The 109,708-nt window shown below is 74.3% G+C and carries 99 protein-coding genes and 3 tRNA genes; 54 read left to right on the plus strand and 48 right to left on the minus strand.

Features of this window, described 5'->3' with window-relative positions; translation table 11 throughout:
• Positions 1-78: 78 nt before the first annotated feature.
• From JT721_RS04735 to JT721_RS04755, 5 genes are all read right to left on the minus strand, one after another.
• Complete coding sequence (locus JT721_RS04735; RefSeq protein WP_205471774.1) at positions 79-717, minus strand: bacterial proteasome activator family protein; 639 nt, start codon at positions 715-717, stop codon at positions 79-81.
• Between the two features lie 34 nt (positions 718-751).
• Positions 752-1,591 carry a hypothetical protein gene (locus JT721_RS04740; RefSeq protein WP_205471775.1) on the minus strand — a complete coding sequence of 280 codons (840 nt, stop codon included), beginning with the start codon at positions 1,589-1,591 and terminating at the stop codon, positions 752-754.
• Positions 1,592-1,598: 7 nt separating this feature from the next.
• A complete protein-coding gene (locus tag JT721_RS04745; RefSeq protein WP_205471776.1) occupies positions 1,599-2,576 on the minus strand; it encodes an NAD(P)H-quinone oxidoreductase in 978 nt (325 codons plus the stop codon).
• Positions 2,576-2,947, minus strand: a complete 372-nt coding sequence (locus JT721_RS04750) for a DUF6457 domain-containing protein (protein WP_205471777.1) — start codon at positions 2,945-2,947, stop codon at positions 2,576-2,578. Before JT721_RS04750 ends, JT721_RS04745 begins: the two co-directional genes overlap by 1 nt.
• Positions 2,948-3,010: 63 nt before the next feature.
• Entirely contained in the window at positions 3,011-3,601 is a 591-nt protein-coding gene (locus JT721_RS04755) for a molybdenum cofactor guanylyltransferase (protein ID WP_205471778.1), read from the minus strand.
• Between the two features lie 53 nt (positions 3,602-3,654).
• Here JT721_RS04755 and JT721_RS04760 point away from each other — a divergent pair, with 53 nt between their 5' ends.
• Genes JT721_RS04760 through JT721_RS04770 form a run of 3 tightly spaced genes read left to right on the plus strand, consistent with a single transcriptional unit; the run spans position 3,655 to position 5,987 of the window.
• Positions 3,655-4,458 (plus strand): carbon-nitrogen hydrolase family protein, encoded by an 804-nt coding sequence (locus JT721_RS04760; RefSeq protein ID WP_205471779.1) that lies wholly within the window; start codon positions 3,655-3,657, stop codon positions 4,456-4,458.
• Positions 4,459-4,469: 11 nt separating this feature from the next.
• The gene (locus tag JT721_RS04765; RefSeq protein WP_205471780.1) at positions 4,470-5,705 is read left to right on the plus strand and encodes a hypothetical protein; all 1,236 of its coding nucleotides are present in this window, start codon (positions 4,470-4,472) and stop codon (positions 5,703-5,705) included.
• A 48-nt stretch (positions 5,706-5,753) separates the two neighbouring features.
• Positions 5,754-5,987 (plus strand): biotin/lipoyl-binding carrier protein, encoded by a 234-nt coding sequence (locus tag JT721_RS04770; RefSeq protein ID WP_205471781.1) that lies wholly within the window; start codon positions 5,754-5,756, stop codon positions 5,985-5,987.
• A 58-nt stretch (positions 5,988-6,045) separates the two neighbouring features.
• Here the strand turns inward: JT721_RS04770 and JT721_RS04775 are convergent.
• A tRNA-Ser gene (locus tag JT721_RS04775) sits at positions 6,046-6,133 on the minus strand.
• Positions 6,134-6,239: 106 nt separating this feature from the next.
• Complete coding sequence (locus JT721_RS04780) at positions 6,240-6,623, minus strand: hypothetical protein (protein WP_205471782.1); 384 nt, start codon at positions 6,621-6,623, stop codon at positions 6,240-6,242.
• 108 nt (positions 6,624-6,731) lie between these two features.
• Here JT721_RS04780 and JT721_RS04785 point away from each other — a divergent pair, with 108 nt between their 5' ends.
• The 4 genes from JT721_RS04785 (at position 6,732) to JT721_RS04795 (ending at position 8,150) form a co-directional block, all read left to right on the plus strand.
• A complete protein-coding gene (locus tag JT721_RS04785) occupies positions 6,732-7,217 on the plus strand; it encodes a hypothetical protein (RefSeq protein WP_307827889.1) in 486 nt (161 codons plus the stop codon).
• Positions 7,218-7,308: 91 nt separating this feature from the next.
• Positions 7,309-7,403 (plus strand) — tRNA-Ser (locus JT721_RS04790).
• A gap of 203 nt (positions 7,404-7,606) precedes the next feature.
• Positions 7,607-7,729 carry a hypothetical protein gene (locus JT721_RS21255; RefSeq protein ID WP_275898724.1) on the plus strand — a complete coding sequence of 41 codons (123 nt, stop codon included), beginning with the start codon at positions 7,607-7,609 and terminating at the stop codon, positions 7,727-7,729.
• A 280-nt stretch (positions 7,730-8,009) separates the two neighbouring features.
• Positions 8,010-8,150: a hypothetical protein gene (locus tag JT721_RS04795; protein ID WP_205471784.1), complete on the plus strand. Its 141-nt coding sequence runs from the start codon at positions 8,010-8,012 to the stop codon at positions 8,148-8,150.
• A gap of 165 nt (positions 8,151-8,315) precedes the next feature.
• Here the strand turns inward: JT721_RS04795 and JT721_RS04800 are convergent, their stop codons facing one another.
• Both JT721_RS04800 and JT721_RS04805 read right to left on the minus strand, forming a co-directional pair.
• Positions 8,316-9,356 carry a LuxR family transcriptional regulator gene (locus JT721_RS04800; protein WP_205471785.1) on the minus strand — a complete coding sequence of 347 codons (1,041 nt, stop codon included), beginning with the start codon at positions 9,354-9,356 and terminating at the stop codon, positions 8,316-8,318.
• 169 nt (positions 9,357-9,525) lie between these two features.
• Positions 9,526-11,334 carry a phosphoenolpyruvate carboxykinase (GTP) gene (locus JT721_RS04805; RefSeq protein ID WP_205471786.1) on the minus strand — a complete coding sequence of 603 codons (1,809 nt, stop codon included), beginning with the start codon at positions 11,332-11,334 and terminating at the stop codon, positions 9,526-9,528.
• A 360-nt stretch (positions 11,335-11,694) separates the two neighbouring features.
• Between JT721_RS04805 and JT721_RS04810 the strand changes: the two genes are divergently transcribed.
• A tRNA-Arg gene (locus JT721_RS04810) sits at positions 11,695-11,767 on the plus strand.
• A gap of 84 nt (positions 11,768-11,851) precedes the next feature.
• Here the strand turns inward: JT721_RS04810 and JT721_RS04815 are convergent.
• From JT721_RS04815 to kdpA, 5 genes are read right to left on the minus strand one after another with little or no spacing between them, the layout of a single operon-like run.
• Entirely contained in the window at positions 11,852-12,526 is a 675-nt protein-coding gene (locus tag JT721_RS04815; RefSeq protein WP_205471787.1) for a response regulator transcription factor, read from the minus strand.
• Positions 12,523-15,009 (minus strand): DUF4118 domain-containing protein, encoded by a 2,487-nt coding sequence (locus JT721_RS04820; protein WP_205471788.1) that lies wholly within the window; start codon positions 15,007-15,009, stop codon positions 12,523-12,525. The genes JT721_RS04815 and JT721_RS04820 overlap by 4 nt, the downstream gene beginning before the upstream one ends.
• Positions 15,010-15,011: 2 nt before the next feature.
• The gene (kdpC, locus tag JT721_RS04825; protein WP_205471789.1) at positions 15,012-15,626 is read right to left on the minus strand and encodes a potassium-transporting ATPase subunit KdpC; all 615 of its coding nucleotides are present in this window, start codon (positions 15,624-15,626) and stop codon (positions 15,012-15,014) included.
• Between the two features lies 1 nt (position 15,627).
• Positions 15,628-17,607, minus strand: a complete 1,980-nt coding sequence (kdpB, locus tag JT721_RS04830) for a potassium-transporting ATPase subunit KdpB (protein WP_205471790.1) — start codon at positions 17,605-17,607, stop codon at positions 15,628-15,630.
• Positions 17,604-19,268, minus strand: a complete 1,665-nt coding sequence (kdpA, locus tag JT721_RS04835; RefSeq protein ID WP_205471791.1) for a potassium-transporting ATPase subunit KdpA — start codon at positions 19,266-19,268, stop codon at positions 17,604-17,606. Before kdpA ends, kdpB begins: the two co-directional genes overlap by 4 nt.
• A gap of 425 nt (positions 19,269-19,693) precedes the next feature.
• Here kdpA and JT721_RS04840 point away from each other — a divergent pair, with 425 nt between their 5' ends.
• From JT721_RS04840 to JT721_RS04875, 8 genes are all read left to right on the plus strand, one after another.
• Positions 19,694-29,131 (plus strand): GEVED domain-containing protein, encoded by a 9,438-nt coding sequence (locus tag JT721_RS04840; RefSeq protein WP_205471792.1) that lies wholly within the window; start codon positions 19,694-19,696, stop codon positions 29,129-29,131.
• 7 nt (positions 29,132-29,138) lie between these two features.
• Entirely contained in the window at positions 29,139-29,789 is a 651-nt protein-coding gene (locus JT721_RS04845) for a class F sortase (protein WP_205471793.1), read from the plus strand.
• Positions 29,790-30,063: 274 nt separating this feature from the next.
• Positions 30,064-30,213: a hypothetical protein gene (locus tag JT721_RS04850; protein ID WP_205471794.1), complete on the plus strand. Its 150-nt coding sequence runs from the start codon at positions 30,064-30,066 to the stop codon at positions 30,211-30,213.
• A 330-nt stretch (positions 30,214-30,543) separates the two neighbouring features.
• Complete coding sequence (locus JT721_RS04855; protein WP_307827890.1) at positions 30,544-30,879, plus strand: helix-turn-helix transcriptional regulator; 336 nt, start codon at positions 30,544-30,546, stop codon at positions 30,877-30,879.
• Positions 30,876-31,274: a hypothetical protein gene (locus tag JT721_RS04860; protein ID WP_205471796.1), complete on the plus strand. Its 399-nt coding sequence runs from the start codon at positions 30,876-30,878 to the stop codon at positions 31,272-31,274. The genes JT721_RS04855 and JT721_RS04860 overlap by 4 nt, the downstream gene beginning before the upstream one ends.
• Positions 31,259-32,386: a serine hydrolase gene (locus JT721_RS04865; RefSeq protein WP_205471797.1), complete on the plus strand. Its 1,128-nt coding sequence runs from the start codon at positions 31,259-31,261 to the stop codon at positions 32,384-32,386. The genes JT721_RS04860 and JT721_RS04865 overlap by 16 nt, the downstream gene beginning before the upstream one ends.
• 337 nt (positions 32,387-32,723) lie before the next feature.
• Positions 32,724-33,995 (plus strand): choice-of-anchor P family protein, encoded by a 1,272-nt coding sequence (locus tag JT721_RS04870; protein WP_205471798.1) that lies wholly within the window; start codon positions 32,724-32,726, stop codon positions 33,993-33,995.
• Positions 33,996-34,822: 827 nt separating this feature from the next.
• Positions 34,823-36,394, plus strand: a complete 1,572-nt coding sequence (locus tag JT721_RS04875; protein WP_205471799.1) for an FMN-binding glutamate synthase family protein — start codon at positions 34,823-34,825, stop codon at positions 36,392-36,394.
• A 325-nt stretch (positions 36,395-36,719) separates the two neighbouring features.
• Here JT721_RS04875 and JT721_RS04880 read toward each other — a convergent pair whose 3' ends face one another.
• Positions 36,720-38,144 carry an MFS transporter gene (locus tag JT721_RS04880; protein WP_205471800.1) on the minus strand — a complete coding sequence of 475 codons (1,425 nt, stop codon included), beginning with the start codon at positions 38,142-38,144 and terminating at the stop codon, positions 36,720-36,722.
• A gap of 96 nt (positions 38,145-38,240) precedes the next feature.
• Between JT721_RS04880 and JT721_RS04885 the strand changes: the two genes are divergently transcribed.
• From JT721_RS04885 to JT721_RS04900, 4 genes are all read left to right on the plus strand, one after another.
• Positions 38,241-38,927 carry a TetR/AcrR family transcriptional regulator gene (locus JT721_RS04885; protein ID WP_205471801.1) on the plus strand — a complete coding sequence of 229 codons (687 nt, stop codon included), beginning with the start codon at positions 38,241-38,243 and terminating at the stop codon, positions 38,925-38,927.
• Between the two features lie 636 nt (positions 38,928-39,563).
• Positions 39,564-40,511, plus strand: a complete 948-nt coding sequence (locus JT721_RS04890) for a squalene/phytoene synthase family protein (protein WP_205471802.1) — start codon at positions 39,564-39,566, stop codon at positions 40,509-40,511.
• Positions 40,508-42,124, plus strand: coding sequence for a phytoene desaturase family protein (crtI, locus tag JT721_RS04895; RefSeq protein WP_205471803.1), 1,617 nt, complete (start codon positions 40,508-40,510; stop codon positions 42,122-42,124). Before JT721_RS04890 ends, crtI begins: the two co-directional genes overlap by 4 nt.
• A complete protein-coding gene (locus JT721_RS04900; protein WP_205471804.1) occupies positions 42,121-42,897 on the plus strand; it encodes a CDP-alcohol phosphatidyltransferase family protein in 777 nt (258 codons plus the stop codon). The genes crtI and JT721_RS04900 overlap by 4 nt, the downstream gene beginning before the upstream one ends.
• Here JT721_RS04900 and JT721_RS04905 read toward each other — a convergent pair.
• From JT721_RS04905 to JT721_RS04925, 5 genes are read right to left on the minus strand one after another with little or no spacing between them, the layout of a single operon-like run.
• Complete coding sequence (locus JT721_RS04905; RefSeq protein WP_205471805.1) at positions 42,804-44,294, minus strand: NAD(P)/FAD-dependent oxidoreductase; 1,491 nt, start codon at positions 44,292-44,294, stop codon at positions 42,804-42,806. The two genes, JT721_RS04900 and JT721_RS04905, sit on opposite strands and share 94 nt — an antisense overlap.
• Positions 44,291-45,415: a glycosyltransferase family 2 protein gene (locus tag JT721_RS04910; protein ID WP_205471806.1), complete on the minus strand. Its 1,125-nt coding sequence runs from the start codon at positions 45,413-45,415 to the stop codon at positions 44,291-44,293. The genes JT721_RS04905 and JT721_RS04910 overlap by 4 nt, the downstream gene beginning before the upstream one ends.
• The gene (locus JT721_RS04915; RefSeq protein WP_205471807.1) at positions 45,412-46,245 is read right to left on the minus strand and encodes a carotenoid biosynthesis protein; all 834 of its coding nucleotides are present in this window, start codon (positions 46,243-46,245) and stop codon (positions 45,412-45,414) included. The genes JT721_RS04910 and JT721_RS04915 overlap by 4 nt, the downstream gene beginning before the upstream one ends.
• A complete protein-coding gene (locus tag JT721_RS04920) occupies positions 46,242-46,925 on the minus strand; it encodes a hypothetical protein (RefSeq protein ID WP_205471808.1) in 684 nt (227 codons plus the stop codon). Before JT721_RS04920 ends, JT721_RS04915 begins: the two co-directional genes overlap by 4 nt.
• A gap of 8 nt (positions 46,926-46,933) precedes the next feature.
• Positions 46,934-47,776, minus strand: coding sequence for a YhjD/YihY/BrkB family envelope integrity protein (locus tag JT721_RS04925; protein ID WP_205471809.1), 843 nt, complete (start codon positions 47,774-47,776; stop codon positions 46,934-46,936).
• Between the two features lie 63 nt (positions 47,777-47,839).
• Between JT721_RS04925 and JT721_RS04930 the strand changes: the two genes are divergently transcribed.
• A complete protein-coding gene (locus tag JT721_RS04930; protein WP_205471810.1) occupies positions 47,840-48,199 on the plus strand; it encodes a lycopene cyclase domain-containing protein in 360 nt (119 codons plus the stop codon).
• Complete coding sequence (locus JT721_RS04935; protein WP_205471811.1) at positions 48,196-48,555, plus strand: lycopene cyclase domain-containing protein; 360 nt, start codon at positions 48,196-48,198, stop codon at positions 48,553-48,555. Before JT721_RS04930 ends, JT721_RS04935 begins: the two co-directional genes overlap by 4 nt.
• Here the strand turns inward: JT721_RS04935 and JT721_RS04940 are convergent.
• From JT721_RS04940 to JT721_RS04950, 3 genes are all read right to left on the minus strand, one after another.
• Complete coding sequence (locus tag JT721_RS04940; protein ID WP_205471812.1) at positions 48,524-49,630, minus strand: polyprenyl synthetase family protein; 1,107 nt, start codon at positions 49,628-49,630, stop codon at positions 48,524-48,526. The two genes, JT721_RS04935 and JT721_RS04940, sit on opposite strands and share 32 nt — an antisense overlap.
• A gap of 432 nt (positions 49,631-50,062) precedes the next feature.
• Positions 50,063-50,353: a hypothetical protein gene (locus tag JT721_RS04945; protein WP_205471813.1), complete on the minus strand. Its 291-nt coding sequence runs from the start codon at positions 50,351-50,353 to the stop codon at positions 50,063-50,065.
• Positions 50,354-50,541: 188 nt separating this feature from the next.
• Positions 50,542-51,114: a cysteine hydrolase family protein gene (locus JT721_RS04950; protein ID WP_205471814.1), complete on the minus strand. Its 573-nt coding sequence runs from the start codon at positions 51,112-51,114 to the stop codon at positions 50,542-50,544.
• Positions 51,115-51,486: 372 nt separating this feature from the next.
• Between JT721_RS04950 and paaA the strand changes: the two genes are divergently transcribed.
• Genes paaA through paaE form a run of 5 tightly spaced genes read left to right on the plus strand, consistent with a single transcriptional unit; the run spans position 51,487 to position 55,248 of the window.
• Positions 51,487-52,425: a 1,2-phenylacetyl-CoA epoxidase subunit PaaA gene (gene paaA, locus JT721_RS04955; protein WP_205471815.1), complete on the plus strand. Its 939-nt coding sequence runs from the start codon at positions 51,487-51,489 to the stop codon at positions 52,423-52,425.
• The gene (gene paaB, locus JT721_RS04960; RefSeq protein ID WP_205471816.1) at positions 52,422-52,718 is read left to right on the plus strand and encodes a 1,2-phenylacetyl-CoA epoxidase subunit PaaB; all 297 of its coding nucleotides are present in this window, start codon (positions 52,422-52,424) and stop codon (positions 52,716-52,718) included. The genes paaA and paaB overlap by 4 nt, the downstream gene beginning before the upstream one ends.
• An 8-nt stretch (positions 52,719-52,726) precedes the next feature.
• The gene (paaC, locus tag JT721_RS04965; RefSeq protein ID WP_307827891.1) at positions 52,727-53,656 is read left to right on the plus strand and encodes a 1,2-phenylacetyl-CoA epoxidase subunit PaaC; all 930 of its coding nucleotides are present in this window, start codon (positions 52,727-52,729) and stop codon (positions 53,654-53,656) included.
• Entirely contained in the window at positions 53,653-54,141 is a 489-nt protein-coding gene (gene paaD, locus JT721_RS04970; RefSeq protein WP_205471817.1) for a 1,2-phenylacetyl-CoA epoxidase subunit PaaD, read from the plus strand. Before paaC ends, paaD begins: the two co-directional genes overlap by 4 nt.
• A complete protein-coding gene (gene paaE, locus JT721_RS04975) occupies positions 54,142-55,248 on the plus strand; it encodes a 1,2-phenylacetyl-CoA epoxidase subunit PaaE (RefSeq protein ID WP_205471818.1) in 1,107 nt (368 codons plus the stop codon).
• Here paaE and JT721_RS21625 read toward each other — a convergent pair.
• Genes JT721_RS21625 through JT721_RS04990 form a run of 3 tightly spaced genes read right to left on the minus strand, consistent with a single transcriptional unit; the run spans position 55,206 to position 58,702 of the window.
• On the minus strand, positions 55,206-55,865 hold the full coding sequence (locus JT721_RS21625; protein ID WP_205471819.1) for a TetR/AcrR family transcriptional regulator: 660 nt from the start codon (positions 55,863-55,865) through the stop codon (positions 55,206-55,208). The genes paaE and JT721_RS21625 overlap by 43 nt on opposite strands.
• 40 nt (positions 55,866-55,905) lie before the next feature.
• On the minus strand, positions 55,906-57,309 hold the full coding sequence (locus JT721_RS04985; protein WP_205471820.1) for an NAD(P)/FAD-dependent oxidoreductase: 1,404 nt from the start codon (positions 57,307-57,309) through the stop codon (positions 55,906-55,908).
• 13 nt (positions 57,310-57,322) lie between these two features.
• Positions 57,323-58,702 (minus strand): FAD-binding oxidoreductase, encoded by a 1,380-nt coding sequence (locus tag JT721_RS04990; RefSeq protein WP_205471821.1) that lies wholly within the window; start codon positions 58,700-58,702, stop codon positions 57,323-57,325.
• 122 nt (positions 58,703-58,824) lie between these two features.
• Between JT721_RS04990 and JT721_RS04995 the strand changes: the two genes are divergently transcribed.
• Positions 58,825-60,078 carry an MFS transporter gene (locus JT721_RS04995; RefSeq protein WP_205471822.1) on the plus strand — a complete coding sequence of 418 codons (1,254 nt, stop codon included), beginning with the start codon at positions 58,825-58,827 and terminating at the stop codon, positions 60,076-60,078.
• 12 nt (positions 60,079-60,090) lie between these two features.
• Here JT721_RS04995 and JT721_RS05000 read toward each other — a convergent pair whose 3' ends face one another.
• Entirely contained in the window at positions 60,091-60,621 is a 531-nt protein-coding gene (locus JT721_RS05000) for a 2'-5' RNA ligase family protein (RefSeq protein ID WP_307827892.1), read from the minus strand.
• A 261-nt stretch (positions 60,622-60,882) separates the two neighbouring features.
• On the opposite strand from JT721_RS05000, the gene JT721_RS05005 reads away from it, so the two are divergent.
• On the plus strand, positions 60,883-62,904 hold the full coding sequence (locus JT721_RS05005; RefSeq protein WP_205471824.1) for an ATP-binding protein: 2,022 nt from the start codon (positions 60,883-60,885) through the stop codon (positions 62,902-62,904).
• Between the two features lie 21 nt (positions 62,905-62,925).
• Here JT721_RS05005 and JT721_RS05010 read toward each other — a convergent pair whose 3' ends face one another.
• Complete coding sequence (locus JT721_RS05010; protein WP_205471825.1) at positions 62,926-63,261, minus strand: hypothetical protein; 336 nt, start codon at positions 63,259-63,261, stop codon at positions 62,926-62,928.
• Between the two features lie 100 nt (positions 63,262-63,361).
• On the opposite strand from JT721_RS05010, the gene JT721_RS05015 reads away from it, so the two are divergent.
• From JT721_RS05015 to JT721_RS05025, 3 genes are all read left to right on the plus strand, one after another.
• Positions 63,362-64,795, plus strand: a complete 1,434-nt coding sequence (locus tag JT721_RS05015) for an APC family permease (protein WP_205471826.1) — start codon at positions 63,362-63,364, stop codon at positions 64,793-64,795.
• A gap of 24 nt (positions 64,796-64,819) precedes the next feature.
• Positions 64,820-65,452, plus strand: a complete 633-nt coding sequence (locus JT721_RS05020) for a TetR/AcrR family transcriptional regulator C-terminal domain-containing protein (protein WP_205471827.1) — start codon at positions 64,820-64,822, stop codon at positions 65,450-65,452.
• Between the two features lie 126 nt (positions 65,453-65,578).
• Positions 65,579-65,800: a hypothetical protein gene (locus tag JT721_RS05025; protein WP_205471828.1), complete on the plus strand. Its 222-nt coding sequence runs from the start codon at positions 65,579-65,581 to the stop codon at positions 65,798-65,800.
• Between the two features lie 4 nt (positions 65,801-65,804).
• Here the strand turns inward: JT721_RS05025 and JT721_RS05030 are convergent, their stop codons facing one another.
• A complete protein-coding gene (locus JT721_RS05030) occupies positions 65,805-67,004 on the minus strand; it encodes a homogentisate 1,2-dioxygenase (RefSeq protein WP_205471829.1) in 1,200 nt (399 codons plus the stop codon).
• A gap of 77 nt (positions 67,005-67,081) precedes the next feature.
• On the opposite strand from JT721_RS05030, the gene fahA reads away from it, so the two are divergent.
• Positions 67,082-68,314 (plus strand): fumarylacetoacetase, encoded by a 1,233-nt coding sequence (gene fahA / locus JT721_RS05035; RefSeq protein WP_205471830.1) that lies wholly within the window; start codon positions 67,082-67,084, stop codon positions 68,312-68,314.
• Positions 68,311-69,015 (plus strand): IclR family transcriptional regulator, encoded by a 705-nt coding sequence (locus tag JT721_RS05040; protein ID WP_205471831.1) that lies wholly within the window; start codon positions 68,311-68,313, stop codon positions 69,013-69,015. Before fahA ends, JT721_RS05040 begins: the two co-directional genes overlap by 4 nt.
• On the opposite strand, the gene JT721_RS05045 is transcribed toward JT721_RS05040, so the two are convergent.
• The 3 genes from JT721_RS05045 to JT721_RS05055 form a co-directional block, all read right to left on the minus strand.
• Complete coding sequence (locus JT721_RS05045; protein WP_205471832.1) at positions 68,933-70,759, minus strand: hypothetical protein; 1,827 nt, start codon at positions 70,757-70,759, stop codon at positions 68,933-68,935. The genes JT721_RS05040 and JT721_RS05045 overlap by 83 nt on opposite strands.
• Positions 70,756-72,453 (minus strand): PQQ-binding-like beta-propeller repeat protein, encoded by a 1,698-nt coding sequence (locus JT721_RS05050; RefSeq protein WP_205471833.1) that lies wholly within the window; start codon positions 72,451-72,453, stop codon positions 70,756-70,758. Before JT721_RS05050 ends, JT721_RS05045 begins: the two co-directional genes overlap by 4 nt.
• A gap of 70 nt (positions 72,454-72,523) precedes the next feature.
• On the minus strand, positions 72,524-73,531 hold the full coding sequence (locus JT721_RS05055; protein WP_205471834.1) for a CARDB domain-containing protein: 1,008 nt from the start codon (positions 73,529-73,531) through the stop codon (positions 72,524-72,526).
• Positions 73,532-73,622: 91 nt separating this feature from the next.
• On the opposite strand from JT721_RS05055, the gene JT721_RS05060 reads away from it, so the two are divergent.
• Positions 73,623-74,285, plus strand: a complete 663-nt coding sequence (locus JT721_RS05060; protein WP_307827893.1) for a class E sortase — start codon at positions 73,623-73,625, stop codon at positions 74,283-74,285.
• 406 nt (positions 74,286-74,691) lie between these two features.
• On the opposite strand, the gene JT721_RS05065 is transcribed toward JT721_RS05060, so the two are convergent.
• Positions 74,692-75,042 (minus strand): MmcQ/YjbR family DNA-binding protein, encoded by a 351-nt coding sequence (locus JT721_RS05065; protein WP_205471835.1) that lies wholly within the window; start codon positions 75,040-75,042, stop codon positions 74,692-74,694.
• Between the two features lie 62 nt (positions 75,043-75,104).
• Here JT721_RS05065 and JT721_RS05070 point away from each other — a divergent pair, with 62 nt between their 5' ends.
• Both JT721_RS05070 and JT721_RS05075 read left to right on the plus strand, forming a co-directional pair.
• Positions 75,105-76,760 (plus strand): acyl-CoA synthetase, encoded by a 1,656-nt coding sequence (locus JT721_RS05070; RefSeq protein WP_205471836.1) that lies wholly within the window; start codon positions 75,105-75,107, stop codon positions 76,758-76,760.
• A 61-nt stretch (positions 76,761-76,821) separates the two neighbouring features.
• The gene (locus JT721_RS05075; protein ID WP_205471837.1) at positions 76,822-77,193 is read left to right on the plus strand and encodes a hypothetical protein; all 372 of its coding nucleotides are present in this window, start codon (positions 76,822-76,824) and stop codon (positions 77,191-77,193) included.
• Between the two features lie 24 nt (positions 77,194-77,217).
• Here JT721_RS05075 and JT721_RS05080 read toward each other — a convergent pair whose 3' ends face one another.
• A complete protein-coding gene (locus tag JT721_RS05080; RefSeq protein ID WP_205471838.1) occupies positions 77,218-77,823 on the minus strand; it encodes a TetR/AcrR family transcriptional regulator in 606 nt (201 codons plus the stop codon).
• A gap of 57 nt (positions 77,824-77,880) precedes the next feature.
• Between JT721_RS05080 and JT721_RS05085 the strand changes: the two genes are divergently transcribed.
• The 8 genes from JT721_RS05085 to JT721_RS05120 all read left to right on the plus strand — a co-directional run bounded on the left by JT721_RS05085 (position 77,881) and on the right by JT721_RS05120 (position 86,805).
• On the plus strand, positions 77,881-79,206 hold the full coding sequence (locus tag JT721_RS05085) for a cytochrome P450 (RefSeq protein WP_205471839.1): 1,326 nt from the start codon (positions 77,881-77,883) through the stop codon (positions 79,204-79,206).
• Between the two features lie 33 nt (positions 79,207-79,239).
• Positions 79,240-80,076 (plus strand): SDR family oxidoreductase, encoded by an 837-nt coding sequence (locus JT721_RS05090; RefSeq protein ID WP_205471840.1) that lies wholly within the window; start codon positions 79,240-79,242, stop codon positions 80,074-80,076.
• A gap of 473 nt (positions 80,077-80,549) precedes the next feature.
• Positions 80,550-81,704: a DUF222 domain-containing protein gene (locus tag JT721_RS05095; RefSeq protein ID WP_307827894.1), complete on the plus strand. Its 1,155-nt coding sequence runs from the start codon at positions 80,550-80,552 to the stop codon at positions 81,702-81,704.
• Positions 81,705-81,963: 259 nt separating this feature from the next.
• Positions 81,964-82,323, plus strand: coding sequence for a YciI family protein (locus JT721_RS05100; protein WP_205471841.1), 360 nt, complete (start codon positions 81,964-81,966; stop codon positions 82,321-82,323).
• Positions 82,324-82,337: 14 nt separating this feature from the next.
• On the plus strand, positions 82,338-83,540 hold the full coding sequence (locus JT721_RS05105; RefSeq protein WP_205471871.1) for an RNA polymerase sigma factor: 1,203 nt from the start codon (positions 82,338-82,340) through the stop codon (positions 83,538-83,540).
• A gap of 29 nt (positions 83,541-83,569) precedes the next feature.
• Positions 83,570-85,489: a M3 family metallopeptidase gene (locus JT721_RS05110; protein ID WP_205471842.1), complete on the plus strand. Its 1,920-nt coding sequence runs from the start codon at positions 83,570-83,572 to the stop codon at positions 85,487-85,489.
• 210 nt (positions 85,490-85,699) lie between these two features.
• On the plus strand, positions 85,700-86,392 hold the full coding sequence (locus JT721_RS05115; protein WP_205471843.1) for a PadR family transcriptional regulator: 693 nt from the start codon (positions 85,700-85,702) through the stop codon (positions 86,390-86,392).
• On the plus strand, positions 86,389-86,805 hold the full coding sequence (locus JT721_RS05120; RefSeq protein ID WP_205471844.1) for a DUF1707 domain-containing protein: 417 nt from the start codon (positions 86,389-86,391) through the stop codon (positions 86,803-86,805). The genes JT721_RS05115 and JT721_RS05120 overlap by 4 nt, the downstream gene beginning before the upstream one ends.
• Positions 86,806-86,808: 3 nt before the next feature.
• On the opposite strand, the gene JT721_RS05125 is transcribed toward JT721_RS05120, so the two are convergent.
• The 7 genes from JT721_RS05125 to JT721_RS05155 form a co-directional block, all read right to left on the minus strand.
• A complete protein-coding gene (locus JT721_RS05125; RefSeq protein WP_307827895.1) occupies positions 86,809-87,423 on the minus strand; it encodes a response regulator transcription factor in 615 nt (204 codons plus the stop codon).
• Positions 87,420-88,568 (minus strand): sensor histidine kinase, encoded by a 1,149-nt coding sequence (locus JT721_RS05130; protein ID WP_205471845.1) that lies wholly within the window; start codon positions 88,566-88,568, stop codon positions 87,420-87,422. Before JT721_RS05130 ends, JT721_RS05125 begins: the two co-directional genes overlap by 4 nt.
• Before the next feature lie 13 nt (positions 88,569-88,581).
• Complete coding sequence (locus JT721_RS05135) at positions 88,582-89,382, minus strand: ABC transporter permease (RefSeq protein WP_205471846.1); 801 nt, start codon at positions 89,380-89,382, stop codon at positions 88,582-88,584.
• The gene (locus JT721_RS05140; RefSeq protein WP_205471847.1) at positions 89,379-90,317 is read right to left on the minus strand and encodes an ABC transporter ATP-binding protein; all 939 of its coding nucleotides are present in this window, start codon (positions 90,315-90,317) and stop codon (positions 89,379-89,381) included. Before JT721_RS05140 ends, JT721_RS05135 begins: the two co-directional genes overlap by 4 nt.
• A 73-nt stretch (positions 90,318-90,390) precedes the next feature.
• A complete protein-coding gene (locus JT721_RS05145) occupies positions 90,391-91,161 on the minus strand; it encodes a hypothetical protein (protein ID WP_205471848.1) in 771 nt (256 codons plus the stop codon).
• 362 nt (positions 91,162-91,523) lie between these two features.
• The gene (locus JT721_RS05150; RefSeq protein WP_240340167.1) at positions 91,524-91,865 is read right to left on the minus strand and encodes a co-chaperone YbbN; all 342 of its coding nucleotides are present in this window, start codon (positions 91,863-91,865) and stop codon (positions 91,524-91,526) included.
• The gene (locus JT721_RS05155) at positions 91,862-92,272 is read right to left on the minus strand and encodes a MerR family transcriptional regulator (RefSeq protein ID WP_205471849.1); all 411 of its coding nucleotides are present in this window, start codon (positions 92,270-92,272) and stop codon (positions 91,862-91,864) included. Before JT721_RS05155 ends, JT721_RS05150 begins: the two co-directional genes overlap by 4 nt.
• Before the next feature lie 101 nt (positions 92,273-92,373).
• On the opposite strand from JT721_RS05155, the gene JT721_RS21630 reads away from it, so the two are divergent.
• Both JT721_RS21630 and JT721_RS05165 read left to right on the plus strand, forming a co-directional pair.
• Positions 92,374-93,588 (plus strand): acyl-CoA dehydrogenase family protein, encoded by a 1,215-nt coding sequence (locus JT721_RS21630; protein ID WP_205471850.1) that lies wholly within the window; start codon positions 92,374-92,376, stop codon positions 93,586-93,588.
• Positions 93,585-94,205, plus strand: a complete 621-nt coding sequence (locus JT721_RS05165; RefSeq protein ID WP_205471851.1) for a hypothetical protein — start codon at positions 93,585-93,587, stop codon at positions 94,203-94,205. Before JT721_RS21630 ends, JT721_RS05165 begins: the two co-directional genes overlap by 4 nt.
• Before the next feature lie 651 nt (positions 94,206-94,856).
• On the opposite strand, the gene JT721_RS05170 is transcribed toward JT721_RS05165, so the two are convergent.
• The 3 genes from JT721_RS05170 to JT721_RS05180 all read right to left on the minus strand — a co-directional run bounded on the left by JT721_RS05170 (position 94,857) and on the right by JT721_RS05180 (position 97,435).
• Complete coding sequence (locus JT721_RS05170; protein WP_205471852.1) at positions 94,857-95,822, minus strand: LLM class flavin-dependent oxidoreductase; 966 nt, start codon at positions 95,820-95,822, stop codon at positions 94,857-94,859.
• A 26-nt stretch (positions 95,823-95,848) separates the two neighbouring features.
• On the minus strand, positions 95,849-96,760 hold the full coding sequence (locus JT721_RS05175) for a GNAT family N-acetyltransferase (RefSeq protein WP_307827896.1): 912 nt from the start codon (positions 96,758-96,760) through the stop codon (positions 95,849-95,851).
• Between the two features lie 84 nt (positions 96,761-96,844).
• Complete coding sequence (locus JT721_RS05180; RefSeq protein WP_205471854.1) at positions 96,845-97,435, minus strand: YceI family protein; 591 nt, start codon at positions 97,433-97,435, stop codon at positions 96,845-96,847.
• 196 nt (positions 97,436-97,631) lie between these two features.
• On the opposite strand from JT721_RS05180, the gene JT721_RS05185 reads away from it, so the two are divergent.
• From JT721_RS05185 to JT721_RS05195, 3 genes are read left to right on the plus strand one after another with little or no spacing between them, the layout of a single operon-like run.
• Entirely contained in the window at positions 97,632-98,144 is a 513-nt protein-coding gene (locus JT721_RS05185; RefSeq protein WP_205471855.1) for an SRPBCC family protein, read from the plus strand.
• On the plus strand, positions 98,141-98,863 hold the full coding sequence (locus JT721_RS05190) for a hemerythrin domain-containing protein (protein WP_205471856.1): 723 nt from the start codon (positions 98,141-98,143) through the stop codon (positions 98,861-98,863). The genes JT721_RS05185 and JT721_RS05190 overlap by 4 nt, the downstream gene beginning before the upstream one ends.
• Positions 98,860-99,195 (plus strand): co-chaperone YbbN, encoded by a 336-nt coding sequence (locus JT721_RS05195; protein ID WP_205471858.1) that lies wholly within the window; start codon positions 98,860-98,862, stop codon positions 99,193-99,195. Before JT721_RS05190 ends, JT721_RS05195 begins: the two co-directional genes overlap by 4 nt.
• On the opposite strand, the gene JT721_RS05200 is transcribed toward JT721_RS05195, so the two are convergent.
• Entirely contained in the window at positions 99,183-102,521 is a 3,339-nt protein-coding gene (locus JT721_RS05200; RefSeq protein WP_205471859.1) for a BTAD domain-containing putative transcriptional regulator, read from the minus strand. The two genes, JT721_RS05195 and JT721_RS05200, sit on opposite strands and share 13 nt — an antisense overlap.
• Positions 102,522-102,584: 63 nt before the next feature.
• A complete protein-coding gene (locus JT721_RS21275) occupies positions 102,585-102,716 on the minus strand; it encodes a hypothetical protein (protein ID WP_275898725.1) in 132 nt (43 codons plus the stop codon).
• A 373-nt stretch (positions 102,717-103,089) separates the two neighbouring features.
• Between JT721_RS21275 and JT721_RS05205 the strand changes: the two genes are divergently transcribed.
• Positions 103,090-104,832, plus strand: a complete 1,743-nt coding sequence (locus JT721_RS05205; RefSeq protein ID WP_205471860.1) for a DEAD/DEAH box helicase — start codon at positions 103,090-103,092, stop codon at positions 104,830-104,832.
• 6 nt (positions 104,833-104,838) lie between these two features.
• Here JT721_RS05205 and JT721_RS05210 read toward each other — a convergent pair whose 3' ends face one another.
• The gene (locus tag JT721_RS05210) at positions 104,839-105,714 is read right to left on the minus strand and encodes an alpha/beta hydrolase fold domain-containing protein (protein ID WP_205471861.1); all 876 of its coding nucleotides are present in this window, start codon (positions 105,712-105,714) and stop codon (positions 104,839-104,841) included.
• Between the two features lie 264 nt (positions 105,715-105,978).
• Positions 105,979-106,878, minus strand: a complete 900-nt coding sequence (locus JT721_RS05215) for an NAD(P)/FAD-dependent oxidoreductase (protein ID WP_205471862.1) — start codon at positions 106,876-106,878, stop codon at positions 105,979-105,981.
• Between the two features lie 28 nt (positions 106,879-106,906).
• Here JT721_RS05215 and JT721_RS05220 point away from each other — a divergent pair, with 28 nt between their 5' ends.
• The 3 genes from JT721_RS05220 to JT721_RS05230 are packed head-to-tail and all read left to right on the plus strand — an operon-like array spanning position 106,907 to position 109,635.
• Positions 106,907-107,353, plus strand: coding sequence for a MerR family transcriptional regulator (locus JT721_RS05220; RefSeq protein ID WP_205471863.1), 447 nt, complete (start codon positions 106,907-106,909; stop codon positions 107,351-107,353).
• A 57-nt stretch (positions 107,354-107,410) separates the two neighbouring features.
• A complete protein-coding gene (locus JT721_RS05225; RefSeq protein WP_205471864.1) occupies positions 107,411-109,309 on the plus strand; it encodes a penicillin-binding transpeptidase domain-containing protein in 1,899 nt (632 codons plus the stop codon).
• A 20-nt stretch (positions 109,310-109,329) separates the two neighbouring features.
• Entirely contained in the window at positions 109,330-109,635 is a 306-nt protein-coding gene (locus JT721_RS05230; RefSeq protein ID WP_205471866.1) for a hypothetical protein, read from the plus strand.
• Positions 109,636-109,708 lie beyond the last annotated feature (73 nt).

The raw sequence follows: 109,708 nt of genomic DNA on the forward strand, positions 1-109,708 counted from the left end.
CGGCCCGGCGCCCCCCCCGCCCGCCCCCGCCCCCCCCCCCCCCCCCCCCCCCCCCCCCCCCCCCCCCCCCCCCGCGACTCACAGGTACATGCCGCCCGAGCCGGGGCCGGGCTGGCCGCCGTCGTCGGGGGCGCCGGGGTGGGCGGCAGGGCCGCCGGGACCGCCCTGCTGCTGGGGCGGCATGCCGCCGGGCAGGCTGCGGCGGATCTGCTCGAACTGGGCCCGGGCCGCCATCTGCTGGGCGTAGATCGCGGTCTGGATGCCGTGGAAGAGGCCCTCGAGCCAGCCGACCAGCTGGGCCTGGGCGATCCGGAGCTCGCCCTCCGAGGGGGTCGCGTCGCCGGCGAACGGCAGGGTCAGCCGGTCGAGCTCCTCGACCAGCTCGGGCGCGAGGCCGGCCTCGAGCTCCTTGATGGAGGTGCGGTGGATCTCGGCGAGGCGGCTGCGGCTGGCCTCGTCGAGGGGCGCGGCCTTCACCTCCTCGAGCAGCTGGCGGATCATGCTGCCGATCCGCATCACCTTGGCGGGCTGCTCGACGAGGTCGGTGATCGCGCGCTCGCCGTCGTCGCCCTGGTCGCCGCCCTCCTCGACGACCTGCAGCGCGGAGGCCGGCACCGAGCCGACCGGCTGCCCGTCGGGGCCGACGATGATGACGTGCTGCTCCTGGTCGTCCCCGCCCTGCTCCGGGCCGGGTGCGCTGCCCTGCTGCTCGCTCATGCCTCCGACCCTAGGACATGGGTCCGCACGGCCATCAGGGCCTCGGCACGCCGACCGGGTTGGGGTACGGCACGCCGCCCGCGCCGGCCACCAGCCGGGCCACGTCGAGCAGCTCGCCGCCCACGTCGTACGCCGCGCGGCGGCCGGCCTCGTCGAGGAAGGCCACGCAGCCGGCGTCGGTGAGCTCCTCCAGCCGGTCGCGCTCGCCGACGCCGAGGTCGGTGGCGGTGCCGTCGGCGGCCAACCAGCCGCGCTCGACCAGGAGCGCCCGGGCGGCGGCCCAGGCCTCGTCGCTCCAGCCGCGCATCGACTGCTGCTCGGCGGGGCCGCGTCCGGTGCCGACCTGCAGCACGTTGGCGGCGGCGCCGCCGAGGCCCGCCGCGACCAGGCACCCGACGTGCACGTCGCCGCGGTACTCCCGCAGCACCGTCGCCCGTCGCCACAACGCCCCGAGCGGGTCGTCGGGCACCGGCAGGGTCGACTCCGCGGCGGCGAGCGGCTTGCCGGCCAGGTCGAGCTCGGCCACCACGGGCGCCAGCCGCTCGGCCAGCGCCGCCGTCGCCGCGTCGGCCGCCACGCCGCACCGGGCCAGGGCGTCGCTGGCGATCGCGACCCGCTCCTCGAGCACCGCCTGCCGGTCGGCCAGCCGCCAGGCGTCGGGCAGCGCCCGGGCCACCATCGCCGGCGCGAAGCCGTGGAACGCGGCCGTGACCACCTCGGGCGGGGCCTCCCCGAGCGCGCCGGCCCGGGAGGCGAAGTAGCCCATCCAGTAGCCCCTGAGCCCGAGGGCGGCGTACCGGTCGCGGGTGTCGGCGGCGAAGTAGACGACGTCGTGGAGCGTCTCGACCGCCCGCCAGAACGGCGTGAGCGTCATCGCCGCCTCACGTCGTGAGCAGGATCTTGCCGGTGTGGTCGCCCGACTCCATCAGCGTGTGCGCGGCGACCACCTCGTCCAGCGGCAGGGTGGTGTGGACGACGGGTCGCACCCGGCCCTCGGCCACCAGCGGCCACACGTGCTCGACGAGGGCGGCGCAGATGGCGGCCTTGCCCTCGACCGGCCGGGCTCGCAGCGACGTCGCGATCACTGCCCCGCGCTTGCGGAGCAGCGCGCCGAGGTCGAGCTCGGCCTTCGTGCCGCCCTGCATGCCGATCACGACCAGGCGGCCCTCGGTGGCGAGCACGTCGACGTTGCGAGCGAGGTACGTGGCGCCCATGTTGTCGAGCACGACGTCGGCGCCGTGGCCGTCGGTGCGCTCGCGCACCACCTCGACGAAGTCCTCGTCGCGGTAGCTGATCGTGATGTCGGCGCCGAGCTCGCGGCACAGCGCGAGCTTCTCGGGGGTGCCGCCGGTGGTGGCCACCCGGGCGCCGAGCGCGGAGGCGAGCTGGATGGCGAAGGTGCCGATCCCGCCCGCGCCGCCGTGGACGAGCAGCACCTCGTCGGGCCGCAGCCCGGCCACCATGAACACGTTCGACCACACGGTCGCGGCCACCTCGGGCAGCGCCGCCGCGGTCACCAGGTCGACGCCGTCGGGCACCGGCATCACCTGCCCGGCCGGCACCGCGACCCGGGTCGCGTAGCCGCCCGCGGCGAGCAGCGCGCACGCCGGGTCGCCGACCTGCCAGCCGGTGACGGCCTCACCGACGACGGCGACGGTGCCGCTGCACTCCATGCCGAGCACGTCGGACGCGCCCGGTGGCGGGGGGTAGAACCCCTGCCGCTGCAGGAGGTCCGCCCGGTTGAGCCCCGCCGCGGCCACCTCGAGCACCAGCTCGCCCGGACCCGCCTCGGGGTCGGGCCGGTCGACGACCTGCAGCACCTCGGGGCCGCCGGCGTCGGCGGCCACCACGGCCCGCATCAGGCGTCGTCGCCGTCGTCGCGCCCGCCCACCGAGGCGTCCGCGAGGTCGCCGCTGTGGTCGACCGCGCTGTCGTCGGGCACCACGTCGTCGATGTCGAGGTCGAGGTCGAGCTCCTCGGCGCCGACGCCGGCCGGCCGGTCCCACGACTCGGCCAGGCCCTGGGCCCGGGCCGCCAGCGCCTCGACGGCGTCGGGATCGGCGTCCTGGCGCGCGGCGGCGTAGCCGAGGAGGTACGCGGTCACCGGGCCCGCCGCGCGCTCGACGTTCGCGGCGGCGAGCGTGGTCAGGTCGCCGAGCAGTCCCTCGTCGACCTCGGTCTCGACGTCGAGGACGTCGCTCAGCTCGTCGATCCAGTCGTGGAGGTTCACGTCACCAAGACTCGCCCCGCCCGCCCCCGCGCCGCAACCCTCCCGGGGTGAACGTCGTGCTCCTCAGCCGCCCAGGTCGCGCAGGTCCGCCCAGGTGTCGACGTCGCGGTGCTCCTCGCCCCGGGCGGCGACCTCGGCCAGGTCGAGCGGCGCCAGCAGCCGGTGCAGCGCGAGGTGGTGCTGGCCCTCGTGGTCGGGGCGCACCTCCTGCAGCCGCGCGGTCGCGACGACCAGCGCCAGCTGGCGGCGTCCGCCGGGGTCGACCAGCACCGCGCCGTCGTGCCCGGCCGCGGCCGAGCGCAGCCGGCGCAGGGTGTCGAAGGTGAGCCGCGGCATGTCCACGGCCACCGCGGCGAGCCAGGGCGTGCGCCGCAGCAGCGCGTCGCAGCCGGTGAGCAGCGCCGCCGCGGGGCCGCCGTGCCGCGGGTCCTCGCGGGTGAACGTCACCGGCCGCTCGGTCGGCACCGGGTCGCCGACCACCACCACCTCGGCGGCGTCGACCACCGCGTCGAGCGTCCAGGCCAGCAGGGTCCGGCCGTCGAGCTCGACCGAGGCCTTGTCGACGCCGTCCAGACGGGCGGCGACGCCGCCGGCCAGCACCACGGCGCAGTAGGGCCCGTCGTGGTCGGCGCGTGCGTCCCCCGGCTCGGTCACGGCGACATGTTCCCACCCCGCCGGGTGCCGCTCGGGAGTGGCAGGCTGGGGCCATGTCCGCCCGCCCCAGCCTCACGGTCGCCCTGGTGCAGGAGGCCTCCGGCCTCGACCCCGCCGCCAACCGGGCCCACCTCCCCGGGCTGGTGCCCGAGGGCGCCGACCTGGTGGTGCTGCCCGAGGCGTTCGCCCGCGACTTCGGCGAGCCCGGCTCCGACGTCAGCCCCCACGCCGAGCCGCTCGACGGTCCGTTCGCGACCGCGCTGGCCGGGGTGGCCGCAGAGCGCGGCGCCACCGTGGTGGCCGGCATGTTCGAGCGGGGCGACGACCCCGACCGGCCGTTCAACACGCTGCTCGCCCGGGGGACGGCGGTCGGCGGCTACCGCAAGATCCACCTCTACGACTCCTTCGGCCACCGCGAGTCCGACCGCCTCAGCGCCGGCGCGCTCGAGCCGGCCGTCCTCGACCTGCACGGCTGGCGGCTCGGCCTGATGACCTGCTACGACCTGCGCTTCCCCGAGCTGGCCCGGGCCCTGGTCGACGCCGGAGCCGAGGTGCTGGTCGTCCCGGCCGCCTGGGTGGCCGGACCGCGCAAGGTCGACCACTGGCGCACCCTGGTGCGGGCCCGCGCGATCGAGAACACCTGCTGGGTGGTCGCCGTCGGCCAGCCCGCGCCCCGCTACACCGGGCACTCGATGGTCGTCGACCCGCTGGGCGACGTGGTGGTCGAGGCCGGCGACGAGCCGGCGCTGCTGCACGCCGAGCTGACCCGTGCCGCGCTCGACGAGGCGCGGCGTACCAACCCGTCGCTGGCCAACCGCCGGCTGGGGCGGCCGTCCCCGCTCGCCGCCGACGGCTAGCCTTGCTCGACGTGCCCCCGGAATCCCCGCGCCGCCGCGCTCCGCGCTCGCGCCGATCGCGCCAGCGGGTCCCGGCGTACGTCGAGGACCCGGTCGTCGCGCCGCTGGCGACGCCCGCCGCGACCGGGGCCAACCAGGTCCGGGCGGTCGAGGCCGAGACCACCGTCGCGCCCGACCCGGCCACCGCCGGGCCGGCCGACCGGTCGGCCCCGGCGCCGACCCCGATCGCCGAGCGGCCGGGTGCCCGCGCGACCGTGCTCGACGTCGCCCCGCGCCGCCGTCACTACCGCGGCCTGGCCGCGCTGTGGGGGCTGGTGGTCGCCGGCGGCCTGGCCTGCCTGGTCGCCGCGATCGTGCCGGTGGGCCCCGTGTGGCTGGACCGGGTGGGCGCGATCACGGTCGTGACCGCCTACACGTGGGCACTGGCCGCGCGCAGCGGCGGTCGCCCCGTGGTGTTCGGCCTGCTGGCGCTGGTGCTCGGCGTGACCGTGCAGGTGGTCGACGAGCCCTACCTGCGCACCGGCGCCGCGGTGATGACGTGCGTGGTCGCGGCCGTGCTGGCGGTGATGGCGACCGTGCCCGCGGTGCGGTTCGCGCAGGCGGCCCGCGAGTGCGTGCTCGCCGTGCTCATCGCGGCCGGCGGGGCGCTGGCGACGATCGGCTTCGACCCCGTGCTGTCGGTGGTGCGGTTCGAGTACGTCACGCTCGGGCTGGCCCTCGCGTCGGCGTTCATCCTGGTGCACCGGCTCGGCGCCGGCCTCCACGGCCTCGGCCGCCGCGGGCTGATCGGCGTCGTCGCCGGCGGCCTGGTGCTCGGCGGGCTGCTGCTCTACGCCGAGCTGCTGCGCCGCTACGGTCCCTCCGACATGGTGGGGTCGCTGCTCGACGCGGTGCGGTGGAGCCGCGACACCCTGGGCGCCTTCCCGCGCCCGATCGTGGCGGTGCTCGGCGTGCCGACCCTGGTCTGGGGCGTGCACATGCGGGCCCGGCGCCGGCAGGGCTGGTGGCTGTGCGCGTTCGGCGCCGCGGCCACCACTGCCGTGGCGAACTCGTTGGTCAACCCCGAGATCACCCTGCTCGAGTGCGGCCTGTCGGTGCTCTACGGCACCGTGGTCGGCCTGGTGGTCGGCTACGCCGTGGTGCGCGTCGACCTGGCCCTCACCGGCTCCCGCGGCGCCGGCGGCCGGCGCGCCGAGGAGTCGGCCGCCGTCCGGCCCGAGCCGGCCCGCACCGCACCGCTGTTCTGACCTGGCTCCGATCCGGGCGTACCTGCGGGTAGCCGCTAGGTTCGAGCCATGGCGCGCGAACAGGTTCTCGAGGTCCTCGCCGAGATGGTCGCCAACGTCCTCTCGGTGCCCGTCGCGCCCGGCGAGCAGGTCGACGTCGGCGACACCGTCGTGCTGCTGGAGTCGATGAAGATGGAGATCCCGGTGCTGGCCGAGGCCGCCGGGACCGTCCGCTCGGTGCGCGTCACCGACGGCGACGTCGTCCAGGAGGGCGACGTGCTCGTCGAGCTCGTGCTGGGCTGAGCGCCGGGCGCTCGGTGCAGCGGGTCAACGGTGCAGCGGGTCAGCGGCAGACGGTCACTGGCAGAGGGGGCGGGATTCGAACCCGCGGTAGGTCTCCCTACGACCGCTTTCAAGGCGGTTCCGATAGGCCACTCCGGCACCCCTCCGAGCCGCCCCGGGGGGCCGCACCGCGCGATTCTACGCGCGAGCCGGGGCGGGGAGGCCGGGGGCGAGGGCGGGGCGGCGGGCTCGACCGGGGATTCCCGCACCTCGCTACTCCGACCCGCCCAGCTCGATCTCGACCTCGTCGTAGGCCAGGTCGTGCAGTCGCTGCAGGTGGTGGCCGATGTCGGCGAGCAGCCGCTTCAGCTCGATCCGGGTGGCCTCGACGTCGGGGGTCTCGAGCACCCGCTGGCCGAGCGTGGTGAGCCGCTCGAGCAGCTGGTTGCGCTCGCGGAAGGCGGTGCCGCCGCGCGCGGCGAGCCAGCCGTCGTCGGTGCCGGACGCCTCGCTCGCGAGGGCGTCGCGCACCCCGGCCATCCGGCGACGCACCTCCCAGCGCCAGTTGCCCAGCGGGATGCCGGGGCGGCGCGGCGCGTCGAGGGCGGCGTCGAGCCCGGCCATCGCCGCGGCGAGCGCGGGTGTGGTGGTGGGCATCGGGCCTCCGTCGCGGGTGGCCTCCGAGTGTGACCCCGGTCACCGGAGGGCCACAACCCCCCGAAGGGCGGGCTCGGCACGGCGGGGACGCGGGTGTTGAATCGTCCCGTGAGCCACCACGAGGAGAGCACCGCCGAGCCGGTCGACTACCGGCTCGCCCCCGCGGTCGCCGCCCGCCTGATGGGGCTGGGCCTGGTCGGCCTCGCGGTGCTGGTGTTCGTCGCGACCCTGGTGGTCGCGGTGACCGGGCTCCCGGCCGACCTGCTCGTCGTCGTGCTGGTGCTGGGCCTCGCGGCCGTGCTGTCGCTCGGCTGGTGGCTGCGCAGCCGCGCGTACGTCGTGCGCTGCGGCCCCACCGGCTACCGGGTCCGCCTGGTGCGCGGCGCCGGGGTCACCGAGGCACGGTGGAGCCTGGTCGAGGACGCCGTCACCGTGACCCGGCACGGCGTGGCCTGCGTCGAGCTGCGGCTCAAGGACGGGCGCAGGACCACGATCCCGGTGACGGTGCTGGCCATCGACCGCGAGCAGTTCGTCCGCGAGCTCCAGGTGCACCTCCAGCGCGGCCAGCGGCTGCGCCGGCTCGGCGGCGGCTGAGCCGGCACCCGATCCGTCCGGCCCCCTGAGTCGTCCGGCCCCCTGATTCGTCCGGCACCGCGTCCTGCTTGTAGCCTGTCTGCGCTGTCGGGGAGGCGTCGCCTAGTCCGGTCTATGGCGCCCGCCTGCTAAGCGGGTTGAGGAGTGATCCTTCTCTCGCGGGTTCAAATCCCGCCGCCTCCGCCAGCCGAGTGCGCCGATCCCCCGGCTCCTGCCGGGTGGGTCGGCGTACTGCATCCGGAGGCCTCCGCGGAACCCCTAGGGGTATTTTGCAAGGTTTGGCAATGCAGGTTCCTGAGGGGGCCGGTTGCTGGCCCGCGGCGTTGCTCGCGGCCGACACTGGACGGGCGGACCACGACCGTGGCCGTCCCGTCCCAAGGTTGGAACCGATGGACCTCTACCGCAAGATCGCGATCGCCGTTGCGGCCGGCACCGCCAGTGTCGCGCTGATCGGCGTCTCCGCCCCGGCCCAGGCGGCCCCCGCCGCCCCGACCGTGGCGGATCTGCGCTGATGGGGTCCACGCCCGACCCGACGACGGCGACGGAGGCGGTCGCCTGACCGGTCTCGGCGCTCCTCCGGGAGCCCCCGGACCCGCCAGGGTCACCCCCCGTCCGCACGACGCTGCCCCGAAGCACCGGCACGCGTCGCGGTCAAGCATGCGCGTTTTGCATGTTCTTGCAATGCAGATTTATGAGGGAACGCCGGGCTAACCTCTCGGCGCTCGGCCGATCCACACTGAGAAGGCACCGAGGCTTATTCCGTGGGCCTCCCCGAGCAAGGTGGATCCTGAGATGAACAAGATCGTACGCAAGATCAGCATCGTTGTTGCGGCGGCCGCGGTGAGTGTCGGCCTCCTGGGTGTCTCGGCCCCGGCCGAGGCCGACTCCAGCTGGGGCTGGGTCGCCCCGCAGAAGTCCAGCTGGGGCTGGTGACAACTTCACAGACTTGAGACGAGGACCCAACTGTCCCCCCACTTGCTGGGTCCGCGTGCCTCCCCCCGGCCCGTCTCAACAGCACGAGGACAGCGTCCGCAAGGATGCTGTCCTCGGTGCTATTTCGGCCCCTTCCGTGACCCGCCGGGCTGACCGACCACGGGCTCAGCCGTCGCTGGGCTCGGTGGTGGAGTCGTCGCTGGGCTCGTCGTCGGTGGCCTCCCGGCCCGAGACGCCCTGCTGCCCCATGGCGTAGCCCAGCTGGAAGCGGGTCTCGGCGTCGTACTCGGCCTTGAGGTCGGCGACGTAGCCGGCGTAGGTGCGCGGGCTGACGCCCAGGCGCTTGGAGCTGACCGGGTCGGAGTGGCCCTCGATCAGCATCCGCATCGTCATCGCCCGCTGCTCGGCGGCGATGTCCTTCATCATCGTGGTCTCGCGGTTGGTGAACGGCCGGGCCCGCTCCCACGACCGCTCGAAGATGTCGACGAGGTAGGCCACCACCGACGGCTCGCGGATCGCGACGGCGACGCTGAGGTCCTCCTGGTTGGGGATCACCGCGACCCGGCGGTCGATGACGATCATCCGGTTGAAGAACTCGTCGAGGGTGCGCACCTCGGCACCGCGCTCGGTCACCGCGGCGACGTACTTGTGGGTGACGGTGCTGCGCCGGGCGCTGTGCTGGTAGAGCGTGCGCATCTTGGCGCCGCGCTCGAGCAGCACGATGTCGCGCAGCGCCGCCTGCGCCAGCTTGCGGGCGTCGCGCCCGGTCTGCGGCTGCGCGGTGAGCATCTCCTCCTCGCACTCCGCGACCAGACCGGCGAGGAACGGCTCGATCGCGTTCTGCCGCAGGTAGGTGAAGGGGCCGCGGTCGCTGGCCTGCGGCGAGCGCCGCCAGGCCTGGCTGAGCTGGCCGAAGGCTTGCGCCCACTGGGTCGACTCGTCGAGCAGCTTGGCGCCCTCGAGGGAGAGCGGCGTGACGACCCGGCCCTGGATGCTGCTCGGGTCCTCCGGCACCCACGCCCCGGTCTCCTCGTCGAGCTGGAGGAGGTTGAGCTCCTGGAGCAGCGCGAACGCCGCGGCGTACTGCCCGCCCTCGACCACCCGGGGGTCGTCGCCGGCGATCGACCCGGCCGTGAGGATCTCCTCGTAGAGCTTGGTGGCCTCTCCCTCGAAGAGGGCACGCTGCTCGGGGCCGTACGCCGCCACCGCGCCCCTTTCGCCCAGCCCGAGTCGACCGGCAGTGCACCTGCCGTCCTACCCGGCGATGATCCCACAGCGGACGGCGGCTGTCCCGGACGCACCGAGGGCCCCGCCGTGGTGGCGGGGCCCTCGGTGCGGTGCGGCAGGGTGAGGGTGGGGTGCGGTCGGGGTGCGGTCAGGCGCCGAGGCGCTCGCGCAGCCCGTCGAGCTCGGTCCAGAGCACGGCCGGCAGGTCGTCGCCGAACTTCTCGAACCACTCCTGGATCTGCGGAAGCTCGGCCTTCCATTCCTCGGGGTCGACGGCGAGCGCGGCCTCGAGTGCCTCGGGTGTCATGTCGAGACCCTCGGTGTCGATGGTGCCCGCGGCCGGCACGTGGCCGATCGGGGTCTCGACCGCGGCGGCCTGCCCCTCGATCCGCTCGACGATCCACTTCAGCACGCGGCTGTTCTCGCCGAAGCCCGGCCACAGGAAGCCGCCGTCCTCGTCGCGGCGGAACCAGTTGACGTAGAAGATCTTCGGCAGCTTGGCGGCGTCGTTCTCCTTGCCGACCGTGATCCAGTGGTTGAAGTAGTCGCCGGCGTTGTAGCCGATGAACGGCAGCATCGCCATCGGGTCACGGCGCACCACGCCCACCTGGCCGACCGCGGCGGCGGTGGTCTCGCTGGACAGGGTGGCGCCCAGGAAGGTGCCGTGGGTCCAGTCGCGCGCCTCGAAGACCAGCGGGACCGTGGTCTTGCGGCGGCCGCCGAAGAGGATCGCGTCGATCGGGACGCCGCGCGGGTCGTCGTACTCCGGCGCGAGGATGTCGCACTGCTTGATCGGCGTGCAGTAGCGGCTGTTGGGGTGGCTCGACAGCTCCTCGCTGTCGGGCGTCCAGGGCTCGCCCTTCCACGACGTGGCCTTGGCGGGCGGGTTCTCCAGCCCCTCCCACCAGACGTCGCCGTCCTCGGTGAGCGCGACGTTGGTGAACACCGAGTTGCCCTTGTTGATGGTGCGCATCGCGTTGGGGTTGGTGTGCTCGTTGGTGCCGGGAGCGACGCCGAAGAAGCCGTACTCGGGGTTGACCGCCCACAGCCGGCCGTCCTCACCGATCCGCATCCAGGCGATGTCGTCGCCGAGCGTCTCGACCTTCCAGCCGGGGATGGTCGGCTCGAGCATCGCCAGGTTGGTCTTGCCGCAGGCGCTGGGGAACGCCGCCGCGATGTACTTCACGACGCCCTCGGGCGAGGTGAGCTTGAGGATCAGCATGTGCTCCGCGAGCCAGCCCTCGTCGCGGGCCATCACGCTGGCGATCCGCAGCGCGTAGCACTTCTTGCCGAGCAGGGCGTTGCCGCCGTAGCCGGAGCCGTAGGACCAGATCGCCCGCTCCTCGGGGAACTGCACGATGTACTTGGTGTCGTTGCACGGCCACGCGACGTCGTCCTGGCCCTCGGCCAGCGGGTGGCCGACGGAGTGGATGGCGTGCACGAAGTCGGCGTCGAGCTCCTCCATCCGGGCCAGCACGTGGCTGCCCATCCGGGACATGACGCGCATCGAGGCGGTGACGTAGGCGGAGTCGGTGATCTCGACGCCGAACATCGGCTTCTCGGCCTCGAGGTGGCCCATGACGAACGGGATGACGTACATCGTGCGGCCCTTCATGCAGCCCTCGTAGAGGTTGCGCATGATGGACTTCATCTCGTCGGGCGCCATCCAGTTGTTGGTGGGACCGGCGTCCTTCTCGTCGACCGAGCAGATGTAGGTGCGGTCCTCCACCCGGGCGACGTCGATGGGGTCGGAGGCGGCGTAGAAGCTGTTGGGCTTGATCTCGGGGTTCAGCCGGGTGAAGGTGCCGGTGGCGACCAGAGCGTCGGTCAGCTCGGTCCACTCCTCGTCGGAGCCCGTGCACCAGTGGATGCGGTCCGGCTGGGTCATGGCGGCGACTTCGTCGACGAAGTCGAGGATGCCCTGGTGGGTGGTGGGTGCCTGCGTCGTGGCAGTCATGATCCTGGTTCCCTCTCGCGCATTCGCGGTGGTCGCCTCTCCTTCGGCTGAGAAGGCGCCGCCGGCCGTCGAGCGTATCGACGGAGGTGTCGTGGAGTTTTCGTCTGGATCGCTCGGCATCGTTGTCGGCGACTTTGGGGCGTCTCGGGTGCGGAAAGCACCGCTGGGCCCCGAGATGTTCGGAGGCTACTCTCCGCCGGAACTCGGACATATTGGATCGATCAAGGGTGTTGGCTGGGTCACACTTCCGTGGTACCCGGCCTCCTGCCGACGATCCTCCGGCGTCCGCCCGCGGGCGATTTCGGGAACGCCTTCCGGGTCCGCTATCCTCGTGCGGTGCTCCGGAAGACCGGGGTGCGGGCGCCCGTAGCTCAACGGATAGAGCATCTGACTACGGATCAGAAGGTTTGGGGTTCGAATCCCTACGGGCGCGCAGGACCGGAGGGCGTGTGGGCCGCGGCAACGCGGCGAGCACGCCCTCGACTCATTTCCAGGGCCTGAACGTTGCTCACGACGTTCACTGCAGGGTGTAGCCCAGGCCGGGACTCGTGATCAGGTGCCGCGGGTGGGACGGATCGTCCTCGAGCTTGCGGCGCAGCTGGGCGGCGTAGACCCGCAGGTAGTGGGTCTCGTGCTCGTACGCCGGACCCCAGACCTCCCGGAGGACCTGCTCGCGTGGCACCAGCCGGCCGACGTTGCGGGCGAGCAGCTCGAGGAACGACCACTCGGTGGGGGTCAGCCGGACGTCGGCACCGTCGCGGGAGACCCGCTTGCGGGCGAGGTCGATCTCCAGCGGCCCGGCCACGACCACCGACTCCTCCGGCGCGGGAGCCTGGCTGCGGCGGACGGCGGCTCGGAGTCGGGCCAGCAGCTCGTTCATCGCGAACGGCTTGATCACGTAGTCGTCCGCTCCGAGGTCGAGCGCCTCGACCTTGTCCTCGCCGTGCTGGCGCGCGGAGAGCACGACGATCGGCAACGAGGTCCAGCCGCGGAGCCCGGCGATCACCTCGGTGCCGTCGAGGTCGGGCAGGCCGAGGTCCAGCACGACGACGTCCGGGTGCTCCCCGGCCGCGGCCTCGAGCGCCGAGCGGCCGTCCGCGGCGGTGACGACCTCCCAGCCGTGGGCGCGCAGGTTGATCGCGAGCGCCCGCGCCAGCGCCGGCTCGTCGTCGACCACCAGCACCTTGTTCACGCGCCCGCCCTCGGGATCGACAGCACCATGGTCAGCCCTCCGCCGGGGGTGTCCTCCGCCGACAGGGTCCCACCGACCGCCTCGGTGAGCCCTCGCGCCACGGCGAGGCCGAGCCCCAGGCCGCCGGGACTGGTGTCGTCGAGCCGCTGGAAGGGGTCGAACATCCGCTCCCGCTGCACGAGGGGTACGCCGGGACCGCGATCGACCACGAGCACCTCGACGGTCTCGGGCCGCACGTGGGCCAGGACGCGCACCGGCTCGCCCGCGGAGGCACGGACCGCATTCGCGACCAGGTTGGCGACCACCCGCTCGAGCAGGCCGGGGTCGGTGCGCACCAGCGGTGCGGACTCGTCGACCTCGAGCGACACGGCACCGGGTTCGTGGCCCGCGAGGGCGAGCGGCAGGACCTCCTCGAGGCTGAGGTCGCGCAGGGTGGGGTGGAGCAGGCCGGACTCGAGCCGGGAGAGGTCGAGCAGGTTGTCGATCAGCCGCTCCAGCTGCTCGGTGGACGACTCGACCGCTGCGACGAGCTCGTGCTGGCCGTCGGGGTCGACGGAGCCGGAGACGAGTCCGTCGACCGCCGCGCGCATCGTGGCCAGCGGGGTGCGCAGGTCGTGGGACACCGCACGCAGCACCGCGGTGCTGGTCGCCTCGGCTCGCTCCAGCGCCGCGGCCCGCTCGTCGCGCTCCCGGAGCCGGCGGTACTCCAGCACCAGCCCGGTCTGCACCGCGAAGCCGTCGAGCACCCTCCGGTCGGTCGCACGCAGCGGCCCGCCGCAGAGGACGATCGCGTGGTCGTCGTCGACGGATACCCGGGTGTCGCCCTCGTCGGGGGAGCACGCCGGGTCGGTGCCGCTGGAGGCCGTCACCGTCCAGCCGGCGGGACCCCGGGTGAGCAGCGAGACCGCCCGCTGGCCGAACGTCTCCCGCAATCGCGCCACGATGGCCTCGGCGGTGTCCTCACCGGTGAGCACGGACCGGGAGAGCGAGCCCAACGTCGCCGCCTCCGTCCGTGCCCGGAGCGCGTCCGAGGCACGCCGGGAGGCGCGGTCGACGACGGTCGCGACGCCGACGGCGACCGCGACGAAGACCAGCAGGGCGGCCAGGTTCTCGGGCTCGGAGATCGTCAGGCGACCGGTGGGTGGTGCGAAGAACCAGTTCATCAGCAGGAAGCCGCCCAGCGCCGCGACCAGCGCGGGCACCAGCCCGCCGACCAGGGCGACCAGCACGGTGACCGCGAGGAAGAGCAGCACGTCGAGCGGGAGCTGGTCGGGGTCGTGGAACGACCGGAGCAGCACGGTCAGCAGCACCGGCAGCAGGACCGAGAGCCCCAGCCCCGCGACCTGGCGCTGCTTGCTGAGCGGCGAGGCGTACCAGCGCGCCCGCCCCACCCCCGCGCCCGCCTCGTGCGTGACGAGGTGGACGTCGACAGGGCCGGCGAGGGAGGCGATCCGCTCGCCCGTCGTACCCGTGAAGAGGCGGCGGAGCCGGCCGTGGCGCGAGACGCCGACGACGATCATCGTGGCGTTGGCGCCGGTCGCGAAGTCGACGACCGCCTGCGGCACGTCCTCGCCGACGACGGAGTGGAAGGAGCCGCCCAGCGAGTCGGTGAGCTGCTGGGCCCGGGAGACCCGTCGCTCGTCGGGGTTGCCGAGGCCGTCGTTGGCGATCACGTGCACGGCGATCAGCTCCGAGCCGGCGGCACGCTGGGCGAGGCGGGCGCCGCGGCGCAGCAGCGTCTCGCTCTCGGCGCCGCCCGTCACCGCGACGACGATCCGCTCCTTGGCCGGCCAGGTCTCCTCGATCCGGTGCGCGCGGCGGTAGTCGTCGAGCGCGTCGTCGACCCGGTCGGCCAGCCACAGCAGCGCGAGCTCGCGCAGGGCGGTGAGGTTGCCGACCCGGAAGTACGACGTGAGCGAGGCGTCGACCTGGTCGGGCCCGTAGATGTTGCCGTGCGCCATCCGCCGACGCAGCGCGTCGGGGGACATGTCGACCAGCTGGATCTGGTCCGCCGTGCGCACCACCTCGTCCGGCACCGTCTCGCGCTGCCGCACCCCGGTGATCCGCTCGACCTCGTCGTTCAGCGACTCCAGGTGCTGGATGTTGACGGTGGTGATCACGTCGATACCCGCCCGACGGATCAGCTCGACGTCCTCGACCCGCTTCTCGCGCGCGCTCCCGGGCACGTTGGTGTGGGCGAGCTCGTCGACGCACACCACGGCTGGTCGCCGGGTGATGACCGCCTCGGTGTCCATCTCGGTGAGGGTGGTGCCGCGGTAGGTGACCTCCGCGCGCGGCAGCACCTCGAGGCCCTCGACCATGCCGGAGGTGTGCCGGCGGCCGTGCGTCTCGACGTAGCCGACGACGACGTCGGTACCGCGCTCACGACGCCGGTGCGCCTCGCCGAGCATCGCGTAGGTCTTGCCGACGCCGGGCGCAGCGCCGAGGTAGACGGTCAGCCTCCCCCGGCGGGGTTCTGTCATGCTCACGATCCTGCCAGTTGCCGCACCGCGAGGTTGAGTGCGAGGACGTTCACCCGCGGCTCCCCCAGGACGCCCCAGGTCCGCCCGGAGGTGTGCCGGGCGACGAGGTCACGGACCACGGCCTCGCTCACCCCGGTCGCCTCCGCGACCCGCCGGACCTGGAGGGCGGCGTACGCCTCGGAGATGTCTGGGTCGAGCCCGGAGGCGGAGGAGGTGACGGCGTCAGGGGGTACGTCGGCGGGGGTGACGCCCTCGCGCTCCGCGATCGCGGCCCGGCGCTCCTCGATGGCGGCGACCAGGTCCGGGTTGTTGGGGCCGAGGTTGGTGCCGTAGGTGCCCAGCAGGTCGTAGCCGGCACCGGCCGCGGACGGCCGGTTCTGGAACAGGTCGGCGTCGTCGACGACCTGGCCGACGATCGCCGAGCCGACAGCGTCGTCCGGGTCGGTCGTGCGGGCGCCGGTCGAGGTGACCAGCGAGCCGCCCGCCTGCCAGGGGAGCGCGACCTGCGCGATCCCCGTGACGGCGAGGGGGTAGGCGAGGCCGAGCAGCACCGTCATCGCGACGAGCACGCGCAGGCCGGCCAGGCTGTGGCGGAAGAGGGTGAGGATGTCCAACATGTCAGAACCCCGGGAGCGATGAGACGACGAGGTCGAGCAGCTTGATGCCCGCGAAGGGGGCGACCAGGCCGCCGACGCCGTACACGAACAGGTTGCGGCGCAGCAGCGCGGTGGCCGAGGACGGCCGGTAGCGCACCCCGCGCAGGGCGAGCGGGATCAGCGCGACGATGATGAGGGCGTTGAAGACGACGGCCGAGACGACAGCCGACTCCGGCGATGACAGCCGCATGATGTTGAGGACCCCGAGCTCGGGGAAGGCGACCACGAACATGGCCGGCAGGATCGCGAAGTACTTCGCCGCGTCGTTGGCCACCGAGAAGGTCGTGAGCGCCCCCCGGGTGATGAGCAGCTGCTTGCCGATCTCGACGACCTCGATGAGCTTCGTCGGGTCGGAGTCGAGGTCGACCATGTTGCCGGCCTCCTTGGCTGCGGCCGTGCCCGAGCTCATGGCGACGCCGACGTCGGCCTGGGCGAGTGCAGGGGCGTCGTTGGTGCCGTCGCCGCACATCGCGACGAGGCGGCCGCCCTCCTGCTCCTGGCGGATCAGCGCCAGCTTGTCCTCCGGCGTCGCCTCCGCGAGGAAGTCGTCCACGCCCGCCTCGCGCGCGATGGCCGCGGCGGTGGTGGCGTTGTCGCCGGTGATCATGACCGTGCGGATGCCCATCGCCCGCAGCTCCTCGAACCGCTCGCGGATGCCGTCCTTGACGACGTCCTTGAGGTGGACGACGCCGAGCAGGCGCTCGCCCTGCGGTGATCGCTGCGCCACGACCAACGGCGTGCCGCCGGTGGAGCTGACCTCCGCGACGAGCTTCTCGAGCTCCGGGTCGCTGCCACCGGCCCACGTCGTCACCGCCGAGGCCGCCCCCTTGCGGACCTCCCGACCGTCGGGAAGGTCGATGCCGCTCATCCGGGTGGTGGCGGTGAACTCGACCAGGACCGCACCGTCGGGCACGGCCCGCCGCTCCCCGACCAACGCCAGGATGCTGCGGCCCTCGGGCGTCCCGTCGGCGAGCGAGGACAGCACCGCCGCCTCGGCGAGCTCGGCGGCCGGCACGCCGGTCAGCGGCAACAGCTCGGAGGCCTGCCGGTTGCCGTGGGTGATGGTGCCGGTCTTGTCGAGCAGCAGGACGTCGACGTCCCCCGCGGCCTCGACGGCGCGACCGGACATGGCGAGCACGTGGCGCCGGACCAGCCGGTCCATGCCGGCGATACCGATGGCCGACAGCAGCGCTCCGATCGTGGTCGGGATCAGGCAGACCAGCAGGGCGGTGAGGATCAACGGCGACTGGTGGGCGTCGCTGCGGTCTGCGACGAAGTAGAGCGACACGCAGACGACCACGAAGATCGCGGTGAGCGAGGAGAGCAGGACGTTCAGGGCGATCTCGTTCGGCGTGCGTTGCCGCTCGGAGCCCTCGACCAGCGCGATCATCCGGTCCACGAAGGACTGGCCGGGTTCGCTCGTGATCCGCACGACGATCTCGTCGGAGAGCACCACCGTGCCCCCGGTCACCGCGGAACGGTCGCCCCCGGACTCCCGGATCACCGGCGCGGACTCGCCGGTGACCGCCGACTCGTCGACCGAGGCGACACCCTCGACGACGTCGCCGTCGCCGGGGATCCGCTCCCCGGCCGCGACGACGACCACGTCGCCGGCGCGGAGCTCGCTGCTCGGAACGACGTCGTAGCCCCCGTCGGGACGACGCCGGCGCGCTGTCGTCTCCTGCTGGAGCGCGCGGAGGCTGGCGGCCTGGGCCCGTCCCCGGCCCTCGGCGACCGACTCCGCGAGCGCGCCGAAGAGCACGGTCAGCCAGAGCCAGACGGTGACGAGCCAGGCCGTGGTGCCGGGGTCGAGCACCGCCATCACCGTCGTCGCGGCCGCTCCGGCCTCGACGACCAGCATCACCGGCGTGCGGAGGAGCGTCCGCGGGTCGAGCTTGCGGAAGGCGCCCGGGAGGGCGTCCTTGACGTGGAGGGTGCTCACGAGAGGGACTCCACGATCGGGCCGAGGGCCAGCACGGGGACGTAGGTCAGGCCGACCACGACCAAGGCGACGCCCGAGAGGAGCGCCACGAACAGCGGCGTGTGCGTGGGGAGGGTGCCGGCGCCCTGCGGCGACCGTGGTTGGGTCGCGAACCGGCCGGCGAGCGCGAGGACGAGGACCATCGGCAGGAACCGGCCGAGGAGCATCAGCATCCCGAGCAACGTGTTCCAGAACGGCGTCCCGGAGGTCAGTCCGCCGAAGCTGGAGCCGTTGTTGTTGGCGGCCGACGTGACGGCGTAGAGCGCCTCGGAGAGCCCGTGCGGCCCGGTCTCCTGGAGTCCGGCGAGGCCGTCGTTCGTCGTGACGGCGACGGCGATGCCGGTGAGCACGAGCGCCGGCGTGGTCAGCACGTAGACGGCGACGAGCACGATCTCGCGCTGACCGATCTTCTTGCCGAGGTACTCCGGCGTACGGCCGACCATCAGGCCGCAGAGGAAGACCGTGACGATCGACAGCATCAACATGCCGTAGAGGCCCGAGCCCACGCCACCGGGCGCGATCTCGCCGAGCATCATGTTGAACATCGCGATGCCCCCGCCGGGAGCGGTGAGCGAGTCGTGCATGGCGTTGACCGCGCCGGTCGACGTCCCCGTCGTGGTGGCTGCGAAGAGCGCGGACGCGGCCTCGCCGAAGCGCACCTCCTTGCCCTCCATCGCGCCACCGGCGGCCGCGGGGGCCAGGCCGGGGCCGGCCATCTCCGACCAGGTGAGGAGCGCGACCGACGCGCCCCACAGCAGCCCCATCACGGCGAGGATCGCGCCCCCCTGGCGGCGGTCCCGGGCGATGAGGCCGAAGGCCCACGCCATCGCGAAGGGGATGACCAGCATGAGGAAGACCTGGAGCAGGTCGGTGAACGGCGTCGGGTTCTCGAACGGATGGGCGGAGTTCACGTTGTAGAAGCCGCCGCCGTTCGTGCCCAGCTGCTTGATCGCCTCCTGGCTGGCCACCGGGCCGCCCGTGATGGTCTGGCTGCCGCCGGTGAGGGTCTCGACCGTGCGGTTGCCGTTGAGGTTCTGGACCACGCCGGAAGCGACCAGCAGCAGCGCCGACGCGACCGAGATCGGCAGCAGGACGCGCAGCACCACCCGCACCAGGTCGGACCAGAAGTTGCCGACCCGGCCCTCGGCCAGGCTGCGGTGCAGGCCACGGGCGAACGCCGCCGCGACGGCCACGCCGACCGCTGCCGAGACGAAGTTCTGCACGGTGAGGCCGGACATCTGCATGAGGTGGCCGATGGTGACCTCGCCGGAGTACCACTGCCAGTTCGTGTTGCTCACGAAGCTGACCGCCGTGTTCCAGGCGCCGTCTGCGGGGAGACCCGCGAAGCCGAGGCTCAGGGGCAGGTGGTCCTGGAGGCGTCCGATCGAGTAGAGGAGCAACAGGCTCACCAGGGAGAAGCCGAGCACCGAGGCGGCGTAGGTCTTCCAGTGCTGGTCGGCGTCGGGGTCCACGCGGAGCACCCGGTAGGACGCACGCTCGACGGAGAGGTGCCTCTCGGAGGTGAGGACGTGGGCCAGGTAGCGCCCCAGGAGGGGCACGGCGACGGCCAGCGCGAGCAGCAGGACCGTCACCTGGCCGAGGGCGGGAGCGAGGCTGCTCACCGGGTGGGCCTCCGGTCGAGGAAGCCCACCAGCAGCGCGAGCAGCCCGAAGACCGCGACGGTCAGGAGCACGTAGATGACATCGGGCACACGACCTTCCTAGATCCGTCGAGGGCCCGACCAAGCCCGCCTTGATGGTTCCTTGACGGGCACCGTCGGCTTCTTGACGCGGAATTGACGGTCACCGGCCCGACCGCCTGGTCCGGGCAGGACGGTCCAGCGTCGCCGTCGCTACGGCCGGGCAGCGGTGGGTGAGCCCCGAAACCAACCGTCCCGACCGAGGCCTACACACCGCTCCCAGCCCGGGTCACGCCCAGTCACACGAACCACTTGAGTTTCCCGATTCGCCTGCGGCGGCCGCGAGGTTCGACCTAGCGTCCGAGTACGTCCCGGAAGCTCCCGCCGGGCGATGGGGAAGGAACTCTCATGGCTCTCCGCCGGCACATCACCTCGCCCTCCTGGCGCTCGCTCAGCACCACGGTCGTCACGACCATCGCACTCCTGGTCGGGCCGCTGGCGTACACCGGCACGGCCGGGGAACCGTCCGACCCCGGGGCGCCCCCCGCCGCTGCTGCGACTCCGAACGCCGACGAGGGCACCGCGGACCCGTCGGCCGGGGACCCCGGTGACCCGTCGCAGCAGCCGACCTCCTCCACGCCGGCCCCCTCCGCGCCGACCTCCTCGACGGGTACGACGACGGACTCCGGCACCGACGCTCCCGAGCGGGACGCCGAGCCGACACCTGCCGGCAAGGGTCCGGCGGCTGGCCGCGGAGTGGGAAGCAGCGCGGCGGCGGCAGCGGACACCCCGACCGGCTGCGGCTACGGCGTGGGGGGTCAGTTCGCCAGCACCATCTGCTGGGTCGACATGGCGGGGTACGACGACGCCCAGGCCCGCACCGGCGCCGGCCAGGACATGTCGGTCTCGCTGCCGGGCGGCTACACGCTGAGCTTCAACGTCAGGACGACGGTCGTGCCCGGGATGAACGGGGCACCCGTGGCCGCGGTGACCACACCCATCGAGAAGAACCCGACCACCGGGGACTCGCGGTTCGCCTTCGGGTCGGAGGCCTACCGGAACATCCCGGGCCGTCCGTCGCTCTACAGCCAGGGTGGCGTCGCGGGCACCAAGGGCCTGGACGTGTCGCTGACCGACATCGAGATGACCGACTCCGCGGGCGGCGCGGTGACGTCGTTCGCCTTCGTCGCGACCGACACCGAGGACAACATCGGCGGCGAGAGCCTGCGCTGGACCTCGGACAAGACCCTCAACCTCATCGAGGCCCTGTCGACCAGCACCACCAAGGGCTGCCAGCCCTCCAGCACCACTGGCCTGGGGACGACGACCGTCGACTGCACCGGCGTGGGCGCTCCCAGCAGCCTGGCCAACAAGTCCCGGTCGATCCTCGTCTCCGCCGACGCACCGAACAACTTCGCGCTGCGGTGGATCACCTGCTGCCAGTCCGGGATCGCGTTCGGCGTGCAGACCTCCTCGATCGAGGTCGTCAAGCAGGTGGACGGTCGCGTCGCCGCGGCGGACTCCTTCGACGTCTCGCTCACCTCGCCCAGCGGCAGCCGGCTCGCGACCGCGACGACCGGTCCGGCCACCTCGGCCGCCTCGGCCACCACCGGCCCGGTCGTGGTGATCCCGCCCAACGACGACGCGCCGTTCACGCTCACCGACGCGGCGACTCCCGGGTCGGGCACCGACCCCGGCGGCTACACACGCTCGTGGACCTGCACGCGCAACGGCGTCCCGTTCCCGCCGCAGCCGTCGGCGTCGGCGGCGTCGATCGCCGTGCCCGCCGGCGTCGGCGATCAGGTCGTCTGCACGGTCACCAACACCGGCCCCGCCACCGACCGCGCCGACGCGCCCGCGTCGTACGGCACCACGACCGCGAACGACGGCGCGGCCCACCGGATCGTGGGCTACAACCCCACGGCCGGCACCGCCCCGCTCATGCTCGGTGCGCGGGTCGACACCGACCCGGACGGCGCCCCCGGTGCCGCGTCCGACGGCGACGACACCGCAGGCGTCGACGACGAGGACGGTGTGCACTTCAGCACCGACGTCACCGCGGCGGGCCGGTTGGAGACGGTGTTCGTCACCGCATCGGCAGCCGGCTTCCTCAACGGGTGGGTCGACTACGACCGCGACGGCACCTTCGAGGCGGCCGAGCGCCTGTTCACCGACACCCCGGTGACCGCCGGCGTCAACCGGCTGACCTACACCGTGCCGTCGGGCGCCGCCTTCGTCGCCGGACCGGCCCACGCACGCTTCCGCTTCTCCGGTGCTGCCGGCCAGGTCACCGGGCCGACGGGCACGGCGCCGAACGGTGAGGTCGAGGACTACGCGCGCACCCTGTTCGACCCGCAGGCCGCGGCGCTCGAGCAGTGCCCGGTCGGCTCGCAGCCGCAGCCGGTCTCGATCATCCAGAACCCGTCGTTCGAGACCCGGACGGGCACGTTCGCCAACAGCTCCTCGGCCAACACCATCAACTTCGCGCAGAGCTGGTACGACGCGCACAGCACCGGCGGGCAGTACCACGTCTTCTCGCCCACGTTCGACTCCGGCCCCGGCGAGGCGACGATGCCGTTCCGCGCGGGTGCGGACGGCTACGGCTTCCTGGGCGGCCACACCACGACGGTCACCGGCTCCAACGACGCCGGCGAGGGCGCGACCAACACCCTGGTCACCCCGCTCGCGCCCGGTACGGAGTACGTCGGGTTCTTCTCGGTCGGCGCCGGCGGCTACAGCCGTGCCGGATCGGGCTACCTCCGCGTCTTCGGGGTCAGCAACCGGAACATCGGTTCCGTCCCGCAGAGCGGGGTCGTCAACCCGACCGCGAGCAACCAGGAGCCGCTGGCCGCGACTCCCGTCGTCGCCCCGGCGCCCGCCGGCACGCGCGCGCAGTGGCGGACCGCGACGTTCGAGTTCACGCCGGCCGCGGCCTGGCCCTACCTCCGCGTCGAGGCCCGCAACGCCGTGCCGGCCAACAACGGCACCGTCGCCGGCCAGGCGTGGATGAGCTTCGACGACTTCCAGCTGTTCGCGTGCAACCCGGTGCCCGCCGACTTCGGTGACGCCGCCGGCTCGTTCGGCACGACGGTCGCCCAGGAGGGTCCGCGCCACCTGATCACCGGCTACGACGCCGATGCCAACACCTCCACGCTGATGATCGGCGCGACCGTCGACGACGAGACCGAGGGCGCCCCCGGTCCGGGCGCCGACGGCGACGACACCGCCGGCACCGACGACGAGGACGTGGCCACGGTCGCGGTCGCGCCCGGGGCCAGCACCGCCACGACGACCGTCCCGGTCACGAACACCACCGGCACCACCGCCACCCTGCACGGCTGGATCGACACCAACGACAACGGCACCTTCCAGGCGTCGGAGAGCGCCTCGGTCGCCGTCCCTGACGGTGCCTCCAGCGCCTCCCTGAGCTGGGCCGGCCTGCCTCCCGCGACGGATGGCGCGCGTCCCGTCGTCCGGCTCCGACTCACCACGGCAGCCCTGACCGACAACACGACGACCGCGAGCGTGGACGAGCGCGCGCTGGGCGGCGCGCCCGACGGAGAGGTCGAGGACCTCCTCGCCACGGTCGCCACGCTCCTGCCCGACGACTGCGTCAACCCGTTCGTGGAGGACTTCGGCACCGGTCCGCGCGGACCGCTGCCGGCAGGCCAGACGACGTACACCTACTCGCCGTCCGGTGCGGTCGTCGACGGCTCCTACGCCCTGGTCCCCGGGGCCAGCACCGCCTACGGCAACTGGTGGTGGACCACCGACGACCACACGCCCGGCGACGCCGCCGGACGACTGATGCTGATCAACGCCTCAGTCGAGCCCGGCAAGTTCTTCTCCAAGACCTTCACGGGCCTGACCGCCGGAACGCAGTACGAGTTCTCGGCCTGGATCATGAACGGCAACGGGCGAGCCGTCGCGATCCTCCCGAACGTGACCTTCCGGGTCGTGGACCCCGCCACCGGTGACGTCCTGAGCCAGATGAACACCGGCAACCTGCCACTCACCATCGGTAGCGGACCCATCTGGAAGCCGTTCGGGCTGAAGTTCGAAGCCACCCAGGCCACGGCTCGCCTCGAGCTGGTCAACAACGCGCCCGGCGGCAACGGCAACGACCTGATGATCGACGACGTGGCCGTCGCGCCCACCTGCGAGCACGGCGACGCACCCGACACCTACGGCACCCTCAACGCATCCGACGGACCGGTCCACGGCCGCGGCACCGACCTGCGACTGGGCGCCGGCATCGACTACGAGGGCGACGGCCTGCCCGCGGGCAACGCGGGCGGGGACGACGCCAACGCCAGCGACGACGAGGACGGTGTGGCTGCCCTGTCGGTCACGACCGGCACCTCGCCCACCGCCGAGGTCACGGTGACCAACACGACCGGAACCCCGGCGACCCTGGCCGGATGGATCGACCTCGACAAGTCCGGGACCTTCGACGCCGACGAGCGCGCGACCGCCACGGTCGCGCCGGGCACCACCGGTGGCACGTCGACCCTGACCTGGTCCGGGACCGTGACCACCACGCAGCACACCTACGCACGGTTCCGCGTCTTCCCGGGCGCCGTCGCCAGTCCCTCGCCCCTCGGCGCCGCGACCGCCGGTGAGGTCGAGGACCACCCGGTCACGACGCTCAACCCGTCGCTGAGCCTGACCAAGACCTCCGACGCCACCGCGAGCAGCGGCCCCGGCGACACCGTCACCTACACGGTGACGCTGACCAACACCGGCACCGGCGCGTTCACCGCCGGCAACCCGGCCCGGGTCGTCGACGACCTCACCGGTGTGCTCGACGACGCCACCTACCAGGGCGACGCCGTCGCCACCGTCGACGGCACGGCGGTCACCGCGCCGACGTACGCCGAGCCGCGGCTCACCTGGTCCGGCCCGCTCGCGGCCGGGAGGTCCGTCGTCCTCACCTACTCCGTCGAGCTCGAGGGCGGCGGCGACGGTCACGTGCGCAACACCGCGTTCGTGCCGCCCGCCGGCACCCCGGACCCGCCGACGCCGGACTGCGCGCAGACGGCGCGGCCGTGCGCCACCACGACGTCGGAGCTGCCGAAGCTGTCGATCCGCAAGACGTCGAACCGCACCCAGCTGCCCGCCGTCGGCCAGCAGATCACCTACACCGTCGAGGTCGAGAACACCGGGCTCGGCGCGTTCACGGCCTCCCACCCGGCGACGTTCTCCGACGACCTGGGCGAGGTGCTGGACGACGCGACGATGACCCAGGGGGACGTGTCGGCCGACCGCGGCACGGCCACCTTCTCCTCGCCCGACCTGACCTGGTCCGGCGAGCTGCCCCCCGGCGAGTCCGCCACGATCACCTACACGCTGACCTACACCGGCGCGGGTGACCAGCAGCTCGACAACAGCGCCTGCGTGCCGGTGGAGGAAGCGGCCGACCCGACCGACGTCTGCCGCACCGTCTCCGTGCCGGGCTCCGGCCTGCGCCACGACAAGAGCGTCGACCCGGTGTCCGGGACGCCCGTCGACGAGGACCAGGTCCTCACCTACACGCTCACGTTCGAGAACGTCGGCAACGCCGCGGCCACCGTCGACACGAGCGACGACCTGGCCGGCGTCCTCGACGACGCCGAGCTCGTCGGCACCCCGGACGCCGGCGCCGGCCTGACGGCGACCGTGAACGGCACCCGGCTCGAGATCGGGGGCAGCGTCCCCGCCGGCCAGACCCGCACCGTGACCTACCAGGTCCGGGTGCGCGCCTACGCCGACCAGGGCGACCACCGACTGACCAACGTGCTCGCCTGCGAGCCGAGCGAGCCCGCCGGGTGCGCTCCGGAGACCACCACGAACCCGGTGCGGCACCTCACGCTCACCAAGACCTCCGACGCCACGGCGGACAGCCGTCCCGGCGACCAGGTCACCTACACGGTCACCGCCGAGAACGACGGTGAGGGCGACTGGACCGCGCTCGACCCCGCCACCCTGGTCGACGACCTCACCGGGGTGCTGGACGACGCCGAGTACGACGGCACCGCCACCGCCAGCGCCGGCACCACGTCGTACGTGCAGCCGCGACTGCGGTGGACCGGGCCGATCGCGCACGGCGAGACCGTCACGATCGAGTACACCGTCACCCTGACGGGGGGCGGTGACGGGCAGGTCGACAACGTGGTCTGGCAGCCTGCCACGCCCGGCAACCCCGGGCCCACGCCGGACTGCGCCACGACCACCCGACCGTGCGCCACCTCCGGCCACGACCTGCCCAAGCTGACGATCAGGAAGTCGTCGAACCGCGCCCAGCTCCCCGCGGCCGGCAACAAGATCACCTACACCGTCACGGTCGCCAACCCCGGCCCCGGCAGCTACACCGCCGCCGAGCCCGCGACGTTCACCGACGACCTCTCCGACGTGCTGGACGACGCCACCTTCGACGCCGGATCCATCAGCGCGTCCACGGGTGCGGCCGCCCTCACCGGCACCACGCTGACGTGGACGGGCGCCCTCCCCGCCGGTGGGTCGGTCACGGTCACCTACACGCTGACCTACCAGGAGACCGGCAACCTGGTGGTCGACAATCGCGCCTGCATCCCCGTCGACGAGGCGCTCGACCCCGACGACGTCTGCCGCACCGTGCACACCCCCGGGTCCGGGCTGCGCCAGACCAAGCGCGTCGACCCGCGCACCGGGACCGCGGTGGTCGAGGGGCAGGTGCTCACCTACACCCTCGCGTTCGAGAACGTCGGGCCCGCGGCCGCGGTGGTCGACACGATCGACGACCTCTCCGGCGTCGTCGACGACGCGGACCTGCTCACCGACTCGATCACTGCCGAGGCGGGCCTCACCGCCGCGCCCGGCGCCGGAGGCGACGAGCTGGTCGTCACCGGCTCGGTGCCCACCGGCGAGACCCTCACCGTCACCTACCAGGTGCGCGTCCGCGACTTCGCGGACCAGGGCGACCACGTCGTCACCAACGCGCTCGCCTGCCAGCCGGGCGACCCGCAGCCCTGCGACCCGACCACCACGACCAACCCCGTCCGGCACCTGCAGGTCTCGAAGACCTCCGACGCCACCGCGTCCAGCAAGCCGGGCGACACCGTGACCTACACGGTCCGGCTGCTCAACGACGGCACCGGTGACTACACGGCCGCCGCCCCCGCTGCGGTGGTCGACGACCTGACCGGCGTGCTCGACGACGCGACCTTCGACGGCTCCGCCAACGCCAGCGACGGCCCGGCGCCGTCGTACGACGAGCCGCGGCTGTCGTGGAGCGGGCCGCTGGCCGCGGGCGACGAGGTGCGCATCACCTACGAGGTCGTCCTCACCGGTGGCGGCGACGGGGTGGTCCGCAACGTCGCCTGGGCGCCGACCGACCCGACCGACCCCGGGCCGACCCCGGACTGCGCCGCCGGCTCCGAGCCGTGCGCCACCGAGACGTTCGACCTGCCGAAGCTCACCGTCGACAAGACCGCCGACCGCGCCGACCTGCCGGCCGTCGGCGAGACGGTCACCTACACGGTCCGCGTCACCAGCGCCGGCCCGGGCGTCTACACCACCGAGCACCCGGCGTCGTTCACCGACGACCTCTCCGACGTGACCGACGACGGCATCGTGGGCACCCCCACCGCCACCGTGGGTGACGCCACGATCAGCGGTGACACGCTGTCGTGGACGGGCGCCCTCGGTGCGGCCGGCGAGTTCGCCGACATCAGCTACACCGTCACCTACCGGGCCACCGGCGATCGGGTGCTCGCGAACACCGCCTGCGTCCCTGCCGACGAGGCCCAGCTGCCCGGCGCCGCCTGCGACACCGTCTCGGTCCCCGGCTCCGGCCTGATGCACCGCAAGTCGGTGGACCCGGCGTCGGGCACCGCGGTGGAGGTCGGCGACAGGCTGACCTACACCCTGACCTTCGACAACACCCAAGGTCGGGCCGCCGCGACGGTGGACACCACCGACGACCTCACGGCGGTGCTGGACGACGCCGCCTTCGACGCCGGCTCGATCACCGCCGGCGCCGGCCTCGGCGCCACCCGCGACGGCGACACCCTGGCGGTGACCGGGACCGTGCCCGCCGGCGCGACCCGCACGGTGACCTACTCGGTCACGGTCCGGCCGTTCGCCGAGCAGGGCGACCACGTGCTGCGCAACGCGCTGGCCTGCGAGCCGGGCGACCCGGCACCCTGCGCACCGGCGACCACCACCAACCCGGTGCGCCACCTCACGCTGAGCAAGGTGCAGACCTCGCCCTCGGCGCCCGACACCGGCGACCAGGTGACCTACGAGGTCGTCGTGCACAACGACGGCGCGGGCGACTACACCGCCGCCGACCCGGCCGAGGTGGTCGACGACCTGACCGAGGTGCTCGACGACGCCACCTGGGACGGCACCGCCGCCGCCACGGCCGGCACGGTCGGCTTCGTCGCGCCCGAGCTGACCTGGACCGGGGCCCTGGCCCACGGGGCGAGCGCCACCATCACCTATTCGGTCACGGTGACGAACCTCGGGGACCACGAGCTGACCAACACCGCCGCGGTCGTCGGCTGCGACCTCGACGAGTGCAACCCGGACCCGGTGGTGACGTCGCTGCCGCACGTCGTTGCCTCGAAGACCACCGTGCCGCCCACCGGCACCGACCTCGGCGAGGGCGACCTGGTCACCTACACGCTGTCGTGGACCAACGACGGCTCCGCCGCGGGTGTGGTCGACGCCACCGACGACCTGTCCGAGGTGCTCGACGACGCCGTGCTGGTCGACGGTCCTGCGACCTCGAGCCCCGGGGTCGTGACGAACCTCGACGGCGCCGAGCTGCGGGTCACCGGCCCGATCGCGGTCGGTGCGACCGTCACCGTGACCTACCAGGTGCGGGTGCGGCCCGACGGCACCCGCGGGGACAACCGCCAGGCGAACGTGCTGAGCCCCGACACCCCGCAGGTCACCTGCACCGACGGCACCTGCCAGCCCGTGCCACCCCCCGCCACCTCGCACCTTCTCGGCGAGCTGGACGACTGGAAGACCGCCGACCCCGCGGGCGGGACGATGGTCCAGGCGGGCGACCGGGTCACCTACACGCTGCACCTCACCAACACCGGCACGGCTCCGGTCGAGGTCGCCCGCGACGACGTGCTGACCCGGGTGCTCGACGACGCGACCCTGGTGAGCGCCCCGCGGTCGTCCGACCCGGCGCTGACGGTCGGTGCGGTCACCGGCGGTCGGTTCTCGGTGACCGGCACGCTCGACCCGCAGCAGACCGTCACGGTGAGCTACGTCGTGCGGGTCAAGCCGCAGTCGCAGCAGGGCGACCGGCGCCTTGGCAACTTCCTCGTCGACCAGGGTCAGCAGCCCCCGGCCGGCTGCTCGGTCCCGATGTCGCGCCGCGCGCCTGCCGGCACCGGTGACTGCACCACCCACCCGGTGCGCCGTTTCGACCTGGCGCTCGACAAGCGCTCGGTGGGCGGAAAGCGGCTGATGGTGGGCGACAAGGCCCGCTACCGGATCGTGGTCACCAACAAGGGCCCCGACGCCGCACCGGGGCCGGTCACCGTGGTCGACAAGCTGCCCCGCGGGCTGGAGCTGCGCACGGCGCGAGGTCGGGGTTGGCAGTGCCAGGTCCGCACCCGCACCGACAAGGTGACCTGCGTGCGCACGGGCGCGCTGGCGCCCCGGGCCCGGACCTCGCCCATCACCGTGGTCGCGGTCGTGACCCGGGCGGCGGCCAACCGCACGGTGGTCAACACCGCGCGGATCGCCGGGGTGGTCGACGGCAACACCGCCAACAACGACGACGCCGCCCCGATCCGGGTCGCGCCCCGTCCGCCGCTGCCCTCGACCGGCTACCGCGTGGCCGGGCCCGGGTGGCGCTGGTGAGCAGGCCGTGAGCGCCGCGCCGCGCGGGGGCGGGGCCCGTCGGGTCCTCGCCGTGCTGGTGACCGTGCTGGCTCCGGTGCTGGGCGCGCTCGCTCCCGGCCCGGCCGGGGCCGGCGAGTCCACGCCCGGCGCGGCGCCGGCGTCCGCGGTGGTCACGGCGCGCGGCGCCTGCTCGACCGCGGTGCGCGAGTTCCGACCGACCCGGGTCGTCGTGCCCGGCGTGGTCGGGGCGACCCGGGTGCTGGCCCGCGAGCGCGACCGGCGGGGCGCCCCGCTACCGCCCCCGCTGACACCTCGGGGCAAGTGGCAACTGGCGTGGGACCGGCCCTCGCGCACCGGGCCGGGCAGTGCGCGCGGCGTCGTGCGGATGCTGGCCCACACCTACCCCCGCAGCGGGTCGCACGGCGGAGCCCTCGGCAACCGGCTGCTGCGCCGCCTGCACGCGGGCGACAGAGTCGTCGTCACCGGCCCGAAGGGGCAGCGGCTCTGCTACGACGTGACCCGGCGGGTCCGGGTGCGCGCCGGCTCGTCGCCGCCGGGCTTCTACTCGGTCACCAGCCGGCCGCGGCTGGCCATCCTCGTCTGCTCCGGAGTCCGTCGCGGTCCGGGCGACTGGAGCCACCGCACGATCTGGTACGCCGACCCGGTACGCGATTGACCCCGTGCCGCCTTGACCGTCGAATCCTGTCAGGGGGAGAGAGCGGGTCGTCCTCGGGAACCCCGTGGTGTGGGGGACGACCCGCACCCTCCTCGACGTGGGTCAGGCGTTCGTCCGAACACCGGCCCCGACGGTGGGACGCCCGACGTCCCGTCGTGACGCGGGGACCACGGCCGCGATGCGAGCCCAAGACGAGTCTTGTCCTCACGCACCCGGCTTGAGATCCTGACGCTCCCCAGGACCAGGCACGGATGGGGCCGAAGGGCACAGGGACATGGGCGAGCTGAGGGTGTGCGCGATCTGTGGTGCCGCCTACGCCGACGGACGGCTGCACCAGGAGTTCCACGACGAGCTCGACGAGCTCCTGCTGCACCTCGAGCGGTACCGACGGCGCGAGACCGACGGGCGCGACGGACGTGGCTAGGGCACAGCGAGCCCGGAGCCACGAGTGGCTGCGCGACGAGTGCGTGACCTGCCGTCTGCGTCGCCATGAGGTCTGGTTGCTCGACGAGTGGGGCCGGTCGGTCCGGGCGACGGTGTGGACGTCGCCGTCCGGGTTGGTCCGGGGTGCCCGGCCCTACCCGTGGGTGGCGGGGGTCGGACCCCTGCCGGGTCAGTTCCCGACCCAGACCGCCGAGCAGGCCTTTCCCGGGGTGGACGTCGGCCGCGAGCCCCCCTGCTCGGGGCACTAGCCAGGAGCGGGTGCCCCACGGGTCGCTTCCCTATGCATCGTGCCGCGATATATGATTCCTGGGTGACCGAGCAGGCCCTCTTCATCCTCGCCAGCCTCGCCCAGGGCGAGCTCCACGGCTACGGCATCGCTCGCGACGTGCACGACCTGTCCGACGGGCAGGTGCGGCTGACCGCCGGGACGCTCTACGGCGCGCTCAACCGACTCTCCGAGGAGGGGCTGGTCGAGCCCGCCGGCGAGCAGCAGGTGCAGGGGCGGCGCCGGCGCTACTACCGGATCACCGCCTCCGGGCGAGCCGTGCTCGAGGCCGAGGTCGAGCGCCTGCGCCGGGCCGCGGCCACCCTGGGCGCCCGGGTCGCGGGTCGACCGGCGTCGGGGCTGTCGCAGGGGCTGGCATGAGGGCCCGGCTGCTCGACCTGTGCCTGCTCGCCTACCCGCGCGCGGTCCGGGAGCGCGACGGCGACCACCTCCGCGACCTGGCCGACGAGCTCGCCGACGACCACGGGTTCGGGCGCGAGGCGGCGGGCCTGCTGTGGGCCGGGCTCGCCGAGCGCCGCCGGAGGGCGCGCACCGGGCGGGCGCTGGTCGCGTCGGTCGCCGCCGTCCTCCTCGTGGTCAGCGGCCTGGCCTGGACGGCGGCCGCGCAGGGCGGGCGGGCCGAGGAGGACCTGCTCGGATGTGCGGGTCGGTGCCCCGAGGTCGAGGCGGAGGTCGCCGCGCGGGTGAGCGACGGCTGGACGTGCACCGAGCGCCGGGAGCCGACGGGCGCCGGCTGGCGATGCGTCCGCGACTGAGCGGGGCGGTCGGCGTCGCCGTCGTCCTGCTGCTCGCGTCGTGCCGCTCGGAGCAGCCGGCGCCGCCGGAGCGGGAGCCGGAGGAGGAGCCCGAGCGGATCGCCGTACTCCGCCCCACAGACGTGCCCGAGGGATCGAGCGGCAGCCTGGTGGCGACCCTCGACGGCGAGGTGGTGACCTGCCGAGGTTGGGGCGAGGCCGACCACGCCACCGGCGCCGCGGCCGGCTGCGACACCGTCTTCGACATCGGCTCGGTGAGCAAGCAGTTCACCGCCGCCGCCGTGGTCAAGCTGCAGGAGCAGGGGCGGCTGCGGGTCGCCGACCCGCTCAGCCGCTTCCTCGACGGCGTTCCCGACGACAAGCGCGCGATCACCGTCGAGCACCTGCTCACCCACACCGCAGGCCTGGTGGAGGCGCTCGGCGACGACTACGAGCCGCTGTCCCGCGACGCCCTGGTCGCGGGCGCGCTGGCCGCCCCGCTCAGGAGCCGGCCCGGTGCTCACCACCACTACTCCAACCTCGGCTACAGCCTGCTGGCCGTGGTCGTCGAGGAGGCCTCCGGGCTGGGCTACGAGGAGTACCTCGCCCGCGAGCTCCTCGCCCCGGCCGGGATGACCGACACCGGCTACGTGCTGCCGGAGTGGGACGCAGCCGACGTCGCCGTGGAGTACGACGCCCGCGGTCGCCCACAGGGACGCCCGTACGACCACCCCTGGGCCGCGGACGGGCCGTACTGGAACCTGCGCGGCAACGGCGGCCTGCTCTCGACCGCCCGCGACCTGGGCCGGTGGCTGCTCGCCCTCGACGGCGACGAGGTGCTGTCCGAGCGCGCCAAGGAGGAGCTGTTCCGGCCACGGGTGCTGGAGGAGCCCGGCGGCGAGACCCGCTACGCCTACGGCTGGGTGGTCGCCGACACGCCGCTCGGCACGATCGACTGGCACAACGGCGGCAACGGCTGGGCCTACGCCGAGCTCGCCCGGCTGCCGGAACGAGGGGCCGGGCTGTTCTGGGTGACGAACCAGCAGCGCAGCGCGGCGGGCGGGTGGGCCCTCGACCGGCTCCGGCCGTCGCTGACCCAGCGGGTGGCGCAGCGGCTGGTCCAGGCGCCCTGACGCCGGGCCGCGCGACCGCGTCATGGTGGGTCGCGCCCCACGTCCCGGGAGTGAGGGCCGCCGTCCGGACAACGACGACCCTCCACCACGGAGGGGGCGCGGACCGCCGCCCCACACCCAGGGTTCCACGCGGTGGTCCGCCCCCTCTCCACCTCTGGCCGGCCCGCCGGGGCCGAGCCGTGCCCGGCGTCGTCCGGCTGCACGAGCGGCCACTGGTCCAGACCAATGCCCCCGGAGGTGTCCGGACCGTGCCTTCCGCGCCTCCTGCTCGTTGCTCCGGATGGAACCCCCCCGACCCACCTCGGCCCCCGTCCAAGGGCCGTGCAAGGACACAGACATGTCGAAGCGCATCTCCGCGGTGATCGTGGCCCTCGGTGTGTTGCTCACCTCCCTGGTGGCGACCTCCGCAGCCACGGCCGCCGGGCCGAAGTTCTACTACTACGGAGCCGCTGGCGGCTCCCAGATCCAGGCCCTCGGCCTGACCGTCCGCAGCGACCTCACCGCAGCGTCCTCGATCGCCGGCTCCCAGTGGGGCGTCACCGACGAGAACGAGCTGGTCGCCGCCAACGTCCTCGACGGGCTGGCCAGCCTGGGCGCGGTGCGCACCTGGGCCGGCGCCGAGCAGGCCGGTGGCGACGGCACCAAGATCACCACCGGGTCGCGCACGGCCGACGTCTCGCTGCTCGGCGGGCTGATCCGTGCCGACGCCGTGGAGACCGTGACGGTGGCGACCAAGACCCCGCTGCTCAACAACTTCTCGGCCAACACCCAGTTCGTGGGCCTGACGATCGCCGGCAAGAAGTACGCCGTGAACGTCGCCAAGAACACCACGATCACCATCCCGGGCGTGGCCACCGTGATCCTCAACGGCTCGGTGCAGCGCACCGTGGAGGGCACCGTCTACAGCTACGGGTTCGGCCTCTTCGTCCAGCTGCTCAAGCCGTTCAAGAACGTGCCGGCCGCGGCCACCATCGTCCTCGGCCCGACCGCCTCGGGTGTCGCCGAGGCGCCGATCGCCGGCGCCGCCGTGCTCGGCGGCCAGGGCTTCAGCTCCAGCGTGACCGTCGAGGGCGGCAAGCTGTTCAGCCTCGAGTCCGGGCCGAGCGCGTCCATCGCGACGCCGCCCGCCGGCACCAACGGCCGCACCATCCAGAACGCCACCGCCGAGGTCAACCTGCCCGGCATCCTGCACCTGGAGGCCATCAAGTCGACGACCAGCGGCACCACGGTGCCCGGCGCCGCCGACGTCATGGTCAGCAACAAGCTCACCGGCCTCAACGTGCTCAACGGACTGATCACCGCCTCGGCGATCACGACCACGTCGACCACCAGTCGTCGCGGTGACGGGCCCCGGAAGATGACGAACTCCACGCAGTTCCTCAACCTCAAGGTCGCCGGCATCAAGCTGCCGGTGAACGTGGCGCCCAACACCAAGATCGAGGTCGCCGGCCTCGGCACGGTCTGGATCAACAAGCAGGTGACCAACGCCCTCGGCGGCGGTGTCTACGGCGTCCAGGTGATCCTCAGCACCGCTCGGGCCGGCCTCCCGGTCGGCGCCAACATCACCCTCGGTGCCGCGATCTCCTACATCCGGGACGTCTCCGCCTGACCCGGCTCGCTCCACGTCGAACGCCCTCCCGTTGTGAACGGGAGGGCGTTCGGCCGTCTGGGGGCTGGTGGTCGAGCAGCGACCGCCCGCCGTGCGTGGCGACTCCGCGGACGGGGCTCGGGCGCGTGCTGACTCCCGGTCTGTGTGATCCGGGGTGTGGGTGACTGTGGGTGGGTGGGGTGCGGGGTGCCGCGCTTGGGGGCACTGCGGCTGCTGCGCGCCCGACGTCGTTCGGCACTCGTTGCCGTGTCGCCGGACTCTGCCCTGCCGTTCCCTGTCGCGGTCTTCGGCGCCACATCGGGGGTTGACGTGCCGAACGCCGCCCGTCGCTCCGCCGCCTCCGTGCCGGCGGCGCGGCGCCCCGCCTGGCGGTGGTCGAGGTGCGAAGGCCGCTAGGCCTGGGCCTCGAGACCCGGTGAGACGGGGGCCCCCCCGTTCCCACCGGAGGGCGGTCGGGTGCGGGGGTTTCGAGACAGTCGCTAGCGCGACTTCCTCAACCAGCGGTGGGTGGCGGTGGTCGAGGTGCGAAGGCCGCTAGGCCTGGGCCTCGAGACCCGGTGCGACGGGGGCCCTCCTGTTCCCACTGGAGGGCGTTCGGCCGTCTGGGGTTTCGAGACAGTCGCTAGCGCGACTTCCTCAACCAGCGGTGGGTCACTGCTGGTCGAGGAGGGACGAAGTCCCTCACTCGTTACCCGGTGAGCCGAGCGCCCTCCTGTTCGCACCGGAGGGCGTTCGACCGGCGGGGGTCTCGACGGGCGCTCGTCGCTGGCGCTCCTCGCTGCTCGACCATCGGTCTCGCCCGGGTGCGAGCGGGGTACTGCCGCGGCATGACGCGACGGGCGTGGGTGGGAGCGGCTGCGCTGGCAGGGGTCGCCGGGGTGGCGGCGCGCGACCTGCGCCAAAAGCAGCACGCGCTGCTGCGCAACTTCCCGGTGCTGGGCCACGCGCGCTACCTGCTGGAGACGATCGGACCCGAGCTGCGGCAGTACGTGGTCGCGGGCAACGACGAGGAGCGACCGTTCACCCGCGACCAGCGGCGGTGGATCTACGCGTCGTCGAAGCTGGAGAACAACTACTTCGGGTTCGGCACCGACAACGACGTGGAGCACACCGAGGGCTACACGATCATCAAGCACCGCACGTTCCCCGACCCCGCGCCGCCGACCCACCCCAACACGGGCGAGGACACCCCGGTGCCGTCGGCCAAGGTGCTCGGCGAGGCGCGCGGTCGCAAGCACGCCTTCCGCCCCGGCTCGCTGGTCAACATCTCCGCGATGAGCTTCGGTTCGCTCTCGCACACCGCGATCGAGGCGCTCAACCGCGGTGCCGCGCTCGCGGGCTGCCTCCAGAACACCGGGGAGGGCGGGCTCTCGCCGTACCACCGCAACGGCGGCGAGCTGGTCTTCCAGATCGGCACCGCCTACTTCGGGTGCCGCGACGAGGAGGGCCGCTTCGACCTGCAGCGGCTCAAGGACGTCGTGGCCGGGGCTCCGGTGCGGGCGCTGGAGATCAAGCTCAGCCAGGGCGCCAAGCCCGGTCTCGGCGGGCTGCTCCCGGGCGCCAAGGTGACACCCGAGATCGCCGAGACCCGGGGCGTGCGGGTCGGCGAGGACTGCATCAGCCCGTCCCGGCACGCCGAGTTCTCCGACGTCGACAGCCTCCTCGACTGGGTCGAGCTGCTCGCCGCCGAGACCGGGCTGCCCGTGGGCATCAAGTCCGCCGTCGGCGACCTGGGCTTCTGGGGCGGGCTGGTCGACCAGATGGCGCGCACCGACCGCGGCGTGGACTTCGTGAACATCGACGGCGGCGAGGGCGGCACCGGCGCCGCGCCGCTGATCTTCAGCGACTCGGTGTCGCTGCCGTTCCGGGTGGGGTTCCCGCGCGTGTACGCCGAGTTCGCACGCGCCGGGCTGGCCGACCGGGTGACGTTCATCGGCGCCGGCAAGCTCGGCCTCCCCGACAACGCGATCGTGGCGCTGGCCCTGGGCTGCGACCTGCTCAACGTCGGGCGCGAGGCGATGCTCTCGGTCGGCTGCATCCAGGCCCAGAAGTGCCACACCGACACCTGTCCCACCGGGGTGGCCACCCAGGACCGGTGGCTGGCGCACGGGCTGGACCCGGCACTGAAGTCGGTGCGCTGCGCGAACTACGTCAAGACGCTGCGCCGCGACCTGCTGAAGGTCGCCGAGACCTGCGGGGTGGCCCACCCCGCGCTCGTCGACGCCGACGACATCGAGGTCCTCTTCGCCCAGCGCGACGCCGTGTCGCTGCGCGACCTGGCCGGCTACGAGCCCGGCTGGGGCCGGGTCGGCGAGCGCGACCGGGCCGCCGTCGAGGCGCTGATGACCACCGCCCCCACCGGTGGCGCCGCCCCCGCGTCGGCCACCGCCCAGGGCTGACCGCAGCTGGTTGGTGAGGGACGGCGTCCTTCACTCGTTACCTGGCGGGACGACGACCCTCCCGGCCCCACCGGTGGGCGCTCGGGTGCGGGGGTTTCGAGGCTCGCTGCGCTCGCACCTCGACCAGCGCGGGCGTCCGCTGGTCGAGGTGCGAAGGCCGCTAGGCCTGAGCCTCGAGACCCGGTGAGACGAACGCCCTCCCGTCCCCACCGGAGGGCGTTCGAGGCTCGCTTCGCTCGCACCTCAACAGGCGGGGCACCGGATGGTGCTCGGCCGTCCGGGATTCCGGGGCTCGCTTCGCTCGCACCTCAATCAGCGCCTGGCGTCAGGCGGCGACGAGCTCGGCGACCTCCTCCGGGGTCGGGACCAGCTGGCGCGAGGTGGCGGAGAGGACCAGGGTCGCGGCGGCGAGGACGGCGGTGAGCAGGATGCCGCGCTCGAAACCGTCGACGAGGGCGGCCTGGGGTGCGGCGCCGTCGGAGAGCGAGGCGGTGATCGCCGAGGTGGCGAGGCTGGAGATGACGGCCAGGCCGAGGGCGCCGCCCACCTGGTAGCCGGTGTTGATGATCCCGGACGCCGCCCCAGCGTCGGAGTGGGAGACCTCCGACAGCGCGCTGATCTGGGCCGGTACGCCGACGCCCATGATCCCGAACCCGTAGAGCACGAAGCCGGGCAGCAGCTCGGTGACGTACGCGCCGTCGGCGGTGGCCTGGGTCAGCAGGGCCAGGCCCGCGACGCCGATCACGGCCGAGACCATCTGGATCGGGCGGGTGCCCCAGCGGGGCAGGAGCTGGGTCGCCAGCAACGCCCCGGCGATCGCGGCGAAGCCCATCGGCAGGAACTGCAGGCCGGTGTCGAGGGCGGAGAGGCCCTTGCCCTGCTGGAGGAAGATCGCGGTGAGGAAGAACATCGCGAGGAACGCGCCGCCGTTGAGGGCCAGCACCAGGGTCGACTGGCTGAGCGAGCGCGACCGGAACAGCCGCAGCGGCACCAGCGGCGCGGCCGAGCGCGACTCGGTGAGCAGGAACAGCGCGAGCAGCGCGAGGCCGCCGACCAGCGAACCGACCACCTCGAGGTCGCTCCAGCCGAGGGGTTCGGCGCGGATGACGCCGTAGATGATCGCCAGGACGGCGCCGGTGCCGAGGGTCGCGCCGGCCAGGTCGAAGGAGCGGGGGGCATCGGTGCCGGCGCGGCTGTCGGCGATGTTCGTCCGGGTGACGGCGAGCAGGACGAGACCGATCGGGACGTTGACGAAGAAGACCCACTCCCAACCCGCGGCGTCGACGAGGATGCCGCCGGCGACGACGCCGAGCGTGCCGCCGAGACCGGCCAGGCCACCCCAGATGCCCATGGCGAGGTTGCGCTCGCGGCCGCTGGCGTAGGTGACGGTGAGGATGGCGAGCGCCGAGGCCGACATCAGCGCGCCGCCGAAGCCCTGCACCGCCCTGGCCGCGACCAGCAGCTCCTGGGTGGTGGCGAGGCCGCCGGCCAGCGAGGCGGCGGTGAACAGGGCCAGGCCGCCGGCGAAGATCCGCCGCCGCCCGAGGAGGTCGCCGAGGCGGCCCCCGAGCAGCAGGAAGCCGCCGAAGGCCAGCGTGTACGCGCTGATCACCCACTGCAGGCTGTCGGGCCCGAACCCGAGCTCGGTCTGGATGTCGGGCAGCGCGACGTTCACGATCGTCACGTCCAGCACCACCATGAACTGCGCCAGGGCCAGCACCGCCAGGGGTGCCCAGGGACTTCTCCGCATCTGCGTACGCCTTCCTCTAGGACTCACTGTGCGCCGTCACTGTACGGCGTACATCTACAGAGGACAGTAAGACCTAGACGCTGTACAGTTGTCAACATGACCGCCCGGACCCGCACCCCCGCGACCCCCAAGGAGCGGTTGAGCCGGACGACGGTCGCGGCCGCCGCGCTGGGGATGGCGGACGCCGAGGGGCTCGACGCCGTGACGGTGCGCCGGCTCAGCGCGACGCTCGGCGTGACGCCGATGGCGCTCTACTGGCACTTCAAGGACAAGGACGCGCTGCTCGACGGGGTGGTCGAGGCGATCCTCGCCGAGGTGCGGCTGGCCGAACCCGACGACGAGGCGCCGTGGGACGAGCAGCTGCGCGAGGTCCTCGACGCGCTGGTCGCCGCCCTCGCCGCCCACCCCGCGGCGGCCGACCTGGTGCGCACCCGGGTGCTCGGCAGCGAGCCGGGCCGGGTGCTCACCGAGCGGGTGCTGACGCTGCTGCGCCGGGGCGGGTTCTCGACCGAGCGCTCCTCACAGCTCGCGGTGCACGCCCTGCTGTTCATGATCGGGCTCGTCTCCGGGCTCCCCGGGCAGGCCGTCGGCGCCAGCGAGGAGGAGCGCGAGCAGGAGGTCCGCACCAAGTGGGCCATGCTCCAGGCGCTGCCGCCCAAGCGCTACCCCCACATCGTCGAGTCCGCCGCGTCGCTCACCGACTGCGGCTCGTCGACGGAGTGGTTCGAGGTCGGCATGGACACGCTGATGGCGGGCATCCGCGGCCAGGCCGCCCGCGGCTGACGCTCGCCGCCGGAGCCCTCCCGGGTCCTACCGAAGGGCGTTCGGCTGGGGGGTTTCGAGACAGTCGCTAGCGCGACTTCCTCAACCACCGGTGGGTGGCGCTGGTCGAGGTGCGAAGGCCGCCAGGCCTGAGCCTCGAGACCCGGTGAGACGAACGCCCTCCCGTCCCTACCGAAGGACGTTCGGGTGCGCAGGTTTCGAGGCTCGCTTCGCTCGCACCTCAACCAGCGCCGGGAGGGCGTGCGGCCGACGGGGGTTTCGAGGCTCGCTTCGCTCGCACCTCAACCAGCGCGGGGAGGGCGTTCGGCCGACGGGGGTTTCGAGGCTCGCTTCGCTCGCACCTCAACCAGCGCGGGGAGGGCGTTCGGCCGACGGGGGTTTCGAGACAGTCGCTAGCGCGACTTCCTCAACCAGCGGAGGGCCGTCGTCGCTGGTTGAGGAAGGACGAAGTCCTGTCTCGAAACCCGGTAAGTCGACAACCCTCCCGTTCGCAGTGGAGGGCGGTTGGCTGACCGGGGGTCTTGACGGGCCCGACGCCGGGTACCTGACCTGCCAGGGCGCCGGGTCCGCGCGCCGGACAGGAGACGTGATGCCCGCCCAGCCCGATCCCGCCCGCGTCGCGGTGCGCCGCGCCTGATGTTCGTCCCCTGGTCGTCCTCGGGTCGGGCCGTCGCCGACTCGCCCCACCTCGCCTACGACGAAGTCGCCGACGCCAGCGCCGCCCTGGTCATCGGGGCCTACTCGTCGTCGTTCGGGCTGGCCTCGCGGCTGCTGGCCGAGCCGGTGCGCACCCACGTGCGCAACGTCTACGCCCTGGTGCGGGTGGCCGACGAGGTCGTCGACGCCCCCCGCCCCGAGCAGGGCACCGCCGACCGGCGCGACGCGCTCGACGCCCTGGAGGCCGAGACGCTGCACGCCCTCGACTGCGGCTCGAGCAGCAACCTCGTCGTCCACGCCTTCGCCCGCACCGCGGCCGCCTGCGGCATCGAGCCGGGGCTGCTCACGCCGTTCTTCGCCTCGATGCGCACCGACCTCGAGCGCCGCGCCCACGACCGGGCCAGCCTGGCGGCGTACGTCTACGGCTCGGCCGAAGTTGTCGGCCTGATGTGCCTGCGCGCGTTCGTCGCCGGCGAGGCAAGCCCCCACGACCGCTACGACGAGCTGGCGCCGGGCGCGCAGCGGCTGGGCGCGGCGTTCCAGAAGATCAACTTCCTGCGCGACCTCGGTGAGGACGTCGACGGCCTCGGCCGGCACTACCTGCCCGGCCTCGACCCCGAGCGGATGACCGCCGCCGACCGCGACGCGTGGCTCGACGACATCGACGCCGACCTGGCCGCGGCCGCCGAGGCCGTGCCCGGGCTCCCCGTGGGGAGCCGGATCGCGGTCTGCGCGGCGCACGACCTGTTCGCCGAGCTCTCCGCCCGGTTGCGGGCCACGCCGGCCTCGGAGATCCCGCACCGGCGGGTGCGGGTGCCCGACCCGGTCAAGGTCCGCCTCCTGGCGGGCGCGGCGCTGCGGGGCGGCCGGCCGCGGCGCGCCCCGGTGCCCGCCCCGGTCGAGCACTCCTGGGCGGCCGCGTCGTGACCACGACGGCGGCGCGGGTGGTCGTCGTCGGAGGTGGGGTCGCCGGACTGGCGACCGCCGCGCTGCTGGCCCAGGACGGCCACGACGTCGAGGTGCTGGAGAAGAACGACGAGGTCGGCGGCCGGGCCGGCTCGTGGGAGCGCGGCGGCTTCCGCTTCGACACCGGCCCGTCGTGGTGGCTGATGCCGGGCGTCTTCGACCACTTCTTCCGGCTGCTCGGCACCACCACCGAGGAGCAGCTCACGCTGCGCCGCCTCGACCCCGGCTACCGCGTGTTCTTCGAGGGGCGGCCCGAGCACCTCGACGTCGCCGCCGACCAGGCCGGCAACCGGGAGCTCTTCGAGCGGGTCGAGCCCGGAGCCGGCGCCCGGCTCGACGACTACCTCGCCTCGGCCCGCGAGGTCTACGACCTGGCCGTCCAGCAGTTCCTCTACACCAGCTTCGACAGCGTCGCGGCGTACGCCGGCCGCCGGGTCCTCGCGCACGGGCCGCGGCTGGCCGGCCTGCTGACCCGCTCCCTGGAGAACCACGTGGCGCGCTCGTTCACCGACCCGCGGCTGCGCCAGGTGCTGGGCTACCCCGCGGTCTTCCTCGGCGCCTCGCCCGACCGGGCGCCGGCGATGTACCACCTGATGAGCTGGCTCGACCTCGCCGACGGCGTCCGCTACCCCGAGGGCGGGTTCACCCGCTTCGTGGAGGCGCTGCGGGCGCTGGCCGAGGCGCGGGGCGTGCGGGTGCACACCGGCGCGGAGGCCGTGGCCATCGAGACCCGGCCGGTGCCGCGCGGCCGGCCGCGGCCCGGCCGCCGTCGGGCCGAGGTCACCGGCGTGCGCTGGCGCGACGCCGACGGCGAGCGGGTGCTCGCCGCCGACGTGGTGGTCGGCGCGGCCGATCTGCACCACGTCGAGACCCGGCTGCTGCCCGAGCCGCTGCAGACCTATCCGCAGTCGTGGTGGGACCGCGCGGTCGCCGGACCCGGTGCGGTGCTGGTGCAGCTGGGTGTGCGCGGCGCGCTGCCGGAGCTGGCCCACCACTCGCTGTTCTTCACCCGCGACTGGCGCACCAACTTCGACGCGATCTTCGAGCGGCCCACCCGGGTGCCCGACCCAGCGTCGCTCTACGTGTGCCGGCCCTCGGCCACCGACACCACGGTGGCTCCGCCCGACCACGAGAACCTCTTCGTGCTGGTGCCCGTCCCGGCCGACCCCGGGCTGGGCCGCGGCGGCCTCGACGGCACCGGCGACGAGCAGGTCGAGGCCGCGGCCGACCGGGCGGTCGCGCTGGTGGCCGACTGGGCGGGCATCCCCGACCTGGCCGAGCGGGTGGTGCTGCGGCGCACGGTGGGCCCGGGCGACTTCGTCACCGACCTGCACGCCTGGATGGGCACCGCCCTCGGGCCGGCGCACGTGCTGCGCCAGAGCGCGTTCTTCCGCGCCGGCAACGCCTCGCGCCGGGTGGCCGGCCTCTACTACGCCGGCGCCAGCACGGTGCCGGGCATCGGGCTGCCGATGTGCCTGATCAGCGCCGAGCTGGTGCTCAAGCGGCTGCGTGGCGACCGCTCCGTCGGGCCGGTCGCCGAGCCGCCGGTGGGTGCGGAACCGGTGTCGGCGTGACCGACCGCGAGGCGGCGTACGACCACTGGTCGCGGCTGCACGGCGGCCTCGACCCGCGGGCCTCGGCCTGGGTCTCGGGGTGGGTGCGGCTCACCCACGCCTGCGCCCGGCCGCTGGCCCGGGCGGGCGCCAGCCCCCACCTGGTGACCGCGGCCGGCGTGGCGCTCACCGCGGCGGTGCCGGCGATCAGCGACCGGGGCGCGGCCTGGCCGCTGCTGGCCACCCCGGTGCTGGTGGTCGCCGCGGTGCTCGACGGCGTCGACGGCGCGCTGGCCGCGCAGACCGGGCGCGACTCGGCCTGGGGCCGGGTGGTCGACGGCCTCGCCGACCGCTGCAGCGACCTGCTGCTCGTGCTCACCCTGGTCGTCCTCGGTGCCCCGGTGTGGCTGGGCGTGCTGCTCGGCGTGGTGACGCTGCTGCTCGAGTCGGCGCGGGCCACCGCCGAGGCCGCGGGGCTCGACGGCCCGGGCGCGGTGACGGTGTGGGAGCGGCCGTCGCGGGTGATCGTGCCGGCGTTCGCCACCACCCTGGTCGCGGCTGAGTGGTGGGCCCGGCGCGCCGGCCTCGACGTGCTGCCCGGCGTCGACGGGGCGGTGATCGCCACGGCGAGCGGCGCGATCGGGCTCGCGCTGGCGACGTTCGCCGCGCTGCACCTGCTGGTCGGGGTGCGCCGCGGGCTTCAGGCGGTGCCGACCAGGTCGGCCACGATCCGCGCCGAGAGCAGCACCAGCGGCAGCCCGCCGCCCGGGTGGGCCGAGCCGCCCACGAGGTAGAGCCCGGGCACCGGCGAGGCGTTGCCCGGCCGGAGGAACGCCGCCCGGGCGCCGTTGGACGACGTGCCGTAGATCGACCCGCCCGGCGTCAGCGTGCGCCGGGCCAGGTCGGCCGGGGTCAGCGTGGTGCGGCGGCGCACCCGGTCGCGCACGTCGAGACCGCGCTCGGCCATCAGGTCCAGCACCCGGTCGCCGTACGACGACAGCGCGGGGGCGTCCCAGTCGGTGCCCCGGTGGGGGTCGTGGCGGGGCGCGGTGACCAGCACGAACCAGGCCCCGGCCGAGGGGTGCGGCACCACGGCGGGGTCGTGCGGTGCGGAGACGTAGACGGTGGGGCGCTCCGCCGGCCGGGGTGGGCCGCGGTGGCCGAAGACCGCGTCGAACTCGCTGTCGTAGTCCTCGGCGAACAGCACGTGGTGGTGGGGCTGGTCGACGGGCGGGTCGGCGAGCGCGAGCAGCTGCACGTGGCCCGACGCCGACGGCACCGTGCGGCGCAGCGCCGTGCGCACCCGGCGGGTCCGCGGCGCCGCCGGGTCGAGCAGGTGGCCGTAGACCTGGTGGGCGTCGGCGTTGGCGACCACCAGGTCGGCGGGCAGCCGCCGCCCGTCGGCGAGCCGCACGCCGTCGGCCCGGCCGGAGCCGGTGGTGATCTCGTCGACGAGCGCGCCGGTGCGCACCTCGCCGCCCAGCAGCAGCAGCCGGTCGACCAGCGCGGCGGCGATCCGGCCGAGGCCGCCGGGCACGTACCACGAGCCCCACGCCTGCTCGGCGTAGGGCACGGTGGCCAGCGCGGCCGGTGCACGCCGGGGGTCGGAGCCGCTGTAGGTGGCGTAGCGGTCGAGCAGCATCCGCAGTCGGGGGTCGCGCAGGTAGCGGGCGCCCAGGCTGCGCAGGTCGCGCCAGGGCGCGACGACCCCCACGTGGTCGACCCGCCGCGAGAGCCGCAGCAGGTCGCGCAGCGTGACCGGGGACTCGAGGAACGGCCGGTGGGTCACGTCCCAGATCCGGCGAGCGCGGTCGAGGAACGCCGCCCACTGCTCGCCGGCGCCGGCGCCCAGGGCCGCGTCGAGGGCGGCCGGCACCTCTTGGAGGCGACCGGGCAGGTCGAGCACGGTGCGGTCGGGGAAGGTGTAGCGGCACGCGACGTCGAGCCGCTCCAGCGGCAGCACGTCGGCCAGCGGCGCCCCGGTGTCGGCGAACACGTCCTCGAGCAGGTGGGGCAGCGTGAGCAGCGACGGCCCGGTGTCGAAGACGAACCCGTCGCGCACGAGGGTGCCGAGCTTGCCGCCCACCTCGTCGGCCTGCTCGACCACGGTGACCCGGTGCCCGCGCGCCTGGAGCCGCACGGCGGCCGCCAGGCCACCGACGCCGGCCCCCACCACGACGACCCGGCTCACCGGCCCGCCTCCACGGCCCGGCCCTTCCAGCGCAGCCGGCCGCGGCGCCGCCCGACCAGCGAGTCGCCGGTGAGCAGCGCGAGGGCGACGACAGAGACCGGGTGGGCCAGCGGGTCGGGCCAGGCGCGGCCGCCCGTCGTCCGCGCGACCACCACCCGCGAGGCCACCCCGGCCGCCCAGCCGATCGCGCCGGCCCGCGAACCGCGCAGCGCGGCCGCTGCGGGCACGACGTGCGCCAACCCCAGCAGCCCGAGCACCCCCACCGCCCCGGCGGGACCGCCGAACGCCGCCCACAGCGACTTGCCGTAGCCCGCGCGGACCGCGCGCCACCCGTCGTACATCCGGCAGGTCGCGAGCGTGCTGCCCTCGGTGACGACGCCGCGCCCGCCGCTCGTCTTGACCGCGCGCAGCAGCGCCAGGTCCTCGAGCACGTCGCCGCGCACCGCGGCGTGGCCGCCGGCCCGGTCGTACGCCGTGGCGTCGACCGCCAGCAGCTGGCCGTTGGCGGCGGTGAGCGAGGGGCGCGACGACCGCTCGGCCGGTCCGAGCGGCAGGGTGCTCATCCACGACCACTGGAGCAGCGGCTGCACCAGCCGCTCGGCGACGCCGGAGGTGAGCTGGCGGGGGTAGGGGCAGACCAGGTCGAGGCCGGAGTCGCGCACCTGGGCGCCGGTGGCGGTGAGCGCGTGCGGGGCCAGCCGCACGTCGGCGTCGAGGAAGACGAGCAGGTCGGCGGGGCGGGCGGCCCGGGCCAGCTGGTGGCAGGCCCAGGGCTTGCCCAGCCAGCCGGCCGGGGTGGGCGCACCGGCGAGCACCTCGAGCCGGTCGTGCCGGGCGGCCAGGTGGCGCAGCAGCGCGGAGGTGCCGTCGGTGGAGCCGTCGTCGAGCACGAGCAGCCGGGCGGGGCCGGGCCACGCGTCGAGGGCGCTCAGCGCCGCGGCCACACAGTCCTCGACGTTCGCGGCCTCGTCGCGCACCGGCACCAGCACCGCCAGCGACTCCGGCCGGGGCGTCGCTCCCGCGTCGGGCCGCCGCACCCGGCGGGCGTTGTCGACGGTCAGCGCCAGCGAGGCCAGGGCCAGCGCGGTGCCGGTGCGCACCACGACGCCGGAGCGGGTCACCGCGCCGCCCTCGCGGCCCGCTCGCGCAGCAGCACCACCACCAGCGGCACGGCGAGCGCGCCCATCACCAGCGCGCCGACCAGCGCCACGGGCGGGCGGCCGAAGAACGCCGCGTGGGCGAGCACGGAGGAGAAGTAGGTCCACAGGTACGCCGCCAGCGGCACGGCGTCACCGGCAGGCCCGTCGCCGGCGGGCCGGGGGCCGGCGGGGTCGCGCCGGGCGGCCAGGTCGAGCAGCAGCACCACCAGCGCCGAGACCACCAGCCAGCCCGCGAAGTTGGTGAGCGGGATGCCGGTCACCCCCGGCAGCGCCGGCGTGGGGTCGGCCCAGGTCCAGTGGCCGAGGTCGACCATCTGGGGGTCGAGGAACACGTCCCACGCGGTGAGCGCCCACGCCCCCACCAGCACCGTGGCGACCCGTCCGCGCCAGCCGACCAGTCGGCGGGCGACGGCGAGCGCCGGCCAGGCCATCATCACCCACGCGAGCGGCACCAGCGCCGGCACGTCGAGCACCTCGGGGCCGAGGGTGCCGGCGTAGGAGTAGTCGCCGAACGGCAGCCCGGTGCGCACCCCCACCGCCTCGGCCACCAGCCCGGTGCCGCCCACCCCGACGAGCAGCACCGCCGCGACGGCCGGGCCGTGGTGGCGGGCGGCGTCGAGCACCGCGGCGCCGGCCAGCAGCACCACGCTGGCCGCGGTCAGCGGCAGGGTGCCGCCGTCGGTGAACGGGAAGCAGATCTGCACCAGCACCGCCGCGGCCAGCAGGGCCGCCGGAGCCGCCCTGGCGACGCGGAGCCCGGTCGGCGGAGCGTGGTGCTCGAGGGCGGTCACGGCTCGACCCCGTCGTGGCTGCCGTGCACCTCGAGCACCGCGAGCCGCGCGAACAGCTCCTCGGCGTACCACCGGGCGGGCTCGGTGCGGCGCACCACCTCGCGGTGGGCGCCCGGACGGTAGGCGAACGCGGTGAGGTCGTCCGCACCGGACCACAGCGAGAAGGTGCCCTGCACGCCGACCGGTGCCTCCCCGATGCCGAGGGCCAGCCGCGACCCGGGCGCGCCGGCGAGCTGGGCCGCCACCGGTGGCACCGCCCGCCAGAACGACGCCGCGCGGGTCGCGCGCAGCCGGGCCCGGGTCAGCGCGGCGACCGGGCCGTCCCACGGGCCGGGGTCGAGCGCGGGGAACGGGTCGCGGCGCGACCACCGGCCGCGGCTGGTGAGCGGCCGCATCCGCACCCAGAGCTCCTCGGTCGCGTCGCGCTGCCACTCCCGCACCGGCTCGGACTCCGCGAACGCGTCGGCTGCGGTGGCGTCGGACCAGGTCGTCAGCAGCGCCCAGTGGTGGGGGTCGGCGTCGCGCGGGCTGAACGTGCGGGCCCGGCCGGTGCCGAGCAGGGTGGCGAAGACCAACCCGGGCGCCCGACGCACCCGGCGACGCTGCCGCGCCACCCGCGCCACGGCGGGCAGCACCCGCTCGACGCCCCACACCCGGAGGTCCACCACCGTCGGTTCCACGGGCCCGCTCATGCCGTCCCCGCCCCCACGCGGTCGTCGAGCGCACGCGTGACGGTCCAGCCCAGCAGCACGAAGACGTGCAGCACGTACAGCCACAGACCCACCGCCACCACGCCGCCGACGACGTCTAGCTGGCCGAACGGGATGCCGACGTCGACCGGCAGCGAGAGGAACAGCTGGAAGCCGTGCAGGAACCCCGCCAGGCACGAGCCGGTCGCCAGCGCGCCGACCGCGGCCACCCACCAGCGCGGCCGGCCCGGGAGCACGGTGCGGAAGCTCCAGGCGAGCGGCACCGACAGCAGCAGCCAGACCGTGGTGAACCCGACGACGATCCGGACCACGAGGTCGCCGGCCCCGCCACCGCCGCCCTCGGGCGCTAGCGGGGCCAGGGCGTGCCCCACGGCGAAGAACGCCCCCGCGATCAGCGGCAGCAGCACCACCGGCACCATCACGAGCAGCCGGCCCCGCCACCCGGTGAACCGGTCGGGCCGGGGGTCGAGGGCGAGCCCCGCTCGGCGCAGCCCCTCGCCGTAGAACGACGCCGGCAGCAGCACCACCAGCGCGCCGACCGGGCCTAGGTGGGTGCCGGCGTGCACGAGCCGGTCGTACGACGGCCGGCCGCCCATGTCGGGCGGCACCAGCACCCGCAGCTCGGCCAGCCACCGCTCGGCCCCGTCGGCGCCCCGGCTCCAGGCCGTCGTCCACACCGCCAGCAGCAGCCAGGGCACCACCGCGATGGCGGAGTAGTAGGTGAGCGTGGCCGCCGCCGCGGCCAGGTCGCGGTCGCGCAGCCGCGCCCGGGTGCGCCGCAGCAGCCCCGAGGCCTCGCGACCCAGCCGGCCGCCGCTCACCGCGTCGCCCCTCGCCTGCGCCGCCCGGACCCGGGTCGCCCGGCGGCGCGCAAGGATGGGGTCATGCGCGAGCTGACGTACGTCGCGATGCTGGTCTTCGTGGTCGTCGCGACCCTGCCCCTGGAGGTGCTGCTGCGCACCCGGGTGTACGCCCGGCTGCGCCGGCTGGCGCTGGTGCTGCTGTGCGCCGGGCTGCCGTTCGCGCTCTGGGACCTCGCCGCGACCGCGGCCGGCCACTGGCACTTCGACACCAGCCAGACGCTGGGCGTCGCCCTCCCCGGCGACCTGCCGCTGGAGGAGTGGCTGTTCTTCGTCGTGGTGCCGATCGCGTCGGTCATGACCCTGGAGGCCGTGCGCAGCGTGCGCGGCTGGTCGATCGGCGACGAGCCCGATCCGTCCGGGCGTGCGGAGGACGGTCGGTGACCCACACCGAGGCGTCGCTGCTCGCCGTCGCGGTCACGGTGGTGCTGGACCTGTGGGTGCTGCGCACCCGGTTGCTGACCCGGCGGGCGTTCTGGGTGGCGTACGCGATCGTGCTGTTCTTCCAGACCCTGACCAACGAGTGGCTCACCTCGCGCGGTGTGTTCCGGTACGACGACGACGCGATCCTCGGCTGGCGGATCGGCCACGCCCCGGTCGAGGACTTCTGGTTCGGGTTCGGCCTGGTGACCTGGTCGATGATGTGGTGGGTCTGGTGGGGGCGCCGCGGGGTGCAGCCGCACCCCGTCCCGGGACCCGGGCCGCTGGTCATGCGGCTCGCCAGGCGCAGGCGTCGGTGAGCGACGCGAGCGCGTGTCGCGAGCGGTCGTCGACGTCGAGGCCGTCGAGAACGTCGTGGGCCCGCTCGACCAGCTCCTCGATCGCGTCCTCGGTGCGCCGCAGGGCGCCGGTCGCCACCAGCACCTCGCGGACGGCGGCCACCCCGGCCAGCGTCGCGGCCGGGTCGCCGAGGTGGCGACGCAGCACCCGCGCCTGGGTCCGGGTGGCGCGCTCCTGGGCGTGGGCGACGAGCATCGTGCGCTTGCCCTCCCGCACGTCGTCGACCGCCGGTTTGCCGGTCCGGCCCGGGTCGCCGAAGACACCGAGCACGTCGTCGCGCAGCTGGAAGGCCTCGCCGACGGCCAGGCCGAGCTCGCGCAGCGACGCGACCAGCGCGGCCGGTGCACCGGCCAGGGTCGCGCCCAGCAGCAGCGGGTGCTCGACGGTGTACTTGGCGCTCTTGTAGTGCAGCACCCGGCGCACCTGGTCGACCGAGGTGCGCACGCCGGTCTGCCCCAGCACGTCGAGGTACTGGCCGGCCAGCACCTCGTCGCGCATCATCGACCAGACCTCGCGGGCCGCGGCACCGGTCGCGGGTGCCGCGGCGACGGCGTCGGCCATGAGGTCGTCGGACCAGGTCAGGCACAGGTCGCCGGCGAGCACGGCGACCGCCGCGCCGTGGTCGTCGGGGTCGCCCGCCCCGCCGCGCCGACGGTGGTCGTCGGCGAAGACCCGGTGCACGGTGGGCCGGCCCCGCCGTTCGTCGCTGTGGTCCATCAGGTCGTCGTGCACGAGCGCGGCGAGGTGGAACAGCTCCAGAGCCGCCGCGGCCTCGGTCGCGCCGGCCACGTCGTGACCACCGGACGCCGCCCGCGCGCCCCACAGGCAGAACGCCGCGCGCAGCCGCTTGCCGCCGCTGCCGCTGGCCAGCAGCGTCGCCGACAGCAGCTCCAGCTCGGTGCCGACGCCGGCGAGCACCCGCCCGCGGCGCTCGAGCAGCTGCTGCACCACCCGGTCGACCGCTGCTGTGCCGGCCGGGTCCAGGTCGTGCGGCGACGCCGCCGGTGCGGTGCCCCCGATCCCCGCGACGCTCAACGCCTGCTCCCCCCTGTGTGCGCGCGGACGCCGACGCCTGGTCGACCCCGAGTCCGCGCCATGGGAGGCAGTACCCGGAAGGCCGGGACCGCAACGTGGGTGCGGCTCCGCCGGGTGTCCCGCCCGGCAGCCGGGGTACCGCGGCGGCACCGGTCGCCACCGCGGCCCGACCCCGGAGGTACCCCATGCGCCAGCCCCGCACCAGCCCCCAGCCCGGCAGCATTACCCGAGGGGTGGCGCGCTGATGGCCGTCCGGGTGCGACCGCTCGGCGGGGGGCCGGGCTGCCTGCTGATGATCCTGGTCTCGGTGACCCTCTCGGTCGTGCTGACCGTGCTGCTCAACCTGCTCCGCTGAGCGCCTGCCCCGAACCACCGCCACGCGCGGCGAAGCCCCCGCCCGGTGACCCGGACGGGGGCTTCGTGGTGGGACGGTCAGCGACCGCCCGCGTGGGCGTGGTCGTCGCGCTCGTCGTCGTAGAAGTCGCGGCTGCCCGACTTCGCGAGGCCGCGGCTCACGAGGTAGCCGATGGTGAGCAGCGTGACGAGGAACCAGGCGTCGTGGGCCCCGAAGTCCTCGCCGTCGGTGACCGCCGAGGCGATCAGGATGGCGATCGAGACGACGACGTAGGCCACCATCTCGGTGGTCTTGAAGGCGGACTTGGTCTCGGTGCTGATGCGCCGAGCGGTGGCGAGACCGGCGGTGCCGGCGTTGTGCGTGGCCATGAGTGCTCCTTGGAGGTCGCGTCGCCTCCCCATGTCTGAAGGCGGGCGGACCCCTGGTGGGGGATGAGCGTCCGTGAGGACGTTGCGGCGCACGGTGTCCTGTCAGGACGGACGCAACCCTGAGCGGCGTCTCAGGCGGGTGTGGCCATCGACACGGCCTCGGAGGGGGTTGTCCTGCGGCGACCTGGTCAGGCCGGACCGCGCACCGCCCGGCACACCTCGGCGGTCGTGACCACGGTGGCGAACTCCCCGTGCAGGTTGGTCCCCGTGGCGCGAGCCAGCTCGGCCGCGGTCATCGTGGTGCCGTCGGGTCCGGTGCGGTCGAAGGTGTGGGTCGCGTCGAGGACGAATCGGATGTCGTGGCCGAGGTTGCCGCCGACGCGCGCGGTGGTCTCGCAGCAGTGGTTGGTCGTGATCCCGGCCACCACGACGGTCGTGGTGCCCCGCTCGCGGAGCCAGGCGTCGAGGCTCGGGCTGCCGTGGAAGGCGGAGTTGACGCTCTTGGTGACCAGCAGGTCGGGCTCGTGGGCGTCCAGGTACGGCTTGAACGCGTTGCCCGGGCTGCTGGGGTGCAGTGGGCTGGCCGGGTTGGTGGAGTCGTGCCGCACGTAGACCAGAGGTCGGCCCGATCCGGCGAACGCCTCCACGAGGCTCGCGATGTTGGCGTCGCACCCGGGGTTGTCGCGCGGACCCCACCACGGGTCGTCGAAGCCGGCCTGCACGTCGACCACGACCAGCGCGGCGTCGTCGGGGAGGTTCATCGTGCGGTGCCTCTCGGGTGGTGGGGTGAGGCAGGTCTAGCACAGGTGCGCAGCACCGGTGGTTCAGGAGGGACGGGTCCCTCCCGTTGCCACCGGAGGGCGCTCGGGTGCGCGGGTTTCGAGGCTCGCTTCGCTCGCACCTCAACCAGCGCCAGCGTTGCTCGCTGGTCGAGGTGCGATGGCCGCTAGGCCTGAGCCTCGAGACCCGGTGAGACGACAGCCCTCCCGTGCCCACGGGAGGGCGTTCGGCCGGCGGGGGTTTCGAGACAGTTGCTAGCGCAACTTCCTCAACCAACGGGGCGTTGCGCGGGGAACCACGCCGTGCCACAGTGGTTACTGACCGATTGGTCGGTAATGACGCCGGGAGGACGGATGACCGACGAGGCGCGAGTGGCGGAGTTCGAGGCGACGATCGCGCGGCACGACCGGATCGAGCCGCGGGACTGGATGCCCGAGGCCTACCGCGCCACCGTGGTCCGCCAGGTCGCCCAGCACGCCCACTCCGAGGTCATCGGCATGCAACCCGAGGGCGCCTGGATCACCCGCGCCCCCAGCCTGCGGCGCAAGGCGACGCTGCTCGCCAAGGTGCAGGACGAGGCCGGCCACGGCCTCTACCTCTACTCCGCCTGCGAGACCCTCGGCGTCTCCCGGGCCCAGCTCACCGAGAAGCTGATCGAAGGCCGGCAGAAGTACTCCTCGATCTTCAACTACCCCACGCTCTCCTTCGCCGACGTCGGCACGATCGGGTGGCTGGTCGACGGGGCGGCGATCTGCAACCAGGTGCCGCTGTGCCGCACGTCGTACGGCCCCTACGGGCGGGCGATGATCCGGATCTGCAAGGAGGAGTCGTTCCACCAGCGGCAGGGCTTCGAGCTGCTGCTGACGATGATGCGGGGCACCGACGAGCAGCGCGCGATGGTGCAGGAGTCGGTCGACCGGTTCTGGTGGCCGGCCCTGATGATGTTCGGCCCGCCGGACGCCGAGTCGCCCAACACCGCGCAGTCGATGGCCTGGGGCATCAAGCGGGACACCAACGACGAGCTGCGCCAGAAGTTCGTCGACATGACCGTGCCTCAGGCCGAGCGCCTCGGGGTGACCCTCCCCGACCCCGACCTGCGCTGGAACGCCGAGCGCGGCCACCACGACTTCGGCCAGCCCGACTGGGACGAGTTCGCCACGGTGGTCCGCGGCGGTGGCCCGTGCAACGCCCAGCGGATCGACCACCGGCGGCGGGCCCATGAGGACGGGGCGTGGGTCCGCACGGCTGCATCCGCCTTCGCCGCCCGGCAGCGGGAGGAGGTCGCGTCGTGACGCACCCCGTCGACCCCGAGTGGCCGCTCTACGAGATCTTCGTGCGCGGCCGGCGCGGCCTCAACCACGTCCACGTCGGCTCCCTGCACGCGGCCGACGACGAGATGGCGGTGCGCAACGCCCGCGACGTCTACACGCGGCGCAACGAGGGGGTCTCGATCTGGGCGGTGCGCGCCGACGCGATCGCCGCGTCCAGCCCCGACGAGAAGGACCCGTTCTTCGCGCCGGCCGCCGACAAGGTCTACCGGCACCCCACGTTCCACCGGGTCCCCGACGACGTCCCCCACATGTGAGGCCGGCCGTGCACGACGACGACCACCAGTCGGTCTACGACGGTCTCACCGGCGGCGACGAGTCGCGGTGGGCCTTCGGCGCCGGGCTCGAGGCGCCGGACGACGCGCTCGCGGGGGTCGGCGCCCCGGTGCCCGTCGGCGTCGACCCGCACGCGCTCGCGACGTACTGCCTGATGCTCGGCGACGACGCGCTCGTCCACTCCCACCGGCTCTCGCAGTGGTGCAGCAACGCCCCGGACCTGGAGGAGGACATCGCGCTGGCGAACGTCGCGCTCGACCTGCTCGGCCAGGCGCGGCTGCTGCTGGCCCGGGCGGCGGTGGTCGATCCCGGGGTGGTGCCGGTGCTGCCCGCCGGCTCGCCGGTGCCGGACGAGGACGCGCTGGCGTTCTTCCGCGACGCGGCGGAGTTCCGCAACGTGCGGCTGGTCGAGGGCGAGAACGGCGACTTCGCGGTGACCGTGGCGCGGATGCTGCTGTTCGCCACCCACCGGCTGGCGGTGCTGCAGCGGCTGACCGCGAGCGCCGACCCGGTGCTGGCCGCCATCGCGGCCAAGGGCGTCAAGGAGGTGGCCTACCACCGCGACCACGCGGCCCGGTGGTGCGTCACCCTCGCGCTCGGCACCGAGGAGTCGCGTCGCCGGGTGGTGGCCGGGCTCGAGCGGGTGTGGCCGTTCCGCGACGAGCTGTCGCGCACCACGCCGGTCGAGGCGACCGCGGCCGCGCAGGGGTTCGGGGTCGACCCCGGGTCGGTGAGCGACGAGGTGGAGGCGGTGCTCGACCAGGTGCTGGCGGCGAGCGGGCTCGAGCGCCCGGCGCTGCCGCCGGTCGGCGAGGTCGCCGGGGGCGCCGGCCGCGACGGGCGGCACACCGAGGCGATGGGGCTGCTGCTCGCCGAGATGCAGGTGGTCGCCCGGGCCCACCCGCTGGGGCGCTGGTGACGACCGCCCTCGAGGTCGCCCGCCGGGTGGTCGACCCCGAGCTGCCGATGCTGACCCTCGACGACCTCGGCGTGCTGCGCGAGGTGGTGGAGGACGGCGCCGCCGTGCGGGTCACCATCACCCCGACGTACACCGGCTGCCCGGCGCTGGCCATGATGCGCGACGACCTGGTGCACGCCCTCCACGACCACGGGTACGCCGAGGTGCGGGTCGCCGTGGCGCTCGACCCGCCGTGGTCGAGCGACTGGATCACCGAGCGCGGCCGTCGCGCGCTGGCCGACCACGGCATCTCGCCGCCCGGCCCGGCGCGACGGGTCGACGGCCCGGTGGTGCTCGACCTGGCGCCGACCCGCCGGGCGGTGCGCTGCCCGCGGTGCGGGTCGTCGGCGACCGAGCTGACCTCGGAGTTCGGGTCCACGGCCTGCAAGGCGCTCTACCGGTGCACCGCCTGCCTGGAGCCCTTCGACCACGTCAAGGAGATCTGAGTGACCTCCGCCCCGGCTGCCGCGCCGACCGCCGCACCCCCGGCCGCCCGCCGGCGCGCGACGTTCCACCCGCTCACGGTCGCGGCCGTCGCCCGGCTCACCGACGACGCCGCGGCGATCACGTTCGCGGTGCCCGACGAGCTGCGCGCGGCGTACGCGTTCGCCCCCGGGCAGAACCTGGTGCTGCGGCGCACCGTGGCCGGCCGCGAGGAACGCCGGTCCTACTCCGTCTGCGCCCCCGCGGGCACCCCGCCGCGGATCGGCGTGCGCGAGATCCCGGACGGGCTGTTCTCGTCGTGGCTGGTGCACGACGTGCGGCCCGGCGACGTCGTGGAGGTGCAGACCCCCACCGGCAGCTTCGCCGCGGACCCGGCCGCCGGCGGCCGCCACCTGTGCATCGCGGCCGGCTCGGGCATCACGCCGGTGCTCTCGATCGCTGCGACCGTGCTCGCGCACCCCGAGGCCCGGGTGACGCTGGTCTACGGCAACCGCACGACCGGCTCGGTGATGTTCGCCGAGGAGCTCGCCGACCTCAAGGACCGGCACGGCCCGCGGCTCGACCTCGTGCACGTGCTCTCCCGCGAGCCGCGTGACGTCGAGCTGTTCTCCGGGCGGCTCGACGCCGACCGGCTGCACCGGCTGCTCACCGCGCTGGTGCCGGTCGCGGGGCTCGACCACGCCTGGCTGTGCGGGCCGCTCGGGATGGTCACCGACGCCCGGGCCGTGCTCGCCGACCTCGGCGTCGCACCCGAGCGGGTGCACGCCGAGCTCTTCCACGTCGACGAGCCGCCGCTCCCGCTGGTGCGGTCCGAGGCGGTGCTCGAGGGGGAGGTGAGCGAGGTGACCGTCGTCCTCGACGGTCGCACCACGACGACGACGGCCGCGCGCACCACGACCGTGCTCGACGCCGCCGCGGTGACCCGCCACGACCTGCCGTTCGCCTGTCGGGGCGGGGTCTGCGGCACCTGCCGGGCCCGGGTGGTGGCCGGCGAGGTCGACCTGCGCCGCAACTACGCCCTCGACGACGACGAGCTGGCGCGCGGGTTCGTGCTCACCTGCCAGTCCTACCCGGCGGGCGACCGGGTCACGGTCGACTTCGACGCCTGACCCGTCGCCCCCGCCGCCAGGCCCTCGAAGGCCAGCGCCGCGATCGCCCGGCCCAGCTCGGCGGCGCCGACCGGCCCGCCCGGGCGGTACCACTCGACGACCGAGTTGACGGTGCCGAACAGCAGCCGGCTGATCAGGTCGGGGGACAGGTCGTCGCGCAGCGAGCCCTCCTCGACCGCGGCCCGCACCAGCCCGGCCAGCCGGTCGTCGAGGTCGCGGCGCCGGGCCAGGGCGGCGAGCTCGACCTCGCTGTTGCCGCGCACCCGCAGCAGCAGGGTGACCGCGGGGAGCTGGTCGACCAGGATCGTGACCGACTCCTCCACCACGGCGCGCAGCCGCTCCAGCGCGCCGCGCCGGTCCCCGTCGTCGACGGCGGTGGCCCGGTCGACGGCGGCGGTGAGGGCGTCGAGCGCCTCGTCGAGGGCCGCGGCCAGCAGCGACTCCTTGCTGCTGACGTGGTGGTAGATCGCCGACTTGCTCACGCCGAGGTGGCGGGCCAGGTCGCCCACGCTGGTGGCGTCGTAGCCCTGGGTGTTGAACAGCTCGACGGCCCGGCGGAGCACGGTCTGCTGGTCGTAGCCCGGGCGGCCGCGGCGGGCTGGGGCGTCGTCGGGCACCCACCCATGGTCCCACGCACCGAGCGCACGGCTCCGCGGGTCAGCCGCGCTCGGCGAGGATCCGCTCGGCGACGGCCTCGCCCATCCGGATGCCGCCGTCGACGTGCTGGAAGCCGGGGCCGGCGACGTCGCTGGTGGCGAACTGCATCGGGCCGACCGGCTCGCGCAGCAGCGGCCCGTAGCGGGTGAGCGAGCCGACGTCGAAGCTGGTGGCGTAGGCGCCGGCGGTCCACTCCTCGTGCATCCACGGGCTCTCGTAGTAGGCGACCGGGTGGCGTGCCTCCTCGCCGAAGTAGCCGGCCAGCGACGCCAGCACCAGCTCGCGGCGCTCGGCCTCGGGCAGCCCCAGCAGCCGGTCGGCCCGCACGTCGGAGACGAACCCGACCAGGGTGCCGCGCGGGTCGTGCCCGGCGAGGTCCTCGTTGGTGTTGTCGTAGGCCTCGTGCACGAGTGCGTAGGGGCTGAACGCCGTGCCGGACAGGCCGGCGTCGCGCCAGAACGGCCGCTCGTAGGTGGGGTGGACCTTGATCACGATGCCGAACGACTGGTGCTGGCGCATCTGCTGGTGCAGCGCGGGCAGCGGCGGGTCGAAGCCGATCCGCCCGACCAGGGTGGGTGGCACGGCGACGAGCACGTGGCGGCAGGCGATCGAGCGGCCGGCGGTCGCCACCCGGGCTCCCGCGTCGTCGTAGGTGATCGAGGTGACCGGCGAGGAGAGGCTGGGCGGCACCGAGAGGCGGGCGGCCAGCCCGAGCGGCACGCCCTGGAGCCCACCCACGACCCGGCGGTCGAGGATGAAGTCGGCGTCGACGAGGTGGCTGAAGCTGCCGGCGCTCGCCGCCATCAGCACCGCGCTGAGCGCCGAGAAGGAGTGGTTGGGCTTGGTGAGCATCGCCGGGCCGATGTAGAGCCCCACGTTGTCGCGGGCCTCGGCGTCGTCGGTGTTCTCCTGCAGCCACTGCTCGAAGGAGATGCTGTCGAGGGCGGTGGCCTCGGGGTGGCGCCACGGCTCCAGCGGGTCCATCTGCGCCGCCAGCCGGTCGAGCACGGCGGTGAGCCGGTCGACCTCGGCCTCGGTGGCGGCCGGCACCGGGAAGGTCGCGCCCGCGAAGGTGCGGCGCACGCCGTCGATGCCGATGTAGACCGACTCGCCCTCGCGGTAGCGCGCGTAGGTCTCCAGGCCGAGCTCGTCGAGGAGACCGAGCAGCGCGGTCTGGTCGGGCGAGACCCACTGCCCGCCGACCTCGAGCCGGACGCCGTCGACGTCCTGCGTCAACAGCCGCCCGCCGACCCGGTCGCGGGCCTCGAGCACCGCCACCGCCAGGCCGGCCTGCTCGAGGCGGTACGCCGCGGTGAGACCGGTGACGCCGGCGCCCACCACCACCACGTCGACCTCCGTGCGGGTGTCGGTGCGGGTGTCGTTGCGGGTGTCGTTCAGGGCCATGCCAGTCCTCCAGTCATGAGTCGAAGCCCAGCCCGAGCCGGTCGAGCAGCCGCAGCCAGGCGTTGCGGCGACCCGTGGCGTCCTCGCGGGCGAGGGACCACGTGGTGATCGTGATGCCCAGCCAGGCCAGCGGCTCCGGCGGGAACGGCACCGGCCGGCTGCGCACCATCCCCAGGCGGGTGCGCTCGGTGTCGAGCCCCTGCACGAGGTCGAGCGCGGTGTCGGCCGCGAACCGCGAGGCGCCGACCCCCAGCCCGGTGAAGCCGGTGACCCACGTGGTGCGCCCGCGGTGGGCGGTGCCGAAGAGCGCGCAGAACCGGGTGGAGGTGTCGATCACCCCGGCCCAGCGGTGGGTGAAGCGGGTGCCGGCCAGCTGGGGGAAGGTGCGGGCGAAGTTCTCGGCCAGCGCGGTGTACGTCGCCGCGCGGTCCTCGTGGGCGGGGTCGATGGAGCGGCCGAAGTGGTAGACGGCGTCGTAGCCGCCCCACAGGATCCGGCGGTCGGGCGTGACCCGGTAGTAGTGGAACCGGTTGCCGGAGTCGGCGACGCCGAGGGACGGGTCCCAGCCGAGCGCGGCCAGCTGGTCATCCGTGAGCGGCTCGGTGGCGAGCACGTGGTCGTAGACGGGCACCGTCGCCCAGCGGGTGCGGCGCAGCGGGCCCGGGAACGCGTTGGTCGCCAGCACCACCCGGTCGGCGCGCACCTCGCCCCGGTCGGTGCTCGCGACCACGACCGGCCCGGAGCGGCGCAGCCGCTCCACCCGGGTGCCCTCGGCGATCCGCACCCCCTGCGCCTCGGCGGCGTCGGCCAACCCCCAGGCCAGCCGGGCGGGGTCGAGGACGGCGGTGGTGTCGCGCTCGAGGCGGCCGGCGAGGTAGGTCGGCGAGTCGACCACGCGGCGTACGGCCGCCGCGTCGAGGAACCCCTCGTCGTCGGGCCGCAGCGCGGCCACCTCGTGCGGACGGGTGGCGACGGTCAGCGACCCGCCGCGGGCGAACCCGCACTCGATGCCGAGGCGGGCGACGGTCGCCTCGATCTCGTCGAGGTTGCGGACGCCCAGCCGGTGCAGGTCGTCGTACTCGTCGGGCCAGCGGCCGCGGCCGTTGGCCTCGCCGTGGGTGATGCTCGCCTCGCAGAACCCGCCGTTGCGGCCGGTCGCGTGCTCGGCCACCCGGTCGGCCTCGACCAGCAGCACCGAGGTGCCGGGAGCACGCTCGACCGCGCGCAGCGCGGTCCACAGGCCGGTGAAGCCGCCACCCACCACGAGGAGGTCGACGTGGCGGGGATCGGCGTCCGACAGCGGTGGGCGTGGCGCCGGCCGGTCGGGGGTGTCGAGCCACAGCGGCCGCAGCACCGAGCCCGCCAGGGCGTCGACGGCCGACCGGGTGCTCACCCGCGCATCCTTGCGCACCCGGGCCCCTCCGGTCGCCCGTCGAGCCCGATCGCCAGCGGTAGTTGACCGATCCACTACCGCGGGACGGAACAACCGCCGGCCCGGCGGCTGTTGCCACCCTCGTGACCGCCATCGACAGCATCGCCCCCGACTGCCCGCCCGAGACGGCCGCCGACGCGGCCACCGTCGCCACGGCGTCCGGCAGCAGGCCCGCCGAGCGGGCCCGCTCGGTTTGGCTGGCGGTCGCGGCGCTCGGGCTGGGCGGCTTCGTGGTCGTCACGGCCGAGTTCCTGCCCGCCAGCGTGCTCTCGCTGATCGCCGCCGACCTTGGCATCAGCGAGGGCCTGGCCGGCCAGGCGGTCACCGCCACCGCCGTGATGGGCCTCCTCACCGCGCCGACGCTCGCCGCGCTGGTGCCGAACCTCGACCGCCGGTTGCTCCTCGCCGGGCTCACCGGGCTGGCGCTGGTCTCGAACGTCGTCGTGGCCCTGGCGCCGTCGTTCCCCCTGCTGCTGGTCTCGCGGCTGCTGCTCGGCATCGCGATCGCCGGGTTCTGGTCGATCTCGCTGGCCGCGGTGGCGCAGCTGGTGCCGGCCGAGCGGCTGGGCCGCGCGATGACCGTCGTCAACGCCGGCGTCTCCCTCGCCACGGTGGCGGCGGTGCCGCTGGGCTCGTTCCTCGGTGACGCGATGGGGTGGCGGCCGGTGTTCTGGCTGGCGGCCGGTGCGGCCGCGGTGACCCTGGTGCTCCAGCTGGCCTGGCTGCCGCCGCTCCGGCCGTCGGGTGCGCCCGGGCTGCGCACCCTGTGGGAGACCAGCCGGTCGCGGGTGGTGCTGGTCGGCCTGCTGGCGATCGCGTTCATCGCGGGTGGCCACTTCTCGGCGTTCACCTACATCCGGCCCGCCGCGGAGCTGGTGCCCGGACTCGGCTCCGCCGGCCTGGCCACGCTGCTGGTGGTCTTCGGCGTCGCCGCCTTCGTCGGCAACCTGGTCGCCGGTCCGTTGGCCGACGCCCGTCTCGGCACGGTGCTGCTGCTCGCACCGGTGCTGCTGGGGGTGGCCACCACGTCGTTCGCGCTGGTGTCGGACTCGTTCGCGGCCGTGCTGGTCGCGGTCGCGGCGTGGGGCGCGGCGTTCGGCGGCGTGCCGACGCTGGCCCAGACCTGGGTCGCCCGGGTCGAGCCCGACCGCCTGGAGTCGGCCAGCGGTCTGGTCGTGATGATGTTCCAGCTCGCGATCGCGGTGGGGGCAGCGGTGGGCGGCCTGATGGTCGAGACCGTCGGCATCCGGACCTCGCTGGTCGTCGGCGGCGTCGCCGCGGCGGTCGGCGGCGTGCTGATCTCGAGCACCCAGCGCGGCCGCCGCACGGTCGGCTGACCCGAGCCTGCGTCAGCCGCCGCCCAGCGGCCAGGAGGCCAGCACCCGGCAGCGGCGGGGCTCCCACCAGGCGAGGTCGAGCCGCGCCGCGGTGCAGGTGACCGGCACCAGGTCGCCCAGCAACGCCTGCGTGGAGTCGGTGCTCACCCCCGGCGCGGTCTGGTCGAGGGTCAGGTGGGGCACGGTGTCGAGGTACTCCCCGGCGTACGGCGGCCACTGCGGGAACGCCGCGACCAGGCGCCCGGTGAGCTCACGGAAGCCGTCGTCGGGCTCGGGCGCCAGGTGGAGCAGCCCGTCGGGGAAGGCCACCACCCGGTCGAGCCGGTAGTCGAACGGCGGCACCGCGGCGGCGATCGCGGCCACCGTGGCCCCGTGGTCGGCCAGGAACTCGGCCGGCAGCGGGCCGAGGGCCGTGACGTGGGCGTGCACGAACGCCGGGTCGGTCGAGACGTAGTCGGCGTCGTAGTGCCGGTGCCGGGGCAGGACGAACGCCTCCAGCTCGGGCACCGGCACCTGGAGTACGGCGTAGCGCGCGTGCTTCACGCCCACACCGTGCCGCACCCCGTCGCGCAGCCGGACGTCCAGACCAGTCCAGCCACCCCGACGCTGCCGCGTCATGCCTGGTCACAAGACCCGTCTTCGTGATCGGGAGGGCCGGACGAGAGGTAGCACTGTCGTGGAGCCCGCAGGGGACGAGCAGGCCGTGGTCGCCACGGCCGGTCCCGCCCTGCCCGGATGGGTGTGCCGGGAGCCCCGTGCGCTCCCGGCCGCGCCGGAGACGTGGTGAGCCGAGGGCAGACCGCCGTGCGACCCCCCGCCACGCACCGGCCGGCACCACGCTTCCGCGCGGCGCGCACCACCGTGGGCGCGGCGGTCTACTGCCTGCTGCTGCTCGCGGGCCGGGCCACGGTGCTCGACGGCACCAGCTTCGCGCTGGTGGGGATCGCCTCGGGCTGGGCGGTGCTCTGGTTCCTCTGGAACGACGTCGACTGGCGCAGCCCCGACGTCTCCGCGCTGGCCCTGGCGTCGCTGCTGGCGACCACCTCGTCGGGCGAGCCGCTGTCGTCGGCCGTCGCGTACACCGTCGCGCACGTGGTGCAGAACCTCGTGGTCTGCGCGCTGCTGCGCTCGTGGGTGCCGGAGGTCGCCGACGGCCGCACGGCGTTCACGGCGCTGCGCACGCTGGGCTGGTTCCTCGCCGCGCTGACCGTCGGCGTGCTCGCCGGCTGCCTGGCCGGCGCCGCCCTGCTGGCCGTGGCGGCGGAACCGCCGGGCTGGATCACCGGGCTGCTGTGGTTCGGCCGCAACATGTGCGGCATCGAGCTGCTCGTGCCGCTGGCGATGACGCTGCTGGCCTGGCGCGACCACCCCGCCCGCCCACCGGTGACGTGGACCTGGCTGCAGCCACGGCTGGCCGAGTCGCTGCTGGTGGTTGCCGCGACCGTGGGCGCCTACGGGCTGGCCTTCGCCTTCGACGGGCTGCCGCTGGCCTTCCCGCTGCTCGTCGTCACCGTCTGGGTGGGTCTGCGGCTGCCCACGGTCGTCTCGCTGGCCCACTCGCTCGCCGTGGCCGCGGGCGTCGTCGTGCTGACCCACGCCGGGGTGGGGCCGTTCGCGGCGGTCAGCACGCCCCAGGTCGCCGCCGTGCTGACCCAGACCCTGATCGCCAGCTGCGTGCTCACCGGTCTGGCGCTGGCGGTCGGCCGCGACGAGTCGCGGCTGCTGGGTCACGAGCTGCGCCGCAGCGAGACCGACGCGACCTACCAGGCCGAGGTGCTGAGCGCGATCGTCGGCCACATCGACGAGGGGATCGTGGTCGTCGACGAGCGCGGCCAGGTGCTCTTCCGCAACGCCGGCGCGGCCGGGATGGTGTCGCTCCACGGCGCGCCACTGCGACCGGTCACCGACTGGAGCGGGTTCGGCCGCTTCCTGGTCGACGGCCGCGAGCTCGCACCGGAGGAGTGGCCGCTGTCCCGGGCGTTCGCCGGCGAGCGGGTGCGGCTCTCGGCGCTGGAGTGGGCCCCGCCCGTCGACGAGGGCGTGCGCTGGGCGGCGCTGCCGGGCTCGCGCTTCCTCGACGTCACCGCCTCGCCGCTGCCGGCGGCACCCGACGGCGTCAAGCGGGCGCTGCTGGTCATGCGCGACACCACCGCCGAGCAGCGCCAGCGCGCCGAGCTCGCGGCGTTCGCCGCCACCGCCGCCCACGACCTGCGCACCCCCCTCACCACCATCGAGGCGATGACCGAGCTGCTCGAGCAGGACCTCGCGGGCGGCGACAGCCGGGCGGTGCTCGGCCACGGCGGCCGGATCCGCCGCGCCTCGCGCCGGATGCGGGCCCTGGTCGACGACCTGCTCGCCCACGCCGCCAGCGGCGACCGGGCGCTCCACCTGGCCCCGCTCGACCTGGCCGCCCTGGTCGGCGAGGTGGCCGCCGACCTCGACGTGTCGTCGTCGGTCACGGTGGGCGAGCTGCCACCGCTGCGGGCCGACCGGGTGCTGGCGCGGCAGCTGATCGCCAACCTGCTCGCCAACTCCGTGAAGTACGTCGACGACGGGGTCACCCCCGACGTCCGGGTCTCGGCCGAGCCGGTCGCCGGTGGGCTGGTCGCGGTGCGCGTCGCCGACAACGGCGTGGGGCTCCCGGCCGGGCAGCACGAGAAGGTGTTCGAGGAGTTCCACCGCGCGCACGGCGGCCGGTTCCACGGCACCGGGCTGGGCCTGGCGATCTGCCGCCGGATCGTGGAGCGGCACGGCGGCACCATCCGCGCCTACGACAACCCGGCCGGTCGCGGGACGGTGCTCGAGCTGACCCTGCCCGGCGCCTGAGGTCGCCCAGGGTCGCGCACGTCAGCGCAGGGTGAGCCAGAGCCCGATCGCGGTCGGTACCAGGCCGAGCAGCAGCCAGGGGGAGAACACGCTGCGCCGGTGGATCGCCAGTCCGGCCGCCACCGCCACGGCACCGAACGCGCCGGCGATCACGTTCAGCCCGATCTGCGACGACAGCGTCGGCCGGGGCAGGAACATCGCGGCGAGTACCAGCCCGGCGGAGAGGTGGAGGATCGTCGTGACCGCGAGGCTGGACAGGACCCACTGCTGCACCCTGCGCAGGTCGCGGGTGGCCTGCTCGGCGGTCCTGGGGGTGGTGCCCCGGCGGGCGGGCGTCCCGGGTGCGGGCTCAGACATGTCGGTCCTCGTGGGCGTCGTTGGCCTGACACCTATTGTCGCAGCACCCGTCGGGCGCTGCTCCGGCGGGCACCGGCCCGGCACCACCTAGATTGCTCCCGTGACGACGGTCGAGCCGAGCCGCGAGCCCCTCGGCGCCCCGGCCACCGCGGCCCGCTCCGAGCGGCCGGTGGGCACGCTCGGCATCACCGCGGTGGTGGTCTCGGCCGCGGCCCCGCTGATGGTGCTGGTCGGGGTCGCCCCGCTGGCCCTGGCCGTCGCCGGACCGGCGGCGGCCGCCGGCTACCTCGTGGCCGGGGCGGTGCTGGCGCTGTTCGCGATCGCGTTCACCCGGATGGCCGCACGGGTGCCCGTCAACGGCGGCTTCCACGTCTACGTCGGCGTGGTGCACGGTGAGCGGGCCCGGCTGGCGACCGCCCTGGCGGCGCTGCTCGCCTACAACGCCCTGCAGGTCGGGGTGTGGGGCCTGTTCGGCGTGCTCGCCCGCCCCGCCGTCGCGGAGCTGGCGGGGAGCGCACCGCCGTGGTGGGTGCTCGCACTGGCAGGCGTGCTCGGGGTGCACCTGCTCGGGCTGCTGGGCCTCGACCTCGGCGCGCGGATGCTCGTCGTCCTGGTCGTGGTGGAGACGGGGGTGCTGGCGGTGCTGGTGGCCGGGGTGCTGGCCGACCTCGACTCGGTGTCGTTCGCGGCGTTCGAGCCCGGCGCGGTGGTGAGCGGGTCGACGGCCGCCGTGCTCGGCATCTGCTTCGCGGCGTTCACGGGCTTCGAGTCCTCGGTGCTCTTCCGCGCCGAGGCCCGGCAACCGGAGCGCAGCATCCCGCGCGCGACCTACCTCGCGCTGGGCTTCATGGCGTTCTTCGACTGCGTGGCCGTCTGGGTGGTGGCGCAGGCGTTCGGCGGCGACGGCGAGGCGGCGGCCGAGCGCCACGGTGCCGCCCTGTTCGCGGTCGCGATGGAGCAGCACGTCGGGTCGGCCGCGCGGGCGGCTCTCGTCGTGCTCGTCGCCCTCAGCGCGCTCGCCTCGCAGCTGGCCTTCCACCACGCGATCAACCGCTACACCGTCGCCCTCGCGCTCGACGGCGTGCTGCCCCGGCGTCTCGCTGAACGGCGTGGCGCACGCGGTGCGCTGGCCCGCGCCGGCACCGCGCAGTCGGCCCTGGCGGTGGGCGCCGTGGTCGTGGTGGCGGCGGTGGGGGCCGACCCCTACCGTCACCTGCTGGTCTGGGTGAACACCCCGGGCGTGCTGGGGGTGCTGGCCCTCGAGGCCCTCGTCGCCGCCGCCGCCGCCCGGTGGCTGGTCCGCGAGGGCGGCAGCCGGGTGCGGGTCGCCGCGGCGGTGGTCTCCTCGCTGCTGCTGGTCGCCACGCTCGTGGTGCTCGTGGTGCACCTCGACCTGCTCACCGGGGCCGCGCCGGGCGTCAACGCGGTGCTCGTCGGGGCGGTGCCGCTGGCCGCCGTCGCCGCCTGGCTGGCCGCCGGCCGCTGGCGCCGTGTGCACGCCCCGACCGGGTCGGCGCACCCGGGCCCGTCCTAAAACTAGGTCTGCTAGTTTCGGGTCATGGGCCGCCCCTCCACCAACCTGCTCTCCCGCGACCTGATCGCCCGCCGGGCCCTGGAGATGTACGACGCCGCGGGCACCGCCGGCTTCTCGCTGCGCAAGCTGGCCGAGCAGCTGGGCGTGAAGTCCCCCTCGCTCTACAACCACATCGCCAGCCAGGAGGACCTGGTCGACGCGATGCACGACGTCATCCAGGAGGAGGCCGAGTGGGTCGGGCTCGACCCCGACGACTGGCGCGGCTCGCTGGCCGCCCACGTCCGGGCCTACCGCCGGGCCTACGCCGCCCACCCGGAGGTCGCGCTGCTGATCGCGCGCAAGCCGATCGTCGACAGCGGCCTCGCCTGGTACGACGCACAGCTGCGCGGCTTCACCGAGCTCGGCCTCACCAGCGCCGAGGCGCTGCGGCTCTCCGCGGCCATCGACTACCTCGTGTTCGGCAGCATGGCGCTGCCCTACGTCGAGGGCTTCCACCTCGCCGTCGACGACTACCGCGACGACTACCCCGACCTGGCCACCGCGCTCGGCTCGACGCCTGCCGAGGAGACCAACGACGAGGGGTTCGAGTGGGCCCTGCAGCGGCTGCTCGACGGCATCGAGCACCTGGTGGCGCCGGGCGCCCCCGACGCCTCCTGAGCCACGCTGCCCGGCGTCGGGTGGTTCGCCTGACCCGGCCGGACTCCTCGGCCTGGGTCGCGCGGGCCATGGTGCCGGCGCCCGGGGAGGCGCACACTGGCCACCTGACGGCGGCGGGGGGCCATCGTGGGGGAGCCACAGCAGGACTGGGTCCCGGGGTCGCGGGAGGTGCGGCCGACGTACCGGATCCGCGAGGCCCTGGGGGAGGACGGCGAGCACGTCTCGCGCGGGCCGGCGCTGGTGAGCGCGCTGCTCCTGCTCGGGCTGGCGGCGGCGGTGCTCGCGGCGCTGGCCGGCGCCGGCTACCTGGTCGTGCAGGTCGTCGAGGCGGTCCGGGGGGAGCGCTGAGGCGTCACCCGCCCAGCCGGCGGCCGGCCCAGGTCCACGCGTAGCGGCCGTCGTCGACCGCCCGCCCGGCCTCGCCGAGCTCGAGCGGGCGGAAGGTGTCGACCATGACCGCGGACTCGTCGAACGCCTCGGCGCCGAACGACGCCTCGATCGCGCTGGGCTGCGGGCCGTGGGCGTAGCCGCCGGGGTGGAGCGAGACCGAGCCGATGCCGATGCCCGTGCCCTTGCGCGCCTCGTAGTCGCCGCCGACGTAGAACATCACCTCGTCGCTGTCGACGTTGGAGTGGAAGTAGGGCACCGGCACCGCCAGCGGGTGGTAGTCGACCTTGCGGGGCAGGAAGTTGCAGACCACGAAGTTGTGACCCTCGAAGACCTGGTGCACCGGCGGGGGCTGGTGCACCTTGCCGGTGATGGGCATGTAGTCCTCGACGTTGAAGGTGAAGGGGTAGAGGCAGCCGTCCCAGCCCACGACGTCGAAGGGATGGGTGGCGTAGGTCATCCGGCTGCCGACCACGCCGCCCGGCCCGCTGCCCCGGTGCTTGACCAGCACCTCGACGTCCTCGCCCTCGGCCAGCAGCAGCTCCTCGGGTCCGTGCAGGTCGCGCTCGCAGTACGGCGCGTGCTCGAGCAGCTGCCCGTGCTTGGAGAGGTAGCGCCGCGGCGGGGTGACGTGGCTGTTGGCCTCGATGGGGTAGAGCCGGCTGACCCGCGACGGCAGCCACCGGTGGGTGGTGGCGCGCGGCACCACGACGTAGTCGCCGGTGCGGTAGGGCAGCGGTCCGAGGACGGTCTCGACCACGCCGTCGCCGTCCTCGACGTAGACGCACTCGTCGCCGATCGCGTTGCGGTACAGGGGAGAGGGGGCGCCGGCGACGACGTAGGAGATCCGCACGTCGGCGTTGCCGAGCACCAGCCGCCGGCCGGTGATGGCGTCGACGTCGGCGACGGCGCCGGGGTCGAAGAGGTCGTGCAGCCGCAGGTGGCGCGGCAGCAGCGGGTGGTTGGCGAGGGTCGCGTGGTCGGGGAGGTCCCAGACCTCGCTGGCGACGATCGCCGACGGCACGCCGCGGTGGTAGAGCAGCGAGGAGTCCGACGAGAACCCCTCCTCGCCCATCAGCTCCTCGAGCAGGAGCCGGCCATCGGCGTCGCGGTGCTGGGTGTGCCGCTGCCGCGGCACCGAGCCGAGCCGTCGGTAGTAGGGCACCGGGCTCCTCCTCAGGTTGACCGATAACCGGACGCATGACGTTCGCTTTCCGATGATCGTCGGCTAGCCTGCCGACCATGTCAACCCGCTCGTCAACCGGCACCTCGACCAGCACCACCAGCTGGGTGGCCGGCGCGACCGGCAGCGCCCACGACGTCGACAACCTGCCCTACGCCGCCGCGACCTGGCCCGGGTCGGCGACGCCGCGGCTGGTCACCCGGATCGGCGACCACGCCGTCGACCTCGCCGCCGCGGGCGCCGGCACCCGGTGGGCGGACCTGCTCGCCGCACCGGGCCTCGACCCGCTTCTCGCGGCGGGGCCGGAGGCGTGGGCGGGGGTGCGCGGCTGGCTGACCGACCTGCTCACCGACGAGCAGGCGGCGCGCGACGTGGTGTTGCTGCCCGTCGACGACCTGGTGCTGCACCTGCCGTTCACGGTCGGCGACTTCGTCGACTTCTACGCCAGCGAGCACCACGCCACCAACGTCGGCCGGATCTTCCGGCCCGACGGCGACGCGCTGCTCCCGAACTGGCGGCACCTGCCAGTCGGCTACCACGGGCGCTCCGGCTCGGTCGTCGTGTCCGGCACGCCGGTGCGTCGCCCCTGCGGGCAGCGCAAGGCGCCCGACGAGCCGCTGCCGTCGTACGGGCCCTCGGCGCGGCTCGACATCGAGGCCGAGCTCGGCTTCGTGGTGGGGCGCGGCGTGCCGCTGGGCGAGCGGGTGCCGACGAGCGGCTTCGCCGACCACGTCTTCGGGGTCGTCGGCGTCAACGACTGGTCGGCGCGCGACGTGCAGGCCTGGGAGTACGTGCCGCTCGGCCCCCACCTCGGCAAGTCGTTCGCCACCACCGTCGCCGGCTGGGTCACCCCGCTCGCCGCGCTCGAGCCCGCGCGGGTGCCGCTGCCCGGTCAGGACCCCGCGGTGCTGCCCTACCTCACCGAGTCGGCCGACTGGGGGCTCGACGTCGAGATCGAGGTGGAGCTGGCGGGCGAGGTGGTGAGCCGGCCGCCGTACCGCCTCATGTACTGGTCGCCGGCACAGATGCTCGCCCACCTCACCGTCAACGGCGCCTCGCTGCGGCCCGGCGACCTCTTCGCCTCCGGCACGGTCAGCGGCCCGGAGCGCGACCAGCGCGGCTCGCTGCTCGAGCTCAGCTGGGGCGGTCGCGAGCCGTTCACGGCCGGCGGTCGCGAGCGGACCTTCCTCGAGGACGGCGACGAGGTGGTGCTGCGCTACTCCGCCCCCGGCGCCTTCGGCCGGATCGCGCTCGGCGAGGTGCGGGGCACGATCCTCCCGGCGCTGCCGTGAGCGACGGCTCGCAGACCCTCGAGCGCGGCTTGGCGGTGCTCCAGGAGCTCGCCCAGCACCCGGCGGGGCTGACGACCAGCGAGGCGGCGGCCGCGCTCGGACTGCACCGCTCGATCACCCACCGGCTGCTGGTCTCCTTGCAGCGCACGGGATTCGCGGTCCGCGACGACGCGGGTCGCTACGCCGTCGGCCCCGCCGCCCGGGCGCTCGCCGACTCCGCCCGGCCCCGGCTGCGCGACGTCGCCGAGCCGGTGCTCCACCGGCTCGCGGTCGAGCTCGACGCGACCGTGAGCCTGGTCGAGGTCGCCGACGGCGCCGCCGTCACGACCCTGGTCGCCGAGCCCCCGACCGACGGCCCGCGCTGGTCCTACCGGCTGGGCAACCGCGACCCGCTCGACCGCGGCGCGGGCGGGCTGGCCGCGCTGGCGTCGCACCCGCCGCGCCCCGGCGAGCCCGACCGGGTCGCCGGCGTCCGCGCGGCGGGCGTGGTCACCACCCGCGCCGAGCTCAACCCCGGCGCCATCGGCGTCGCCTGCCCGCTCCCCGGCTGGGACCTTCCCGCGGCGGTCATGGTCGTCACCGCCCACGAGGACACCGCGACCCGCGCCGAGGCGCGGCTCAGGCGGGCGGCGCGGGAGGTGGGCTCGGCGCTGGGCTCGACACCGGGCTCGGCGCTGGGCTCGGAGCTGGCGCCGGGCTGACGAACAGGCCGCGCACCAGCACGACGTACGCCGTGAGCATCAGCGCGGTGCCGAGCAGGTCGTCGCCGAGGGTGGCGTAGGCGCTGACGTCGACGTTGTCGCGCGTCGACCGGGTGACGGCCGTCCAGGCCAGCGCGGTCATCGCCAGCAGGGCGTTGGCCGAGAACAGCAGCACCCGGGCCGGGCGCGGGTAGCGCTGGGAGTCCTCGTTGGCGTCGTCGGCGTCGGTGAGCGTCGCCCACACCAGGCCGACGAACACGGCGGCCGCTCCGCCCAGCCCGAGCAGCGCCACGAACGGCGCGTCGAACTCCGTGCGCACGGCGAAGGCCAGCGCGATGCCGAGCACCAGGCCGAGGTCGACCAGGCGGCGCCGCGTCAGGCGACCGGTCGCGCCCAGGCCGACGAGCAGCGCCACGACGGCGGCGACCGTGACCGTGGTCAGCGCCTCGGGGCGCACCGGCAGCACCACCAGGCCCTGCGTGACCCGGCGGGTGAACACCACCAGCACCGTGACCGCGAGCGTCGCGGCGAGCACCGCGAGCAGGGGTTGGCGTCGCCGCTGCCGGGCCGCCCAGACCAGCAGCCCGACCGCGGCCAGCACCCGGCTGGTGGTCAGCGTGGCCGACTCGACCAGGAACTCGCCCATGCTCGAGAGCGGGAGCGAGTCGGTGAGCCCCCAGCGCGAGAGCACCAGGTCGAGGCTGCCGAGGTAGGTGCCGAGCACGGCCACGAAGGTGAGCGCCACGGCCACCGGCAGGCCGAGCCGCGACACCGCGCCCTCGAGCCCGTCGAGGTCGGGTGCGCCCACCGACGGCGTCAGGATCCACCAGCCGACCAGCGCGGCCACCACCAGCAGCACGCCGGCACCGGCGAGCTCGGTGGCCTGGCTCCAGCCCGACGACGTCGGCTCGCGCAGGTGTCGCCACACCAGCACCAGGTCGACCGCCGCGACGACGAGCACGACGACGCCCACGGGCAGCCGTCCCCGCACCCGCTGGTCGACGGCGTCGCCGACGCGCCGGGCCATCACCATCGCCAGCTGGGCGAAGGCCACGCCACCGACGAAGGTGAACGGGACGGCGAGGACGGCGACCGAGCCCAGCAGCTGGATGGTCGCGATGGTGCTGGCGTCGAAGCCCAGCGCCTGGGTCTCGGCGCCGAGCAGCCGCAGCCCGAGGCCGACCGCGACGCCGATGGTCGTGAACGAGACGACGAACTCCCACCAGCGGAACGGCCGTCCCCACCGGGCCGCCGTCAGCGCCACCAGCGCGCCGCCGGCGACCCAGGTCACCACGTGGGCGGCGAGGGCGTCGGACACCCCGACCGGGACCACCGCCACGATGCTGATCACCACCACGACCAGCACGAGCACCCGCAGCCACGGCGCGAGGTGCAGGCTCGCGGTGTGCAGCAGCGAGAGGGTCAGCACGACGAGCAGCAGGAAGACCGGCAGCACCGGGTCGGGGTAGACCAGCTGCCCGCCGGTGGCGAGGGTCAGCGAGACCCGCTCGCGCAGCAGCGGTGCCAGCACGACGAGCGCCCCCGCCGCCACGAAGCCCAGCAGGGCGAGCAGCACGACGGGGCGAAGTCCGCGAGGCCAGCCCTCGGTGCGCAGCCTGCCGTCGCGCACCGGCTCGACGAAGATCTCGACGAGCAGCGTGCGGGCGCCGGTGGCGACCGCCGCCGGGGCGTCGAGGAGGCGCCGACCGAGGCCGGGTGAGGTGGTCGGGTCGATCGAGGTCACGGACCCACCTCCACCACGCGGGAGCTGACGTCGGTGGCCCACACGCCCGTCTCGGTGGCCACCAGGCTGACGGGCGCGGAGAGGTCGTCGTCGATCGGCCACGAGCCGACCTGCTCGGCGTCGGCGTCGAGGGCGACCACCCGGTGGCCGCGCGCCTGCACGACCAGCTCGCCCAGGACCAGGGTCTGGTCGGCACTGGGGCGACGCCAGCGCTCGGCGCCGTCGCCGACGGCGAGGGCCAGGGTGTCCTCGCCGGTGTCGACCACGACGGTGTCGCCGATGGCACCGAGCCCCTGCGGCGCCGCGCCGTCGACGGCGGTGCTCCACAGCCGGTCGCCGCTGCCGGCGTCGAGGGCCTGCACGGTGCCGAGCCCGTGCACGACCACCCGGTCGCCGACCACGGCCACGGCGACCGCACCGGGCACCTCCGACTCCCACCTCACCTCGCCGGCGGCCAGGTCCCAGGCCTTGACGGTGCCGGCCACGTCGACGACGACGAGCAGGCCGTCGTCGTACGCCGGGCGCGCGGTCACCTGGTCGGCGACGGTGTCGTCCCAGCGCTCCTCTCCGGTGGCCGGGTCGACCACGACCACGTCGCCCGACGCGGTGGCGAGCACCAGGTGCTCGTCGTCGGCGCCGAAGGGGGCGGTGAGCAGCACGTCGGGCAGCTCGACCGTCCAGAGCCGCTCGCCCAGCGAGCCATAGGCCACGGCCCGCTTGGTCGTGGTGCCCACGACGGCGACGTCACCGGCGGCGCCCAGCGCGGTCGGCTCGCCGCCCGGGTGGCCCACGGCTTGTCGCACGAGCGCGTCGTCGCGGCGGACGAAGGCGGCCAGGTCGCGGGTGGTGCTCGAGGCGAGCACGAGCCCCCCGTCCGGTCCCGGCACGGGCGGCCCCTCGGTCGCGAACAGGCTGTCGGTGGCGAACGGCGCGCCGACCCGCTCGGCGATGCGCAGCGGCAGCCGGCCGGTCGACCAGTCCGCCGCCTCGGCGACGGTCGGCTCGGGTCGCAGCGGCTCGGTGTCGAGGTCGAGCCCGGGCACCTCACCCGCCTCGGCGGAGACGATCCCGCGGCCCTCGCACCAGTCCTCGTCGACGTCGTTGGTGAAGAACTCCTCGCCGTCGCGGCTCAGCGCCAGCTCGCCCGTGACGTTCAGGCAGTCGTCGCCGGCGTCGGAGTCGCCGGCGGCCAGCTCGTAGCGGTAGTCGATGCCGCTGCCCGCTGTTCCCTCGCCGCTCCACTCCGAGCCCGGGTGCACGTCGGCCGGAAGCTCCACGAACGGCGGGTCGTAGGTCAGCGTGAACGAGCCGTACGACGCCAGGCCCAGCACCCCGCGATCGTCGACGGCCAGGATCGAGGTGCCCTGCTCGGGGCCGCCCGCGGCCTCGTGGTCGTACCAGGTGGTGGTCTGGCGCCAGATCCGCATCGACGCAGAGGCCTCGCCCACGGCCTCGGACACGGCGACGGACACGACGGTGGGCGTGCTCAGCAGCGACTCCAGCCCGTTGAGGCGGGCGTGCTCCTCGCTGGTCACCTGACCGTCGTCGGTGACGACGACGGCGTGGGTGCCGTCGCGCGGGACGAAGCGGGCGGCGCGGTGGTCCGGATCGCCGGCGGTGAGGTCGGCGGAGCCCCACCAGAGCAGACCGGTCACGGCGGCCCCGGCCGTACCGACGACGATCGCCGCTCGCACGGAGGACATCGTGGTCCGTGCGAGCGGCGACCTGCCAGCCGGGGTCCGGCTGGCGTCGTTCATGCGTGCGTCACCGGCGAGCCAGGGTGAGCTGACCGTCGATCTTCTCGTAGTCCGAGGCGGTGCCCATGTCGGCCTCCCACTTGGTCACCTTGAACCTGTTGGTGCCCGGGACCTGGGTGAGCTCCATCGAGACGACCTCGGTCCCGTTGCCGGTGGTGGTCGTCTGGCCGGGCGAGCAGGAGTCGTCGCCGGTGCGGGTGGTGACCAGCGTGTAGCCGTGGCGCAGCCACACCGAGAGCCGGATCCGGTTCAGGCTGGTGTGGGTGAACCAGCCGTAGATGTCGTCCTTGAACGTGTCGCCCGTGTACTTCAGGGTGCCGCCGCCGGTCTCCTCGCGGTCCCAGAAGGTCTGGCAGTCGTTCGGGCCCCACGGGCCGTCGTTGTCGTTCTCGGTGCCGGTGTAGGTGTAGGTGCTGTTGTGGGAGGTGAAGACCTCGTTGAGCGGGTCGGCTCCGCCGATGCTCATCTTGATGGTGGCGGTCGCCGTCCGGTCCCAGACCTTGTTGCCGCCGGTCTCGGCACCCTTGTCGGTGAAGGTGAGGGTGCCGGTCAGGTCGGCCTTGTAGGTGGAGGCCCCGGCGACCTTGGTGTTGGTGGCCTTGCAGGTCTTGGCACTCGGCTTGCCCACGCACGCGAGCACGCTCATCGACGACGCAGCACGCATCGCCGCGACCGTCGTACGGACCGTGACCTTGGCCTTCTTGCCCTTCTTGAGGGCCTTGACCTTGGCCGAGCCGGGCAGCGCCTTGTCGTTGCCGGCCTTCTTGTCGGCGGAGAGGTAGAGCTTGACCTTGGTGGGCTTGGAGGTCGCCTTGCCCTTGTTGGCGACGGTGACCTTGACGGTCAGCTTCTGACCGGGCTTGACGGTGCCGGGGGACGCGGTGGCCGACGTGATCGTCAGCTTGGCCGCCTTCTTGGCGGGCGCGGCGTCGGCGCCGCCGTGGAGGGCGGGAACGGCGAGCACCGCGGTCAGGCCCACGAGCAGGGCGGCGCGGAAGGGAGATCGGGAGTTCATGTCCCGAGGCTCCGTGCCGGCGTGTCCCGATCACCAGTGGCGGATGACCCGGATCGCCCGGGACGTTCCGCGCCCGTGCGATGGTGGGCGGGTGAGGGCGAGCGGGCGGCGGGGTCGGCTGCTCGTCGTGGCTGGCGTCGCGCTGCTGGTCGCCGGGCTCGGCCTGGGCGGCTGGCTGGGCTGGCAGCTGTGGGGCACCACCTGGGTCGCCGAGCGCCGGCACGCCGACCTGACCGCCGAGCTGGAGCGCGGCTGGGGTGACGGCCGCGACGCCGTCGAGACCGAGCACGGGACGGCGACCGCGGTGCTGCGGGTGCCGCGGTTCGGCGCCGACTTCGCGGTGCCGGTGCTGGAGGGCGACTCCGACGAGGTGCTCGCCTCCGGGGTCGGCCACCTGTCCGGAACCGCCGCCGCCGGGCAGCCGGGCAACTACGTCGTCGCCGGCCACCGGGTCACCCACGGCGAGCCGTTCGCCCGGCTCCGCGACCTGCGCGCGGGCGACGAGGTGCACGTCGCGACCCGGGAGGCGACCTGGGTCTACCGGCTCGACACCGACGGCGGCGCCCTGGTGGTGCCGTTCACCGCCGACTGGGTGCTCGCCCCCCGCCCCACCCACCCCGACGGCGGCGTCCAACCCCCCGCCGACGCCCCCGACCAGCTGATCACCCTCGTCACCTGCTCGGAGATCTTCCACACCGACGACCGCGACGTCGTCTTCGGCCACCTCGTTGACCGCCTGCCCTCCGCCGGTTGAGGAAGGACGAAGTCCTGTCTCGAAACCCGGTGAGACGAGAGCCCTCCCACCGGAAGTCGTTCGGCCGGCGGGGGTTTCGAGACAGTCGCTAGCGCGACTTCCTCAACCACCGGTGGGTCCGCTGGTTGAGGAAGGACGAAGTCCTGTCTCGAAACCCGGTGAGACGAGAGCCCTCCGGTGGGGACGGTCTGCGATCGGGTGCAGGGGTTTCAAGGCTCGCTCCGCTCGCACCTCAACCAGCGCGGGTAGCGCTGGTCGAGCAGCGAGCGCCAGCGAGCGTCGTCGAGACCCGGTGAGACGACGGCCCTCCCGTTCCCACCGGAGGGCGTTCGGGTGCGGGGGTCTCGACGGGCGCTCCTCGCTAGCGCTCGTCGCTGCTCGACCACCGGCGACACGCGCGCGCGGGTCAGGTGGGGAGCCGGTCGGCGCGGGCAGCGACGAGGGGTGCGGGGGCGGAGAGGCGCCAGGCCTCGAAGGCGAGCTCGGCCAGCTCGTCGCGCTCGACGCCGTCGAGGCGTACGACGACCCAGCCAAAGCCGGCCGAGGTGAACTGGACCTCGAAGACGTCCGGTCGCTCGGCCACGAGGGCGAGCTGCTCGGCGATGGTCTGCTTGAGGCCGACGGTGCGGGTGGCGGGCCACAGGTAGGCGAAGGTGCGGTCGGCGACGGTGAACTTCCACCACCGGTCGCGGTCGGTGCGGGCGACCTCGGGGAGCTGCTCGACGAGGGCGAGGAAGTCGTCGATCGCGCAGCCCACGCCACCATTCTCGCGCGCCGGGCCCGTTGCCGCCGTACTGGAACAGGTTCTAGTTTGATCGGGTGACCAACACCCCGGCGTCCTTCAACCTCTCCACGGTCCTCGCCACGGTCGCGGGGGCGGTGCCCGACCAGGAGGTGCTGGTCTGGCGCGACCGGCGGCTGACCTACCGGCAGCTCGACGAGCGCATCGACGGCCTGGCGCACTTCCTCGTCGGGCAGGGGCTGGGCTGCCACACCGAGCGCGACCGGCTGGCCGGGCACGAGTCGGGGCAGGACCACGTCGGTCTCTACCTGCGCAACGGCAACGAGTACCTCGAAGCGATGGTCGCCGGCTTCCGGGCCCGCTGCGCGCCGTACAACGTCAACTACCGCTACGTCGAGGAGGAGCTCCGCTACCTGCTGGCCGACGCCGGCACCACCGCGCTGGTCTACCACGCCGAGTTCGCGCCCCAGGTCGCCGCGGTGCGCGACCGGCTGCCGGGGCTGCGGGTGCTGGTGCAGGTCGCCGACGACTCCGGCAACGCCCTGCTCGACGGCGCCGTCGACTACGAGGCGGCGGTCGCGACCCCGCCCGGCCCGGACGGGCTGCCGGAGGTCAGCGGCGACGACCTGTTCGTGCTCTACACCGGCGGCACCACCGGCATGCCGAAGGGCGTGCTGTGGCGGCAGGACGACATCTTCGTCACCTCGATGGGCGGCACGCCGTTCGGCACCACCGAGCCCTTCGAGTCCTACGACGCCATCGCCGCCGCGGCGGTCGCCGCGGGCGGGGGCATGTCGATCCTGATGTCGCTGCCGTTCATGCACGGCGCCGCGCAGTGGTCGACGTTCCACATCATCACCGGCGGCGGGCGGATCGTGCTGCCGCCCGACGTGCGCTCGTTCGTGCCGGCGCAGGTGCTCGAGACCGTGGTGGCCGAGGGCTGCGTCAGCCTGCCGGTGGTGGGCGACGCCATGGCGCGACCGCTGGTCGAGGAGCTCGAGCGCGGCGACTACGACCTCTCCGGGCTGGCGGCGATCAACAACGGCAGCGCGCCGCTGACCCCCGCGGTGCGCGACCGGCTGCTGGAGGCGCTGCCGCACCTGATCGTGATGGACGCCGCCGGCTCCTCGGAGACCGGGTTGCAGATGAGCTCGATGTCGCTGAAGGGGATGGCGAGCGAGGCGGCGACGTTCTCCCCGGTGCCGACGACCACCGTGGTCGACGACCTGCTCACCCGGGTGCTCGAGCCGGGGGAGGGACAGGGCTGGCTGGCGCAGCGCGGACGGGTGCCGCTGGGCTACCTCGGCGACGCGGAGAAGACCGCGCGCACCTTCCCGGTGATCGACGGCGAGCGGTTCTCGGTGCCCGGCGACCGGGCCCGGCTGCTCGACGACGGGCGGATCGAGCTGCTCGGCCGCGACGGTGTGACGATCAACTCCGGTGGCGAGAAGATCTTCGTCGAGGAGGTCGAGCGAGCCCTGGCCCACCACCCCTCGATCAAGGACGTCGTCGTGGTGGGGCGACCCTCGGAGCGCTGGGGGAGCGAGGCGGTGGCGATCGTGCACGTCGCGGACGACGTGGCCGACGAGGACCTGCTGGCCGAGTGCTCGCGCCACGTGGCGCGCTACAAGGTGCCCAAGGCGGTGGTGCGGGTGCCGAACGTCGAGCGGTCGCCCAGCGGCAAGGCCGACTACCGCTGGGCGCGCGACACGGCGGTGGCCGCCGCGCCCTGAGCCCGGGCGGGTGTGCCCGGCCGGGCCCCGGTTACCGGTGCGGCGAGCAAGGAGGTGGCACGTGGAGGCGATTCCCTTCGTCCTGCTGCTCGTCGTGGTGGTCGTCGCCGGCGGCTACGCCCTGCTGTGGGTGGCGGGCCGGGCAGCGAGGCGCACCGAGGCGTTCACCGACGAGGCGCACGCCCGGCCGGAGGCGGTGCTGCGGTGGGAGGTGCCCCCGGGGCAGGACCCGGCGACCGTCGTCGCGGCGCTCAGCCGCCACGGCTTCGAGGCGACGGCCGACACCCGTGACGACCACTACCAGGTGCTGGTGGTCTGCCCCCAGGGCCGTGACGCCGTGCGCGAGCAGGTGCGCACCGTGATCGCCGGCGCCGACCTCAACCTCGAGGGCGACCCGGCGCCGAGCGCCGTGCGGTTCGCCGACGAGCACTGAGCCGCCGCGCGATCAGCGCGGGCCTCAGCGTGGTCCGGCGTACGACGACGCGGCGGCCTCGACCAGGTCGTCCGGTGTGGCGGTGAGCGCGCCGTCGAGCCAGGCGGTGACCAGCTCGGCCATCCCGCCCACGAACATCAGCCCGGCCAGCTCGGTGGCGCGGACGTCGTCGGGGCCGAACAGCTCGGCGGCCTCCTCGGCGGCGAGGTGGGCGAAGCGGCGCAGCAGCGCGGTGCGACGGGCGCGCAGCGCGGGCATCGAGCCGGCCTCGATGATCGCCACGCGGCCCTTCCTGGGGTCGGCGGCGATGAGCTCGACGAAGGCCCGGATGGTGGCGCGCACCCGGGCCGCGGGGTCGGGGCCGGCGGTCTCGCCCGCGGCGGTGCCGACCCGCTCGATCTCGTCGGCGATCGACTCCATCACCGCGCCGAGCGCCTCGTCGAGGTTGGCGAAGGACTCGTAGAAGTAGCGCTCGGTCAGCCCCGCCTCCGCGCAGATCCGGGTCATCGTCGGGCGCGCCGACGCCGGGTCGGCCCAGACCGCGAGGGTGGCCTCGAGCAGCCGGGCGCGGCGTTCGGCAGCCCGGTCGGCGGCGCTCACCCCGCGGTAGGTCCCCGACTGCACGGCCACCGGGTCACCCTCTCACAGAAGGTTGACAGACCATCCTGTCTGAATGATGCTGGGCGGGTGGCCCACGACCTTCCCGCGGTGCGCGCCGACGACCGGGGCTGGCCCTTCTTCGGCCGGTTCTTCGACTACTCGCGCGACCCCGTCGCCCTGTTCCGGCGGCAGTGGGACCACTACGGCCCGGTCGCCCCGATCCGGATGCTGGGAGAGGAGCGGGTGATGCTGCTCGGCGCCGACGCCTGCCAGGCCGGCTTCACCAACAAGGACAAGGCGCTGGTCAGCGGGCCGGCGTGGGGCGACCTCGTGGGGCCGTTCTTCCATCGTGGGCTGATGCTGCTCGACGGCGACGAGCACCACCGGCACCGCCGGATCATGCAGCAGGCCTTCACCCGCGACCGCATCGAGGGCTACGTCGGTGCCGTGCACCGCGCCACCCTCGCCGGCCTGTCCGACTGGGGGAGCGAGGACGGCTTCCGGTCGTACTGGCGGCTCAAGCAGCTCACCCTCGACGTCGCCGCCGAGGTGTTCATGGGCGGCGCCGAGCTGACCAGCCGGGCCGAGATGGACCGGGTCAACGAGGCGTTCATCGCCTGCGTGCAGGCCGCCGGCGGGATCGTGCGCGCCGACGTGCCGCTGACCCGGTGGGGCCGGGCCTACCGCGGTCGGCGCGTGCTCGAGGGCTTCCTGCGCGAGTACCTTCCCTCGCGGCGCGCGGCCCGGACCCCGGACCTGTTCTCCCAGCTGTGCCACGTCGTCAGCGACGACGGCGAGACCTTCAGCGACGACGACGTCGTCAACCACATGGTCTTCCTGATGATGGCCGCCCACGACACCTCGACCACCACGCTGTCGACGATGCTCCAGCACCTCGGCCAGCACCCCGACTGGCAGGAGCGGTGCCGGGCCGAGTCGGAGGCACTGGGCGAGGAGCCCGACCTCGCGGGTCTGGAGTCGCTCACCTCGCTCGACCTGGTGATGCGCGAGTGCCTGCGGCTGCGGGCGCCGGTGCCGGTCGTCGTACGCCGCACGGTCAAGGAGACCTCCGTGCTCGACGTGCGGATCCCGGCCGAGACGTCGGTGGTGCTGACACCCCAGTTCTCCCACCTGATGGAGGAGTACTGGACCGACCCCCTCCGCTTCGACCCGGAGCGGTTCGCGCCCGGCCGCGCCGAGGACCGCAACCACCGCTACGCCTGGTCGCCGTTCGGCGGCGGCGTGCACAAGTGCCTCGGCATGTTCTTCGCCGGCGCCGAGGTGAAGGCGGTCATGCACCAGCTGCTGCGCCACCACTCCTGGCACGTCGACCCCGACTACGTCGCCCCGATGAACAACCACTCCCTGCCCTTCCCCAGCGACGGCCAGCCGGTCGACCTGGTCCGCCGCTGAGCGGCACCGCGAGAGAAACCCCGAGAGGACGACATGTCCCGCGACACCTCAGCCATGTCCGTCGTGATCACCGGCGGCGCCCGCGGCATCGGCCGCGCCACCGTCGAGCGGCTGGCCCGTCAGGGCGCCCGGGTCGCGATCGGCGACCTCGACGTCGACCTGGCGCGCGAGGTCGCGGCGCCGTACGGCGAGCGCGTGGCGGCCGCGCCCCTCGACGTCACGTCAGCCGACTCGTGGCGCGACTTCCTCGCCGCGGTGTCCGGCCTCGGCCCGTTCGACGTACTGGTCAACAACGCCGGGATCATGCCGCTCGGTCCGGTGCTCGAGGAGCCGGACGGCGTGACCCGCGCGATCCTCGACGTCAACGTGCTGGGGGTCGTCCTCGGCACCAAGGCCGTCGTTCCCGGCATGGTCGAGCGCGGGCGGGGCCACGTCGTCAACGTCGCCTCCGCCGTCGGCCGGGTCGCGCTCGCCGGCGGGGCGACGTACAGCGCCTCGAAGTTCGCGGCCGTCGGGTTCAGCGAGGCCACCCGCCACGAGCTCGCCCCGCACGGCGTCGACGTCACCGTCGTGCTGCCCACCGTCGTCCGCACCGAGCTCGCCGCCGGCGTCCCCGCCGCACGGGGCATCAAGGCGGTCACCGCCGACGACGTCGCCACCGTCATCGAGCACGCCCTGCGCAGCGACCGCCCGCCCGCCGAGCTCTGGGTGCCCCGCTGGGCCCAGGGTCTCGCCCGTGGCGCCTCCGTCCTCCCCCGCCGCCTCCACAACCGCGCCAGCCGCCTGCTGGGCGCCGACACGGTGATGTCCGCCGCCGACCCCGCCGCCCGCGCGGCGTACGAGGAGCGGGTGCGGCGGAGCGTTGGCTGAGGCTCCGCTGGTTGAGGAAGACGACGTCCTTCACTCGTTGCCCGGTGGGACGACAGGCCTCCGCGCCCACCGGAGGCGGCTCAGGTTTCGCCGAGCCGTCGTTAGTTAACGCCGGGTCGGCGCAAGCCGGCGACAACAAGCGCCGGGTCGGCGATACCTGCGCCCGCATCCGTAGGGGACGGAGGGCGTTCGGCCGGCGGGGGGTTTCGAGAATGTCGCCAGCGCGACTTCCCCAAGCAGCGGTGGGCACGGGTGGCGCTGGTTGAGGTGCGAGGAGCGCTAGCGACGAGCCTCGAAACCCAGCGCTCGAGAACCTAGGTAACGATCGGGTCACAACCCGCAATCCCGTTGTGGACAACGCGAAAACAGACCAGGGACTGTCGGTGGTCGGTGCTTGAGTAGGGCACGTGACAAGCCCGCACACCACCCGCTACCGGCACCGTGTCACGCGTGCCGTCGGTGAGGCGCGTGGTGTGCTCGACGAGGTCGGTCAGCTCCCGCTGTGGTCGATGGATGCCGCCGAGACTGGTCACGCCCTGACCGAGGTCGTGCACCTGGAGTCCCAGCTCGCAGCCCTGAAGCTGCGGCTGGCCCACCACGCCAAGCAGCAGCACGTCGAAGCCGCGAGTGGCGCCACCAGCACCGCAGTCTGGCTCGCGGTCGCCACCCACGCGACCCGCCGGGACGCGTCGCGAACGATGCGGCTGGCCGAGCAGCTCGACACCATGCCGATCGTGGCGCGGGCCCTGGCCCGCGGCGAGCTGCTGCTGGAGCAGGCCGAGGTCATCGCCCGCGCGATCGACAAGCTCCCCGACGACGTGGACGCCGCGGTCCGCGAGCAGGCGCAGGTCGAGCTCGTCGAGCTGGCCCAGCAGCACGACGCCAAGGACCTGATCGTCCTCGGCAACCGCATCCTCGACATCGTCTGCCCGGAGATCGGCGAAGCAGCAGAAGCCAAGGCACTGGCTCGCGAGGAGCGAGAAGCCGAGAAGGCGTGCAAGCTCACCATGCTCGACGACGGCGAGGGCCGGACCCACGGCCGGTTCGTCATCCCGACCCTGCACGCCGAAGCGCTCAAGAAGGCCTTGTTCGCCCACGCCGCGCTGACCCACGACAAGGTCACCTCGCAGACGCTGGGCAAGGCGTTCTGCGACTACATCCTGCGCTACCCCGCCGACCGGCTTCCGCACCGCGGCGGCGTCAACGCGACCGTTGTGGTGACGATCCCGCTCGCTGGCCTGGAAGGCCGCCTCGCCGCGTGCGAGCTCGACACCGGCACCCGGATCAGCCCCGGCGCCGCACGGCGCCTCGCCTGCGAGGCCGGACTCATCCCCGTCGTGCTCGACGGGCAGTCGCAGGTCCTCGACCTCGGCCGCACCCGACGACTGTTCACCACCCCGCAGCGCATCGCTCTCGGTATCCAGCAGAAGACCTGCCGGTCCGAGGGTTGCGACCGCCCGGCCTCCACCTGCGAGGCCCACCACCGGACCCGCTGGACCGACGGCGGCAGGACCGACCTCAAGGACGGCGTCCTGCTGTGCCCCTCCCACCACCAACGAGCGCACGACCCGACGTATAGGACGACCTACCTGCCGACCGGGAGGGTCCAGTTCCACCGACGGAACTGATCGCTGGTCGAGGAAGTTGCGCCAGCAACTGTCTCAAAACCCCGGAAGACGACAACCCTCCCGTCCCCACCGGAGGGCGCTCGTCTCACCGGGTCTCGAGACAGGACTTCGTCCTTCCTCGACCAGCGCTACCCGCCACCGGTGGCCCCGCGGAAAAAAGTTCGCAAAGGTGTCGCCCGGGGTGTCGTATCGGGCGACACCCGTTCGTGGAGAGGGTGAGAGGCGGCACCGGGCCGCCCCACACCAGGAGGAAACAGCGATGACCCAGTACATGATCTCCGTCTGGCACGACCCCGCCGACGAGGAGCGGATGGAGGCGATGACGCCCGAGCAGATGCAGCAGGTCTTCGAGGACGTCGACGCGTTCAACGCCAAGCTGACCGAGGCCGGCAAGTGGGTCTTCGGCGGCGGGCTGGAGACCAAGGAGTCGACCACCTGCGTCGACGCGCGCGGTGGCGACGCCGTGGTGACCGACGGGCCGTACTCGGAGGCCAAGGAGTACCTCGGCGGCTTCTGGGTGCTCGAGCTCGCCGACATGGACGAGGCCCTGCGGGTCGCGGCCGAGGCGTCGAAGGCCTGCGCGGGCAAGGTCGAGGTCCGCCCGTTCCAGGCGGAGTGACCGGTCCGTCTCGGATGGAGGCGATCGAGCGGGTCTACCGCGAGGAGTTCGGCCGGGTGGTGGCCTCGCTGGTGAAGCGCTTCGGTGACATCGACGTCGCCGAGGACGCCGCCGGCGAGGCCCTCCTGGTCGCCCTCGAGAAGTGGCCGGTCGACGGCGTACCCCCCAACCCGGGGGCGTGGCTCACCACAACGGCCGCCAACAAGGCCATCGACCGGATCCGCCGGGAGTCCCACCGCGACGACAAGCACCGGGCTGCCGTGATGGTCAGCGACCCCACACCCCACGAGCCCACCGGCGTCGTCGAGGACGACCGGCTCCGGCTCATCTTCACCTGCTGCCACCCCGCCCTCGCGCCCGAGGCGCGGGTGGCCCTGACGCTCCGCCTGCTCGGCGGCCTGACGGTCGCCGAGATCGCGGCGGCGTTCCTCGTGCCCGAGACCACCATGGCCCAGCGGATCACCCGGGCGAAGGCCAAGATCAAGGGCGCAAACATCCCGTTCCGGGTGCCGGACGCCGACGACCTCACCGGTCGGCTGGGGCCGGTGCTGGCGGTGCTCTACCTGGTCTTCAACGAGGGCTACCTGTCCAGCTCCGGCGACGAGCCCGTCCGCGAGGAGCTCACCGGCGAGGCGATCCGGCTGGCGCGGATCGTGCACGCGCTGCTGCCCGACGAGCCGGAGGTCACCGGGCTGCTGGCGCTGATGCTGCTCGTCGAGGCCCGCCGGGAGGCACGGGTCGCGGGCGGCGAGCTGGTCACCCTGGGCGAGCAGGACCGCGGTGCTTGGGACCGCGCGCTGATCGCCGAGGGGCACGCGCTGGTGCGCGAGTGCCTGGCCCGCAACCGGCCCGGCCACTACCAGCTGATGGCGGCGATCAACGCGGTCCACACCGACGCCCCGTCGACGGCCGACACCGACTGGTCGCAGATCGTCACCCTCTACGACCACCTGCTCGCCGTCGCCCCCAGCTCGTTCGTCCGACTCAACCGGGCCGTCGCGGTCGCCGAGCTCGACGGCCCCGAGGTGGCACTCGCCGAGGTCGACCGCCTCGACATGACGACCTACCACGCCTGGCACGCCACCCGCGCCGACCTGCTCCGCCGGCTCGGCCGCAGCGCCGACTCGCGGGCGGCGTACGACGCCGCGATCGCCGCGACCGACAACTCCGCCGAGATCGCCTACCTCACCCGGCGGCGCGACCAGCTGGCCGGCTGACGCCACGGGGGCGGCCTAGCCTTGGCCGGGTGACCCGACCTCCGCTCGCCCTGCCCGCCCCCGACCAGGCCCGCGCCTGGATCGAGCACCGCACCGCCGAAGGGCTCGCGGCCGCCCGCGGGCTGGTCGCCGAGCTGCGCGACGGGCCGACCCGGCCGACGCTGGAGGCGCTGCGGCTGTGGGACGACGTGTCGCTTGAGCTGGGGAACGTGGCGTCGGTGGCCGCGGTGGTCGCCAACACCCACCCGCTCGAGGAGGCGCGGACGGCGGGGGAGGCGGCCGAGGTCGAGGTCGACCGGTTCGTCACCGAGCTGCGCCAGGACCGGGCGCTCTACGACGTGCTGGCGGCGCTCGACCCCGAGGGGCTCGACCCGGTGGCGGCCCGCCTGCTCGACAAGACCCTGCTCGACTTCCGGCGGGCCGGCGTCGACCTCGACGACGCGACCCGCACCCGGCTGGGCGAGATCAACGCGCGGCTCACCGAGCTGGGCCAGGAGTTCGGGCGGCGGATCCGCGACGACGTGCGCACCGTGCAGGTCGAGCCCGCGCGGCTGGCCGGCATGCCGCAGGACTGGCTCGACGACCACCCCGCCGACGCCGACGGGCTGGTGACGATCACGACCGACTACCCCGACGCCGTGCCGGCGCGCACCTTCGTGCACGACGCCGAGGTGCGGAGGCTGGTGACCGAGGCGTTCCTGCAGCGCGGCTGGCCCGAGAACGGCCCGGTGCTCGACGAGCTCTTCGCGCTGCGCCACGAGCTGGCGACGCTGGTCGGCTACGCCGACTGGCCGTCGTACGACGCCGAGGTGAAGATGATCGGCTCGGGCGAGGCGATCCCGGCGTTCATCGACAGGATCGCCGAGGCAGCCGAGGAGCCGATGCGCCGCGACCTCGAGATCCTGCTCGAGCGCTTCCGCCGCGACGTGCCCGACGCGACCGCGATCACCAGCGCCGACGCGTCGTACTACGAGGAGCTGGTGCGGCAGGAGCGCCACGACGTCGACGCGCAGCGGGTGCGCACGTACTTCGACTTCACCAAGGTGCGGCAGGGCCTGCTCGACGTGACGGGGCGGCTGTTCGGGCTGCGCTACGACGCCGTCCCCGACGCGCCGGTGTGGCACGAGGAGGTGACGGCCTACGACGTCGTCCGCCTCGACGACGGCGCCGGGCTCGGCCGGATCTACCTCGACCTGCACCCGCGCGAGGGCAAGTACAAGCACGCCGCCCAGTTCACGATCACCGACGGCGTGGCCGGCCGGCAGCTGCCCGAGGGCGTGCTCGTCTGCAACTTCAGCCGCGGCCTGATGGAGCACGACCACGTCGTCACGCTGTTCCACGAGTTCGGTCACCTGGTGCACCACGTGGTGGCGGGGCACGGCGACTGGGCGCGGTTCTCGGGCGTCGCGACCGAGTGGGACTTCGTCGAGGCGCCCAGCCAGATGCTGGAGGAGTGGGCCTGGGACGCCGACGTGCTCAGCACCTTCGCCACCGACGCCGCCGGCGAGCCGATCCCGGCCGACCTGGTGGCGCGGATGCGCGCGGCCGACGACTTCGGCAAGGGCTACCTGGCCCGGCAGCAGATGTTCTACGCCGCGATGTCGTACTGGTTCCACGCCGAGCGCCCGGCCGACCTGACCGCCCGGATGGTCGAGCTGCAGGAGCGCTACGCGCCGTTCCGCTGGATCGAGGGCACCCACATGTTCGCCAGCTTCGGCCACCTGTCCGGCTACTCCTCGGCCTACTACACCTACATGTGGTCGCTGGTGATCGCCAAGGACCTCCACAGCGCCTTCGACCCCGACGCGCCGTTCGCCCCCGAGGTGGCGCTGCGCTACCGCGACACCGTGCTCGCCGCGGGCGGCACCCGCGACGCTGCCGACCTGGTGCGCGACTTCCTCGGCCGCGACTACACCTTTGACGCGTACGCCGGGTGGCTGGCGCGGTAGCGGGGCGGGGTGGGGGTTTCCCCGGGGCACCGGGGAAACCGCCACTTCTCAGCCAGAACTCCGGCCGAGAAGTCGAGGCTCTGGCCGACCAGTCCCGGCCGACGAACCCGGCCCCTTGCCTCGGCGACACACTCGGCGTACGATTGCGATATATCGCGATAGGGTGACGACACGTCGCCGGACGCGGTACCGCATCCGAAGGAGGTCCCCATGGGACACGGGTTCAACCGACAGTGGGCCGGCTCCGGCGAGGCCCCCAAGTTCATGCACGGCGGCGGCCGGGGCCGGCGGGGCGGGCCCTGGGCCCACCTCGGCCACCAGGGCCCCCCGCCGTGGGTCGCCGGTCTGTTCGGCCTCGACGAGCCCGGCCAGCGCCGTGGCCCGCGGGCCCGGCGCGGCGACGTCCGGGCCGCGATCCTCGACGTGGTCGCCACCGCGGCGCGCGCCGAGGAGGAGGTCAACGGCTACCAGGTGATCCAGCAGATCACCGACCGCAGCGCCGGGGCCTGGCGCCCCAGCCCCGGCTCGGTCTACCCCACCGTCCAGCAGCTCCAGGACGAGGGGCTGCTCGAGGTCGACGACGAGCGCGGCCGCCGGAGCCTGCGGCTCACCTCCGCAGGCCAGGACTACGTCGCCGCCAACGCCGACGAGCTCGCCGCGGTCTGGGCGCCGTTCGAGCGCCGCGAGCGCGAGGCCGCCGAGGCGCCGTACGGCGACCTCAAGCCCGAGATCGGGCAGGTGATGAGCGCCGTGTGGCAGATCGTGACCTCCGGCTCGGAGTCGCAGAAGCGAGCGGCGGTGGGGGTGCTCGTCGACACCCGGCGCCGCCTCTACGGCATCCTCGCCGACGGCGACGAGGCCGCCGACGAGGCCACCGACGAGACCGCCGAGGGGGAGTCGTGAGCCCCGACCAGCTCCGCCTCGGCGACGCCGAGCGCGACCGCGCGGCCACCGAGCTGGCCGACCACTACGCCGCCGGCCGGCTCACGGCCGAGGAGCACTCCGAGCGGCTCGACCGGATCTGGGCGGCCCGCACCCGCGGCGACCTGGCCCCGGTCTTCCGCGACCTGCCCGCCCCCGACGGACGCCGACCGAGCGGCCGCGGGCCGGGCGACTACTGGCGCACCGGCCTCCGCCCGTTCCACCACGGCCTGCCCGGCCCGCTGCTCGCGGTGATCGGCGTGCTCGTCCTGCTCTCCGTGCTGACCCACCTGCCGCTGGTGCTGCTCGCGGTCGGCGCCTGGGCGTTCGTCGCCGTGCGCCGCGGCGGCGGACCCGGCCACCGTGGCCACGGCGCGATCCACGGCCGCTGGTAGTCCTCAGATCCAGCCCATCCGCCGCGCGATAGCGCACGCGTCGTGGCGGTTGGCGGCACCGAGCTTGGTGACGGCGCTGGAGAGGTAGTTGCGCACCGTGCCCGGCGACAGCGACGCCCGCTGGGCGATCTCGTCGACGGGCGCACCGTCGGCGGCGAGCTCGAGCACGTCCGCCTCGCGCGGCGTGAGCGGGCTGTCGCCGGCGGCGATCGCCTCGGCCGCGAGCTCGGGGTCGACGTGCCGGCCGCCGGCGTGCACGGTGCGCACCACCGCGGCGAGCGTGGCCGACGACGTGGTCTTCGGCAGGAAGCCGCGCACGCCGGCGGTCAGCGCCCGCTTCAGGTGACCGGGGCGGCCGTGGCTGGTCACGATCACGCAGCCGCACGACGGCAGCACGTCGGCGAGCCGCTCGGCCACCGCGATGCCGTCGAGGCCGGGCATCTGCAGGTCGAGCACGGCGACGTCCACCCCGCCGTGCCCCGCCGCGGCCACGGCCTCGTCGCCGGTCGCGGCCTGCGCCACCACCTCGAGGTCCTCCTCGAGGTCGAGCATCTGCGCGAGCGCGACCCGGATCAGGTGCTCGTCGTCGGCGAGCAGCACCCGGATCGGCCCCGTCACGTCGCGTCCCGGGGGCCGGTGCCGGGCAGCGTCGCGGTCACGGCGTACGACGCCGCGTCGCCCCCGGCGGAGAGAGAGGCGCCCAGCGGCGCCAACCGTTCGCGCAGCCCGGTGAGGCCGGCGCCGTCACCGGTGCGGGTGCGGGTGGGCCGGTCGTTGCCGACCGTGAGCTCCGGGGCGCGCCACCGGATCGTCACCTCCGCGGCGTCGGAGTGGCGCAGCACGTTGGTGACCCCCTCGCGCACCACCCAGCCCGCCGCCTCGTGCCAGGCCGCCGGCAGGTCCTCGACGTCGAGCACCACCCGGATGCCGGCCGAGCGGAGCAGCGAGCGCGCCCCCTCGAGCTCCTGGGCGAGGTCGGTGGCGCGGTAGCCACGGGCCAGCTCGCGTGCCTCGCGGAGCGCCTCGTGGGCCACGCCGCGCACCTCGAGCATCCGCTCGGCGGCCCCGTCGTCGCCGCGCCCGGCGAGGGTCGCGGCGAGCTCGGCCTGCACGGCGATCGTCGAGAGCCGGCGGCCCAGCACGTCGTGGACGTCGCGGGAGAACCGGAGCCGCTCCTCGGCCACCGCCAGCGCCGACTGCGCGCCGCGGGCCCGGTCGAGCTCGGTCACGACGCCCAGCAGCCACAGCGAGGCCCGCACCGTAAACAGGAAGAACAGTCCGGTCAGGAACCCGTAGGCGACCGTCCACGCCATCCCGGTGCCCCACCACGGCGCGAAGGTCAGGAGCGCCATCACCCCCGCCGTGGCCCGCGGGTCGCGCAGCCCACCGAGCGCCCACGCCGTGCTGCCCCACACGCCGGTGGTGGCCGCCGCGTGCAGGTCGTCCGGGACCAGCGCGGCGACCGCCAACCCCGTCGCGACCAAGACGAGGAACGGCCCAAGCGGGCGCCACGGCAACGGCCCGAGGGCGGGGTAGAGGTCGATGACCCGGCGCAGCACGAAGGTGCCCGACGCCGCGACCGCCGTGGTGGAGGCGACCACGGCCACGAACCAGCCGTCGAACCGCTCGGCCGCGCTGGCCTGGAGGACGACGAACCCGACGGTCAGCCACAGCAGGATGTACAGCGACTGGCGGGTGTAGAGGTCGACCCGCTCGACCTGGCTGCGGCGCGACCAGCCGGCGAGCAGCGAGCGGCGCGTCATGGCGCCCACCCTCTCAGGCGCGCGGTTCCCAGCGCAGCGAGCGCCGGGCCAGCCAGAGCGCCAGACCGGCCCAGGCGACCAGCACCGCCAGCGGCGGCAGCGCCGCGGCCCAGGTGCCGGCCAGCCCCGTGGTGCCGCCGTCGGGGTGCTCGCCGTACCACGTCAGCCGCACCAGCATGTCGACCGCGGCACCCGGGGTCAGGTCGACCAGGCGCGCCACGGCGTCCGGGAACGGCGCCGAGCGCATCGACCCCAGCGCGGCGAGGAGGATCACCGGCATGCTGGTCAGCTGGGCCGCCTCGGCGTTACGGGTCCAGGCCGCCGTCCACACCGCCAGCGTCGCGAACAGCCCGCAGGCCGCCAGCACGCCGACGACGTGGAGCAGCGGGTTGACCGGCAGGGGCTGGCCGAGGGCCGCGCCGACCGCGACCGCCAGCACGCTCACGACCAGCGCGACCGCGCAGCCGGGCAGGGCGATCGCCAGCAGCTGCTCGGAGTCGCGGGTCTCGCCGGTGCGCAGCCGCTTGAGGACCAGCTCGTCGCGCCGGGTCACCACGAGCGACAGCACGTTGTAGTAGACCGGGAAGATCAGCGCGAAGAGCACCACAGTCGTCGCGGCCTGCGCTCCGGCCGCCTCGTCGCCCCGTGGAGCGGAGAGCAGGAACAGCAGCGGTGCCAGCGGCAGCACCACTCCGTAGAACAGCGTGAGCCGGTTGCGGGTCATTAGCAGGGCGTTCACCCGGGCCAGGGCGAGCGTGCGACCCAGGGGCGTGGTGGTCGGCGTGGTCGTGGGGGGTGTGGTCGTGGTCGTCATCGCAGTGCCTCCGTCCGGTCGTCGGCGATCGCCAGGAAGACCGACTCCAGCGACGGTGTGCTGGCACTGAGCCCGTCGAGCCGCACGCCGTGGCGGTCGGCCCAGCCGAGCAGCTGCGTCAGGAGCGGCTGGAGCTCCTCGGTCTCGATGGTGGTGCGGCCCCGCTCCTCCACGACCCGCACCACGTCGAGGCGCGGGCCGAACGCCGGCAGCGACCCCGCGGGCGTGCGGAACGAGACCGTCGAGGGATGCCCGGCCACGATCTCCGCGGTCGTCCCCGACCGCACGATCCGGCCCTCGTGGAGGATCTCGAGGCGGTCGGCCAGCGCCTCGGCCTCGTCGAGGTAGTGGGTGGTGAGCAGCACGGTCGCGCCGCGGTCGCGCAGGCCGCGGACCAACCGCCACACGTCGCGCCGGCTCTCGGGGTCGAGGCCCGTGGTGGGTTCGTCGAGCAGCACCACCTCGGGGGTGCCGAGCAGCGTGCAGGCCAGGTCGAGCCGTCGCCGTTCGCCCCCGGAGAGGCTCGAGACCCGCACGCCGGCGCGGCCCGCGAGGTCGAGCAGGTCGAGCGCGTCCTCGGCCGGCCGGGCCCCGCTGACCAGGCCGGTCCACAGCCGTACGGTCTCGAGCACGGTGAGGTCGCCCGAGAACCCGGAGTGCTGGAGCAGCACGCCGGTGCGGCGGCGCACCCCGTCGCGGTCGGCCACCGGGTCGAGGCCCAGCACGCGCACCGACCCGGCGTCCGGCCGGGCCAGCCCCTCGATCACCTCGAGCGTGGAGGTCTTGCCAGCGCCGTTGGTGCCGAGGAGTGCGGTGACGGTGCCGGTCTCGACGGTGAGGTCGACGCCGCGCACCGCCTCGAACGCCTCGGCGCCCGCGCCGTAGCTGCGCCGGAGCCCGCTCACCCGGATGGCTGGAGTCGCTGTGTCGGTCATGCCTCCACCGTGCCGCCCGCGCGCGACCCGCGGCAGTGCGCGACCTCACCGGACTCCCGTGACGTTTGTCAGGTCAGGCGTCGAGGAGCTCGTCGAGCCACGCGAAGCAGCGGGTCGCCAGCTCCTCGAGCGAGGCCGGGGCGTGCCCGGGCACGAGCGACTCGACCCGGTCGGCCACCTCGGCCGGCAGGTCGGTGCGCAGGTAGCGCAGCCCGTAGTCGTGGCGCCACGGGCAGTGGTGCACCCGCAGCAGCCGGACCACCGGTGCCAGCGCGAACCGCAGGTAGAGGTCGAGCCCCTCGGCGACGTGCCCGCGCCGCAAAGCGCGGTTGACCAGCCACTCGCCGGTGACCCGCCGCTGCCGCACCTGGTCGACCGCCGCCTCGATGTCGCGCGCCATCGCAGCGGGGTCGTCGGGCTCGAGCTCGAGCAGCCCCTCGGGGTCGTGGACGACGACCGGCGTCCCGTGCCGCCGGGTGTCGATGCGCCGGTGGTGGTCGGCGAGGTCGCTGACGTGGAGGTCGACCAGCCGGGTCGGCTCGGCCAGCAGCCCGGGCCGCTCGTGCAGGCTCAGGAAGCACTGCCGCCCGTCGGGCCAGGTCGCGACCGGCACCTCCCACACGTCGGTCACGTCGAAGCTGTGCCGCGCCCGGGCCAGCAGCCTCCCGTAGACCTCGGTCGCGGCGCCCGGCGTGCACAGCACCTCGACGTCGAGGTCGGACCACTCGTCCCATCCCCCCGTCGCCGCCGACCCGCCGATCCACGCGACCCGGATCATCGGGTCCTCGCCGGCCAGCCGGCCCAGCCAGGCCAGCCAGTCGTCGTACCTCGCCAGGTCGCTCACCCCGCCATCGTCCCCGATCCCGCCGACCCCCGCCGACCGGTCGGCGCCGGCCTGTGGACGGCGCACCGCTGGTCGAGGCGCGAAGGCCGCCGGCCCTGAGCCTCGGGACCGGTGAGCCGGAGCCCTCCGGGAGGGACGGTCGGCGTGCGGGTGCGCGGGTCTCGCGGCTCACTTCGCTCGCACCTCGACCAGCGCCGGCGTGCGGTGGTCGAGGTGCGAAGGCCGCCAGGCCTGAGCCTCGAGACCCGGTGAGGCGGAAGCCCTTTGGTGGGGACGGTCGGCGTTCGGGTGCGCGGGTCTCGAGGCTCGCTTCGCTCGCACCTCGACCAGCGCGGGTCACCGGACGACCAGCGCGGCCCCCCTCACCCCGCGAGGATGCGCTCCAGCTGCTCGAGCAGCACCCGCTTGGGGCGGGCTCCGGTGAGCGAGCCGACCTCCTCGCCGCCGCGGAACACCTTGAGCGTCGGGAGGCCCAGCACCCGCAGCGCGGCCGCGGTGACGGGGTGCTCGTCGGTGTTGAGCGCGACGACCTTGATCCGGTCGCCCTGCTCGACGGCGATCTCGGCCAGGATCGGGGTCAGCACGTGGCACGACGGACACCACGGCGCCCACAGGTCGACCACGACCGGCACGTCGGCCGCGAGCACCTCGGCGGCGAAGGTCTGGTCGGAGATCTGGGGCAGGGTGGCGGTGGTGACGGTCATCGGCTCTCCTCGGTGGCGGTGAACGCGCACCGCGCCGGCGGCGCCGGCGTGCCCACCCGGACCGTGGCCCGGGCGAGCCGCTCGACCAGGGCGTCGCGGCGGGCGCCGAGCTGGTCGAGGCGGTGCGTCATGTCCGCGATGGCCTCGCGGTAGGCGTCGAGGGAGGCCGGGCAGTCGTCGCCCGCGGCGGCCCCGGTGTCGAGGCAGTCGAGGAACGGGCGAGTGCGGTCGGCGCTGATGCCGAGCTCGCCGAGCGTCCGGATCTCGCGGATCCGCCGCAGGTGGTGCTCGTCGTAGGTGCGGTAGCCGTTGCCCTCGCGGGGCGCGGTCACCAGCCCGAGCGACTCGTAGTAGCGCACGGCCTTGACCGTCACCCCGGCCCGCTCGGCCACCTCGCCGATCAGCATCGTCCGACCTCCTTCGCGCCCAGCGTCGACCCTGCCCCCGGGGTCAAGGTCAAGCCCGCGGCCGCCATTCCCGCCGACGGGTCGCGGGTAGCCTCCGGAGTGTGACCACCCCGTCGTTCGACCTCGGCCCCGACCACGTCGAGCTGCAGCGGTGGGTGCACGACTTCGCCGCCGACGTGATCCGGCCGGCGGCGGCCGAGTGGGACGAGCGCGAGGAGTTCCCCTGGCCGGTGGTCGAGGAGGCCGCGCGGATCGGCCTGTACTCGCTCGACTTCTTCGCCACCCAGAGCTTCGACGAGACCGGGCTCGGCATCCCGATCACGATGGAGGAGCTGTTCTGGGGCGACGCCGGCATCGGCCTCGCCATCTGCGGCACCGCGCTCGCGGCCGCGGGCGTCCGCGCCAACGGCACCGACGAGCAGGTCGGCGAGTGGGTGCCGCAGATGTTCGGCGAGCCCGGCGACCTGCGACTCGCGGCGTTCTGCTCCTCCGAGCCCGACGCCGGCAGCGACGTGGGCGCGATGCGCACCCGGGCGCGGTACGACGAGGCCGCCGACGAGTGGGTCATCACCGGCACCAAGACCTGGGCGACCAACGGCGGGCTCGCCGACGTCCACGTCGTCACCGCCGTCGTCGACCCCGACCTGCGCTCGCGCGGCCAGGCCAGCTTCGTGGTGCCGCCCGGCACCAAGGGGCTGAGCCAGGGCCAGAAGTTCCTCAAGCACGGCATCCGCGCCTCCCACACCGCCGAGGTCGTGCTCGACGACGTCCGGGTGCCCGGCCGGTGCCTGCTCGGCGGCAAGGAGAAGCTCGACGCCCGGCTGGCCCGGGCCCGCGAGGGCGGCAGCGCTGCCGGCAACGCCAGCATGGCGACCTTCGAGCGCACCCGCCCCGCCGTCGGGGCCCAGGCGGTCGGGATCGCGCGGGCGGCGTACGAGGTGGCGCTCGACTACGCCCGCACCCGCGAGCAGTTCGGCCGCCCGATCGTCGAGAACCAGGGCGTCGCCTTCCAGCTCGCCGACATGAAGACCGCCATCGACGCCTCGCGCCTTCTGGTGTGGCGGGCGGCCTGGATGGCCAGGCAGGGGAAGCGGTTCGAGAGCGCCGAGGGGTCCATGTCGAAGCTGATGGCGGGCGAGACCGCGGTGAGGGTGACCGGCCAGGCGATGCAGATCCTCGGCGGCAACGGGTTCACCCGCGACTACCCCGTGGAGCGGATGGCCCGCGACGCCAAGATCTACACGATCTTCGAGGGCACCTCCGAGATCCAGCGGCTGGTCATCGCGCGCGCCATCTCCGGGGCGCCGATCCGGTGAGCCCGGCACCCGGCGTCGAGCGGCTGCGCTTCCGAGGCCGGATTGCCGGCGTCGGCACCACCAGCGGCACCCGGGTCGTGGTCGGCCACTGGCACGACACCCCGCTCGGGTCGTTCTCGGACGCGATGGTCGAGACCGCCGCCGGCCACCGGGTGCTGCTCGCGCCCCGCGACGAGGTGGCCGACCTGATCGCGACGACGTACACCTTCGACGAGGTGCGGGTGCAGCCCTTCGAGGTCGCCGAGACCGGCGGCGTGTGGCGGGTGCGGTCGCCGTCGCTCTCGCTCGACCTCGACGTCGGCCGGCGTACGGCGCTCGGCCTGCTCCTGCGGCTGCTGCCCAACCGGCTGGCCGCCGCACCGTGGTTCTGCACGCTCACCGACCCCGTCGCCCGGCTGCTGCTGCGCGGGGTCCGCACCCGCGGCATCACCCACGCCGACCGCCGCGAGTGGTACGGCGCCACCGACCACCACCGCCTCGGCACCGCCACCGGCTCCTTCGACGGCGCCGACCTCGGCACCCTCGCCCCGGTCGACCCGCCCTGCCGGTTCGGCTTCTCCTCCACCCCGCGCCGCCCGTCGGTGACGTCGGTGGTCACCACCGTCGACGTGGGCTGACGGCGCCCACCGCTGGTCGAGGAAGGACGAAGTCCTGTCGCGAGACCCGGTGAGCCCAACGCCCTCCGTGTTGGCGGGTGGCTCCGGGGACGGGCCTCGGGCCGGGGCTGACTGTTGGGTGGGGTGGGTGCGGGGTGCCGCGCACGTGGGGCACTGCGGCTGCTGCGCACCGGACGTCGTTCGGCACTCGTTGCCGTGTCGCCGGACGCTGCCCTGCGGTGCCCTGGCGTTCGCTTCGGCGCCACGCCGCCGTCTACGTGCCGAACGCCGCCCGTCGCTCCGCCGCCTCCGTGCCCGGCGGCGCGGCATCCCGGCGTGCGGTGGTCGAGGTGTGAAGGCCGCTAGGCGTGAGCCTCGAGACCCGGTGAGGCGACAGCCCTCCCGTTCCCAGGGAGGGTGTTCGGGTGCGGGGGTTTCGAGGCTCGCTTCGCTCGCACCTCAATCAGCGCGGGGCACCGGAGGGCGTTCGGGTGCGGGGGTCTCGACGGACGCTCCTCGCTGGCGCTCGTCGCCGCTCGACCACCGGTGGCGCGCTGGTCGAGGTGCGAAGGCCGCCAGGCCTGAGCCTCGAGGCCCGGTGAGGCGACAGCCCTCCGGTGGGGACGGTCGGCGTTCGGGTGCGGGGGTTTCGAGGCTCGCTTCGCTCGCACCTCAACCAGCGGCGGAGACGGCGGGCTTCACGACCTCGCAGATCGCGCGGAGGCTGGCCCAGGAGGGGTCGGCGGGGAGGCCGCCGCAGGCGGGGTGCTGGGTCACGAGGCGGACGTCGCCGGAGCGGATCCGGTCGACGAGGTCGTCGGGGGTCGTGACGAGGTAGACGCCGGCGGTGCGCATCTCCTCGACGGTGCGGGAGTGGTCGACGACGTAGGAGCCGGCCTCGCCGTGCCACTCCTGGTAAGCGACGGCGTCGGCGAGCAGGTGGTGACCCCAGCGCTCCCAGAACTCCTCGGGGTCGTCGGCGCAGAACACGTTGGCCGGGCCCTCGGGGGCGGTGAGCACGAAGCCGGGCTCGCGACCGGCCTCGCGGCAGGCTGCGTCGTAGATCTCCTTGAGGGCCGGATCGGCGTGCTGGGGCTGGAAGTTGAGCCCCAGCCGCCCGGCCCGGCGCGCCGCCGCGGGGGAGCCGCCGCCGTAGAAGAGGAACGGGTGCGGCCGGGAGTAGGGCGGAGGCGTGGTGCGGCCCTCGGCCCAGCAGGCCAGCAGCGTGGTGATCCGCTCCTCGACGTCGCGACCCCGGGTCGACCACGACCGGTCGAACAGCTCGTACTCGACCGGCCGGTAGCCCAGGCCGAGCGTGAAGCTCACCCGGCCCTTCGCGAGGTGGTCGAGCACCGCGATCTCCTCGGCCAGCCGCACCGGGTCGTGCAGGTTGACCAGCAGCGCGGAGACCGTGATCGGGATCGTCGTGGTCACGGCCGCGAAAGCCGCGGCGACCAGCATCGGGCTCGGCAGGTAGCCGTCGTCGGCGACGTGGTGCTCGGAGACCATCAGCGCCCCCAGCCCCTGCCGGTCGACGTACGCCGCCTGCTCGACCGCACGGGCGAACAGCTCCTGGCGGGTGGCCGGGTCGGCGCCGGGCGCCCGGAAGTCGTAGCGGACCGCGAACGGGGTGGGCATGGCACCCACCCTAGGTAGAACTCGTTCTAGACGTCGATGACGCGGTTGACCCAGGTCGAGGTGACGACCATGCCGACCCGCTCGTAGAGGCCGAGGGCGCCGGTGCGCGAGTCGGTGGAGAGCTGCGACCGGACGGCGCCGTGCTCGCGGGCGGCGCGGAACGCGTCGACCAGCAGCGCCTGGGCCAGCCCGCGGCCGCGCAGGTCGGCACGGGTGGCGAGCTTGTCGACGTAGCCCTCGGTGCCCTCGCCGGCCAGCAGCACCTGGGCGGCGGCCACCACCTCGCCGGCCGGGTCGACGACGACGCGCAGGTTCCACGGCTCGAAGCCGGGGCGACGGGTGACGCCGGAGTCCCAGTCGGCGAAGGACCGGCGCTCCCGGTCGGACCACTCGAGGAACGCGTCCTCGACCACCGTCCACACCGCCCGCGTCTCCTCGGGCCGAGCCGCGCGGACGGCGTACCCCTCGGGCAGCGGCCGGTCGGGCACGGTCGCCCCCTCGGGCAGGGTGAGCTCCCAGCTGTGCCAGCGGACCTCGTAGCCGAGCGCCTCGAGCAGCCGGTCGCCGTCAGAGCCGACGGGCACCGGCATGCCGACCCGGGTCGCGCCGCCCTCGCGGGCGCGCTCCTGCATCCAGCGCGCGAGCGCGGTGCCGATCCCGCGGCCGCGGTGGGCGGGGTGCACCGCCGCGTCGCCCCGGTCGCCGCCGGTCACCTCGGCGTAGCCGACCAGCTCGTCACCGGCCAGCACGCCGACCGAGCTCGCGGCCACGTCGTACGACGGCCGCTGCCAGTCGCCGACGATGTCGGCCTCCTCGATCACCACCCGGCCCACGTCGTGGAGCTCCTGGGCGGCCATCACGGCGGTCACGCCGGCGGCGTCGTCGGGGGTCAGCGGCCGCTGCGTGTAGCCGGCGGGCAGGGCGAGGGGACGGGGCACGGCGAGCAAGGGTGCCAGAGAACGGCGACGGGGCCGACCCGTTTTCCGGTCGGCCCCGTGGCGCGCGGCGCGGCCGCGGGGAGGTCAGGCGTTCTTGATCGCCGAGACGTCGAACTCGAGCTTGACCTTCTCGGAGACGAGCACGCCGCCGGTCTCGAGGGCGGCGTTCCAGGTGAGGTCCCAGTCCTTGCGGTTGATCGCGGCGGCACCCTCGAAGCCGATGCGGGTGTTGCCGAAGGGGTCCTGGGCGGAGCCGGTGAACTCGAAGTCGACGGTGACCGGGCGGGTGACGCCCTTGATGGTCAGGTCGCCGGTGATGCTCCAGTCGGCGCCGTCGCGCTCGACGGAGGTCGACTCGAAGGTGATCTCCTTGTGGTTCTCGACGTCGAAGAAGTCGCCGGAGGTCAGGTGGCCGTCGCGGTCGGCCTGGCCGGTCTCGATGGACGCGGGCACGATCACGAGCGAGACCTTGGAATTGGCCGGGTTGGCGGCGTCGACGTGGGCGGTGCCGCTGAACTCCTTGAACTGGCCGCGGACGGTGGTGACCATCGCGTGGCGGGCGCTGAAGCCGAGGCGGGTGTGCGCGGCGTCGATGGTGTAGTCGCCGCTGATGTCGTCGAGGACGGCGGTCGGCGCGTCGAAGGTGGCGTCCTTGCTGCGGTTGAAGATGCCCATGGTGCTGCTCCTGGTGTGTGTCGAGGGTGGAAGGCGGCCCGGAGGACCGTGCAACTTTCAACGACTCGAACGGACCGTGGTCCGCTTTCATTCCCCGGTTCGGCCCGACCGGTCCAGACCGGTGCTGGGCTCGGCTCCCAGCGGTGACCCAGCGACCACCCAGCGCCGACCCAGCGGGCTCGGGCACGGTGCCGCCATGACGATCTCTCCCGGCACCACCCCCGAGCTCGGGGGCGCCGTCGACCTCGGCGGCACGACGGTCCTCACCTCGACCGTCCGGATCGACCACCCCGCCCCCGACGTGGCCGCCTACGTGCTCGACTGGGGCCACGACGCCGAGTGGCGCAGCGCGGTGGTCGGCTTCACCTGCCAGCCCCCGGGCCCCGCCGCCGTCGGCCAGCGCCTCGAGGAGGAGCTGCGGTTCGCCGGGATGACCTTCCGCACCCCCTCGGTGATCACCCACGTCACCGCCCTGAGCGCGGCCTGGGCCGGGGGCACCGACCGGGTGCGCGCCCACGGCGAGCGCTCGGTCCGTCCGCTGGGCGAGCGATCCTGCGAGGTCGAGCTCACCACCACGCTCTCGTTCGCCGGGGCGATGCGGCTGCTCGCCCCGGTGCTGCGCCCGTCGTACCGTCGTGCCGACGCCGCGGACGCGGCCGGCCTCGCCGCCCACGTCGACCGGTTCGTCGCGAACGGCGGTGGCCGGTGAGCGCCGTCGCCCTGCTGCCCGGTCAGGCCGCCGCGCCCGAGGGGCCCGCGGACCTGTCGATGATGTACGTGCTCCACCACGGCTTCCGCCGCGACCTGGCCCGCTTCGCCGAGGCCGCGCGGCGCACGCCCGACGGCGACCGCGCCACCTGGCGGGCGCTGCTCGCGCGCTGGGACCTCTTCGCCACGCTGCTCCACGACCACCACCACAAGGAGGACGAGATCCTCTGGCCGCTGCTCCACGAGCGGGTCACGGAGGCCGGCGACGACCGCGGCGCCCACGTGCTGGCCGCGATGGAGGCCGAGCACGAGCTCATCGACCCGCTCCTGGAAGCCGTGCGCGCCGGGCTGTCCTCGCTCGCCGAGCGGGGGGCGCCGCTGGTCCGGGCCGGGCTGGTGGCCGACCTCGAGCGGGCCCGCGCCGAGCTGGGCAGCCACCTCGCCCACGAGGAGCGCGACGCCATCGCCCTGCTGCAGGCCTACGTCGGCGGCGAGGAGTGGGCCCACCTGGAGCGCACCAGGTTCCGCGGCGGGCTCTCGCCCCGCGACCTGCTGAAGATGCTGCCGTGGGCCGTGCAGGGCCTCCCCCGCTCGGTGGTCGACCCCCTGCTCGCCGAGGCCGGGCTGCCGTTCCGCGTGCTGCTGCGGCTCGGCCGTCGCGGCTACGAGCGCCTCGACCGGCCCGCGTTCACCCACGTGCCCGACGGGGTGGGTGCGTGACGCTGGTCCACCGGGTGCGCGACCACGACTTCTCCGACGTGGTGCTCGGCGCGGCGCGTCCGGTGCTGGTCGGGTTCCACGCCGACTGGAGTCGACCGTGCCGCCAGGTGGGTGCCGTGCTCGACGAGCTCGCCGTCGAGCTGCCGTGGCTGGGCTTCGTCCGGCTCGACGTCGACACCGACCCGCTGACCCCCGCGACGTACGACGTGACCGGGCTGCCCTCGCTGCTGGCCTTCGACCGGGGCGAGGTGGTGCTGAGCGTGATCGGCACCCGGCCCAAGCAGACGCTGCGCGAGCTGTTCCTCGGGCTGCGGGGGTCTCAGCGGGTGTAGTGCTCGCCGAGCCGCACCAGCTCCGACTCCAGCCGCGGCAGCCCCCACGCGCGGGCCAGCGCCACCGCGTCGGCCTGGTGGCGGGCGGCGTCGTCGGGCCGACCCAGCGCCAGGGCGCCACGGGCGAGGTAGGCGTCGACCGGACCGGTCGCCGCGGCGGTGCCGGCCGAGCACATCCGGCCGGCGTACGGCAGCACCAGGGGGTACGCCGCCGCGGCCAGCTCGGGCAGTTCGAGGCCGAGGGCGACCTCCAGCGCCATGCACCGCTGGATGAGCGCCATGAACGTGTGATCGTCGAGGTCGATGCCGAGCCGGGCGTGCAGCCGCTCGGCGAGCGCGCGGTCGCCGGCGCGCAGCGCGATCACGGTCGCCACCGGGCCGGCCGGCACGTCGGTGGCCTCCACGAAGGCGCCCGCGACCCCGGCCAGCTCCGCGTACTCGCCCAGCAGCACCGAGCGCACCACGGTGGTCGAGGTGACCGAGTCGATGATGTTGGGCATCCGCACCTCGCGGGCCAGCTCGGCCAGCCGCTCCAGCGCCCGGTCGGCCTCCTCGTCGCGGCCCTCCATCACCAGCCACGGCACCCGGACCACGTGCAGCACCGACTCCAGCGCGCCCAGGCCGCGGCTGCGGGTGAGCTCGACCAGGCGGGGCGCCTCGCGGCGGACGGTCGCGGCGTCGCCGACCTCGTTGGCCACGCTCACCGCCATCGTCTCGGCCATGAGCAGGTGCCGGGTGTCGTCGAGCGAGGCGGCGGCCTCCCGGGCCGCCCGGGCGTAGCGCACCCGGTCGTCGACGGTGTCGGGCCGCGAGCGTGCGGAGAAGGCGACCAGGTAGGCCGACGCCCGCAGCCGCGCGTCGTCGGAGGCCTCGGCGGTGGCGAGCGCGTCGGCGACCAGCGCGTCGATGCGGGCCACGTCACCGCCGTAGAAGAGCTCCATCGCCAGCGCCAGCTGGGCGCGGCAGCGCAGGCCGGCCTGCTCCTCGGGGAGCCGCCGCACCGCCCGCTCGAGGGCGTCGACGATCGGGGCGTGCACGACCCCGAAGCCGCGCACCTGCCACAGCGCGCCCTCGCTGGTGGAGATCGCGGCGCGCGTGGCCAGCTCGACGTCGCCGAGCTGCTCGGCCACCGAGACCGCCTCGTCGACGGCCTCCGAGACCGCCGCCCAGTCGCCGCCCCAGCGGCCGGCGTCGGCGCGCATCATCAGCAGCTCGAACCGCTCCCGCAGGCCCGACCCCAGGTCCCACGCCTGCCATGCCAGGGCCCGGCCGAGGTGCCCGGCCTCCTCGTCGTACGCCGCCTGCGCGCGGGCCGCCTCGGCGGTGACCACCATCGCCCGCCAGCCCTCGGCCGCCCAGGCGTAGCCGGCCAGCTCCCAGTGGTGGGCGGCGTAGGCGCGCTGGTCGGGGCGGGCCATCGGGGTGCGGTCGACGATCACCCGCCCCACCGCCCGGTGCCAGGCCGAGCGCTCCGCCTCGGGCAGCGAGTCGTGCACCGCCTCGCGCACCACGCCGTGGGAGAACGCGTACGTCGCGCGCCGGGCGCCCTCGACGACCAGGCCGGCGTCGATGGCCGGGCGCAGCCGGCCGACCAGCTCGGGCACCGGCACGTCGAGCATGTAGGCGACCAGGTCGGCGTCGAAGTCGACCTCGACCACGCTGGCGGCCGACAGCGCCTCGAGCGTGGCCGCGGGCAGCTCGTGCACCCGGGCCAGCACCACGTCGGTGAGCGAGCCGCTGAGCCGGCCCCCGGCGCGCGCCAGCTCGCTGAGGTAGAAGGGGTTGCCGGCGGTGCGCTGCCACAGGTCGTCGACCTCGTCGGGGCGCTCACCCGTCACGCCGGCCACCAGCTCGGTGGCGGCCTCGCGGTCCAGCCCCTCGAGGTCGAGCCGCAGCCCCTGGCGCCGGGCCAGCTCGGAGGTCAGCCGCAGCACGTGCGGCGCCGGGGTGGCGCCGCCGGTGCGCATCGTCAGCGCCAGCAGCAGCGGTCGGTTCGCGGCCGCCTCGGCGACGGCGAGCAGCAGCTCGACGGTCGCGGGGTCGGCCCACTGCACGTCCTCGAGCACCAGCACGAGCGGGTGCCGGGCGGCCAGCCCCGCCAGCCGCGCCGCGCTGGCGGCCCGGCCCTCGAAGTCGTCGGGCGCGCCGAGCAGGTCGGTGAGGTCGTCCGGCACGTCGGGCAGCTGCTCGGCGAGGCTGCGCACGATCGTCACCCACGGCCACAGCGGCGGTGGGCCGTTGACGGAGCACTGGCCGGAGGCGACCGTGTGCCCGTCGCTGAACGCACGCAGCGAGAGCTCGGCCACCAGCCGCGACTTGCCGACCCCCGCCTCGCCGGTGACCAGCACGGTGCGGGCGCGGCCGGCCCGCTCGCCGTCGAGGCAGTCGAGCAGCCGCCGGAGCTCGTCGTCACGCCCGGCGAGCGGCCACGGCGGGAGCGGTGGCGACTGGCGGTACGGCGGGTGCGCCGGCTCGGGCTCCGGCTCGCTCACCACCACCGGTGCCGGCGCGTCGTCGCTCGACTCGACCGAGGCGTCCTGGCGCAGGATCGCGGTCTGCAGCTCGCGCAGTGGCGGGCTCGGCTCCACACCGAGCTCGTCGTCGAGCAGCGCCCGCAGCGACTGCAGCACCTCGAGCGCGTCGGCCTGTCGACCGCACCGGGTGAGCGCCACCGCCCGCAGCGCCCACCAGCGCTCGTGGAGCGGGTGTGCGGCCGCGGCGGCGGCCAGGGTGCCGACCAGCTCGGCGTGCCGGCCCAGCGCCAGGCCGGCCACCGCCCCCAGCTCCTCCGCGGCCGAGCGCAGGTCGTCGAGGCGGATGCGCTCGGCCGTCGCGGCGACGTCGTCGCCGAGCTCGGCGTACGGCGTGCCGCGCCACCCGGCCAGCGCGTCCGAGAGCAGCCGGGCCGCGGTCTCGACCCGGTCGCGGTGGGCGGGGGCGCAGCGTGGCCGCAGCGGGTCGGGGACGACGGCCAGCAGCTCGCGGGCCTCGGCGACCGCCCGCTCCAGCACCACCGCGTCGCAGGCGTCGCGGTGGTCGCGCAGCGCGTAGCCCTCGCCGTCGGTCACGAGCAGCGCTGGCGGGGTGCGCGGCGGCCGGTGTGGCTCGAGCGCGCGGCGCAGCGCGCCGACGTACCCGTGCAGGGTGGCGAGCGCCCCGGCCGGCGGCGCCTCGCCCCACACCCGGGCGATGAGGGTGTCGGTGGGGACCGTGCGCCCGCCCGCGAGGGCGAGCGCAGCGATGATCGCCCGCTGACGGGGGGTGCCGAGGTCGACGGCGCGGCCGTCGACGCGGACCGCCACGGGGCCCAGCACGGCTATCTCCACCCCAGCAGGGTAAAGACCCCGCGCTACCCCGGTGACGGCGTCGGGTGGTTCAAGAGGTGCGCGTCAGGCGGCGTGGGTCTCGCGGGCGACGGCGTCGCCGGCCACCCAGACGGCCTCCATGCGGGTGCGGCCGTTCTCGTCGACCACCGGCAGCCACCGCATCGTCGGCCGGTCGGACACCTGGGATTCCTTCATGGGACACCTCCTGTTCACCTTCTGTTCACCCAAGGTACCAGATCCCCACCGCGGCCGTCCCGTGCGGCTCGCTCGCAATCGTCGCCGCTCCACCCGGAGCCTGGTTCTGCCGGCTGTGGGGGGTGGTTGCTCCACGGGCGGGCCGGGCGGGGTGGTTTCCCCGGTGAACCGGGGAAACCCGCACTCCTCGGCCGGAACCATCGAACCTCTCGGCCAGAACCTCGACTACTCGGCCGGAACTCTGGCCGACAAGTCGTGGTTTCCCCGGTGAACCGGGGAAACCCGCAACCCACCCCGCCCCCACCCACCCGTGACCCACCCCACCGCGACGACGAATCTGCGACGACGTCGCGCACGCACTACCGTTGCAGGGGTGAGTACCGAAGATCCTGGAGCAGCGCAGACGCCGGAGGTTCCGTCGTTCAGCGACCTCGGGCTCGACGGACCCGTGCTGCAGGCGCTGGCCGACGTCGGCTACGAGACCCCCTCTCGGGTGCAGGCCGCGACCATCCCGCCGCTGCTGGCCGGCCGCGACGTGGTCGGGGTCGCCCAGACCGGCACCGGCAAGACCGCGGCGTTCGCGCTGCCGATCCTCTCCCGCCTCGACCTCTCGCAGAAGAGCCCGCAGGCGCTCGTGCTGGCGCCGACCCGTGAGCTCGCGCTCCAGGTGTGCGAGGCGTTCGAGCGCTACGCCGCCCACCTGTCCGGGGTCCGGGTGCTGCCGGTCTACGGCGGCCAGGGCTACGGCGTCCAGCTGTCCGCGCTGCGCCGCGGCGTGCACGTCGTCGTCGGCACGCCCGGCCGGATCATGGACCACCTCGACAAGGGCACCCTCGACCTCACCCAGCTGCGGTTCCTGGTGCTCGACGAGGCCGACGAGATGCTCAACATGGGCTTCGCCGAGGACGTCGAGACCATCCTGGCCGACACCCCGGACGACAAGAACGTGGCGCTGTTCTCGGCGACCATGCCGGCGCAGATCCGCAAGCTGTCGAAGAAGTACCTGCACGACCCCGAAGAGATCACCGTCAAGAACCCCACGACGACCTCGTCGACGATCACCCAGCGCTACCTGCTGGTCTCCTACCCCCAGAAGGTCGACGCCCTCACCCGCATCCTCGAGGTCGAGAACTTCGAGGGGATGATCGTCTTCGTCCGCACCAAGAACGAGACCGAGCTGCTCGCCGAGAAGCTCCGCGCCCGCGGCTTCTCGGCCACGGCGATCAACGGCGACGTGCCGCAGAACGTCCGCGAGCGCACGGTCAACCAGCTCAAGTCGGCCGAGCTCGACATCCTCGTGGCCACCGACGTCGCCGCGCGCGGCCTCGACGTCGAGCGGATCAGCCACGTCGTCAACTACGACATCCCCACCGACACCGAGTCCTACGTCCACCGGATCGGCCGCACCGGTCGCGCCGGCCGCACCGGCGACGCGATCTCGTTCGTCACCCCGCGTGAGCGCTACCTGCTCAAGCACATCGAGAAGGCCACCCGTCAGCCGCTCACCCAGATGCAGCTGCCCGGCGTCGACGAGGTCAACCAGACCCGCCTCTCCCGCTGGGACGACGCGATCACCGAGGCGCTCCAGGCGACCGCCCGGATCGAGCGGTTCCGCGACATCATCAAGCACTACGTCGACGAGTACGACGTGCCCGAGGTCGACGTCGCGGCCGCGCTCGCCGTGGTGGCCCAGGGCGACGAGCCGCTGCTGCTCGACCCCAAGGCCGAGCGCCCGGCCCGCCAGGAGCGGCCGCCGCGCGACGATCGGGGCGACCGCACCGACCGCGGTCCCCGCAAGCACCGCGGCGGCGACGTGCCGATGGCGACGTACCGGATCGCCGTCGGCCGGCGCCACAAGGTCGAGCCGCGCCAGATCGTCGGCGCGATCGCCAACGAGGGCGGCCTGAGCCGCGGCGACTTCGGGCACATCGCGATCAAGCCCGACTTCTCGCTCGTCGAGCTCCCCGCCGACCTGCCCGAGCACGTCCACGACGCCCTGCGCGCCACCCGGATCTCCGGCAAGCTCATCGACCTCAAGCCCGACGACGGCCCGCCCGGCCGCCGCCCGCGCAGCGACGGCCCGCCTCCCCGCAAGCCGCGCCACAAGAAGGCCTGAGCGCGCTCAGTCCCAGAGGAAGTCGGCGACCTGCTGCAGCGACTCGACTCCCTCGGCGAGCCCGAACAGCGGCCAGTCGTGCGGGAGCAGGTCGTGCTCGCGCAGGTCGACGGTCGTGCCCGGTCCGGCCAGCTCGGCGAGCCGGCGGCACTGGGGCAGGAACTGCTCCGCGCGGCTGACCAGCACCAGCAGGTCGCCCAGGCCGGACAGGTCGCCGTTGATCGGGGAGTGCAGGGGGTCGGCGAGGTCGCGGCCGCCGGCGTAGTGGCGGGCTGCGGTGAGCAGCCCGCTGCGCGGCAGCACCTGGTCGACCGCGTCGAGGTGGAGGGTCTCGGGGTCGTCGAGGGTGAGGTCGACCCAGGGCGAGAGCAGCGCCAGCCGCTGCGGGCGCGGGGCCAGGTCGCGGTCGCGGAGCAGCTGGGCAGTCACCAGCGCGAGCCCGCCACCGGCCGAGTCGCCGACCAGCACCAGCTCGTCCTCGGGGTGCCGCCGGGCCAGCTCGGCCCAGACCTCCAGCACCGCCTCGGTCGTCTGCTCGACCGTGTGCTCCGGCGCCAGCGGGTACTCGACGTAGGTCGCCCGCGCCCGCCCCGCCCGCGCCACGCGCAGCAGCACCCGCCAGTGCGCCGACGGGCTGGAGAGCACGTAGGCGCCGCCGTGCAGCAGCACCACGTGCCGCCCGGGCAGCGCGTCGTCCGGGGTCGCGGTGGCGACGGTCGCCGCGCCCACGGCGTAGGAGGTCGAGGCGGCACGGCGTCGTACCCACCACGGCAGCGCCGCCTGAGGCACCCGCGGCGGGTGCGTGAACGCCCACCCCACCACCGGCCGCGGCACGGCCCGGAGCGCGGCCTGCGCCACCGGCGACGTCCAGCTCGGGCCCACCCGCCCACCCTGCCGGTGCCTGCGCAGCCGTGGCAACCGGGTGACCACCGCTGGTCGAGCAGCGAGCGCCAGCGTGCGTCGTCGAGACCCGGCGAGCCGGAAGCCCTGCCCTCCGCACCGGAGGGCGTCCGGGTGCGGGGGTTTCGAGGCTCGCTTCGCTCGCACCTCAACCAGCGCAGACCGGTGGTCGAGGTGCGAAGGCCGCCAGGTCTGAGCCTCGAGACCCGGTGAGCCGAGCGCCCTCCGGTCCCCGGGGACCTCCGGTCAGTCGAGCAGCCGGGTGGCGACGAGCGAGGCGGCCGCGACCTGGCCGGCTGCGGCCGCGGTGAGCACCGAGGCCATCGGCATCGGCAGCTCGGGGTGGTGGGCGAGGTCACCGGCGGCGTGGACGCCGGGGACGCTGGTGCGGCCCATCGCGTCGATCCGGATGCAGCCCGAGGGCAGCATCTCCAGCCCGAGCTGCTCGGCGAACGGCGCCGACTGCGCGAACGACGTCACGACGTAGAGCCCCGCGACGTCCTCGTCCGGCCCGTCGGCGAACGACACGCGCGCGCCGGCCGGGCCGCGGCAGACCCCCGTCACCGGCTCGGTGCGCACGGCGACGCCCGGCGCCAGCTCGGCCTCGAGCTCGGCGCCGTCGGTGAGCACCGTGATCCGCGAGGCGACCGGGGCGAGGATCCCTGGCAGGTGCCCGGCGGCCTGGTTGCCGAGGACCGCGACGTGCCCGCCGGCGTACTCGTGCCCGTGGCAGAAGGGGCAGTGCGCCACCACGTCGCCGAACAGCTCGGTCAGCCCCGGCTTGTCCGGCAGCGTGTCGCGGACGCCGGTCGCGAGCACCACCCCGCGGGCGGTCAGCTCCTCGCCGTCCGCCTCGACGACGAGCACGTCGTCGTCGCGGCGTCGGACGGCGGTGGCCTCGGCGTCGCGCACGGTCACGGTGTCGTACGCCGTCAGCTCGGCCCGGGCGGCGGCGCGGAACTGCGGCGGCGGGGTGCCGTCGTGGGTCAGCACGTTGTGCATGTGGCTCGCGGGGGCGTTGCGGTAGCTGCCCGAGTCGAGCATGAGGACCCGCCGGTGCACCCGGCCCAGGGTCAGGGTCGCCTGCAGACCGGCGGGTCCGCCGCCGATCACGATCGCGTCGTAGTCAAGAGAGGTATTTGCCATGTGTACGAGGATGTGAGTTCATGTCGACATGAAGTCAAGTGCGACGCCCTGGTCGGTCGGAGACATCGCGAAGCGGTTCGGCATCGCCACCCACGTGCTGCGGCACTGGGAGGACGTCGGGCTGCTCGACCCGGCGCGCGACTCGGCCGGACGGCGGCGCTACGGTGACGCCGACGTCTACCGGGTCGCGGTGGTGCTGCGCAGCAAGGCGGCCGGCATGAGCCTGGAGCAGATCGCGGTCCTGCTCGACCAGGGCGCCGCCGACCGGCACCGGGTGCTCGAGGCCCACATCGCCGACCTCGACGCGCGGATGGCCGAGATGGAGCGGTCCCGCGAGATGACCGTGCACGCGCTGGAGTGCCGGGCCCACGACATCGCGACCTGTCCCGGCTTCAAGCGCCAGGTCCAGGACATCCTCGACGGCACCAGCGTCGAGTTCCCCTCTCCCCAGCACCGGCCCTGGCTGGTCCGCTGACGCGCCGCCGCGAGGTGCGTGCGACACCGCTGAGCGCAGCCGTGTAGAAGTGGGGCCATGAAGTCTCGGGTCCCGGCCGCGCTGCTCGTCGTCCTCCTCACCGCCACGGCGTGCGACCTGCCGTTCGGCGACTCCGGTCCCGACCCCGACCCCACCGTCGACGACCTCGCCGCGGCGCTGGCGGCGCGCGACCTCGCCGGCGTGCCGCTCGCCGTGGGCTCGGCCCAGGCGGCCACGACCGAGCTGGCCGAGATCACCGAGGACCTCTCCGACATCCAGCCCGCGGTCGAGGTCGGCGACGTCACCGAGGGCGACGACGGCACGGCCACCGCGACCCTGACCTGGTCGTGGCCGGTGGTCGAGGGCGGCGACGCGTGGACCTACGACGTCGAGGCCGAGCTCACCGAGACCGGCGGGGAGTGGCAGGTTGTGTGGTCGCCCGCGCTGGTCGAGCCGAGCCTGGTCGAGGGCGAGCGGCTCCGGGTCAGCCGCACCACGCCCCAGCGCGGCGACATCACCGGCGCCCGCGGCGAGGTCGTCGTCACCGAGCGACCGGTGCTGCGGATCGGGCTCGACAAGCCGCAGGTGCCCGAGGGCGGGGTCGCCGCCTCCGCCCGGTCCCTGGCCCGGCTGGTCGGGGTCGACGCCGCCGACCTGGTGGCCCGCGCCGAGGCCGCCGGACCCAAGGCGTTCGTCGAGGCGATCACGTTCCGCCGCGACGACGTGCCGCCCGAGGTCGAGTCCGGCCTCGCCGCCATCCCGGGCGGGCGCGCGATCGGCGGCTACCTCGCGCTCGCCCCGACCAAGGACTTCGCCGCACCGATCCTCGGTCGCGTCGGCGAGGTCACCGCCGAGATGGTCGAGGAGCAGCCGGAGACCTACCGGCCCGGTGACATCGCCGGCGTCTCCGGGCTCCAGGCGAGGTACGACGAGCGGCTGCGCGGCACCCCCGGCGTCGACGTCGAGGCGGTCTCGGGCAGCGCCGAGGAGCCTGGAGCAGCGCGGATGCTCTGGCAGGTCGAGGCCGTGGACGGCGAGCCGCTCGCCCTCTCGCTCTACGTCCGCCTGCAGAACCGGGCCGAGCAGGCACTCGCCGGGATCGGGCCGGGCAGCGCGCTGGTGGCGGTGCGGCCGAGTACCGGCGAGATCGTGGCAGCCGCCAACGGCCCCGGCAACGACGGCCAGAACCTCGCCACCTACGGCCGGTTCGCGCCTGGCTCGACGTTCAAGAGCGTCTCGGCCCTGGCCCTGCTGCGCGCCGGGCTCACGCCGGAGTCGGTCGTGTCGTGCCCGTCGCGGCTCGTGGTCGACGGCAAGCCGTTCAAGAACTACTCCGACTACCCCGCGAGCGCGCTCGGCCGGATCCCGTTGCGCACGGCGGTCGCCAACTCCTGCAACACCGCCTTCATCTCCCAGTCCGGCAAGGTCGAGGGCACCGCCCTCTACGACGCCGCGGTCTCGCTCGGCCTCGGGCTCGACCACGATCTCGGCTTCCCGGCGTACTTCGGTAGCGTCGAGCCGCCCACCTCCGAGACCGGCGCCGCGGCCGCCCTGATCGGGCAGGGGACGGTGCTGGCCTCGCCGATGGTGATGGCGACCGTCATCGCCTCGGTGCAGCGCGGCGAGCTGGTGGTGCCGCGGATGGTCGAGGGGGTCGAGTCGACCAAGCCCGAGGGCGCGAAGCCGCTGTCGCGGAAGGAGGCCACGGCGCTGAGGGCGATGCTGCGGGCTGTGGTCACCGAGGGCAGCGGCCGGGGACTGGCCGACCTGCCGGGCCCACCGGTCATCGCCAAGACCGGGACCGCCGAGTTCGGCACCGGCCCCGACCTGCAGACCCACGCCTGGATGATCGCCGCGCAGGGCGACCTCGCCGTCGCGGTCTTCGTCGACGTGGGGGAGTCGGGGTCGCAGACCGCCGGCCCGGTGCTGGAGGCGTTCCTGCGGGCGGCGCGCTGAAAAAGTCGTACGGTGCGGGCATGAGCGACGACGACCTCCGGATGGCCCTGTACGAGCTGCAGCAGCGGGTGGCTGCCCTGGAGGCGCAGGTCGCCCGGATGCCGGGCGGCGAGCCCCCGATGCCGGTGCCACCCCCGACCTCCTCGGCCCTCGCCGACGTGCTGCCGCCCCCGCCGGCCCACCCCGGCATGGACGCCGAGACCGCCGCGCTCGTGCAGCAGGGCAACGACATCCGGGCCATCAAGCGCTGGCGCGAGCTCACCGGCCTCGGCCTCGCCGAGGCCAAGGCCGCGATCGACGACTACAAGCGCGAGACGGGCCGGTAGCCCGCCGGGGGGGGGGGGGGGGGGGGGGCGGCGCCGGGCGGCGGCCGCCGGGGCCCCGGCCCCGGCCGGGGGG

The organism is Nocardioides sp. SYSU D00038, assembly GCF_016924665.1.
Taxonomy (GTDB): Bacteria; Actinomycetota; Actinomycetes; order Propionibacteriales; family Nocardioidaceae; genus Nocardioides.

Excerpts from the sequence above, each read along its gene's own strand:
- JT721_RS05010 (WP_205471825.1), bottom strand. The coding sequence starts at position 63,261 with ATGTCTGAGCCCGCACCCGGGACGCCCGCCCGCCGGGGCACCACCCCC.
- JT721_RS05170 (WP_205471852.1), bottom strand. The coding sequence starts at position 95,822 with ATGCCCACCCCGTTCGCGGTCCGCTACGACTTCCGGGCGCCCGGCGCC.
- JT721_RS05100 (WP_205471841.1), top strand. The coding sequence starts at position 81,964 with ATGACCCAGTACATGATCTCCGTCTGGCACGACCCCGCCGACGAGGAG.
- JT721_RS05055 (WP_205471834.1), bottom strand. The coding sequence starts at position 73,531 with ATGAACTCCCGATCTCCCTTCCGCGCCGCCCTGCTCGTGGGCCTGACC.
- JT721_RS05220 (WP_205471863.1), top strand. The coding sequence starts at position 106,907 with ATGAAGTCAAGTGCGACGCCCTGGTCGGTCGGAGACATCGCGAAGCGG.
- JT721_RS04740 (WP_205471775.1), bottom strand. The coding sequence starts at position 1,591 with ATGACGCTCACGCCGTTCTGGCGGGCGGTCGAGACGCTCCACGACGTC.
- JT721_RS05130 (WP_205471845.1), bottom strand. The coding sequence starts at position 88,568 with ATGACGCGCCGCTCGCTGCTCGCCGGCTGGTCGCGCCGCAGCCAGGTC.
- JT721_RS04780 (WP_205471782.1), bottom strand. The coding sequence starts at position 6,623 with ATGCCCACCACCACACCCGCGCTCGCCGCGGCGATGGCCGGGCTCGAC.
- JT721_RS05225 (WP_205471864.1), top strand. The coding sequence starts at position 107,411 with ATGAAGTCTCGGGTCCCGGCCGCGCTGCTCGTCGTCCTCCTCACCGCC.
- JT721_RS05115 (WP_205471843.1), top strand. The coding sequence starts at position 85,700 with ATGGGACACGGGTTCAACCGACAGTGGGCCGGCTCCGGCGAGGCCCCC.
- JT721_RS05155 (WP_205471849.1), bottom strand. The coding sequence starts at position 92,272 with ATGCTGATCGGCGAGGTGGCCGAGCGGGCCGGGGTGACGGTCAAGGCC.
- JT721_RS04840 (WP_205471792.1), top strand. The coding sequence starts at position 19,694 with ATGGCTCTCCGCCGGCACATCACCTCGCCCTCCTGGCGCTCGCTCAGC.
- JT721_RS04820 (WP_205471788.1), bottom strand. The coding sequence starts at position 15,009 with ATGACAGAACCCCGCCGGGGGAGGCTGACCGTCTACCTCGGCGCTGCG.
- JT721_RS21255 (WP_275898724.1), top strand. The coding sequence starts at position 7,607 with ATGGACCTCTACCGCAAGATCGCGATCGCCGTTGCGGCCGGCACCGCC.
- JT721_RS05140 (WP_205471847.1), bottom strand. The coding sequence starts at position 90,317 with ATGACCGACACAGCGACTCCAGCCATCCGGGTGAGCGGGCTCCGGCGC.
- JT721_RS04735 (WP_205471774.1), bottom strand. The coding sequence starts at position 717 with ATGAGCGAGCAGCAGGGCAGCGCACCCGGCCCGGAGCAGGGCGGGGAC.
- JT721_RS05105 (WP_205471871.1), top strand. The coding sequence starts at position 82,338 with ATGGAGGCGATCGAGCGGGTCTACCGCGAGGAGTTCGGCCGGGTGGTG.
- JT721_RS04870 (WP_205471798.1), top strand. The coding sequence starts at position 32,724 with ATGTCGAAGCGCATCTCCGCGGTGATCGTGGCCCTCGGTGTGTTGCTC.
- JT721_RS04950 (WP_205471814.1), bottom strand. The coding sequence starts at position 51,114 with ATGAACCTCCCCGACGACGCCGCGCTGGTCGTGGTCGACGTGCAGGCC.
- JT721_RS05150 (WP_240340167.1), bottom strand. The coding sequence starts at position 91,865 with ATGACCGTCACCACCGCCACCCTGCCCCAGATCTCCGACCAGACCTTC.
- JT721_RS04770 (WP_205471781.1), top strand. The coding sequence starts at position 5,754 with ATGGCGCGCGAACAGGTTCTCGAGGTCCTCGCCGAGATGGTCGCCAAC.
- JT721_RS04885 (WP_205471801.1), top strand. The coding sequence starts at position 38,241 with ATGACCGCCCGGACCCGCACCCCCGCGACCCCCAAGGAGCGGTTGAGC.
- paaA (WP_205471815.1), top strand. The coding sequence starts at position 51,487 with ATGACCGACGAGGCGCGAGTGGCGGAGTTCGAGGCGACGATCGCGCGG.
- JT721_RS04945 (WP_205471813.1), bottom strand. The coding sequence starts at position 50,353 with ATGGCCACGCACAACGCCGGCACCGCCGGTCTCGCCACCGCTCGGCGC.
- kdpC (WP_205471789.1), bottom strand. The coding sequence starts at position 15,626 with ATGTTGGACATCCTCACCCTCTTCCGCCACAGCCTGGCCGGCCTGCGC.
- JT721_RS04850 (WP_205471794.1), top strand. The coding sequence starts at position 30,064 with ATGGGCGAGCTGAGGGTGTGCGCGATCTGTGGTGCCGCCTACGCCGAC.
- JT721_RS05090 (WP_205471840.1), top strand. The coding sequence starts at position 79,240 with ATGTCCCGCGACACCTCAGCCATGTCCGTCGTGATCACCGGCGGCGCC.
- JT721_RS04760 (WP_205471779.1), top strand. The coding sequence starts at position 3,655 with ATGTCCGCCCGCCCCAGCCTCACGGTCGCCCTGGTGCAGGAGGCCTCC.
- JT721_RS05230 (WP_205471866.1), top strand. The coding sequence starts at position 109,330 with ATGAGCGACGACGACCTCCGGATGGCCCTGTACGAGCTGCAGCAGCGG.
- JT721_RS04930 (WP_205471810.1), top strand. The coding sequence starts at position 47,840 with ATGCGCGAGCTGACGTACGTCGCGATGCTGGTCTTCGTGGTCGTCGCG.
- JT721_RS05020 (WP_205471827.1), top strand. The coding sequence starts at position 64,820 with ATGGGCCGCCCCTCCACCAACCTGCTCTCCCGCGACCTGATCGCCCGC.
- JT721_RS04985 (WP_205471820.1), bottom strand. The coding sequence starts at position 57,309 with ATGGCCCTGAACGACACCCGCAACGACACCCGCACCGACACCCGCACG.
- JT721_RS04745 (WP_205471776.1), bottom strand. The coding sequence starts at position 2,576 with ATGCGGGCCGTGGTGGCCGCCGACGCCGGCGGCCCCGAGGTGCTGCAG.
- JT721_RS04865 (WP_205471797.1), top strand. The coding sequence starts at position 31,259 with ATGCGTCCGCGACTGAGCGGGGCGGTCGGCGTCGCCGTCGTCCTGCTG.
- JT721_RS04795 (WP_205471784.1), top strand. The coding sequence starts at position 8,010 with ATGAACAAGATCGTACGCAAGATCAGCATCGTTGTTGCGGCGGCCGCG.
- JT721_RS05180 (WP_205471854.1), bottom strand. The coding sequence starts at position 97,435 with ATGGGCATCTTCAACCGCAGCAAGGACGCCACCTTCGACGCGCCGACC.
- JT721_RS04860 (WP_205471796.1), top strand. The coding sequence starts at position 30,876 with ATGAGGGCCCGGCTGCTCGACCTGTGCCTGCTCGCCTACCCGCGCGCG.
- JT721_RS21275 (WP_275898725.1), bottom strand. The coding sequence starts at position 102,716 with ATGAAGGAATCCCAGGTGTCCGACCGGCCGACGATGCGGTGGCTGCCG.
- JT721_RS04880 (WP_205471800.1), bottom strand. The coding sequence starts at position 38,144 with ATGCGGAGAAGTCCCTGGGCACCCCTGGCGGTGCTGGCCCTGGCGCAG.
- JT721_RS05185 (WP_205471855.1), top strand. The coding sequence starts at position 97,632 with ATGACGATCTCTCCCGGCACCACCCCCGAGCTCGGGGGCGCCGTCGAC.
- JT721_RS04875 (WP_205471799.1), top strand. The coding sequence starts at position 34,823 with ATGACGCGACGGGCGTGGGTGGGAGCGGCTGCGCTGGCAGGGGTCGCC.
- JT721_RS04805 (WP_205471786.1), bottom strand. The coding sequence starts at position 11,334 with ATGACTGCCACGACGCAGGCACCCACCACCCACCAGGGCATCCTCGAC.
- JT721_RS04890 (WP_205471802.1), top strand. The coding sequence starts at position 39,564 with ATGTTCGTCCCCTGGTCGTCCTCGGGTCGGGCCGTCGCCGACTCGCCC.
- fahA (WP_205471830.1), top strand. The coding sequence starts at position 67,082 with ATGTCAACCCGCTCGTCAACCGGCACCTCGACCAGCACCACCAGCTGG.
- JT721_RS05135 (WP_205471846.1), bottom strand. The coding sequence starts at position 89,382 with ATGACGACCACGACCACACCCCCCACGACCACGCCGACCACCACGCCC.
- JT721_RS05215 (WP_205471862.1), bottom strand. The coding sequence starts at position 106,878 with ATGGCAAATACCTCTCTTGACTACGACGCGATCGTGATCGGCGGCGGA.